Origin of the sequence: Streptomyces sp. NPDC050416 (assembly GCF_044458845.1) — a bacterium.
Taxonomy (GTDB): Bacteria; Actinomycetota; Actinomycetes; order Streptomycetales; family Streptomycetaceae; genus Streptomyces.
Map to the genome: position 1 here is coordinate 54,884 of NZ_JBITII010000011.1, position 81,913 is coordinate 136,796.

The 81,913-nt window shown below is 72.8% G+C and carries 78 protein-coding genes, 1 pseudogene and 1 riboswitch (1 of these 80 only partly in view); of the genes and pseudogenes, 36 read left to right on the plus strand and 43 right to left on the minus strand.

What is annotated here, in order from left to right; all coding sequences use genetic code 11:
- Nucleotides 1-603: the 3' portion of a Gfo/Idh/MocA family protein gene (locus tag ACIBL4_RS29890; protein WP_399414900.1), read on the plus strand. Its footprint begins 303 nt before the window's first position; the window shows 603 of its 906 coding nt (coding positions 304-906); its start codon lies beyond the left edge, outside the window; it ends in the stop codon at nucleotides 601-603.
- Here ACIBL4_RS29890 and lnt read toward each other — a convergent pair.
- From lnt to ACIBL4_RS29915, 5 genes are all read right to left on the minus strand, one after another.
- Entirely contained in the window at nucleotides 527-2,092 is a 1,566-nt protein-coding gene (gene lnt / locus ACIBL4_RS29895; protein WP_399414901.1) for an apolipoprotein N-acyltransferase, read from the minus strand. The two genes, ACIBL4_RS29890 and lnt, sit on opposite strands and share 77 nt — an antisense overlap.
- 68 nt (nucleotides 2,093-2,160) lie before the next feature.
- A complete protein-coding gene (locus tag ACIBL4_RS29900) occupies nucleotides 2,161-2,631 on the minus strand; it encodes a nuclear transport factor 2 family protein (protein ID WP_399414902.1) in 471 nt (156 codons plus the stop codon).
- Between the two features lie 52 nt (nucleotides 2,632-2,683).
- Nucleotides 2,684-2,863: a hypothetical protein gene (locus ACIBL4_RS29905; RefSeq protein ID WP_082319952.1), complete on the minus strand. Its 180-nt coding sequence runs from the start codon at nucleotides 2,861-2,863 to the stop codon at nucleotides 2,684-2,686.
- A 97-nt stretch (nucleotides 2,864-2,960) separates the two neighbouring features.
- Nucleotides 2,961-3,836, minus strand: a complete 876-nt coding sequence (locus ACIBL4_RS29910; RefSeq protein WP_399414903.1) for an undecaprenyl-diphosphate phosphatase — start codon at nucleotides 3,834-3,836, stop codon at nucleotides 2,961-2,963.
- Between the two features lie 162 nt (nucleotides 3,837-3,998).
- Nucleotides 3,999-4,469, minus strand: coding sequence for a winged helix-turn-helix transcriptional regulator (locus ACIBL4_RS29915; RefSeq protein ID WP_399414904.1), 471 nt, complete (start codon nucleotides 4,467-4,469; stop codon nucleotides 3,999-4,001).
- A 93-nt stretch (nucleotides 4,470-4,562) separates the two neighbouring features.
- Between ACIBL4_RS29915 and ACIBL4_RS29920 the strand changes: the two genes are divergently transcribed.
- Nucleotides 4,563-5,732 carry a thiolase family protein gene (locus ACIBL4_RS29920; protein WP_399414905.1) on the plus strand — a complete coding sequence of 390 codons (1,170 nt, stop codon included), beginning with the start codon at nucleotides 4,563-4,565 and terminating at the stop codon, nucleotides 5,730-5,732.
- Between the two features lie 66 nt (nucleotides 5,733-5,798).
- On the opposite strand, the gene ACIBL4_RS29925 is transcribed toward ACIBL4_RS29920, so the two are convergent.
- Nucleotides 5,799-6,590, minus strand: a complete 792-nt coding sequence (locus tag ACIBL4_RS29925) for a TVP38/TMEM64 family protein (protein ID WP_399414906.1) — start codon at nucleotides 6,588-6,590, stop codon at nucleotides 5,799-5,801.
- A 353-nt stretch (nucleotides 6,591-6,943) separates the two neighbouring features.
- Between ACIBL4_RS29925 and tuf the strand changes: the two genes are divergently transcribed.
- Both tuf and ACIBL4_RS29935 read left to right on the plus strand, forming a co-directional pair.
- Nucleotides 6,944-8,113 carry an elongation factor Tu gene (tuf, locus tag ACIBL4_RS29930; protein ID WP_399414907.1) on the plus strand — a complete coding sequence of 390 codons (1,170 nt, stop codon included), beginning with the start codon at nucleotides 6,944-6,946 and terminating at the stop codon, nucleotides 8,111-8,113.
- Between the two features lie 88 nt (nucleotides 8,114-8,201).
- Entirely contained in the window at nucleotides 8,202-9,047 is an 846-nt protein-coding gene (locus ACIBL4_RS29935; protein ID WP_399414908.1) for a spermidine synthase, read from the plus strand.
- Here ACIBL4_RS29935 and ACIBL4_RS29940 read toward each other — a convergent pair.
- On the minus strand, nucleotides 9,009-10,322 hold the full coding sequence (locus ACIBL4_RS29940; RefSeq protein ID WP_399414909.1) for an MFS transporter: 1,314 nt from the start codon (nucleotides 10,320-10,322) through the stop codon (nucleotides 9,009-9,011). The two genes, ACIBL4_RS29935 and ACIBL4_RS29940, sit on opposite strands and share 39 nt — an antisense overlap.
- 125 nt (nucleotides 10,323-10,447) lie before the next feature.
- Nucleotides 10,448-11,458 carry a hypothetical protein gene (locus tag ACIBL4_RS29945; RefSeq protein WP_399414910.1) on the minus strand — a complete coding sequence of 337 codons (1,011 nt, stop codon included), beginning with the start codon at nucleotides 11,456-11,458 and terminating at the stop codon, nucleotides 10,448-10,450.
- 154 nt (nucleotides 11,459-11,612) lie between these two features.
- On the opposite strand from ACIBL4_RS29945, the gene ACIBL4_RS29950 reads away from it, so the two are divergent.
- The 5 genes and pseudogenes from ACIBL4_RS29950 (at nucleotide 11,613) to ACIBL4_RS29970 (ending at nucleotide 18,042) form a co-directional block, all read left to right on the plus strand.
- Complete coding sequence (locus ACIBL4_RS29950) at nucleotides 11,613-12,065, plus strand: DUF4442 domain-containing protein (protein WP_391082926.1); 453 nt, start codon at nucleotides 11,613-11,615, stop codon at nucleotides 12,063-12,065.
- A gap of 307 nt (nucleotides 12,066-12,372) precedes the next feature.
- On the plus strand, nucleotides 12,373-14,199 hold the full coding sequence (locus tag ACIBL4_RS29955; RefSeq protein ID WP_399414911.1) for a ricin-type beta-trefoil lectin domain protein: 1,827 nt from the start codon (nucleotides 12,373-12,375) through the stop codon (nucleotides 14,197-14,199).
- 384 nt (nucleotides 14,200-14,583) lie between these two features.
- A pseudogene (locus tag ACIBL4_RS29960) lies at nucleotides 14,584-14,709 on the plus strand (fibronectin type III-like domain-contianing protein); the annotation flags it as partial.
- Between the two features lie 244 nt (nucleotides 14,710-14,953).
- Nucleotides 14,954-17,341: a phosphoketolase gene (locus ACIBL4_RS29965; RefSeq protein WP_399414912.1), complete on the plus strand. Its 2,388-nt coding sequence runs from the start codon at nucleotides 14,954-14,956 to the stop codon at nucleotides 17,339-17,341.
- Between the two features lie 71 nt (nucleotides 17,342-17,412).
- A complete protein-coding gene (locus ACIBL4_RS29970; RefSeq protein ID WP_399414913.1) occupies nucleotides 17,413-18,042 on the plus strand; it encodes a DedA family protein in 630 nt (209 codons plus the stop codon).
- A gap of 62 nt (nucleotides 18,043-18,104) precedes the next feature.
- On the opposite strand, the gene ACIBL4_RS29975 is transcribed toward ACIBL4_RS29970, so the two are convergent.
- Nucleotides 18,105-18,632 (minus strand): gamma carbonic anhydrase family protein, encoded by a 528-nt coding sequence (locus ACIBL4_RS29975; protein ID WP_399415147.1) that lies wholly within the window; start codon nucleotides 18,630-18,632, stop codon nucleotides 18,105-18,107.
- A gap of 113 nt (nucleotides 18,633-18,745) precedes the next feature.
- Between ACIBL4_RS29975 and ACIBL4_RS29980 the strand changes: the two genes are divergently transcribed.
- Nucleotides 18,746-19,543: an acyltransferase gene (locus ACIBL4_RS29980; protein WP_399414914.1), complete on the plus strand. Its 798-nt coding sequence runs from the start codon at nucleotides 18,746-18,748 to the stop codon at nucleotides 19,541-19,543.
- A 15-nt stretch (nucleotides 19,544-19,558) separates the two neighbouring features.
- Here the strand turns inward: ACIBL4_RS29980 and ACIBL4_RS29985 are convergent, their stop codons facing one another.
- Nucleotides 19,559-20,416, minus strand: a complete 858-nt coding sequence (locus tag ACIBL4_RS29985; RefSeq protein ID WP_399414915.1) for an EamA family transporter — start codon at nucleotides 20,414-20,416, stop codon at nucleotides 19,559-19,561.
- A 97-nt stretch (nucleotides 20,417-20,513) separates the two neighbouring features.
- Between ACIBL4_RS29985 and ACIBL4_RS29990 the strand changes: the two genes are divergently transcribed.
- Together ACIBL4_RS29990 and ACIBL4_RS29995 are read left to right on the plus strand one after the other, a co-directional pair.
- Nucleotides 20,514-21,086 carry an XRE family transcriptional regulator gene (locus tag ACIBL4_RS29990; RefSeq protein WP_279539669.1) on the plus strand — a complete coding sequence of 191 codons (573 nt, stop codon included), beginning with the start codon at nucleotides 20,514-20,516 and terminating at the stop codon, nucleotides 21,084-21,086.
- A 43-nt stretch (nucleotides 21,087-21,129) separates the two neighbouring features.
- Nucleotides 21,130-21,687 carry a YbaK/EbsC family protein gene (locus ACIBL4_RS29995; RefSeq protein ID WP_399414916.1) on the plus strand — a complete coding sequence of 186 codons (558 nt, stop codon included), beginning with the start codon at nucleotides 21,130-21,132 and terminating at the stop codon, nucleotides 21,685-21,687.
- A gap of 8 nt (nucleotides 21,688-21,695) precedes the next feature.
- Here ACIBL4_RS29995 and ACIBL4_RS30000 read toward each other — a convergent pair whose 3' ends face one another.
- Nucleotides 21,696-22,748, minus strand: coding sequence for a cation diffusion facilitator family transporter (locus ACIBL4_RS30000; protein WP_399414917.1), 1,053 nt, complete (start codon nucleotides 22,746-22,748; stop codon nucleotides 21,696-21,698).
- A 62-nt stretch (nucleotides 22,749-22,810) separates the two neighbouring features.
- On the opposite strand from ACIBL4_RS30000, the gene ACIBL4_RS30005 reads away from it, so the two are divergent.
- Nucleotides 22,811-23,170, plus strand: a complete 360-nt coding sequence (locus ACIBL4_RS30005) for an ArsR/SmtB family transcription factor (protein WP_399414918.1) — start codon at nucleotides 22,811-22,813, stop codon at nucleotides 23,168-23,170.
- A gap of 1 nt (nucleotide 23,171) precedes the next feature.
- Here the strand turns inward: ACIBL4_RS30005 and ACIBL4_RS30010 are convergent, their stop codons facing one another.
- Nucleotides 23,172-24,395, minus strand: a complete 1,224-nt coding sequence (locus ACIBL4_RS30010; RefSeq protein WP_399414919.1) for a 4-hydroxybenzoate 3-monooxygenase — start codon at nucleotides 24,393-24,395, stop codon at nucleotides 23,172-23,174.
- A 91-nt stretch (nucleotides 24,396-24,486) separates the two neighbouring features.
- Between ACIBL4_RS30010 and ACIBL4_RS30015 the strand changes: the two genes are divergently transcribed.
- Nucleotides 24,487-25,017: a hypothetical protein gene (locus ACIBL4_RS30015; RefSeq protein WP_399414920.1), complete on the plus strand. Its 531-nt coding sequence runs from the start codon at nucleotides 24,487-24,489 to the stop codon at nucleotides 25,015-25,017.
- Complete coding sequence (locus ACIBL4_RS30020; protein WP_399414921.1) at nucleotides 25,014-29,354, plus strand: hypothetical protein; 4,341 nt, start codon at nucleotides 25,014-25,016, stop codon at nucleotides 29,352-29,354. The genes ACIBL4_RS30015 and ACIBL4_RS30020 overlap by 4 nt, the downstream gene beginning before the upstream one ends.
- Before the next feature lie 13 nt (nucleotides 29,355-29,367).
- On the opposite strand, the gene ACIBL4_RS30025 is transcribed toward ACIBL4_RS30020, so the two are convergent.
- Together ACIBL4_RS30025 and ACIBL4_RS30030 are read right to left on the minus strand one after the other, a co-directional pair.
- Nucleotides 29,368-31,008: an APC family permease gene (locus ACIBL4_RS30025; protein ID WP_399414922.1), complete on the minus strand. Its 1,641-nt coding sequence runs from the start codon at nucleotides 31,006-31,008 to the stop codon at nucleotides 29,368-29,370.
- 134 nt (nucleotides 31,009-31,142) lie between these two features.
- Entirely contained in the window at nucleotides 31,143-31,571 is a 429-nt protein-coding gene (locus ACIBL4_RS30030; protein WP_399414923.1) for a CoA-binding protein, read from the minus strand.
- Between the two features lie 81 nt (nucleotides 31,572-31,652).
- Nucleotides 31,653-31,843, plus strand: a riboswitch (cobalamin riboswitch).
- Between the two features lie 68 nt (nucleotides 31,844-31,911).
- Here ACIBL4_RS30030 and ACIBL4_RS30035 point away from each other — a divergent pair.
- The 6 genes from ACIBL4_RS30035 to ACIBL4_RS30060 all read left to right on the plus strand — a co-directional run bounded on the left by ACIBL4_RS30035 (nucleotide 31,912) and on the right by ACIBL4_RS30060 (nucleotide 37,389).
- Complete coding sequence (locus ACIBL4_RS30035) at nucleotides 31,912-32,928, plus strand: ABC transporter substrate-binding protein (protein ID WP_399414924.1); 1,017 nt, start codon at nucleotides 31,912-31,914, stop codon at nucleotides 32,926-32,928.
- Nucleotides 32,925-33,938 (plus strand): FecCD family ABC transporter permease, encoded by a 1,014-nt coding sequence (locus ACIBL4_RS30040; RefSeq protein WP_399414925.1) that lies wholly within the window; start codon nucleotides 32,925-32,927, stop codon nucleotides 33,936-33,938. Before ACIBL4_RS30035 ends, ACIBL4_RS30040 begins: the two co-directional genes overlap by 4 nt.
- Nucleotides 33,935-34,735 (plus strand): ABC transporter ATP-binding protein, encoded by an 801-nt coding sequence (locus ACIBL4_RS30045; protein ID WP_399414926.1) that lies wholly within the window; start codon nucleotides 33,935-33,937, stop codon nucleotides 34,733-34,735. The genes ACIBL4_RS30040 and ACIBL4_RS30045 overlap by 4 nt, the downstream gene beginning before the upstream one ends.
- A gap of 570 nt (nucleotides 34,736-35,305) precedes the next feature.
- Entirely contained in the window at nucleotides 35,306-36,175 is an 870-nt protein-coding gene (locus tag ACIBL4_RS30050; protein WP_399414927.1) for a hypothetical protein, read from the plus strand.
- The gene (locus ACIBL4_RS30055) at nucleotides 36,172-36,714 is read left to right on the plus strand and encodes a SixA phosphatase family protein (RefSeq protein ID WP_399414928.1); all 543 of its coding nucleotides are present in this window, start codon (nucleotides 36,172-36,174) and stop codon (nucleotides 36,712-36,714) included. Before ACIBL4_RS30050 ends, ACIBL4_RS30055 begins: the two co-directional genes overlap by 4 nt.
- Before the next feature lie 48 nt (nucleotides 36,715-36,762).
- Nucleotides 36,763-37,389 (plus strand): YigZ family protein, encoded by a 627-nt coding sequence (locus tag ACIBL4_RS30060; RefSeq protein ID WP_399414929.1) that lies wholly within the window; start codon nucleotides 36,763-36,765, stop codon nucleotides 37,387-37,389.
- A gap of 226 nt (nucleotides 37,390-37,615) precedes the next feature.
- Here the strand turns inward: ACIBL4_RS30060 and ACIBL4_RS30065 are convergent, their stop codons facing one another.
- Complete coding sequence (locus tag ACIBL4_RS30065; protein ID WP_399414930.1) at nucleotides 37,616-37,864, minus strand: hypothetical protein; 249 nt, start codon at nucleotides 37,862-37,864, stop codon at nucleotides 37,616-37,618.
- A gap of 306 nt (nucleotides 37,865-38,170) precedes the next feature.
- On the opposite strand from ACIBL4_RS30065, the gene ACIBL4_RS30070 reads away from it, so the two are divergent.
- The 3 genes from ACIBL4_RS30070 to ACIBL4_RS30080 are packed head-to-tail and all read left to right on the plus strand — an operon-like array spanning nucleotide 38,171 to nucleotide 42,905.
- On the plus strand, nucleotides 38,171-39,334 hold the full coding sequence (locus ACIBL4_RS30070; protein WP_399414931.1) for an exonuclease SbcCD subunit D: 1,164 nt from the start codon (nucleotides 38,171-38,173) through the stop codon (nucleotides 39,332-39,334).
- Nucleotides 39,331-42,327 carry an AAA family ATPase gene (locus ACIBL4_RS30075; RefSeq protein ID WP_399414932.1) on the plus strand — a complete coding sequence of 999 codons (2,997 nt, stop codon included), beginning with the start codon at nucleotides 39,331-39,333 and terminating at the stop codon, nucleotides 42,325-42,327. Before ACIBL4_RS30070 ends, ACIBL4_RS30075 begins: the two co-directional genes overlap by 4 nt.
- A 59-nt stretch (nucleotides 42,328-42,386) precedes the next feature.
- Nucleotides 42,387-42,905 (plus strand): immunity 21 family protein, encoded by a 519-nt coding sequence (locus tag ACIBL4_RS30080; RefSeq protein WP_399414933.1) that lies wholly within the window; start codon nucleotides 42,387-42,389, stop codon nucleotides 42,903-42,905.
- A 181-nt stretch (nucleotides 42,906-43,086) separates the two neighbouring features.
- Here the strand turns inward: ACIBL4_RS30080 and ACIBL4_RS30085 are convergent, their stop codons facing one another.
- Entirely contained in the window at nucleotides 43,087-43,614 is a 528-nt protein-coding gene (locus tag ACIBL4_RS30085; protein ID WP_399414934.1) for a hypothetical protein, read from the minus strand.
- A gap of 138 nt (nucleotides 43,615-43,752) precedes the next feature.
- On the opposite strand from ACIBL4_RS30085, the gene ACIBL4_RS30090 reads away from it, so the two are divergent.
- Complete coding sequence (locus tag ACIBL4_RS30090) at nucleotides 43,753-44,598, plus strand: SDR family oxidoreductase (protein WP_399414935.1); 846 nt, start codon at nucleotides 43,753-43,755, stop codon at nucleotides 44,596-44,598.
- 41 nt (nucleotides 44,599-44,639) lie between these two features.
- Here ACIBL4_RS30090 and ACIBL4_RS30095 read toward each other — a convergent pair whose 3' ends face one another.
- Entirely contained in the window at nucleotides 44,640-46,331 is a 1,692-nt protein-coding gene (locus tag ACIBL4_RS30095; protein WP_399414936.1) for a DUF885 domain-containing protein, read from the minus strand.
- A 32-nt stretch (nucleotides 46,332-46,363) separates the two neighbouring features.
- Nucleotides 46,364-46,855, minus strand: coding sequence for an Lrp/AsnC family transcriptional regulator (locus tag ACIBL4_RS30100; RefSeq protein WP_356923810.1), 492 nt, complete (start codon nucleotides 46,853-46,855; stop codon nucleotides 46,364-46,366).
- A gap of 59 nt (nucleotides 46,856-46,914) precedes the next feature.
- Between ACIBL4_RS30100 and ACIBL4_RS30105 the strand changes: the two genes are divergently transcribed.
- Nucleotides 46,915-48,147, plus strand: a complete 1,233-nt coding sequence (locus ACIBL4_RS30105) for a trans-sulfuration enzyme family protein (protein WP_399414937.1) — start codon at nucleotides 46,915-46,917, stop codon at nucleotides 48,145-48,147.
- Here the strand turns inward: ACIBL4_RS30105 and ACIBL4_RS30110 are convergent.
- The 4 genes from ACIBL4_RS30110 to ACIBL4_RS30125 all read right to left on the minus strand — a co-directional run bounded on the left by ACIBL4_RS30110 (nucleotide 48,136) and on the right by ACIBL4_RS30125 (nucleotide 53,561).
- On the minus strand, nucleotides 48,136-49,392 hold the full coding sequence (locus ACIBL4_RS30110) for a GNAT family N-acetyltransferase (RefSeq protein ID WP_399414938.1): 1,257 nt from the start codon (nucleotides 49,390-49,392) through the stop codon (nucleotides 48,136-48,138). The genes ACIBL4_RS30105 and ACIBL4_RS30110 overlap by 12 nt on opposite strands.
- Nucleotides 49,393-49,500: 108 nt before the next feature.
- Nucleotides 49,501-51,075 (minus strand): alkaline phosphatase D family protein, encoded by a 1,575-nt coding sequence (locus ACIBL4_RS30115; protein WP_399414939.1) that lies wholly within the window; start codon nucleotides 51,073-51,075, stop codon nucleotides 49,501-49,503.
- 140 nt (nucleotides 51,076-51,215) lie between these two features.
- The gene (locus tag ACIBL4_RS30120) at nucleotides 51,216-52,673 is read right to left on the minus strand and encodes a PLP-dependent aminotransferase family protein (RefSeq protein ID WP_399414940.1); all 1,458 of its coding nucleotides are present in this window, start codon (nucleotides 52,671-52,673) and stop codon (nucleotides 51,216-51,218) included.
- A 57-nt stretch (nucleotides 52,674-52,730) separates the two neighbouring features.
- Nucleotides 52,731-53,561, minus strand: a complete 831-nt coding sequence (locus tag ACIBL4_RS30125) for an alpha/beta fold hydrolase (RefSeq protein ID WP_399414941.1) — start codon at nucleotides 53,559-53,561, stop codon at nucleotides 52,731-52,733.
- Between the two features lie 163 nt (nucleotides 53,562-53,724).
- On the opposite strand from ACIBL4_RS30125, the gene ACIBL4_RS30130 reads away from it, so the two are divergent.
- Complete coding sequence (locus tag ACIBL4_RS30130) at nucleotides 53,725-54,645, plus strand: RNA polymerase sigma-70 factor (protein WP_399414942.1); 921 nt, start codon at nucleotides 53,725-53,727, stop codon at nucleotides 54,643-54,645.
- Between the two features lie 134 nt (nucleotides 54,646-54,779).
- Nucleotides 54,780-55,541: a GntR family transcriptional regulator gene (locus ACIBL4_RS30135; RefSeq protein WP_399414943.1), complete on the plus strand. Its 762-nt coding sequence runs from the start codon at nucleotides 54,780-54,782 to the stop codon at nucleotides 55,539-55,541.
- Between the two features lie 118 nt (nucleotides 55,542-55,659).
- On the opposite strand, the gene ACIBL4_RS30140 is transcribed toward ACIBL4_RS30135, so the two are convergent.
- From ACIBL4_RS30140 to ACIBL4_RS30150, 3 genes are all read right to left on the minus strand, one after another.
- Nucleotides 55,660-56,802: an ROK family transcriptional regulator gene (locus tag ACIBL4_RS30140; protein ID WP_399414944.1), complete on the minus strand. Its 1,143-nt coding sequence runs from the start codon at nucleotides 56,800-56,802 to the stop codon at nucleotides 55,660-55,662.
- Between the two features lie 87 nt (nucleotides 56,803-56,889).
- Nucleotides 56,890-57,552, minus strand: a complete 663-nt coding sequence (locus ACIBL4_RS30145; protein ID WP_399414945.1) for a response regulator — start codon at nucleotides 57,550-57,552, stop codon at nucleotides 56,890-56,892.
- A 14-nt stretch (nucleotides 57,553-57,566) separates the two neighbouring features.
- A complete protein-coding gene (locus tag ACIBL4_RS30150) occupies nucleotides 57,567-58,736 on the minus strand; it encodes a sensor histidine kinase (RefSeq protein ID WP_399414946.1) in 1,170 nt (389 codons plus the stop codon).
- Nucleotides 58,737-58,844: 108 nt separating this feature from the next.
- Between ACIBL4_RS30150 and ACIBL4_RS30155 the strand changes: the two genes are divergently transcribed.
- The 3 genes from ACIBL4_RS30155 (at nucleotide 58,845) to ACIBL4_RS30165 (ending at nucleotide 60,990) form a co-directional block, all read left to right on the plus strand.
- Nucleotides 58,845-59,765, plus strand: a complete 921-nt coding sequence (locus ACIBL4_RS30155) for an ABC transporter ATP-binding protein (RefSeq protein ID WP_399414947.1) — start codon at nucleotides 58,845-58,847, stop codon at nucleotides 59,763-59,765.
- 2 nt (nucleotides 59,766-59,767) lie between these two features.
- Nucleotides 59,768-60,493 (plus strand): ABC transporter permease, encoded by a 726-nt coding sequence (locus ACIBL4_RS30160; protein ID WP_399414948.1) that lies wholly within the window; start codon nucleotides 59,768-59,770, stop codon nucleotides 60,491-60,493.
- A 65-nt stretch (nucleotides 60,494-60,558) separates the two neighbouring features.
- Nucleotides 60,559-60,990, plus strand: a complete 432-nt coding sequence (locus ACIBL4_RS30165; protein WP_307173901.1) for a hypothetical protein — start codon at nucleotides 60,559-60,561, stop codon at nucleotides 60,988-60,990.
- A gap of 81 nt (nucleotides 60,991-61,071) precedes the next feature.
- On the opposite strand, the gene mug is transcribed toward ACIBL4_RS30165, so the two are convergent.
- The 5 genes from mug to ACIBL4_RS30190 all read right to left on the minus strand — a co-directional run bounded on the left by mug (nucleotide 61,072) and on the right by ACIBL4_RS30190 (nucleotide 66,416).
- Nucleotides 61,072-61,617 carry a G/U mismatch-specific DNA glycosylase gene (mug, locus tag ACIBL4_RS30170; RefSeq protein ID WP_399414949.1) on the minus strand — a complete coding sequence of 182 codons (546 nt, stop codon included), beginning with the start codon at nucleotides 61,615-61,617 and terminating at the stop codon, nucleotides 61,072-61,074.
- 13 nt (nucleotides 61,618-61,630) lie between these two features.
- Nucleotides 61,631-63,073: an adenylosuccinate lyase gene (gene purB / locus ACIBL4_RS30175; protein WP_399414950.1), complete on the minus strand. Its 1,443-nt coding sequence runs from the start codon at nucleotides 63,071-63,073 to the stop codon at nucleotides 61,631-61,633.
- A gap of 124 nt (nucleotides 63,074-63,197) precedes the next feature.
- A complete protein-coding gene (locus tag ACIBL4_RS30180; RefSeq protein ID WP_399414951.1) occupies nucleotides 63,198-63,977 on the minus strand; it encodes an SGNH/GDSL hydrolase family protein in 780 nt (259 codons plus the stop codon).
- An 88-nt stretch (nucleotides 63,978-64,065) separates the two neighbouring features.
- Entirely contained in the window at nucleotides 64,066-65,079 is a 1,014-nt protein-coding gene (locus ACIBL4_RS30185) for a hemolysin family protein (protein WP_399414952.1), read from the minus strand.
- Nucleotides 65,076-66,416 (minus strand): hemolysin family protein, encoded by a 1,341-nt coding sequence (locus tag ACIBL4_RS30190; protein WP_399414953.1) that lies wholly within the window; start codon nucleotides 66,414-66,416, stop codon nucleotides 65,076-65,078. The genes ACIBL4_RS30185 and ACIBL4_RS30190 overlap by 4 nt, the downstream gene beginning before the upstream one ends.
- 224 nt (nucleotides 66,417-66,640) lie before the next feature.
- Between ACIBL4_RS30190 and ACIBL4_RS30195 the strand changes: the two genes are divergently transcribed.
- A complete protein-coding gene (locus tag ACIBL4_RS30195; RefSeq protein ID WP_399415148.1) occupies nucleotides 66,641-67,183 on the plus strand; it encodes a TetR/AcrR family transcriptional regulator in 543 nt (180 codons plus the stop codon).
- On the opposite strand, the gene ACIBL4_RS30200 is transcribed toward ACIBL4_RS30195, so the two are convergent.
- The 3 genes from ACIBL4_RS30200 to ACIBL4_RS30210 form a co-directional block, all read right to left on the minus strand.
- Nucleotides 67,173-67,598, minus strand: a complete 426-nt coding sequence (locus tag ACIBL4_RS30200; protein WP_399414954.1) for a GNAT family N-acetyltransferase — start codon at nucleotides 67,596-67,598, stop codon at nucleotides 67,173-67,175. The genes ACIBL4_RS30195 and ACIBL4_RS30200 overlap by 11 nt on opposite strands.
- 85 nt (nucleotides 67,599-67,683) lie before the next feature.
- Entirely contained in the window at nucleotides 67,684-70,251 is a 2,568-nt protein-coding gene (locus ACIBL4_RS30205; protein ID WP_399414955.1) for an ABC transporter permease, read from the minus strand.
- A gap of 3 nt (nucleotides 70,252-70,254) precedes the next feature.
- Nucleotides 70,255-71,070, minus strand: a complete 816-nt coding sequence (locus ACIBL4_RS30210) for an ABC transporter ATP-binding protein (RefSeq protein ID WP_399415149.1) — start codon at nucleotides 71,068-71,070, stop codon at nucleotides 70,255-70,257.
- A gap of 134 nt (nucleotides 71,071-71,204) precedes the next feature.
- On the opposite strand from ACIBL4_RS30210, the gene ACIBL4_RS30215 reads away from it, so the two are divergent.
- On the plus strand, nucleotides 71,205-71,444 hold the full coding sequence (locus ACIBL4_RS30215) for a toxin-antitoxin system HicB family antitoxin (RefSeq protein ID WP_086853303.1): 240 nt from the start codon (nucleotides 71,205-71,207) through the stop codon (nucleotides 71,442-71,444).
- 4 nt (nucleotides 71,445-71,448) lie between these two features.
- The gene (locus ACIBL4_RS30220; protein WP_010041116.1) at nucleotides 71,449-71,823 is read left to right on the plus strand and encodes a hypothetical protein; all 375 of its coding nucleotides are present in this window, start codon (nucleotides 71,449-71,451) and stop codon (nucleotides 71,821-71,823) included.
- A gap of 9 nt (nucleotides 71,824-71,832) precedes the next feature.
- Here the strand turns inward: ACIBL4_RS30220 and ACIBL4_RS30225 are convergent, their stop codons facing one another.
- The 6 genes from ACIBL4_RS30225 to bioB form a co-directional block, all read right to left on the minus strand.
- Nucleotides 71,833-72,516: a class I SAM-dependent methyltransferase gene (locus ACIBL4_RS30225; protein WP_399414956.1), complete on the minus strand. Its 684-nt coding sequence runs from the start codon at nucleotides 72,514-72,516 to the stop codon at nucleotides 71,833-71,835.
- A gap of 69 nt (nucleotides 72,517-72,585) precedes the next feature.
- Nucleotides 72,586-73,470: an endonuclease/exonuclease/phosphatase family protein gene (locus tag ACIBL4_RS30230; protein ID WP_399415150.1), complete on the minus strand. Its 885-nt coding sequence runs from the start codon at nucleotides 73,468-73,470 to the stop codon at nucleotides 72,586-72,588.
- A 52-nt stretch (nucleotides 73,471-73,522) separates the two neighbouring features.
- Complete coding sequence (gene bla / locus ACIBL4_RS30235) at nucleotides 73,523-74,422, minus strand: class A beta-lactamase (RefSeq protein WP_399414957.1); 900 nt, start codon at nucleotides 74,420-74,422, stop codon at nucleotides 73,523-73,525.
- Nucleotides 74,423-74,507: 85 nt separating this feature from the next.
- Nucleotides 74,508-75,233, minus strand: coding sequence for a dethiobiotin synthase (gene bioD / locus ACIBL4_RS30240; RefSeq protein WP_399414958.1), 726 nt, complete (start codon nucleotides 75,231-75,233; stop codon nucleotides 74,508-74,510).
- Nucleotide 75,234: 1 nt separating this feature from the next.
- The gene (locus tag ACIBL4_RS30245) at nucleotides 75,235-76,530 is read right to left on the minus strand and encodes an adenosylmethionine--8-amino-7-oxononanoate transaminase (RefSeq protein ID WP_399414959.1); all 1,296 of its coding nucleotides are present in this window, start codon (nucleotides 76,528-76,530) and stop codon (nucleotides 75,235-75,237) included.
- Nucleotides 76,523-77,701: a biotin synthase BioB gene (gene bioB / locus ACIBL4_RS30250; RefSeq protein ID WP_399414960.1), complete on the minus strand. Its 1,179-nt coding sequence runs from the start codon at nucleotides 77,699-77,701 to the stop codon at nucleotides 76,523-76,525. The genes ACIBL4_RS30245 and bioB overlap by 8 nt, the downstream gene beginning before the upstream one ends.
- Nucleotides 77,702-77,851: 150 nt before the next feature.
- Here bioB and ACIBL4_RS30255 point away from each other — a divergent pair, with 150 nt between their 5' ends.
- Complete coding sequence (locus tag ACIBL4_RS30255; RefSeq protein WP_399414961.1) at nucleotides 77,852-78,979, plus strand: 8-amino-7-oxononanoate synthase; 1,128 nt, start codon at nucleotides 77,852-77,854, stop codon at nucleotides 78,977-78,979.
- 74 nt (nucleotides 78,980-79,053) lie between these two features.
- Here the strand turns inward: ACIBL4_RS30255 and ACIBL4_RS30260 are convergent, their stop codons facing one another.
- Together ACIBL4_RS30260 and ACIBL4_RS30265 are read right to left on the minus strand one after the other, a co-directional pair.
- Nucleotides 79,054-79,284, minus strand: a complete 231-nt coding sequence (locus tag ACIBL4_RS30260; protein WP_356923780.1) for a DUF397 domain-containing protein — start codon at nucleotides 79,282-79,284, stop codon at nucleotides 79,054-79,056.
- Nucleotides 79,285-79,293: 9 nt separating this feature from the next.
- Nucleotides 79,294-80,154 (minus strand): helix-turn-helix transcriptional regulator, encoded by an 861-nt coding sequence (locus tag ACIBL4_RS30265; protein ID WP_356923779.1) that lies wholly within the window; start codon nucleotides 80,152-80,154, stop codon nucleotides 79,294-79,296.
- Between the two features lie 213 nt (nucleotides 80,155-80,367).
- On the opposite strand from ACIBL4_RS30265, the gene ACIBL4_RS30270 reads away from it, so the two are divergent.
- A complete protein-coding gene (locus ACIBL4_RS30270; protein WP_399414962.1) occupies nucleotides 80,368-80,826 on the plus strand; it encodes an ATP-binding protein in 459 nt (152 codons plus the stop codon).
- Nucleotides 80,827-80,828: 2 nt separating this feature from the next.
- On the opposite strand, the gene ACIBL4_RS30275 is transcribed toward ACIBL4_RS30270, so the two are convergent.
- Nucleotides 80,829-81,122, minus strand: a complete 294-nt coding sequence (locus ACIBL4_RS30275; protein WP_399414963.1) for a LysR substrate-binding domain-containing protein — start codon at nucleotides 81,120-81,122, stop codon at nucleotides 80,829-80,831.
- Nucleotides 81,119-81,760 carry a DUF6328 family protein gene (locus tag ACIBL4_RS30280; RefSeq protein ID WP_399414964.1) on the minus strand — a complete coding sequence of 214 codons (642 nt, stop codon included), beginning with the start codon at nucleotides 81,758-81,760 and terminating at the stop codon, nucleotides 81,119-81,121. The genes ACIBL4_RS30275 and ACIBL4_RS30280 overlap by 4 nt, the downstream gene beginning before the upstream one ends.
- Nucleotides 81,761-81,913: the final 153 nt, after the last annotated feature.

An 81,913-nucleotide genomic window follows, 5' to 3' on the forward strand; every position in this document is an offset into this window, starting at 1 on the left:
GCGTCCGCGCGGCTGGTGGTGCTCGCCGAGGAGCGGGACACGAGCCTCGCGGTGGGCTTCAACCGGCGTCATGCTCCCGGCTACACGCAGTGCGCCGACCATCCGCGCGAGCTGATCCTGATGCAGAAGAACCGCATCGGGCTCCCGGAGGAGCCGCGCGCGATGATCCTCGACGACTTCATCCACGTCGTCGACACCCTGCGGTTCCTGGTGCCCGGCGAGGTCGACGACGTCACCGTGCGCGCCCGCGTTCAGGACGGCCTGCTGCACCACGTCGTGCTCCAACTCGCCGGGGACGGCTTCACCGCGCTCGGCGTGATGAACCGGCTCAGCGGTTCGGCCGAGGAGATCCTCGAGGTGTCCGGGCAGGACACCAAGCGGCAGGTGATCAACCTCGCCGAGGTCGTCGACCACAAGGGGCAGCCGACCGTGCGGCGGCGCGGCGACTGGGTGCCGGTGGCCCGGCAGCGCGGCATCGAGCAGGCGGTGCTGGCGTTCCTGGACGCCGTGCGGGTGGGCAGAGTGCTCAGCGCCCGGGACGCGCTGGAGACTCATGAACTGTGCGAGCGGGTGGTACGGGCGGTTCAGGAGCGGACCGCCTGAGCCGCAGCGTCCGCACGCCCTCGCCGGCGGCCCACGCGGCGAGGATCAGCATGGCCGCGTGCACGGTCCAGTCACCGAGGCGCACATAGGGCGTGGTGCCGTGGGCGAGGGGCACGTCGTAGACCTGCGTGGCGGACGCGTCCGTCCCGAGCCACGGGCCCACGCGCTGCCCGCTCGGGCCGTACACGGCGGAGACACCCGTCAGCGTCGCGTGCACCATCGGGCGGCCGGTCTCGGCGGCACGCAGCGCGGCGAGCGAGGCGTGCTGCTCGGGCGCCCAGCTGTTCTGGAACGTGGATGTCGACGACTGGCCGATCAGCACGTCGACGCCCTCCCGGGTGAGGTGGCGGGTCATGTCGGGGAAGGCCGTCTCGAAGCACACCATCGGGCCGACGCGCAGGCCGTCCCCCACGTTCATCACGACCGGCTGGGAGCCGCGCATGCGGTCCTCGCCCGCCGCCTTGCCGACGGAGGTGGCCCAGCCGAGCAGGGAGCGGGCCGGTACGTACTCGCCGAAGGGGACGAGCCGCATCTTGTCGTAGCGCTCGCCGGTGAGGCCGTCGGGCCCGACCAGGACGGAGCTCTTGTAGATGCCGGGCTTGTCGGAGCGCCGGGCGTCCACGTTGACCAGGATGCCGGCGTCGGTCGCGCGGGACAGGTCCGCGAGCCGCCGGGCGAGGTCGGGCCGGTCCCCGAGGTCGAAGCCGACGCTGCTCTCGCCCCACACGATCAGGTCGACGTCCTGTCCGGCGAGCCGGCGGGTGAGCTGTTCCTCGCGGGCGAGCCGGTGGCTCGGGCCGTCGATGACGCCGGGCTGGACGACGGCGATCCTGACGTGGCCGTCGATGCCGGGGCGGGGCGAGAGGGACCAGGCGGCGGAGGTGGCGGCGGCCGTGGCGACGAGCCCGGCCACGGCGGGCACACGGGCCTGACGGACCGCGACGAGGACGGCGACCGCGACGTTGACGGCCACGAGCAGGAAGCTGAGCAGCCACACCCCGCCGACCGAGGCCAGCCGCAGCGCCGGCTCGACCTGCCACTGACTGGAGCCGAGCATGCCCCAGGGGCCGCCGAGGCCCTGCCAGGAGCGGACCAGCTCGACGGCCAGCCAGCCGGACGGCAGGACGACGAGAGCGGCCGCGATCCGCCGCCGCGAGGGCAGGCCGGCCAGCAGCCGGTGCACGAGCCACCCCCACAGGGCCCACAGGGCGCCGAGCAGCGCGGCGAGGACGAACGTGAACACGTGCAGGAAGGGCAGCAGCCAGTGGTGCATGGCCAGCATGAAGCCGAACCCGCCGCACCAGCCGTCGTACGCCGCGCGTTTGCCGGTCGGCGCGGTGCGCATCAGCAGGATCCAGGGGACAAGGGCGACGTAGGCGCACCACCACAAGGAGGGGGCGGGATAGGCGAGTACGGGAAGGGCGCCCGCGATCACGGCGGCGGCCGAGCGCCGCCACGGGGAGGCGAGCCAGTGGCCGAGCGTCTTCATAGGCGCCTCCTACCCGCGGGTGCCTCCAGTGTGCGCCCTGCGGACGATCTAGGACAGAGGACGCCGGGTCAGTGGACCACAGGTGCCGTCCGCCGCTCGGGAAGGCGCCGCCACTTCTCCCGGACGACCACCTCGGTCAGCCGCCAGCCGTCGACCGTGCGCCGCAGCGCGAAGGCGTACCGGCCGCCGCACACGAAGTCGGGCGCGGGGCCTTCGGTGGCCATGGGGTTGATGTAGTCGGCCTGGACCTGGGCCGTATCGCCGGTGTCCTGCTCCCAGACGCCGAAGCGCACCCGCCGGTTGACGATCAGGTGCTGTCGCATCGGGAAGAGCCGCATGCTCTCGGCGAGCCACGCGGCGACCGCCGTGGCTTCGCCTTCGATGCCGCCGGCCGAGCGGTAGTCCGCCCGTCCCTGGGGGACGAACAGCCCCCGGTACCCCTCCCAGTCGCCGTCGTCGACCGCCACCGCGTAGTCGGTGATCAGTCCGTCGACGGCCAGCCGGTCCCTCACGGTGGCGAGCTCCACGCGCTGCGTCATCGCCTCAGTGTTGGGCATGGGAGGGGCGGAGCCAAGGGGTGTGCGGTGAGCGTCAGGCCGCCTTGACGACGGCGCCGCGGATCGCGGCCGCCCACTCGACGACCAGCAGCTCGTACTCCGCGCGCTCCTCGGGCGACAGGGTGCCGCCCGTGCGCCGCCACAGCGCACGGATCTCCTCGTTGACCTCGGCGGCGGACCGCACGGAACCAGGGGTCACGAAATCGGGGGACATGCCGACAAGCGTAGGGGCAGGCACTGACAGCCCGCTACCGGACGGCTACCCCCGCGCTATGCGGTGGGTCACGAGATGCGGGTCACAGACCGCCGGGTCAGCCCGCCGACTCGGCCGCGTGCGGGCTCAGCGCGCCCATCGACACCAGGACGATGATGAGGACGCCGAGCGCGATCCGGTACCAGACGAACGGCATGAAGCTCTTGGTCGAGATGAACTTCATGAACCACGCGATCACCGCGTAGCCGACCCCGAAGGCGATGACCGTCGCGAAGATCGTCGGGCCCCACGAGACATGGCCGCCCTCCGTCGCGTCCTTGAGCTCGAACAGGCCGGAGGCGAGCACCGCGGGGATCGCGAGCAGGAAGGAGTAGCGGGCCGCGGCCTCGCGCTTGTCCCCCATGAACAGGCCGCCGCTGATGGTGGCGCCGGAGCGGGAGACGCCCGGGATGAGCGCCATGGCCTGGCAGACACCGTAGATCAGGCCGTCTCGCACGCCCAGGTCCTCCAGGGCCTTGCGCTGCTTGGGCGCGCGGTGCTTGCCGCCGCTCTCGTCCCGTGCCGCGAGCCGGTCGGCGACGCCCAGGACGATGCCCATGCCGATCAGCATCGTCGCGGTGATCCGCAGGTCCCGGAACGGCCCCTCGATCTGGTCCTTCAGCGTCACGCCGAGCACACCGATCGGGATCGAGCCGACGATGACCAGCCAGCCCATCCGCGCGTCGGGGTCGCTGCGCAGCTCCTTGTTCGTGAGCGAGCGCGTCCACGCCGAGATGATCCGCCCGATGTCCTTGCGGAAGTAGATCAGCACGGCGGCCTCGGTGCCGATCTGGGTGATCGCCGTGAAGGCCGCGCCCGGGTCCTCCCAGCCCGAGAAGGCCGCCGTCAGCCGCAGGTGCGCGCTGGAGGAGACGGGGAGGAACTCGGTCAGCCCCTGGACGAGTCCGAGGATGAGTGATTCGAACCAAGACATGAGGTAGCGGAGTCCAAGTGCCGATCGTGGAACGGACGACGGGCACACCGGGCCGCCGGGTGTGATGACCGGGGGATCAGATGTGCCGAGGGGGAAGCGTAGCGCCCCCGGATGTCCGCTCCGACACAGGGGTTTGACCGGTGCTCCGCGGCAGGGGCCGGATCAGGCCACCGTCGGTCCGGTCACCGTCCAGCCGGGCGCCTGGGGGTGGGCCCTGAGGTCCTCGTGACGCACCTCGTCGCCGCAGGCCCGGCACGTGACCACCGGGGTGAGCGCCCGGCCGCAGGAGTGCTCCACGACCATCGGACGGTCGCCGTCCGTCCGCAGGTGGCGGTCGCCCCAGGCCATGAGGGTCATCAGCACGGGCTCCAGTTCCAGCCCGGCCCGGGTGGGCCGGTACTCGAAGCGCTGCGGGCGCTCGCTGTAGAGCTGCTTGACCAGGATCCCGGCGTCGACGAGCCGGCGCAGCCGCGTGGCGAGGATGTCGCGCGGTGCGCCGATGTTGCGCACCAGCTGGTCGAAACGGCCGTTGCCGAGGCACACCTCACGCAGCACGAGCAGCGAGTACTTCTCGCCGACCAGGGCCAGGGTGTCGGCGATGGAGCAGGGGCGCGGGTCTTTGCTGGCGGCCATGAGGCTCAGTGTAGGAGAGGGTTGGAATTTCCAACCTGCGGGGCTACGGTGAGTTTGGATTTCCTACTCACTGGTAGCCGTGGAGGCCCGCACATGCGTGACGCAGTGATCGTCGAAGCCGTACGCACCCCGACCGGCAAGGGCAAGCCGAACGGGGCCCTGGCGCACGTCCACCCGGTGGAGCTCCTCGCCCACACCCTGCGCACCCTCGTCGAACGCTCCGGCGTCGACCCGGCGCTGATCGACGACGTCATCGGCGGCACCGTCGACCAGGTCGGCGAGCAGGCCATGAACACCACCCGCTACGCCGCCCTGTCCGCCGGCTTCCCGGAGTCGGTGCCCGCGACCACCGTGGACCGCCAGTGCGGCTCCTCCCAGCAGGCCGTGCACTTCGCGGCCCAGGGCGTCCTCGCGGGCGCGTACGACCTCGTCGTGGCCTGCGGGGTCGAGTCGATGAGCCGGGTGCCGATGTGGTCGAACGTGCCGGCGGGAAAGGACCCCTTCGGCCCCGGGATCGCCGAGCGCTACCCCGAGGGACTCGTCCCGCAGGGCATCAGCGCCGAACTCATCGCCGCCAAGTGGTCGATCGGCCGCGAGCGGATGGACGAGTTCGCCGTCTCGTCGCACCACAAGGCCGCGGCGGCCTGGGACGGCGGGCTCTTCGACGCCGAGGTCGCGCCCCTGGAGGGTGTCACGCGCGACGAGTGCGTACGGCCAGGCAGCACCACCGAGATCCTCGCCGGCCTCAAGCCCGCCTACTACGACCCCGGTTTCGCCGAGCGCTTCCCGCAGATCGAGTGGAATGTCACGGCGGGCAACGCGAGCCCGGTCAACGACGGCGCCTCCGCGGTACTCATCACCTCCAGCGAGACCGCGGCCCGGCTCGGCCTGCGCCCGCTCGCCCGGCTGCACAGCTTCGCCGTCACCGGATCCGACCCGCTGCTGATGCTCACCGGTGTCGTCCCGGCGACCGAGAAGGTACTGCGCAGGGCGTCGCTGAGCCTCGACGACATCGACCTGTTCGAAGTCAACGAGGCGTTCGCGGCCGTCGTCCTGGCCTGGCAGCAGGAGACCGGCGCCGACCTCGCCCGGGTCAACGTGCACGGCGGCGCCATCGCGCTCGGCCATCCGCTCGGCGCGAGCGGCACCCGCCTGACGACGACGCTGGTCCACGCGATGCGGGAACGGGGCGCCCGGTACGCGCTCCAGACCATGTGCGAGGCGGGCGGGCTGGCCAACGCCATGGTGCTGGAACGGGTGTGAGCCCGGCGGGTGTAACAGCGGGTGCAACAGGTGTGAGCCCTGCCGGTGTACCGGTGTAACGGTTCGTCAGAGCTGGCGCAGGCGGTGCCGCTTGCGCCAGGCCACCACCACGCCCGCCAGCGCGGGCAGGGCGATGCAGGCCAGGGCGATCAGGAAGGCGGGGGACGTCGGGGTGGAGGCGCGGGCGCCGGCGACGACGTAGGCGGCGGTGTTCGGGATCGAGCCGAGGCCCGTCGCCAGCAGGAAAGGCAGCAGGCCCATGCGGGAGAAGGAGGCGCAGTAGTTCGCGGCCCAGAACGGCACACCGGGGAACAGCCGCACCACGAGCATCGAGCGGAAGCCGTGCCGGCTGAGCTGGCCGTCCGCGGCCTTCAGCCAGCGCCCCCGCAGCAGCGGCCGCAGGGCGTCCTGGCCCAGGGCGCGCCCCAGGCAGAAGGCGATCCCGGCACCGAGCACCGTGCCCGCCAGCGCCACGCCGGTGCCCAGCTGCGAACCGAACAGCGCCCCCGCCGCGAGGTTCAGCAGCGGCCTCGGTACGAACGCCACCGTGCACACGCCGTACGCCACCGCGAACACCAGCGCCGCCATAGCGCCGCCGAGCTGCGGCGGCCAGCCCTGCGTCAGCAGCCGCTGCGGCTCGAACAGCAGCACCCCGCACGCGCCCGCGGCGAGCAGCGCGACGAGCAGGGACAGCCTCGACCACGGGGAGAGCAGAACTCTGGTGCAGCGAGCGGTGAAACCGGTGGACGGAACGGGCGAGGCGGTCGTTGCCGAGGGGACGGCGACGGCGAGCTCCGCGGTGCTGGCCCGGGGAGAGGCCGTGGCGGTGCCCCCAGAGCGGGTGGTGGCATCGAGCATCCGGTGACACTAACCGACAAATGTGTGTGATCGCCGTATGGTTCGTCTCACCAGCGTCACAGGCGGCGTCGCGCATCGCCGCCCGGGGACCGGCGGAGCGGGGGCCGAAAACCATTCGACGTGCGGTAAAGCGTCGGCAATGATCTGACACATGTTCCGGCACGCCTTCACCCTCGCAGCATCCGTGGTCACGGATGCCCCGAAGGCTGCCGTCGTGGTTCTCACGGCCGTCGTGGACGGCGCCCGAAGCTGACCCTCTCCGGCTCGTCCGGCGGACCCCGCAAGGGGAGGGTCGGTCAGGTCCTCGGGGTCCCGCTTTCTTCTTCGCTGATCAGACGCTTCGAGGTACAGCCATGTCCAAGACGGCCTACATCCGTACGAAACCGCATCTCAACATCGGCACCATGGGTCATGTCGACCACGGCAAGACCACGCTCACGGCCGCCATCACCAAGGTCCTCGCCGAGCGCGGCACGGGCACGTTCGTGCCGTTCGACCGGATCGACCGGGCGCCCGAGGAGGCGGCGCGCGGCATCACCATCAACATCGCGCACGTCGAGTACGAGACCGACACCCGGCACTACGCGCACGTCGACATGCCGGGCCATGCCGATTACGTCAAGAACATGGTCACCGGAGCCGCGCAGCTCGACGGGGCGATCCTCGTCGTCTCCGCGCTCGACGGGATCATGCCGCAGACCGCCGAACACGTGCTGCTCGCCCGGCAGGTGGGCGTCGACCACATCGTGGTCGCCCTCAACAAGGCCGACGCGGGGGACGAGGAGCTGACCGACCTGGTCGAGCTCGAGGTACGCGACCTGCTCACGGCGCACGGCTACGGCGGTGACTCCGTACCGGTGGTGCGCGTCTCGGGGCTGAAGGCGCTGGAGGGGGACCCGCGCTGGACCGCCTCGATCGAGGCGCTGCTCGACGCGGTGGACACGTATGTGCCGATGCCGGAGCGGTATCTGGACGCGCCGTTCCTGCTGTCCGTGGAGAACGTGCTGACCATCACCGGGCGGGGCACCGTGGTGACCGGCGCGGTGGAGCGGGGCACGGTGCGGGTCGGGGACAAGGTCGAGGTGCTCGGGGCTGCCGTCGAGACGGTGGTCACGGGGCTGGAGACCTTCGGCAAGCCGATGGAGGAGGCACAGGCCGGGGACAACGTGGCGCTGCTGCTGCGGGGGGTTCCCCGGGACGCTGTCCGGCGGGGGCATGTGGTGGCTGCGCCGGGGAGTGTGAAGCCGCGGCGGCGTTTCTCGGCGCAGGTGTATGTCCTGTCGGCCCGGGAGGGTGGGCGGACGACGCCCGTCTCCTCCGGGTACCGGCCGCAGTTCTACATCCGGACCGCGGATGTGGTCGGGGTGGTCGACCTCGGTGAGGTGGTGGTGGCCCGACCCGGTGACACGGTTGCCATGACCGTGGAGCTGGGGCGGGAGGTGCCGTTGGAGCCGGGGCTCGGGTTCGCCATTCGTGAGGGTGGCAGGACGGTTGGGGCGGGGACCGTGACCGTGGTGGGTTGAGGTGGTGGGGGACCGCGGGGCCGTTGTGGCTGGTCGCGCAGTTCCCCGCGCCCCTGATGGGGCGCCGCACCACAGGCACAATGAGATGGTGAACGAGCCCATCCCCGTGACCCGCGATGTTGATTACGGAACCGCCAAGCTGATGCCCGACATCGACCGGGAACGGGCCTGGTTGCTCACCGTCGACGGGGCGCCGCAGTCGTACGTCGATCTGGACGATCCCACGCACTTGGAGTTCGAGTACGCGCGGCGGCTCGGGCACGTGCTGGACGTCGTGGGTGAGCCGGGGCGTGCGCTGGATGTCGTGCATCTCGGGGGCGGCGCGCTCACCCTGCCCCGGTACGTGGCCGCCACCCGGCCCGGGTCCCGGCAGGACGTCGTCGAGGTCGACCGGGGGCTGCTGGAGCTGGTGGCCGAGCATCTGCCGCTGCCGGAGGGGGTCCGGGTCGAGCTGCACGCGGCGGACGCGAGGAAGTGGCTGGAGAACGCCGCCACGGACTCGGCCGATGTGATCGTCGCCGATGTGTTCGGCGGCTCGCGGGTTCCGGCGCATCTCACGTCCGTCGCCTATGTGCGGGAGGCCGCGCGGGTCCTGCGGGGGAGTGGGCTCTACCTCGCCAATCTCCCCGATGCGGCGCCGTTCGGCTTCCTGCGGTCGCAACTCGCCACCCTGGCCACCGTCTTCGAAGAACTCGTGCTGATCGCCGAGCCGGGGGTGCTGCGGGGGCGGCGGTTCGGGAACGCGGTGCTCGTGGCCGGGCGTGAGCCGGTCGACATCGCCGCCCTGGTCCGGCTCACGGCCGCCGACGCCTTCCCGGCCCGGGTCGAACACGGCGCCGCCCTGCGGGACTTCATCGGGGATGCGAGGCCGGTGCGGGACGAGGACGCCGTGCCGTCACCCGAGCCCCCCGACGGGGCGTTCGGCATCGGCTGACATGTGCCCGGTGCCGCCCTGGGCCACCGGTGTGGTCCTGCGCCGCAGGTTGCGTACGTCCGGTACGCACAGCGCGGCCGCCGTGACCAGGACGACCAGCCCGGCGCAGCCCCACAGCGCGGCCGCACGCCCGAACGCCTCCTCGGCTGGGCCCGCCGCGGCCGTGGCGAGCGGCACCAGCGCGACCGAGCCGAACCAGTCGTAGGCCGAGACGCGGGAGAGCTTGTCCTCGGGGATCTCCTGGTGCAGGGCCGTCATCCAGGACACGCCGAACACCTCGATCGTGGCGCCGGCGACGAACATCACCACATAGAGGACGCCGATGGGTACGGGGACGGCGAGCGCGGCCGAGGGCAGGGCCAGGGGGAAGACGCAGAGGGTGCCGGCGAGGAGCAGGCGGCGGGGTTTCCAGCGGGTCATCAGCACGGCGCCGGCGACGGTGCCCGCCCCGAACGCGCCCAGGGCGAGGCCCCAGGGGCCCGCGCCGCCGAGGTGGTCGCGGGCGACGAGCGGGCCGTACACCGCGTCGGCGGCGGAGACGACCGCGTTGGCGATCGAGAACTGGACGACGACGGCCCACAGCCACGCCCGGCCGGAGAACTCCCGCCAGCCCTCCCGTAGATCGGCGAGCAGACCGCCGCCCGGTGCGCGCGGCGGGATGTGGCCGACGTCGAGGAAGGCCCGCAGTGCCCCGGCGACGGCGAAGGCCGCGGCGTCGGCCGCCAGCACCCAGCCCGGCCCGATCGCGGCGACCATGGCACCGCCGACCGCGGCACCGCCCAGGGCCGCGCCCTGCATCGCCATGCGGAACACGGCGAACGCGCGGCCGGCCTGCTCCCCGGAGACCGAGGACATCAGCATGCCCTCTGCGGCCGGGCCGAAGAAGGCCTGGCCGGTGCCGCCGAGGGCGGCGAGCAGCATCATCTGCCACAGCCGGGGGTCCCCGGTCAGCACGAGGGCGGCGAAGGCGGCCTGGGAGAGGCAGTTCAGGGCGTTGGCCGCCACCATGACGCGGTGCCGGGGCAGCCGGTCCGCGACTGCGCCGCCGATCAGCAGGAACAGCACCAGGGGGAGCGTCCGGGCCGCCGCGACCAGGCCGACGTCACCGCCGTCGCCGCCCGTTTCGAGGACGGCGAACGCCGCGGCGACCAGGGCGCCCTGGCTGCCCAGGTTGGTGACGACCGCGGCGGCGGTGAGCAGGGAGTAGTTGCGTCCCGCCCAGTCGGGCCGGCGGGGGCTCCGGGCGGGGGCGGTCGGGGTGGCGGGGGATGTCACCGGGCGACTATCGCTGCCCGGAGCCCGTCCTGCCAAACCGTTTTGCACGGGGTCCGGAGACCTTTGTCCGGGGTCGCGGCGGTCCGGGCCCGCTCCTGTCGGGGCGGGCCCGTTCGGCGTCCGCGTCAGCCTCCGGTCGGCTCGCCGTGCAGCCGGACCGTGCTGAGGATCTTCAGGATGGTCTCCTTGGGCACCTCGCCCTTGACGCCCTTGGCCCCGTAGAAGCTCCACGCGACGAAGTCGCCCGCCGAGTTCTTGAAGCCGAACGTGACCGCCTTGCCGTCGCTCGCGCACTTGCCCTTGTCGGGCGTGTTCTCCGACCACGCCCAGGCGACGCTGCCCTTCACACCGGCGGCGGTGGTGTAGGGCTTGGCCTTCTTCTCGGTCTTGACGCTCTTCTTGTCCGGCTGCGTGTAGCCGCCGTACACCCACCAGGCCACCTGGTTGAGCGCGACCTCATCGGTGTTCTTGGCGCCGTCCGCGCCCTTGGTGCCGGCCCCGGCCAGGGACTCGCTCTCGGTCCTGCCGTCCTTGTTGTCGTCGCTCGTGCACCACTCGGACTTGTAGAAGGCCGGTGCGGACATGACGATGAGCGGCTTGGCGTCGTCGGACTTCTCGTCCTCGAAGCCGACGGACGACGTCGGGGAGGCGATCTCCCAGTCCGCCGGGACGTCGAAGGCCGTGCCCCACTTGGGGTTGATGACGACCTTCCAGCCCTTGACCGTGGCCTTCTCCTCCTCGCCGCCGCGGGGGTTGTCGCCCGTGGCGGGTGCGCTCGGCTCCGCGGACGGGCTCGCCGGGGCCGTGTTCTTGCCTGCGCCCTTGCCGCCGTCCGCGGTGTCGTCCTTGTCACCGCCCAGCACCAGGAAGCCGGTGACACCGGCCGCCACGACGACCGCCGCGGCCGCGATGATCGCGACCAGCTTCGTCCGGTTCCCGCCGCCACCGCCCTGCGGGGGCTGCGGCGCGCCGGCCGGGCCGGGGGCACCCCACTGCGGCTGCTGTCCGTAGGGGTTGGGCTGCTGTTGATAGCCCGGCTGCTGGTACGGATTCGGCTGCTGGTAACCCGGCTGCTGGTACGGGTTGTTCGCTTGCGGGTTCTGCTCGCCCCCGGGCGGCTGCTGTCCTGGCCACATGGGCAGCCACCCTAGCCGCGCTCCGGACACGATTCGGTCACTGCCCGTGGACGGAGACGCAGCAACCCGTGGGAACGAGGGTTCCGGCCGGACCGATGGGGCGGTCGTCACACGGGCCTGGTCACCCGTCTCTACTCGTGAGTAACATGCGGCCATGAGCGCAGACCAGATGTCCATCGGCGAGATGCTCGCCGCCACGGTGCCCATGGCCCGGACCCTGAACCTCGAGTTCCTCGAGACGACGCCGGAGCGGGCGGTGGTGTCCCTGCCCGACCAGGGCGAGTACCACAACCACGTGGGCGGGCCGCACGCCGGGGCGATGTTCACGCTCGGCGAGTCCGCGAGCGGGGCCATCGTGCTGGCCGCGTTCGGGGACCAGCTCTCGCGCGCCGTGCCGCTCGCCGTCAGCGCCGAGATCTCCTACAAGAAGCTGGCCATGGGCGCGGTCACCGCTACCGCGACCCTGGGCCGTCCGGCCGCCGAGGTCGTCGCGGAACTGGACGCCGGTGAGCGCCCCGAGTTCCCGGTCGCCATCGCCATTCAGCGGGCCGATGGCGCGGTGACCGGTGAGATGACGGTGATCTGGACGCTGCGTCCCAACGGCTGATCCGGCTGTCGTACGAGCGGGGCCCCGGCCGAGTGCCGGGGCTCTCGCATGTCGCGCCGCGAACTCCGGCGTGCGTCAGGGTTTTTCGAAAGCCGGTACGGGTACCGCCGGTAACATATCTGAATTTCCTTCGTTTTGAACTTGCGTCATCCGCACTCCTTGTTACCTGTCAGTCGCATGTGCGAAAGTGAGCCGCCTCACAGCCAAGGCCGCAGCTGACGCGGCATAGGTATGCACCAATCACGCACCTGCTTTCCGACGGACGCGCAATTCGCATGCCGTCCTGCGGCTGGAAGGAAATGGTTCAGTGCAATCCCCCTACCCCCCACGCCCGCCGTACCCGCCGCGCCCCGGAGCGGGTCCCGCGGATTCCGATCGCAATCTCCTCGCCCGGGTCGGTGATCCCGCCGAAGGCCCGCGCGTCACCGCGCTGTTGCTCGCCCGGCACTGGCGGGCGGTGTACGAGTACGCCGTGATCTGCCTGGCCTCGTCCGAGGATTCGGCGTCGATGGCCGCCGCCGCCGCGTTCCGCCGGGAACTCGCCCGGCCGGGCGGCGGTGCCCTCCGGCCGCGACTGCTCGCGGCCGTGCGGGACACGGTCCGGGATTGGGCCGCCGACGACGGCATTTCCGCCGTACTGCCGGAACTCCGCAAACCCGTCGGTGCCCGGGGCTTGCGTGCCGCGCGGTCCGAGACGGCTGAAAGGCGGCGGCTCGCCGAGCGCGCATTCCGGGCCCTTCCGGGAGCTTCCCAATGCCTGCTCTGGCATACGGAGGTCGAGTCGGAGCCCATATCCGTACCGGCCGGTCTGCTGGGAGTGGACGTCCGAACGGCGTCGGCCGCGCTGGAACAGGCGCGTGAGCAATTCCGGGCCGGGTGCGTCCGGGCCCACCGGGAACTCGCGCCGACGCAGGAATGCCGTTTTTACAACCGTTTGCTGGACGTTCCGATGCGCCGCGGCGGGTCCCTGCTGCCGGATGTGCAACGGCATCTGATGACCTGCCGCCACTGCCGGCACGCCGCCGAACAACTCAGCCATTTCGAGGGCGGGTTGGAGGATCTGCTCGTCGAGACCGTGCTCGGCTGGGGCGCCCGCCGCTACCTCGCGACACGGCCGGGCCGGGACGGGGGCCGGGGCGCCCTGCCCGCGGGCCCGGCCGGTGGCCGTCACCGGCTACGGGCGCACGCCCTGCCGGCGGGCGGTCGGCCCGGGCCGTCGCGGAGACACACCAAGGCGCTGGCCGCCGCGGTCGGGGTGACGTCACTGGTGCTGCTCGCGACGCTGCTCGCCGCCAGGGGCTGGACGGAGGAGGGCGGCACCGTCGCTCCCCAGGCCACCTGGGGAGCGGTCAGCGGCCACTCCGTCGACCCGGGATCCTCGGGGACCTCCTCGGCCGGCGTCCCGTCGGCCGCGTCCGCCGGCCGCCCCGTCGAAGTGGGCCGCGGGCGGCTGCGCAACCTCGACGCCGGCCTGTGCCTCGGCGTCCCGGGCGGCCGGGCCCGGGCGGACGCCCGCGCCGTGCTGACCTCCTGCTCCGCCGCCGGGCCCCTGACGTGGTCGTACCGGGACGACGGCCTGCTGCGCAGCGCCGCCCACCCCACGCTCTGCCTCGGTTCCGACACCGCGCAGGGCTCGGTCGTCCTGGCCGGCTGCCTCGTGCATGCAGGAGTCGTGCGCTACGACCTGACCGTGCGCGGCGAACTCCTGCCGCGCGGCGGCAAGGCACTGGCCCTCGCCCACGGCACCGGCCGGAACGTCGTCGTCACCGGGCGCGACGGATCCGAGGCGCAACGCTGGGCGCTGGAACCTCCCGGGGGTGACGCGGCGAAGAAGTCGGAGGAGCCGGGGGAGTCGCGGGAGCGGCAAGGCCGGCAAGAGAGCCGCCGGGAGAAGGAACCGTACGACCACGCCCCGCCCGGGCATCGGCCCGACCCCCCAGGGAGCAAGCAGGAACGGTACGGGACACGGTTCGCCCAGGCGGGCTGCTGCGACGCGGCCGAACCGGAACGGCCCTCCGGCCCGCCCGGTACCGGCGTACTGGGCCCGGCGCCCCGCACCGACACCCTCGGTTCCGCGACAGCCCCCGTGGCGACGGCCGTGAGGAAGGCCCTCCACTCCACCGCGCTCCCGTAGAGCCGCCCTCCGGGCGGGGCTCCGGCGTCGCCCACCGGGACGCCCGTCGTGTCACCCGGTCGGGTGGGCCGGACCCGGCCCCCGGGGAGTGGTCCGGGCGGTCCGTCGGTGGTGTCCGGTGTAGTGGCCGTCCGTGCTGCCGCGTAGTGCGTTGCATGAACGACACCGTCCCCAGCCCCCGATACCCCCGGCGGTCCGCCCTGCGTCTGCTCGGTGGAGCGATCGTCGTCGCCGCGGCGGCCACCGGTGGTCTCGCCGTGCCGTCCCGGGCCCAGGCGCGGGACGGACACGGCCCGGACGCCGGGACACGACAGGGCGCCCGCGCCCGTGTCGAAGGGCTGCTCGCGCGACTGACCCTCGACGAGAAGGTCTCCCTGCTGCACGGTGCCACCGACCCAAGCCCGCCCGGCTACGTCCCCGGGGTGGCTCGACCAGCCGGTCCGCGTCCTGGCCGGTTACCGGCGGCTCACCCTGCGGGCGGGGGAGCAACGGCGGGTCACCGTGCGCGTCGAGCCGCGGACCCTGTCCTCCTGGGACCCGAAGGCCCACGACTGGGTCCTCGGCACCGGCCCGCGCGCGACCTGTGGATCGGGGCGTTGTCACGGGACCTGCGGCTGCGGACGAGCGCACACGTGGGCGGCTGACGCGGCGCGCACCGCACAGCCGGCGGCACATGGCCGGGAGGCGCCCTGCATCGAACCGGAACAGACTGGTACTCCTCCTGAGGCCGTCGCAGAACCCAGGGAGTTCACTCATGCCCGAGGCCCCGCGCCAGGACAGCAGCACGCAACCCACCGACCAGGAACTGCGCACGCTGGACGCCCACTGGCGGGCCGCCAACTACCTGGCAGCCGGTCAGATCTATCTGCTGGCGAACCCCCTGCTGACCGAGCCGCTGCGGCCCGAGCACATCAAGCCGCGGCTGCTGGGTCACTGGGGCACCTCGCCCGGGCTCAACCTCGTCCACACGCACCTCAACCGGGTGATCACGAACCGCGCGCTGGACGCGCTGTGCATCTGGGGCCCGGGCCACGGCGGTCCGTCGGTGCTCGCCAACTCCTGGCTGGAGGGCAGCTACAGCGAGACGTACCCGGACGTGACGCGGGACGCGCAGGGCATGGAGCTGCTGATGCGGCAGTTCTCGTTCCCCGGCGGCGTGCCCAGCCACGTCGCCCCGGAGGTGCCCGGCTCGATCCACGAGGGCGGCGAACTCGGCTACTCCCTCGCCCACGCCTACGGCGCCGCCCTGGACCACCCCGGCCTGCTGGTCGCCTGCGTGATCGGCGACGGCGAGGCGGAGACCGGCCCGCTGGCCGGATCCTGGCACGCCAACAAGTTCCTCGACCCCGTCCACGACGGTGCCGTCCTGCCGATCCTGCACCTCAACGGCTACAAGATCGCCAATCCGACCGTGCTGTCCCGCCTGCCCCAGGACGAGCTCGACGCGCTCCTGCGCGGCTACGGCCACGAGCCGATCCATGTCACCGGCGACGACCCGATGGCCGTCCACCGCGCGATGGCCCGGGCGATGGACACCGCGCTCGACACCATCGCCGAGGCACAGCGCGCCGCCCGCGAGGAGGGTGTGACCGAGCGCCCGCGCTGGCCCGTGCTCGTGCTGCGCACCCCGAAGGGCTGGACCGGCCCGGCCGAGGTCGACGGCGAGCCGGTCGAAGGGACCTGGCGCTCCCACCAGGTGCCGCTGGCCGGTGTCCGTGACAACCCGGACCACCTGCGGCAACTGGAGGCATGGCTGCGCTCCTACCGGCCCGAGGAGCTGTTCGACGCCGAGGGCCGGCCGGTCGCGGACGTCCTGGCCTGCGTCCCCGAGGGCGGCAGGCGGCTCGGCGCCACCCCGTACGCCAACGGCGGGCTGCTCGTCCGCGACCTGCCGGTCCCGGCCCTGGACGACTTCGCCGTCCCCGTCGACAAGCCGGGCACCACCCTGCACGAGCCCACGCGCGTCCTCGGCGACCTCCTGGCCCAGGTCATGCGGGACACCGCCGACCGCCGTGACTTCCGCCTGGTCGGCCCGGACGAGACCGCCTCCAACCGGCTCCAGGCGGTCTATACCGCCAGCGGCAAGGCCTGGCAGGCCGGGACCCTCGACGTCGACGAGGACCTCGACCGGCACGGCCGGGTGATGGAGGTCCTCTCCGAACACCTCTGCCAGGGCTGGCTGGAGGGCTATCTGCTCACCGGCCGGCACGGGCTGTTCTCTTGCTACGAGGCGTTCGTGCACATCGTCGACTCGATGGTCAACCAGCACATCAAATGGCTGCGCACCTCTCGGCGACTGCCCTGGCGCGCCCCCATCGCCTCCCTCAACTACCTGCTGACCTCGCACGTGTGGCGGCAGGACCACAACGGCTTCTCCCACCAGGACCCCGGCTTCGTCGACCACGTCCTCAACAAGAGCCCCGAGGTCGTGCGGGTCTACCTCCCGCCGGACGCCAACACCCTGCTGTCCGTCGCCGACCACGTCCTGCGCAGCCGCGACTACGTCAACGTCGTCGTGGCCGGCAAGCAGCCCTGCTTCGACTGGCTGTCGATGGACGAGGCCCGGGTCCACTGCGCCCGCGGTGCCGGCATCTGGGAGTGGGCCGGCACCGAGGACGGCTCCCGCGAACCCGACGTGGTGCTGGCCTGCGCCGGAGACGTCCCCACCCAGGAGACCCTGGCCGCCGCGCACCTGCTGCGCCGGCACCTGCCCGAGCTGTCGGTCCGCGTGGTGAACGTCGTCGACCTCGCCCGGCTGCTGCCCCGGGAGGAACACCCGCACGGCATGAACGACTTCGAGTACGACGGCCTCTTCACCGCCGACAAGCCGGTGATCTTCGCCTACCACGGCTACCCGTGGCTGATCCACCGCCTGGCCTACCGCCGCGCCGGCCACCAGCACCTGCACGTGCGCGGCTATAAGGAGGCCGGCACCACGACCACGCCCTTCGACATGGTCGTCCGCAACGACCTGGACCGCTACCGCCTCGTCATGGACGTCATCGACCGCGTCCCGGGCCTCGCCGTGCGCGCCACGGCCGTACGTCAGCGCATGGCCGACGCCCGCACCCGCCACCACGCCTGGATCCGTGAGCACGGCACCGACCTGCCCGAGGTCGCCGAGTGGAACTGGAACGCCTGAGCCGCGGGGGACGTCTTGTCACCCGGTAGGCTTCCCGTGCTCGCAGGGAAGCACAGGGAAAGGATCCGGCGTTGCACGTCCAGGAGTGGCTCGAAACCGTACCCGCGGTGGCCGTCTACGCACTGGTGGGGCTGGTCATCGGCCTGGAGAGCCTGGGCATCCCGCTGCCGGGCGAGATCATCCTGGTCTCCTCCGCGCTGCTGGCCTCCCAGCAGGGCCACATCGACCCCGTCGTCCTCGGCGCGAGTGCCACGGCAGGCGCGATCATCGGCGACTCGATCGGCTACGCCATCGGCCGCAAGGGCGGCCGCCCCCTGCTGGCCTGGCTGGGCAAGAAGTTCCCCAAGCACTTCAGCGAGGGCCATATCGCCACGGCCGAGCGGTCCTTCGAGAAGTGGGGCATGTGGGCCGTCTTCTTCGGCCGCTTCGTCGCCCTCCTCCGCATCTTCGCGGGCCCCCTCGCCGGTGTGCTGCGCATGCCGTACTGGAAGTTCGCCATCGCCAACGTCCTCGGCGGCATCGTCTGGGCCGGCGGCACGACCGCGGTCATCTACTACGTCGGCATCGTCGCCGAGTCCTGGCTGAAGCGCTTCTCCTGGCTGGGCCTGGTGGCGGCGGTCCTGGTCGGCCTCACGTCGATGCTGGTGCTGAAGCGCAGGGCGAAGAAGGCGGGCCAGACGTTGGAAGCGACGGAGGCGTAAGGCCCCCAGGGGCGCGGGGAACGGTGCGACCAGCCACAACGCACCCGCACTCGCAACACCACCTACACATGCACCTCACGATGCGCCTTCGCCAACTCGGCGTACATCGTGCCGTTGAGGGTGACCCCCTGCCGCTCCTCCTCCGACAGCTCCCGCCGGACTTTCGCAGGCACTCCCGCCACGAGCGACCCGGGCGGCACGACCATGCCCTGCGGCACCAGCGCCTGCGCGGCGACGAGCGACCCGGCCCCGATCACCGCCCCGTTCAGCACCGTCGCCCCCATCCCGATCAGGCAGTCGTCCTCGACGGTCGCCCCGTGCACCACGGCGTTGTGACCGATGCTGACACGCTCACCCACCGTCACAGGAAACCCCGGGTCGGCATGGAGGGTGCAGTTGTCCTGGACGTTGCTGCTCGCGCCGACGGAGATCGTCTCGACGTCACCGCGCAGGACGGCCCCGTACCAGACACTCGCGCCCACCCCCAGCGTCACACTCCCTATCACCGACGCCGTCGGCGCCACGAACGCCGTCTCGTCGATCTCCGGCTCCCTGCCCCCGATTCCCGTGATCATCGCCCGCTGACCCATGCCCGCCTCCAGAAACGTCGTAGACAACGCGCAAACCGTACGACACCCCGGTGGGGCGAAGATCACAGGCCTCCAGCGCCGCGGGGTGAGCTACCGCTGAGTACCGTGACTTCGTGCCGAAGCGCAAGAACACGTTCTCATCCTGGCGGCGGGGCCTCGCGCAGCGCGCCGTCCACGCGGGCTGGGCCTGGGTGCAGCGCACGGGTTCCGTGACCGCCGAACATCCCGGGCGCTACCGGTTCGGCGCGATGGGAACAGGTACCAGACTCGCCTTCCCGCTCGGCACGGTCTTCGGCGAACCCTGGATCCACATGGGCGCCCACTGCATCATCGGCGAGCAGGTCACCCTCACCGCGGGCCTGATGCCCGACCTCGACCTCGGCCCGGACCCGATCCTGCGCATCGGCGACGGCGTCGTCCTCGGCCGTGGCAGCCACGTCATCGCGGACACGACGGTCACCATCGGCAGCGACTGCTACTTCGGCCCGTACGTCTACGTCACGTCCACGAACCACTCCTACGACGATCCGCACGAGCCCATCGGCAAGCAGTGGCCGCGGATGGAGCCGGTGGAGATCGGGCCCGGCTGCTGGATCGGCACGGGCGCGGTGATCCTGCCGGGTGCCCGGATCGGGCGGAACGTGGTGGTGGCCGCGGGCGCGGTCGTGCGGGGCGCGGTGCCCGACCACGCCGTGGTGGCGGGCGCGCCGGCACGTGTCGTACGGCGCTGGACACCGGCTGACGGCTGGCAGCCGCCCCTGCGCACCCCGCCGCCGGTGCCGATACCGGAGGGCGTCACCCCGGAGCAGTTGTGCGCCCTGTCGGGTCTCGACGAGGAGACGGCCGCCCGGCTCGCCGACCTGGACGAGGAGGCGACGGCCGGACTGGCCGAGCCGAAGCCGGGTTCCTGATCCGGCCCGGCCGGCTCAGCCCGACGCCAGCAGAACCGTCCCCACCAGGGACAGCCCGGCACCCGCGGCCTGCACCGCCCGCAGCCGTTCGCGGAGCACACCGCGCGCGGCCACGGCGGTCACCACCGGGTAGAGCGAGGCGAGCACGGCGGCGACGGTGACCGGGCCGTGCTGCGCGGCGATCGAGTACGTGCCGTTCGCGGCGACGTCGGCGAGGCCGACGAAGGCCAGCGCCGGCAGGGAGCGCCACGGGAAGCCGTCCGCCGGAAGGGCGGGCGTCCCGCGCCGCACCGACACGTACAGCGCCAGTCCGCCGGCGGCGACATTCGTCACCCGCTGCACGAACAGCGCCAGGAGCAGTCCGGTCAGCGTGGTCGACGCCTCGGCGATCAGGGCCATCACCGCGCCGAAGCCGAAGGCCGCGAGGAGGGTCAGGGCGATGGCCTGCCGCTGGACGGGCGCGCCGCGGAACTGGGGGCCGCCGGCCAGGCAGACACCGGCGACGGCGACCAGGACGCCGACGAACTGGAGCACGCCGGGACGCTCGCCCAGGACCAGGCCCACGCCGACCGGCACGGCCACGCCGAGTGAGCCCAGCGGCGAGACCACACCCATCGGGCCCAGCGCGAGCGCCTTGTAGAAGGCGAGCATCGCCACCGGGCCGACCAGACCGGCGGCCACGGCGAACCACAGCTGGGGCCCCGCCTCGCTCCACCCGCCCGTCGCCACCACGACCGCGCCCAGCACGACCACCGCGATCGACTGCGAGACCACGACCACCGTCAGCGCGGGCGTGCGCCGGGTCAGCAGTCCGCCGCCGAAGTCGGCCAGTCCCCACAGCAGGCTGGTGGCCAAGGCGAAGAGCGCTGTCATGGGACGGATGCCTCGCAGTACAGTTCGGTGAACGATCAGGTCAATCACACCGTAGTGCAATAGGCTGCACTATCTCATACAGAATATTGGACGGAACGTGTCGGACCTCGACCTGCTGACCCAGTCCCTGGCACGCAGCGTCAAGCACTGGCGCGCGGTGCGCGGCTTCACGCTGGACGTGCTCGCCGCCCGGGCGGGCGTCAGCCGCGGCATGCTCATCCAGATCGAGCAGGCCCGCACCAACCCCAGCCTCGGCACCGTCGTCAAGATCGGCGACGCGCTCGGCGTCAGCATCACCACCCTCCTCGACTACGAGCAGGGCCCCAAGGTCCGCATCGTCCCCGCCGAACAGGCGGTACGGCTGTGGCACACCGAGGCCGGCAGCTACAACCGGCTGCTCGCGGGCACCGAGGCGCCCGGCCCGTTGGAGATGTGGGACTGGCGGCTCATGCCCGGCGAGAGCAGCGCGTCCGACCCGCACCCCGCCGGCACGATGGAACTGCTCCACGTCACGGCCGGGGAGCTGACGCTCACCGTCGACGGCGTGGAGCACCGCGTCCCCGCCGGGGCGAGCGTGTCCTTCGAGGCCAACCTGCCGCACACGTACGGCAACACCGGCGACGTGCCGATGGAGATGATGATGGCCGTCTCGGTTCCGCCCGTGACCTGAGAGACCGGTCCCGGGGGCGGTTCGGTGTTGTTAGCGTGCCGATATGCACGCACCCATCGGACACTTCGACGACGCCCGTCCGGCCCCCGCCTGCCTCGACGAGCTCACCGGCCCGGTCGCCGACGCCCTACGCCACTGGCACGGCAGCGTCCCCGCCGACCAGATCCTCTATGTCGACACCGAGCCGAAGTGGGCCGACACGGCCACCTTCGTGGAGCACTACGGCCGCGACCTGCTGGAGCGGTCCGCGAACTGCGTGGTGGTCGCGGGCAAGCGCGGTGGCGAGTCCACGCTCGCCGCCTGCGTGGTGCCGTCCACCACCCGGGTCGACGTCAACGGCGTCGTACGCCGCCGACTCGGCGCCCGCAAGGCCTCGTTCGCCGCGATGGACACGGCGACCGGGGAGACCGGCATGGAGTACGGCGGCATCACCCCCCTCGGACTGCCGGACGGCTGGCCCGTGCTGGTGGACGCGGCCGTCGTCGACCTGCCGTACGTGCTGGTCGGCAGCGGCCGGCGGCGCGGCAAGCTGCTGGTGCCGGGCAAGGCGTTCGCGGAACTGCCGGGCGCGGTGGTGCTGGAGGGGCTGGGGATCACCTGAGGGCAATCCTACGCCGCCCCGTGGTGGGCCAGCGGCAGATGCGGGTCGGCCTCGCCCGGGGCCGGTTCCGGGTCGGCGTGGACCAGGGCCGCGGTGAGCCGGGGCACGGCGTGCAGCAGGGCGTGCTCGGCGTCGACGGCGATGCGGTGGGCCTGGCGTACGGTCACGTCGCCGTCCACCACGACGGCGACCTCGGCGCGCAGCCGGTGACCGATCCAGCGCAGCCGCAGCTCACCGACCCGGCGCACCCCGGCGACCTCGGCCAGCGCCCGCTCGGCCCGGTCCACCAGGGCCGGGTCGACCGCGTCCATCACCCGGCGGAACACCTCCCGCGCGGCGTCCCGCAGCACCAGCGCGATCGCCGCCGTGATCGCCAGCCCGACGATCGGGTCGGCCAGTTGCCAGCCCAGGGCCGAGCCGCCGGCGCCCAGCAGCACGGCCAGTGAGGTGAAGCCGTCGGTTCGGGCGTGCAGTCCGTCGGCGACCAGCGCGGCCGAGCCGATGGCACGGCCGACGCGGATGCGGTACCGGGCCACCCACTCGTTTCCCGCGAAACCGACGAGGGCGGCCACGGCGACCGCCGGGACGTGCTGGACCGGGCGCGGGTCGAGCAGGCGGTCGAACGCCGTCCAGCCCGCGAAGGCCGCGGACGCGGCGATCGTCAGCACGATCACCAGGCCCGCCAGGTCCTCGGCCCGCCCGTAGCCGTAGGTGAAGCGCCGGGTGGCCGCGCGCCGGCCGAGCACGAAGGCGATCCCGAGCGGTACGGCGGTCAGCGCGTCCGCCGTGTTGTGGACCGTGTCCCCGAGGAGCGCCACCGAACCGGAGACGGCCACCACCACCGCCTGGGCCAGGGCCGTCACGCCGAGTACCGCGAGCGAGACCCAGAGCGCCCGCATCCCGCGGGCCGACGACTCCAGGGCGGAGTCGACCTTGTCGGCCGTCTCGTGGGAGTGCGGGGTGAGGAGGTGGGTCATCCGGTGGAGCAGGCCGTGCCGGTGTCCGTGCCCGTGCGGGCGGGCGTGCTCGTGCGGGTGGGGGTGCTCGTGCCGGTCGCTCACGTGGGGCTCCTTCCGGTGCGCGCGAGTGGACGTCCACACGCCTATGGAGTCATTATGTGCGTATGAGCGCACGCATGCACCTGTCATCTGCGCACGATGCGCATCCGCGCAGCCCCGGCGAGGAACAGTTCGCGCTCGCCGCCGAACTCCTCGCCCTGCTCGGCGACCGCACCCGGCTCACCCTGCTGCACGCGCTGGCCGAGGGAGAGGCAGACGTCACGACCCTCACCGAGAGGTGCGGGGCGGCCCGGCCCGCCGTCAGCCAGCACCTGGCGCGACTGCGTCTCGCGGGGCTGGTGAACACGCGGAAGGAGGGCCGCCGGGTGATTTACGCGCTCCGCGACGGCCATCTGCGCCGGCTCGTGGACGAGGCGCTTAACGTGGCCGACCACCGGCTCACCGACCGGCCCCTCCACGACTGAGTCAGTACCGTGCGGCCGTCCCCAGGTACTGCTCGGCGAAGGCCGCGGCGGCCGCCGGCGAGGTGAACAGGCGGCGCAGCCGGGCCAGCGTGGTGCCCGCGCGGAACGGGTCGCCCGCCGCCGTGCCGTGGTACACATCGGACAGCCACTGCGAGAACTCCTGGTAGTCCCACACCCGCCGCAGGCAAGCCTGCGCGTAGCCGCCGAGGCCGCTGTCGTCCCCGCCGGTCAGGTGCGCCACCAGGGCGTCGCCGAGCAGGAAGGCGTCGTGCAGGGCGAGGTTCATGCCCTTGGCGGCGATGGGGGCGACCAGGTGCGCCGCGTCACCGGCGAGGAAGAGCCGGCCGGACACCATCGGCTCGACCACGTAGTCGTGCATGTCCAGCACGCGCTTCTCGATCAGCCGCCCCTCGGTCAGCGGCGGCGTACCGGACGCCCCGAGCCGCTCATGGAGCTCCGCCCAGACGCGCTCGTGCGGCCAGTTCTCCGGGTCGTCGCCCGGCGGGCACTGGAGGTAGTAGCGGGTCACCTCCGGGCTGCGGGGCATCTGCCCGGCGAATCCCCTGGCGTGACAGCCGAACAGCACGCAGTCGGCGGACGGCGGCGCCTCGGCGAGCAGGGCCAGCCAGCCGATGCCGTAGTCGTGCCGCGCGACACGGACCCGCTCCTGCGGCAGGGCGGCCCGGGTCACCCCGCGCGCCCCGTCGCAGCCGGCCACGAAGTCGCAGTGCACGACGCGGTGTTCACCCGTCTCCGGGCAGGTGTACGACACCGACGGCAGGTCGGAGTCGATGTCGTGCACCCGCACGTCCCGGACCCCGAAGCGGATCTGCCCGCCGCGGACGTCGGCGTACTCGCGCACGAGGTCGGTCACCAGCAACGGCTGCGGGTAGACAAAATGGTGACTGCCGGTCAGTTCGGCGTAGGGGAACCGGTACCGCTCACCGTCGAAGCGGAACTCGCACGCGGTGTGCAGCTCCGCGCGGTCCAGCAGGTTCCGGGCCAGGCCCCGCTTCTCCAGGCCCCGTACGGCCCATTCCTCGATGACTCCGGCCCGGGGCCGCTGTTCGATGAACTCCCGGGTCTCGGACTCCAGTACCAGGCAGTCCACGGCCGCGGCCCGCAGGATGTTGCCGACGGTCAGCCCCGCGGGACCGGCGCCCACGACGACGACCGGAACGCGGTGCGGGGGCGGCGAGTCGGTGCGGGGGGCTGTCGAAGTCACCCGCACATTATGGCGACCCGAGCGCCCGGCGAGGAGGATGCCGCAGCGGTAGTGTGGTGGGCCCTGACGACAGCGAGGATCGGTTGCCGCCATGACGGACCTGCTCCCCCTGGCGGCACTGTCCGCCGCGGCCCTCACCGAGGGCGTCAGATTCCTCTACGACCAGGCGGGCGAGCTGCTCAGAGCCCGCCGTGAACGCCGCGCGGAGCAGTCCGCCGCGGACACTCCCGCCGTCGTCGCCGAGCCGGCCGTCCTGCCCGCGGCCGACCCCGCCGCCGTGGAGCGGTTCTCCGGGGAACTGCGCGCGCTGCGCGCCGATCTGCACGAAGTCGCCTCCGGAGTCGACGAGATCGACCCGGCGGACGAGGCGCTGGTCCGGCGCGTCGACGCCCTGCGCCGCGTCCTGGAGGCCGTGTACGGCATCGCCGTGACGTTCGACGGGGAGACGGGACCGCAGGACGTGCCGCGCACCCACGGACGGATCGACGTCGACGCCGTCGCCGGCTACGTCGCGGCCGTCCGGGCCGACCGGCCCTCCGGGTGGATCAAGGGTGACGTCCGGGCCGGGCGGGTCGAGGCGGGCGGCGAGGCGATCGGCGTCGACCTCCGCGACCAGCGATGACGGCCCCGGCCACGGGCGTCGGCGGCAGCGGTCCCGGGCTGCACTTCCAGGACCTGATCACGGACCGGGCCACGGCGTTCGTACCGCGCCCCTGGCTGGCCGGCGACATCGAGCGGTGCCTGTCGGACGCCACCACACGCGTCGTCCTCGTCACGGGCGAACCGGGGGCGGGCAAGACCAGCCTGCTCGCCGGCCTGGCCCGCGCTCACCCCGAGTGGCAGCACTACTTCATCCGCAAGGACAGCCGGACCGCGCTCGCCGGCAGCGACCTCCAATCGTTCCTGCTCACCATCGGTCACCAACTGGCGGGCTCCCGGCCAGAGTTGTTCGAGCCGCAGCGTCTGGAGGTCACCGTCGACCAGCGCATCGGGACGGTGGAGGCGGGAGCCAGGGCGGTCGGCATCCGCATCGACGACCTGCGTGCCTCCCCGTTCCACCGGACCGCGTCCCTGCGCGTCCAGCAGGACGTCCTGCGGGTGTCGGGCAGCGCCCTCGGCGTCGAGATCGGGACCGCGACCGTGGAGCCGCGCCTGCTCGAACCGGCGGTCCTCGCCCACCTCGCGCTGATCGGTCCCGCGCAGGTGCTGCTGTCCGACGCGCCGGACGAGCGGATCGTGCTCCTCGTCGACGCCCTCGACGAGGGCGCCCACGAACCCGGTGCGACCCTGCTGGACTTTCTTGCCACGGGCCCGCAACTCCCGGCGAACGTACGGGTCGTCGTCACCTCACGCCCGCACGCCGCGCTCGACCGGCTCCGCTCCGCCCGCGGCGCGAGTCTCGCCGAGATCACCATCGACCCGTCGTCGCCGCAGGTACGGGACGACCTGCTCACCTACGCCGACCAGGAACTGACTCCGGAGACGGTCGCCAAGGCGCTGCGCGCGAACGGACGCGACCCGGTGGAGTTCGCCCGCGCACTCGTCCGGCGGGCTAGCGGCAACTTCCTTTATGTGGCGATGTACCTGCGGGCCCTGCACCAGGCGATCGACGAGGACGACGCACCGCTCACCACCCGCCTGACCAGCGCCGACGCCGTTCCGGACGGCCTCCGCGGCCTCTACGCGTTCTTCGTCGAGACCGCGCGCACGGACCTCGAACGCCTCGGCATGCTCGACATCAGCGACCCCCTGAGCCCCACCGACCTGGTCACCCCTGCCTGGGAGGGAGCCGCCCAGCCCCTCCTCGGCGTCCTGACCGTCGCGCGCGAGCCACTGACTCCCGAACAACTGCGCACGCTGGCCGGGATCCGGGTCTGGCCGCGGGCCGTTCTCTCGGTGCTGGGCCGGATCCGATGGCTGCTGTCCGTCCGGAAGGGCCGGTACGCCTTCTACCACCCGTCCGTCGCCCAGTTCCTGACGGACCCCCAGGTCGCCCGTGAGCACCCCGGCTGGGGCGTCGCCGAGCAGGAGTGGCACGAGCGCATCGTGCGCCACTACCGTGCCGGGGCCCCGTCCTGGACGGATGTCGACTGGCCGGCCGTGGACCGGTACGGCCTGGCCCACCTCGCCCACCACCTCGTACAGTGCCGGCCCGCGATCGCCGCCGAGGCGCCGGACCTGGTGTGCCCGGGGCTGCGCCTGGCCGGCCGGGCCGCGTTCGGCTCCGACCGGTACTTCGCCAGGGTCGTCGAGACAGCCGCCGACCACCTGCTCGACGCCGCTCCCACACCGTCCGACACCCCGACGGTGCTCTTCCTGGCCACCGTACGACGCCAGTTGCGGCGGGCTTCATCCATGGCGGCGCCCGCCGTGTACGGCCTGCTGGCCCGGCTCGGCCGGGTCGACGAGGCCCTGACGCGGCTCAGCGCGCTGGCACCGTCAGGGCAGCAGGTGGCCGCCCTGCTCGAGGTGCACCGCCACACCGCGCATCCGGTGCGCCGGGCGGCCGTGCGCGAACGGCTGGGCGAGGCCGCGTCCGTGGCGCCGCTCGACCGCCACGGCCTGGCGCGGCCTTTCGTGGAGGAGGCGGCACGCAGGCTCGCTCCCCACGACCTGCGGCTGGCCCTTCACCTCTGGGAGCGGGCCCAGCACGAGGCCTGGAAACCGTCTCCGCCCGACGACGTGCTGCGGGCCGCGGCCGACGAGGCCGACCACGGCGACGCCATCGAACTCGTGGCGCAGATGAGCTCCGGGCGTTGTGGCGCCTACCTCGACCTCGCGGACCGGGCCCACGGCGGTGACCGGGACGAGCTGCTGGCGTGGACCGGGCGCGCCCTGCGCCACGCCGCCCCAGCGGAACGGCTGACGTCCCTCGTACGCCTCGCCGGCACCCTGCGGGCCGCGCGACCCGAGCACGCGGACCACCTCGCCGAGCAGGCGCGGCGCGAACTGGCCGAATCCTGGCCCGGGGAGGACGGCGCGCTCGCCCAGGCGGTGGCCGAGGCGGCCGAACACGCCGCGGGACCGTACCCGGCGCTGTCGCGAGAGCTGCTGCGCCGTCTGGACACCGTGGAGGTGACGGGCCTCGTCGACGACGCCTTCTTGCACGGCGCACGCGTCTGGGCGGCCCTCGGCGACATCCCCGCCGCGCACCGGCTGATCGACCGCGTCCTGCGCTTCGGCAACGGCGTCTGGTACGCCAAGAAGGCCGCGAAGGTACTCGCCGCCTTCGACGGCGAGGCGGCGACGGCAGTGATCGACGCCGCCTGCGCCCGGTTTCCCCCCGAGCCGTCGTCGCGGGACATGATCACCCGGCTGCACCACGACGGGAACCTGGAGACGCTCGCCGAGGCACTGGCCGACCGCGCCCCGGAGCGGGCCGTTGCCTACGCCCGCGCGATCGCCACCACCGCATGGCAGCCGCTCTCCAAGGACCGCTACTCGGCCCTCGCCCTCGTCGCCCACCGACGCGCCGACACAGGCGACCTCGCCATGGCCCGCTCGATCCTGGACGAAGCCCTGCACGCCGCCGAAGAGGTACCGCCCGTGGCCGACCCGCCGCTGTGGGGCTTCTACCACCTGGCGGGGGAAGGGGGCGCCGCTGCCCGGGGGAACGCCGTCAGTGACCCCGTGGCCGAGATCCCCATGGTGATGAACCACACCAACGACTGGCAGCGGCTGGTCGAACAGCGTTTCCACAGCGATCCGTCGGACGTCCTGCGCGCCATGACGCCCAGCACCTGGTCCGTCGGCCACCCGTACTCCTGGGCCCGCACGATCCGCTGCTTCGCCGAGGCCGTCGCCGTACGGGACCTGGACCGCGCCCGCACGCTCGTGCACGCCCTGACCGATCCCGGCGAGCGGGTCGTCGGACTCGCCGGGCTCTTCGGGATCGCCGCCGCCGGAGCGGACCGGGCGGCGGCCGACCGGCTGTGGGCCGAATTCGGACAGGCGTACGCCGCGATACCCCGGTACGAGTGGAACCTGCCGCAGCAGCAGGACGGGCCACTGGCCTATGTGCGCCCCGACCACCGCAGCAGATTCGAGGCCGCGGTGCGGCTTCTGCCGTGGGAGGCCGACCCGGCCATGGCCTTCCTCGGCGCCGACGGCACTCCGTACCTGCTGTCCATGTTCCACTTCGCCTTCGGCGCCGACGCCTCCCGCCGCTACGCGTTCGACGTGCTCAACGGCCGGCAGCCCTACCCGCCGTTCGCCCACACGCACCGCTCCCTGCTCCGGATGCCCCTGGACGTCCACGGGCCGCTGCTCACCGGTGTGCTGCTCGCCCCGGCCCTCGTCAACGAGCGCCTCGCGACCGCGTCCGGCGCGCCCCCGGCCGTCGAGTCCCCGCCGGTCCTGGAGGACGAGCTCTACGCGGCCTACGTGGACATGGCTCTCCTCGGCCCGGAGGCCGGCGCCGCACGGGTGCGGCCGCTGCTGGACTCGCCGAGGCTTCCGGCCGCGGCGGCACTGGTGGCCCGCTCGGCCGAGATCCACGGTGCGGCCCATCCGGCCGTGGCCGCGCTGTGTGCCGACGTCATGGCCGCGGCGGAGCGGGCCGAACCCGCCCAGCACGTGGTGACGTTGCTGCAACTGGCCCGGTCCCCGGCCACGGCCGGCCTGGTCGACGCGGAGGACCTGCTGGAGCGGACGCTCGCCCTCTCCGCCGATCCCTGGGAACGCGTGGAGCGCGACGAAGCGCTGCGCGAGCTGTTCGCCATCCTCCTCGGCAGGTCTCCCGGGACCGCGCTGCGGCTGCTGTACGACCGGACCGCGGAGGCCTGGGCCATGGTGACGGCGATGCTGGAGAACGCCGTCGTCCCGCTCCTCGACGCCCTGGGACCGGACGCTCCGCTGCTGCTCCACCGGGCCCTGCGGCGTGCCGTGGCCTGCGTGTCGGCGCGGGGCCGCACGGACGTGCCGTCGATCGACGGTGTCCGTACGGCCCTCGGCGACTGACCGGGTCGGGCGGTCAGTGTGCGGGTGCCTCGGTGACGGCCACCTCCCCGATGCTCCGCTCGATCTCCTCCGGCCGGGACGCCGACGCCCGGGCCCAGTAGTAGATCGCCAGGGAGAACACCGTGATGACCGCGATGTCCCACCACAGTCCGATGTGTCCCTGGCCGCCGAAGCCGCCCTGCCAGGAGATGACGCCCATGCCCAGCAGGTAGACCGGCAGCCACTGCGCGGGCCGCCAGTCGAGCCGGGGCGCGTCGGGCAGGCCCTTGCGGGTGGCGTACCAGGCGTATCCGCCGAGCAGGACGTAGCCGAGGACGATGGCCACACCGAGCCGCCACAGGGTGTCCCAGGTCGACCAGTAGATGATGAGGTTGGCCACGACGAACGACAGCGGGGAGACGACGTTCCCGCCGGGCAGCCGGTAGGGCCGCTCGCGGTGCGGCAGCCGGTCGGCGAAGACGCCGTACGCCAGCGGGGCGCCCGCGTACATCAGCACGCTCGCCGAGGTGATGAAGCCGACCAGCTGCTGCCAGCTCGGGAACGGCAGGAAGCAGACCACGCCGGTCACGAAGGAGATGATCAGCCCGAACCACGGCACGCCCCGCGCGTCGGTGCGCGTGAAGATCTTCGGCGCGTAGCCGTTGCGGGCCAGACCGTAGGAGACGCGGGAGGTGGCGGTGGTGTAGATCAGGCCGGTGCCGCCCGGGGAGACGACCGCGTCCAGGTAGAGCACCACGCTCAGCCAGCCCAGCCCCAGCAGGGTGGCCAGTCCCGCCCAAGGGCCGCTGATACCGGGGTAGTCGAGCTTGGTCCAGCCGTGCGCGAAGGAGGCCAGTGGCAGGGCGGCGATGAAGACGATCTGGAGCAGGACGTAGATCCCGGCTCCGATGGCGACCGAGCCGAGCGTCGCGCGGGGCAGGTCACGGGCCGGGTCGCGGCTCTCGCCCGCCAGCTGGATCGCCTGCTCGAAGCCCAGCAGGGCGAAGATGATGCCGCTGGAGCTGACGGCGCTCAGCACGCCGTGGGCGCCGAACGGGGCGAAGCCGTGCTCGGTGAAGTTGCCCGGGTGGAAGTTGCCCGCCGCGATGATGAAGATCGCGGCCAGCGGCACGGCCACCTTCCACCAGGTGGCGGCGCTGTTGGTGTGCGCCAGGAGCCGCACACCGAGGAAGTTGATCACGACGAACACGGCCATGAGGACCACGGCGACGACGAACCCGCTCGTCGTCAGCGTCCCGTCCTTGGCGTGCTGGAAGCCCTGCGCCCAGTGCCAGTGCCCGGCGTAGCCGATCATGGCCTCGACCTCGATCGGTGCCACGGTCGCCGCCTGGAGCCAGGAGAACCAGCCGAAGGACATGCCGGCCAGTCCGCCGAACGCGTAGTGCGGATACCGCGCCGTGCCGCCCGCGACCGGGAACATGCCGCCGAGTTCCGCGTGCACCAGGGCCAGCAGCACGATCCCTACCGCGCCGATCAGCCACGACAGGATCGCCGCGGGGCCGGCCGCCACGACCGCCTTCTCGGCTCCGTACAGCCACCCGGAGCCGATGATGGAACCGACCGACGCCCACATGAGCCCGATCAGTCCGACGTCCCGGCGCAGTCCGCCCGGACCCCCTTTTACCCCCGCTGCTGCCTGGTCGACGCTCACCATGAATCAAGGGGCCTCTCATAAAAGAACTCGGTGAGTTCTGCGAGCAAGAGGCCTCAGATTAGGAATCGGTCAACCGGCGGCAGAAGGCGCGTTGTGCAGCCTTGACCGGGCGCGGGCATTTCCTGGAAAGCGCTTCAGGAATTCTGTACGCGGTGATGAGGAAGTCGTGGGATCTCGATCGCCGGGCAGCGGTCCATCACCATCTCCAGGCCCGCGGCACGGGTCCGGTCGTACGCCGCCTCGTCGATGACGCCGAGCTGGAACCACACCGCCTTCGCGCCCTTCGCGACCGCCTCGTCCGCCACCGCTCCGGCGAGGTCGCTGTTCACGAACACGTCCACGACGTCCACGTCGAAGGGGATGTCCGTGAGACTGGCGTACCCCTGCTCGCCGTGCACCGTCTCCGCCTTCGGATGCACGGGCACGACGCGCTTGCCGTAGCGCTGGAGCACCTCGGCCACGCCGTAGGCCGCGCGCCGCTGGTTCGACGACAGGCCCACCACGGCCCAGGTGTCGCCGAGCTCGGTGAGGATCCTGCGGACCGTTGCCTCGTCGCCGTACACCGGTGGCCTCCTGGAGAGTCGCGGAAGAACTGTTGTCCCTACAACGGCGTACGGTGCCCGGTGATTCCCCCGCGCCCTGCGTGATAGCTTGCCGAGGCCAGTCGAACCCATGTACGTGGGTCAGGGAATCCGGTGCGAATCCGGAACTGACGCGCAGCGGTGAGGGGGACGGGCGGGGCCTCGGCCACTGGACGGCGCGTGTGACGTCCGGGAAGGCGCTCCGCACCGGACGAACCCGAGTCCGAAGACCTGCTGGCGGCCCCCGCGGCCGTACGCGGCGGGGGAGCACCGTACGACCGGGCTCCGCGATCGAGCCCTCGACGACTGAGGACTGGTTTCCGTGCCCCTCGCCCCACCCGCCCGTGCCGCCGTCCTGCTCGCGGCCGGCTCCCTGCTCCTGGCCGGCTGCGGCGACCCGCCGGCCACCACGACGAAAGCCGCGGTCACGCTCGACAACTGCGGCCACGAGGTGCGCGTCGAGGCCCCGCCGAAGCACGCCGTCTCCCTCAACCAGGGCACCACCGAGATCCTGCTCTCGCTCGGCCTCGCCGACCGTCTCGCGGGTACCGCCACCTGGACCGACCCCGTGATGAAGGGGCTGGCGAAGGCCAACGCGAAGGTGCCGCGCATCGCCGACGACAACCCGTCCTTCGAACGGGTCCTGGACACCGGCCCCGACTTCGTCGCGGCGTCCTTCGTCTCCACCCTCGGCCGGGGCGGCGTCGCCACCCGCGAGCAGTTCGAGAAGCTCGGCGTACCCACGTACGTCTCCCCGTCGGACTGCGCCGGCAAGGACAACTCCGGCGACGGGGACGGCGCGCGCGACAAGGCGCTGGGCATCGACACCGTCTACGGCGAAGTGCGCGACCTGGCCACCGTGTTCGGGGTGCCGGAACGGGGCGACAAGCTCGTGGCCTCCCTCCAGCGGCGCATGGCGAAGGCCACGCGGGACGTCCACGCCTCCGACGTCACGCTCCTGTACTGGTTCGCCAACTCCGAGTCGCCCTACATGGCGGGCTGTTGCGGAGCGCCCGGCATCATCACCCGGGCCCTCGGCGTGAAGAACGTCTTCGACGACACGCACGAGGAGTGGCCCCAGATCAACTGGGAGACGGTCGCCGAACGCGACCCCGACGTCCTCGTCATCGGCGACCTCACCCGCACGTCGCAGACCGCCGAGTCGGCCGCGAAGAAGATCGCCTTCCTGGAGTCCAACCCGGTCACCAGGAACATGGACGCGGTCAGGCACAAGCGGTACGTGCTGCTCAGCGGGCAGGCCATGAACCCGACCATCCGCACGGTCGAGGGCGTGGAACAGGTCGCCGCCAAACTGCGCGACTTCGGGCTCGTGAAGTGACCGTCCGCGGGCTCGGGTTCGGTGCCGCGGGGGTCCTGCTGCTGGCCGCCTCCCTTGCCCTGGCCATCACCGTCGGCCCGGCCGACATCCGGATCGCGGACGTCTGGTCCGCCGTCGCGGCCCACCTCGGGCTCGGCAGCTCGGACCTGACGCCGATCCGCGACGGCATCGTCTGGCAGCTGCGGCTGCCGCGCACCCTGCTCGCGGCCGTGTGCGGGGCCGGACTGGCCGTCTGCGGGGCGGTGATGCAGTCGCTGCTGCGCAACCCGCTCGCCGACCCGTTCGTGCTCGGGGTGTCCTCCGGCGCCTCCACCGGCGCGGTCGTGGTCGTCGTCCTGGGCGTGGGCGGCGGCGCCGTCTCGGTGCCCGCGGGAGCTTTCCTCGGCGCCCTGGTGTCCTTCGCGCTGGTGCTGCTGCTCAGCCACACCCTCGGCGGCACCACCGACCGGGTCGTCCTCGCGGGCGTCGCCGCCATGCAGCTCTTCTCCGCGCTCACCTCGTTCGTCGTGATGACGGCCGCCGACGCCGAGACGACCCGGGGCGTGCTGTTCTGGCTCCTCGGCTCGCTCGGCGGGGCGGGCTGGACCGACGTGTGGCTGTGCCTGGCCGTCCTGGCCGTGGCGTTGGTGGTGTGCCTGTCGTACGCCCGTACCCTCGACGCCTTCGCCTTCGGGCAGGACGCGGCGGCAGCGCTCGGGGTGTCCGTGGCCCGCACCCGCCTGGTGCTGCTGTGCGTCACGGCCCTGCTCACGGCCGCGCTGGTCAGCTCGGCCGGGGCGATCGGCTTCGTCGGACTGGTCCTGCCGCACGCCGCGCGGGCCCTGGCCGGTCCCGGGCACGCCCGGCTGCTTCCGGTCACGGCCCTCGCCGGAGCGGTGTTCCTGGTGTGGGTGGACACGCTCGCCCGTACGGTGCTGGATCCTCAGGAGGTGCCGGTGGGAGTCGTGACGTCGCTGATCGGGGTGCCGGCGTTCGTGGTGGTGCTGTACCGGACGCGGAGGGTGCGGTGAGCGGGGCGGGCGCGGCGAAGAGCGGTGCCGGGCTGCGGGCCGACCGGGTCGGTCGCCGTGCCGACGGGCGTCTCCTCCTCGACGGTGTCGTCCTCGCGCCCGAGACCGGCTCCACCGTCGGAGTCCTCGGCCCGAACGGCTCCGGCAAGTCCACGCTGCTGCGGCTGCTGGCGGGGCTGCTCACGCCGACCGCCGGAGTCGTCACCCTCGACGGCACGCCGCTGGGCGACCTGCCCCGCCGCACCGTCGCCCGCCGCATCGCCGTGGTCGAGCAGCAGGCCGACACACAGGTCGAGTTGACGGTGGTGGACGTCGTACGGCTGGGCCGCGTGCCGCACCGCCGTGCCTGGACGCCCGGCTCGGTGGACGACGAACGGGCCGTGCGCGAGGCCCTGGAGCACGCCGGCCTCGCCGACCGCGCCGACCAGCCCTGGCACACCCTCTCGGGCGGCGAACGCCAGCGGGTGCAGATCGCCCGCGCGCTCGCCCAGGAACCCCGCGAACTCCTCCTGGACGAGCCGACGAACCACCTCGACATCCACCACCAGCTCGACCTGCTCGCCCTGGTCACCGGCCTCCCGGTCACCACCGTCGTCGCCCTGCACGACCTCAACCTCGCGGCGATGTACTGCGACGAGGTCGTCGTCCTGAGCGCCGGGCGGGTCGTGGCGGGTGGCCCTCCCGGCGATGTCCTGACCGAGGAACTCATCGCCGAGGTGTACGGCGTAAAGGCCGCCGTCACCCGTGACGGCCCCGAGCAGCGGCCGCATGTGCGGTTCCTGGGAACGGTGGGCTGAGGGGCCGGTCGGGCTGGGCGGTAGGCGGACTGAGTGGACGAATCACGCCACGGTGGTTCGAGCGGTCCGGGTGACGGGCGGTTGGGCGGCGGACGGCTGGGCGGCGGACGGTTCGAGCGGTTCGGGTGACGGACGGCCGGGCGGCGGACGGCTGGGCGGTGCGCGGCCGGTGCGTTGTGGGCGGGGCGTTCGCGTCACGGTGGCCCGACCGGCCGGGGTGTCATCGGCCGGGCGCTTCTGGGCGTGGTGGTCGGGTTCGGTGGGTGGGTCGTCGGTGGGGGTGGCTTGCGCCGTGGTGGCCTGGCCTGGCGGGTGGGTTGTGGGTGGGCGGCTTCCGGTGTGGTGGTCGGGTTCGGTGGGTGCCTCGCCGGTGGCCTGGTCCGGCGGGCCTTTCGTTGGTGGGCGGTTTCGGGCAGCGTGTCCGACGGACCGGCGCGCCGGTCGTGGGGCGATTCCCGCCTCGGTGACCTGGTCCGTCCGGCGCGCCATTGGTGGGGTGTTCCCGCCACGGTGGCCGGAAAAAGCCGCACATGCCTGCGTGGGCCCGCCCACCCGGCCTACGCTCGCCTCGTGCTGCGCATCATCGACGCCCGGACCGGCGAGCCGGTCGAAGCCGCCCCGGCCCGCCGGGGCCTGACCCGTGTCGAAGTGCACGCGCCCGGCTCCGATCTGACCGATCTGCGGGTGCTGCTCGTGGCGGACCTGCTCGTGCGGGCGCTGGAGCTCGGCGGCACACCGGTGTGGGCCCTGCTGACCGGTGGGCGCCGCCGGGCCGAGCTGCGCGCGGACGCCACGGCCCTCGGCATCCGCCCCTTCGAGGACAGCCCCGACGTCAGCGCCGGACTCGGCGAGGCCCAGGTCGTCCATGTCGCCGCCGACGGCGGGGCGGCCCCTGACGGGGTGCGGATCGCTGTCGCGCCTGTCGAGACGACCGGACCGGCCACGTCGGTCGGCGCGTCGGTGGGATCGGACCTGCCGCTGAGCGAGTCGGCGATGCGCGAGTCGGTGACGTCGGGCCCGCCGGCCGGTGAGCCGGCGGAGTCGGCGGACTCGGACCCGTCGAGCGGCCGGTCGGTGGGACCAGGACCACTGGGCGGTGTCGAACCCACCGTCCTGCGCCTCGCCCTGTTCACCCGGCACCACAACGCCCCCGTCCGGCTGGGGGCCGACGTCCTCCGCGAGGCCGAGGCCACCCTCGTCCGGTGGCGCGGTGCGGTCGCCCGTTGGGCCCGGCGGCCCTCCCGGCCCGTGCCCGACGACGTGCGCGGGCGGTTGCGCGACGCCTGGGACGACGATCTGGACGTGCCCCGGGTGCTGGACGTGCTGCGGGACGTGGAGAACGAGCCGGACCTGCCGGACGGCGCCCGGTTCGAGACGTACGCCTACGCCGACCGGCTCCTCGGCCTCGAACTCACCCGCGACCTGGGAGCCCCGTCGTGATGGAGCGTGCCGGAGCCGGCCCGCTGCGCCGCCTGGTCGTGTTGCGGCACGCCAAGTCCGCCTGGCCTCTTGACGTCGCCGACCACGAGCGCCCGCTGGCCCCGCGCGGCCGCCGCGACGCCCCGGCGGCCGGGCGGGCCCTGGCCGAGGCCGACTGCCTGCCCGACCTCGCGCTGTGCTCCACCGCCGTACGCGCCCGCCGGACCTGGGAACTGGCCGCCGCCGAGTGGGGCACGCCCCCGCCGGTCCGGTTCGACCGGCGCCTGTACGCCGCGAGTCCCGCCGGTCTGCTGGCCGTCGTGCACGAGGTGTCCGCCGAGGTGGAGACACTGCTGCTGATCGGGCACAACCCGGGCCTGGAGGAACTCGTCCTGGCGCTCGCCGGTGACGGCCTCGACGACACGCTGGAGCGGGTCCGCACCAAGTTCCCGACGTCGGCCGTCGCCGTCCTGTCCTGGTACGGCACGTGCTGGCGGACCCTCACCCCGGGCACCGCGCTGCTCACCTCCATGACCGTGCCGCGGGGCGAGAAGAAGTAGCCACGGGCCGGTCCGGCCCGTCCCCGGGACCGCGCATAGGGTGGCCGGATGCAGGACGAATACCGCACGGTCGCCCGCGCCGGCGTGCACGAGACCGAGGTCAACCGCTCCCGCTTCCTGTGCGCCCTCGCCCCGGCGGCCACCGAACAGGAGGCGCAGGACTTCATCGCCACGGTCCGCAAGGAGCACGCCGACGCGTCCCACAACTGCTGGGCCTACGTCATCGGCGCCGACGCCTCCGTCCAGAAGGCGAGCGACGACGGCGAACCCGGCGGCACCGCCGGCGTCCCCATGCTCCAGATGCTGCTGCGCCGCGACATGCGGTACGTCGTCGCCGTCGTCACGCGCTACTTCGGCGGGGTCAAGCTCGGCGCGGGCGGACTCATCCGGGCGTATGGCGGGGCGGTCGGCGCGGCCCTGGACACCCTCGGCACGCGCACACGCCGCCGGTTCCGGCTGGCCACGGTCACCGTCGACCACCAGCGGGCCGGCAAGCTGGAGAACGACCTGCGGACCATGGGGCGCGAGGTGCGGGACGTCCGCTACGGGGAGGCGGTCACGATCGAGATCGCCCTCCCGGACGCCGATGTGGAGGCCTTCCGGGCGTGGCTCGCCGACGCGACCGCCGGAACGGCCGGCTTCGAACCGGGCGGGGAGGCGTACGGCGACGCCTGACGCACGGTCGGCCTCGCGCACGCCACTCGGCAGCCGGCCCGGCGGGTGCCGGACCGGCTGCCGCGGACGGTGGCTAGCGGCCGGTGTCGGTGACTGCGGGTTCCTCTACGCTGGCGGGCTTCTCCGCACCGGTGGGTTCCTCCGGGCTGGCGGGCTTCCCCACGCCTGCGGGTTCCTCCGAGCTGGGGGGCCTTTCCGCGTCGGCGGGCTTCTCCACGCCGGCGGGTTACTCCGCGCCGGTGGGTTCCTCCGGGCTGGCGGGCTTCCCCACGCCTGCGGGCTTCTCCCCGCCGGTGAGGCCTCGGCCGCCCTCGGCGCCCGCGCCCGCCGTTTCTGCGCTCGCGGGGACGCGGCCCAGCCGGATGGCGAGCAGTGCCGTGCCGACGGCGAGTGCCGCGAGGACGTAGGCGGTGAGGTCGAAGGCGTCCGCGAAGTCCGCCAGTGGAACGCCTCGGCCCGGAGCGGCGCGAGGCACTCGCCGAGTTGCTGCGCGAACTGCTCGACGACGTGCAGGAGGAGCTGAACGTGCGGGGTGTTTCCCATGTGGGGCACGAGGGTCTCGGTCACACGGGGCAGGACTGAGCCTGCCCGCTCGACTTCCCGCAGGACGTAAGTACGGATATTTCCTCTGAATCGACGCCCGATGCGTGGTCCATCCCGAGGTTCGTGAGGGACCAGGGGCCCGCACGGGTTAGCGTGGTGGGTGCTGACAGCGAGCCGGGCCGGCTCGTGCGGGTCGTGGAGCGGTAGCAGGGGGAGTCATGCAGGTCGGAGCGGCGTCGTGAGACTGCTGCACACGTCCGACTGGCACCTCGGCCGGTCGTTCCACCGGGTGAACATGCTCGCCGCCCAGGCCGAGTTCATCGGCCACCTCGTCACGACCGTGCGCGAGCGGGCCGTGGACGCGGTGGTCGTGTCGGGGGACGTGTACGACCGGGCCGTGCCGCCGCTCGCCGCGGTCGAGCTGTTCGACGACGCCCTGCACCGCCTCGCCGACCTCGGCGTGCCGACGGTGATGATCTCCGGCAACCACGACTCGGCCCGCCGGCTGGGCGTCGGCGCGGGCCTCATCGGGCGGGCCGGCATCCATCTGCGGACCGATCCGGCGGCGGCCGGCACCCCCGTGGTGCTGGCCGACGCCCACGGGGACGTCGCCTTCTACGGCCTGCCCTACCTCGAACCGGCCCTGGTGAAGGACGAGTTCGGCGTGGAGAAGGCCGGGCACGAGGCCGTGCTCGCCGCCGCCATGAACCGGGTCCGCGCCGACCTCGCCGCGCGGGCGCCCGGCACGCGGTCCGTCGTCCTCGCGCACGCCTTCGTCACCGGCGGCGAACCCAGCGACAGCGAACGGGACATCACCGTCGGCGGCGTGGCCGCGGTGCCCGCCGGTGTCTTCCACGGCGTCGACTACGTCGCGCTCGGGCATCTGCACGGCTGCCAGACCCTCACCGACCGCATCCGCTACTCCGGCTCCCCGCTGCCCTACTCCTTCTCGGAGGCCGCCCACCGCAAGAGCATGTGGCTCGTCGACCTGGCCGCCGACGGAACCGTTGACGCCGAGCGCCTCGACTGCCCGGTGCCGCGCGCCCTGGCCCGGATCCGGGGCACGCTGGAGGACCTGCTCGCCGACCCGGAGCTGGCACGGCACGAGGAGGCCTGGGTCGAGGCGACGCTCACCGACCCGGTCCGCCCGGCCGACCCCATGGCCCGGCTCACCGAGCGCTTCCCGCACACCCTCAGCCTCGTCTTCGACCCCGACCGGGCCGAGGACGACCACGAGGTGTCGTACGCCCGGCGCCTGGCCGGCCGCAGCGACCAGCAGATCGCGGAGGACTTCGTCGCCCACGTGCGCGGCGCCGGACCCGACGCCCACGAACAGGACGTACTGCGGGACGCGTTCGACGCGGTGCGGGCCGACGAGACCGTACGGGAGGTCGCCCGGTGAGGCTCCACCGGCTGACGATCACCGCCTTCGGACCCTTCGGAGGCACCCAGACCGTCGACTTCGACGAGCTGTCGGCGGCCGGGCTGTTCCTGCTGCACGGCCCCACCGGCGCGGGCAAGACCTCTGTCCTGGACGCCGTGTGCTACGCCCTGTACGGCTCGGTGCCCGGCGCCCGGCAGGGCGGCGCACAGGGCACGGCCCTGCGCAGCGACCACGCCGCGCCGGCGACCCGCACGGAGGTCACCCTCGACCTCACCGTGGCCGGACGCCGCCTGGAGATCACCCGGCAGCCGCCCTGGGAACGCCCCAAGAAACGCGGCACCGGCACCACCCTGGACAAGGCCCAGACCTGGCTCCGCGAGTACGACACCACGGCCGGGACCTGGAAGGACCTCAGCCGCTCCCACCAGGAGATCGGCGAGGAGATCACCCAGCTGCTCGGCATGAGCCGGGAGCAGTTCTGCCAGGTCGTGCTGTTGCCGCAGGGCGACTTCGCGCGGTTCCTGCGCGCCGACGCCGAGGCCCGCGGCAAACTGCTGGGCCGCCTGTTCGACACCCGCCGCTTCGCCGACGTCGAAAAACGCCTCGCCGAGCGCCGCCGCGCCACCGAGGCCCAGGTCCGGGACGGGGACGCCGCGCTGCTGGCCGACGCCCACCGCATGCAGCAGGCCGCGGGCGACGCCATGCGCCTGCCGGACCTGGCCCCCGGCGAACCGGGACTCGCCGAGGCCGTGCTGGGCGCCGCCGCCGTCGCCCGCAGCACCGCCCGCGAACAGCTCACCGTCGCCGAGGGCACGCTCGCCGCCGCCGAGTCCGCGCAGGCGGCCGCCGGCCGCGCCCTCGACGACGTACGCGAACTGGCCCGGCTCCAGCGGCGGTTCACGGAGGCGCGGGAGCGGGCGGCGCGCCTGGAGGAGGGAGCCGGGGCGTACCGGGAAGCGCAGGCGCTCATGGAGCGCGCCCGCAAGGCCGAGGCGGTCGCGCCCGCACTCGACCTGCGGGAGACCGCCGAGGCCGAACACCGGCGGGCGGCCGACGCCGAGGCACGCGCGCGTGCCCTGCTGCCCGAGAGCTACGCCGACGCGGGCGCGGCCGGACTCGCGGCCGCCGCCCGCCGGGCCGCCGAGGAACTGGGCGGCCTGGACTCGGCCCGCCGCGCCGAACGGCGGCTGGCCGAACTCCTCGACGAACGCACCGGCCTGGACCGCCAGGAACGCGCCGACGCCGACGTCCTTCAGGAAGCGGACGCCTGGCTCGACGGCTGGGAGGAGACCCGCACCGCCCTCCAGGCCCGTGTCGACTCCGCACAGCAGGCCGCCTCCCTCGCCGAACAGCTCGCCGTGCGCCGGGAGCCCGCGCGGCAGCGACTGAAGGCGGCCCGCCTGCGCGACCAGCTCGCCGCGGACACCAACCAGGCCGTCGAGCAGGTCCGCACCGCGCAGGAGGAGGCGCAGGGCGCCCGGCAGCACTGGCTCGACCTCAAGGAACAGCGCCTCAACGGCATCGCCGCCGAACTGGCCGCGCACCTCACCGACGGCGAGCCATGCGCCGTCTGCGGCGCCACCGAACACCCCGCCCCCGCCCGCAAGGTCGCCGGGCACGTCGACCGCGAGGCCGAGGAGCAGGCCCTCGCCGCCTACCAGCGCGCCGACGAACAGCGCGCCGAGGCCGAGCGGAACCTCGGCGTCGTACGAGAGGCCCTGGCCGCCGCCACCGCCGAAGCCGGTGGTACCCCCACCGAACAACTCGCCCGTGAAGCCGAGGAGTTGGAAGAGCAGTACGCGCAGGCCCGCCGGGGCGCCGCCGAGCTGCACGCCGCGCAGGAGCGGCTGCGGCAGGCCGGGCACGAACACGAGCGGCGCGTCGCCGCCCGGCAGGAGGCCGCCGTGCGCAGCGCCGCCCGGGTCGGCCACCGGGAGCGCCTGGAGAGCGAACGAGCCGCCCTGGAGGAGGAACTGGACCGGGCGAAGGGCGCCCTGGACAGCGTCGCCGCCCGGGCCGCGCAACTGGAGCGCCGGACCGCGCTGCTCACGGACGCCGCCGACGCCGCCCGCGCCGCCGAGGACACCGCCCAGCGGCTCAAGGACGCCGACGCCCGGCTCGCCGACGCCGCCTTCCGCGCCGGCTTCGACACCCCCCGGGAGGCTGCCGCCGCCCTCCTCGACGCCACCGCCCACCGCGAACTGCAGCGCCGCCTGGACGCCTGGCAGAACGAGGAAGCCGCCGTACGGGCCGTCCTCGCCGAGGCCGACACCGCGGCCGCAGCCCGGCAGCAGCCCGCCGACCTCGCGTCGGCGCAGCTCGCCGCCGACACCGCGGCCCGCCGGCTGCGCGAGGCCGCCTCCGCGCACGACGCCGCCGCCCGGCGCTGCGCCGAACTCGACCGGCTCTCCGCCCGGGCGACCGCCTCCGTCCGCCGGCTGGCGCCGCTGCGCGAGGAGTACGACCGGGTCGCCCGCATGGCCGGCCTCACCGCAGGCACCTCGGCCGACAACGAACGCCGGATGCGTCTGGAGTCGTACGTGCTCGCGGCCCGCCTGGAACAGGTCGCCGCCGCGGCGACCGTACGGCTGCGGCGCATGTCGTCCGGCCGCTACACCTTGGTCCACTCCGACGACCGCACCGGACGCGGCCGCAGCGGGCTCGGACTGCACGTCGTCGACGCATGGACCGGCCGCGAACGGGACACGGCGACACTGTCGGGCGGCGAGACCTTCTTCGCCTCGCTCGCCCTCGCCCTCGGCCTCGCGGACGTCGTCACGGACGAGGCGGGCGGGGTGCGGCTCGACACCCTCTTCATCGACGAGGGCTTCGGCAGCCTCGACGACCAGACCCTCGACGAGGTCCTCGACGTCCTCGACTCCCTGCGCGAACGCGACCGCAGCGTCGGCATCGTCAGCCACGTGCCCGACCTGCGGCGGCGGATCCACGCGCAACTGGAGGTCGTCAAGGGCAGGTCGGGCTCGGTGCTGCGGCAGCGCGGCGTGGGCTGAGGCCGGGCCCGCCGACCCCCGAAACCTTGGCGGGAGTTGACCCTGTAGGTTCTTGCGCCATGGTGCGATACGCGGAGCCGGGCGTCGTGGAATGGGTGGAATCGGGCGGCGGGCCGCTGATAGCGGTGCCGGAGACGGTTCTGCCGTTCTGGGCGGGTGCCGACGGCGAGGAGACGGCGTCGGACTACGACCGGGCCTGTGAGGTGGACGGGCACGTCGGGCTCCTGCCGGTCGGCGACTGCACGGCGCTGGTTCTGGGTGACGAGCCCGCCTCGACGGCGTATCTGCCCGACCAGGGGATGTTCGTCCGGTGGTGCGCGGGGAATTCCGAGGACGAGTTGCTGGCGAGTGTGCCGGTGGCGGTCGACGCGGCGGAGTGGGAGCCGGAGGTTCTCTGGGAGGTGCCCGGGGCTGTGGTTCTTTTCGACGCGGCGTGGCCCGGCGCGGTGTCTTCGGGGAGTGAGCGGGTTCGGGTGGGCCTGCAGGCGGGGCGCTACTCAGTTCGGGCGGCTCGGGTGCAGCCGGGGGCTGAAACGTGGTTGGGCTTGGTTCAGTTGCGGTTGCTTGCGCCTAGGTGACCGTGGGGGTGTTGGCGGTTCAGGCGGCTGCCGTGGCCGCCGTCAAGACCGCGTCCTCACCTGCGCGCACATGGTGCGCGACCACTGGGAGCGCGGCGGCGCCCTGTGGGGGGAACTTCCCAAGACCGAACGACGTACGGCCCCGCGTATGCCACCGCCGGCTCACCAACTGAATGACGGCTTACAGCTGGTCCCCCCTGCCGGCCGGCTCCGGAGGATGCGGCCCGCCACCGTCCTTCATGTCCTGCTCGCAGTTTCGTCCGTTGTAGGACTGGTCATCGGGAATCAACAGCACTCCGGCAACCTGCTCAGGGCGCTCGACGGCGAGCCAGTCGTCGCCCGTGAAGTCGCCGTCCGGCCCGAACGCCTCGGACGAATGGACGGTCCGACACCCCAACGCCACGCGCTCCTTGTCGACCGCGCAGACGTCCACTGCAGGGCCGGATGTCTCTTCGGCGCCGTCGAAGCGGTAGTGGAAGTGGACCCGGTCACCGTCGGAGGGCACCTGCGGGTGGGGCTCAAGGCGCCAGTCAATGACCTCGGCGCTGACGCCGAGAGGCCGCCCAGACGTGTCCTCGACCTGCACCCTGACACCGGCCTCACCGCGCTCCGCAGTCGTGTCGGTACAGCCCCAGTGGGAAGAGCAGCCGGACAGGGCGAGAATCACCAGGGCCAGCGGAGCACCGGCAAGTACCCGTGCGGTGAACACCAGGATGACCTCCAGTCAGGGTGGAGGGGAGCAGCGTATCCCGGGGCTGCGGCGTGAATCCTCGCCCTCATCGCCATCGCCCGTCCAAAGGGGCGATATTCGCGTGCGTCCTTCATCAGGCCCGGCCACGATGATCGTATGCCTCGACTTCCTCAGCCCAGTCCCGAAGAACTGCGCCGTGATCCCCTGCCCCTGCGGGGGCGTACTGCCCTGGTGACCGGGGCCAGCCGGCGTGGGGGGATCGGGCATGCCGTGGCCCGGCGGCTTGCCGCCTATGGCGCCAGTGTCTATCTGCATCACCATGTGCCGCACGATGCCGGCCAGCCCTGGGGTGCCGATCGTCCCGAGGATGTTGTCGCGTCCGTGCGTGGGGCGCTCGGGGATCCCGAGGGCGTGGTCGTCGCCGGGCCCGGGGATCTGGGCGATCCCGCTGTGGCCGGTGAACTCGTCGGCAGGGCCGCCGAGGCGCTCGGCGGGCGGCTCGACATCCTCGTCGCCAACCACGCGCAGAGCGGGTTCGACGGCTCCCTGGACGAGATCGACACGGCGATGCTCGACCGGCACTGGGCGGTCGACACCCGCTCCGTCATCCTGCTGATCCAGGCCTATGCGCGGCTGCGGTCCGCACTGCCGCCGCGCAGCCCGGGCGGACGCGTGATGATGATGACCTCCGGCCAGGACATTGCGGGCGGCATGCCCTGGGAGCTCGCCTACGCCCTCCAGAAGGGTGCCCTCGCCTCCGTCACCCGCTCCCTGGCGACGGCGCTCGCCGACCACGCCGTCACCGTGAACACCGTCAACCCGGGACCCGTCGACACGGACTACATGACCGGCGAGGACTACGAGGCCGTCGCGGAGCGCTTCCCGGCCGGGCGGTGGGGCATGCCCGACGACCCCGCCCGCCTCATCGCATGGCTCGCCACGGACGAGGCGGAGTGGGTCACCGGGCAGGTCATCGACTCCGAGGGCGGCTTCCGCCGCTGATTTCCCCCTGGAGACTGACTTTCCTTGGAGACCGACTTCCTCTAGAGCTGGGACAGTTCGTCGACCAGGTCGTCCAGGCCCAGCGAGCCCTGCGACAGCGCCGCCATGTGCCAGGCCTTCGGGTCGAAGGCGTCACCGCGCCGGGCGCGGGCCTTCTCGCGGCCCAGGAGCCAGGCCCGCTCGCCGAGCTTGTAGCCGATGGCCTGGCCCGGCATGGACAGGTAGCGGGTCAGCTCGCTCTCCACGAAGTCCGCGGGGCGGCTGCTGTGCGAGCCGAAGAACTCCTGCGCCAGCCCGGGCGTCCAGCGCTCGCCCGGGTGGAAGGGCGAGTCGTCCGGGATCGTCAGCTCCAGGTGCATGCCGATGTCGATGATGACGCGCACGGCACGCATCATCTGCGCGTCCAGGTAACCGAGCCGGCGCTCCGGGTCCGTCAGGAAGCCCAGTTCGTCCATCAAGCGCTCGGCGTACAGGGCCCAGCCCTCGGCGTTGGCGCTCACCATGCCGACACTCGCCTGGTAGCGGGAGAGGTTCTCCGCCACGTGCTTCCACTGGGCCAGCTGGAGGTGGTGGCCGGGCACGCCCTCGTGGTACCAGGTCGACACCAGGTCGTAGACGGGGAAGCTCGTCTCGCCCATCGTCGGCAGCCAGGTGCAGCCCGGGCGCGTGAAGTCGTCCGACGGCGGCGTGTAGTAGGGGGCCGCGGCGCTGCCCGGAGGGGCGATGCGCGACTCCACCCGGCGCACCCGCTCGGCCAGGTCGAAGTGGGTGCCGTCGAGCGCGTCGATCGCCTCGTCCATCAGGGACTGCAACCAGTCGCGCACCTCGTCGACGCCCTCGATGTGCGTGCCGTGCTCGTCCAGGTGCGCCAGCGCCACCCACGGCGTGGCGGCACCCGGCAGGATCTTCTCGGCCTCCGCCTTCATCTCACCGAGGAGGCGGTGGTACTCGGACCAGCCGTACGCGTACGCCTCGTCCAGATCGAGGTCCGTGCCGTTGTAGTAGCGCACCCAGCGCGCGTACCGCTCCCGGCCCACCACGTCCGGGGCGCCCTCGACCGCCGGTGCGTACACGTCCCGCATCCAGTCGCGCAGCCGCAGAACCGCCTCGGTGGCCGAGCGGGCCGCCGTGTCCAGCTCGGACCGCAGCGCCTCGGGGCCGGCGGCCGCGAAGGTCTCGAACCAGCCGCGGCCCTCGCCGCCGGCGTCCGCCCACTCGCCGAGCTGCTCCACGAACGTGGCCGTGGCACGCGGCCCGCCGTACAGCTTCCGCTCCAGGCCGAGCGCCAGGGACTGCCGGTAACCCTCCAGCGCGGCCGGGACCGCGCGCAGCCGCTCGGCGATCGCCGCCCAGTCCTCCTCCGACTGCGCCGGCGTCACGGTGAACACCTGCCGCACCGCATGGGCGATGGAGCTCAGGTTGCTGACGGACCGCAGGCTCTCCTCGGCCTCGTGCACGCCGAGTTCGGCGTTGAGCCGCTCACGCAGCAGCCGCCCGCAGCGGCGCTCGATGTCACTGTCCGCGCCGGGCCGCCGCTCCGCCTCGTCCAGCCGGGCCAGCGTCCGGCGCGCCAGCTCGGCGAACGCCTCCTGGCCCGCGGGAGAGGTGTCGGGCAGCCTGCTCGAACTCTCCTTGACGCCGAGGAACGTACCGGTGATCGGGTCGAGGGCGACGAGCTCGTCGACATAGGCGTCGGCGACCTCACGGGGCAGCGGGCTCTTGATCTCAGACATGCCGCCCATCCTCGTACGCGCGGCAGCGCACGTCATCCGGATTGAGCCGAGGGCGAAGGCGGCAGCAGCGGCCCGCACTCCCACTGCTGGAAGATCAGCCGGGTCTCCACCCGCGCCACCTCCCGACGCGAGGTGAACTCGTCCAGCACGAGCCGCTGAAGGTCGGTCATGTCGGCGACCGCGACATGGACGAGGTAGTCGTCCGGTCCGGTCAGGTGGAAGACCGTCCGCGACTCCGGCAGGGCGCGGATCCGCTCCACGAACGGCCCCACCAGTTCCCGCCGGTGCGGCCTGACCTGCACCGACAGCAGCGCCTCCAGCCCACGCCCCAGCTTCGCCGGGTCCAGCTCCAGCCGGTGCCCGAGGATGACGCCCGAGCGGCGCAGCCGGGTCACCCGGTCCAGACAGGTCGACGGCGCCACCCCGACCTGCGCGGCGAGGTCCCGGTACGTTGCCCGGGCGTCGTTCTGCAGCAGCCGCAGCAGGTGGAGATCCACCGGGTCCAGTACGACAGATTCGGCCATCGGCCGAACATAACACGGGGTTCCCGCCCATGAGCCCGGCCGCTGTTCACCCTTCCGTCATGGACACAGCGAGCATGGGCGCCCACGACGACGTACGCACCGCACCGAGAGCACTCGCCACCGAGGCCGTCCACGCCGGGCGGGACGACCTCGCCCGGCAGGGTCTGCACGCCCCGCCGATCGACCTGTCCACCACCTACCCGTCGTACGACAGCCGGGGCGAGGCGGCCCGGATCGACGCGTTCGCCGCCACCGGCGTGGACCCGGACGGCCCGCCCGTCTACGGGCGGCTGGGCAACCCGACCGTCGCCCGTTTCGAGACCGCGCTGGCCCGCCTGGAGGGCACCGAGGCGGCGGTCGCGTTCGCCAGCGGCATGGCCGCCCTGAGCGCCGTCCTGCTGGTCCGTGCCTCCATGGGGCTGCGGCACGTGGTTGCCGTACGCCCTCTCTACGGCTGCAGCGACCATCTGCTGACCGCCGGGCTGCTGGGCTCGGAGGTGACGTGGACCGACCCCGCCGGAATCGCCGACGCACTGCGTCCGGACACCGGCCTGGTCATCGTGGAGTCCCCGGCCAACCCCACCCTCGCCGAGGTCGACCTCCGCGCCGTCGCACACGCCTGTGGCTCGGTGCCGCTGCTCGTGGACAACACCTTCGCCACGCCGGTGCTCCAGCGCCCTGCCGAACAGGGCGCACGGCTGGTGCTGCACAGCGCCACCAAGTACCTCGGCGGCCACGGGGACGTCCTGGCGGGCGTGGTCGCCTGCGACGAGGAGTTCGCGGGCCGGCTGCGACAGGTCCGCTTCGCCACGGGCGGCGTCCTGCACCCCCTGGCCGGCTATCTGCTGCTGCGCGGCCTGTCCACCCTCCCCGTCCGGGTACGGGCCGCTTCGGCCAACGCCGCCGAACTCGCCCACCGCCTCGCCGCCGACCCGCGGGTAACCCGCGTGCACTACCCGCGCATCGGCGGCGCGATGGTCTCCTTCGAGATACACGGCGACCCCCACGAGGTCATCGCCGGCGTCCGCCTCATCACCCCGGCGGTGAGCCTCGGCAGCGTGGACACCCTCATCCAGCACCCGGCCTCCATCAGCCACCGCATCGTGGACGCGGACGACCGCAGGGGTGCCGGAGTGAGCGACCGCCTGCTGCGCATGTCGGTGGGCTTGGAGGACGTAGACGACCTGTGGTCAGATCTCGACCAGGCGCTGAGCTTCAGGGGCGCGGGGAACTGCGCGAACAACCACAACGCTCCCGCGCCCGCCGACGCACAACTGCCCCTACGGCGCTGAGGCGCTCCCCAACTCACCGGCACCCGTCGAAACAGACTCACCCAGCCGCGCGGTGATGACCAGGGTCCCCTCCTCGACCTGATAGTCGAGGGGGAGGCCCAGCCCCCGCATCGCCGCAACCATCCCCGTGTTGGACGCCTGCGTCACGGCATACACACTCCTGCAACCGCCTTCCGCGGCCATCGCGACGAGCCGCCCCAGCAACTCCCCGCCGACACCCCGCCGCTGCCACGCGTCCTCGACGATCACCGCGACCTCCGTCTCGTCCCCGTCCCACAGCAGATGCCCGAGCCCGACGAGCCGCCCGGAGGCCGTCTGCACGGCGAGGGTCCGGCCGAAGCGCGGACTGAGCAGGTGGTTGAGATAGCGGTCGGCGTCATCGACCGGCCCGTGGTAGCGCAGCCGCAGCGTGCGGTCCGAGCACCGCTCGTGCATCGCTTTGGCCGCCTCCAGATCACGCGTGTCGGCGCGGCGCACGGTGATGTCGCTGCCCTCGGCCAGCGTGAGCACGTCCCGGCCGTGCGGGACGCGCGGCCCGAGCCGGGCGTCCAGTTCGACCAGGGCCCTGGCCCGGGCGAACTCGGTCGGTGTGAAGGGCAGATACGGCCGCTCCACGGTGATCACGCCACCCTCCGGGACGCGCAGGCGCATCACCGTGTCGTCGAAGGCTCCCTCCACCGGGACACCGTCGGAGGCCCGGCCGCCGCCGGCCGGTGCGGGCTGGGAACGGATCGTGCACCGGCCCAGCAACTGGCGCAGCGCCAGGGGCAGTTCCGCGGCGTCCAGGGCGGTCCGGGCGGCGAGTCCGAGGATCCGGGTCGGCGCGTCCACCAGGTCGTGGGCGTCGGCCCGCTCGATCCAGGTGTCGGTGCCGCCGGCCGTCCGGACCGCCGTGGCGATCCCGGAGGCCGGCAACTCGCCCGGGGCGCGCAGCAGGAACTCGTCCACCGTGCCCTCGGCCAGCGGATGCGTCTGGAGGCTGAGGATGTCCACCCGCTGCCCGGCGAGGGCCGTGCACAGGGCCGCCAGCGATCCCGGCTCGTCCTTCACCGTGGTCCGCATCCGCCACAGCGTGTTTGTCCCCGGCGCCGGCTCCGGTGCCGGGGACCCGGTATCGCCCGACGGCGGCGCGTGTTCGTGGCGTCGTGTTCGCCAGGTGTGGAAGGCCGCCGTGACCCGCTGCCAGGAGGTGGCGGAGCGGCAGTCGTTCTTCAGGTCGGTCACTTCAGTCACTTTTCGTGTCATGCACCCACTGTGACGGAATGGTGTTGCGTGATCGCGAACGCTTTGTGACCGGCGGGTAAAGGAGGCAGTGTGCCCCCTTTATCGACGCTTCAAACGTTGCGCTGCGGACTACTGGCCGACCAGTCCCGGCTGGAGCGTCTTCGTGAACAGCACGGTGCCGTCCTGCTCGCGCAGACGTACCGTCAGCTCGCCGCTGCCGCCGTCGATGTCGACCTCGCCGAAGAACTGGTAGCCGTCGGCGGGGGAGACGTTGGCGGTCGTCGGCGCCTTCAGGAACACACGGTCGGGACCGAAGGTGCCGTCGAGCGTGTTCGCGGGAAACGCACCGGCGTTGAGCGGGCCCGACACGAACTCCAAGAACGGCTCGAAGTCGGTGAACGCGGCCCGCGACGGCTGGTAGTGCTGTGCCGAGGTGTAGTGGACGTCGGCCGTGAGCCACACCGTTCCGGTGATCCGGCGGTGCTTCACGAAACGCAGCAGCTCGGCGATCTGGAGCTCACGGCCCAGCGGCGCACCCGGGTCGCCCTGGGCGACGGCCTCGATGTTGGGCTTGCCGTCGCCGGTGTCCGGGACGACCAGGCCGATCGGCATGTCGGAGGCGATGACCTTCCACACCGCGCGGGAGCGGGACAGCTCGCGCTTGAGCCACTCCAGTTGCTCGCGGCCGAGGATGCCCTGCGGGTCGATGGGCTGGTCGTCCGGCGAGTTGGCGTTGCGGTAGGTGCGCATGTCGAGCACGAAGACGTCCAGCAGCGGGCCGTGGTGCTGCACGCGGTAGACGCGGCCGTCGGGGCGGCGCAGCGTGGAGATCGGGAAGTACTCCGAGAAGGCGCGGCGGGCGCGGGCGGCGAGCACGTCGACGTTCTTCTCGGTGTACCGGGTGTCGCCGAGGATCTCGCCCGGGTGCCAGTTGTTGGTCACCTCGTGGTCGTCCCACTGGATGATGGAGGGGACCTGGGCGTTGAAGGCCCGCAGGTTCTCGTCCAGCAGGTTGTAGCGGAAGTTGCCGCGGAACTCCGTCAGGGTCTCGGCGACCTTCGCCTTCTCCTCGGTGGTGATGTTCCGCCAGGTGCGCCCGCCGGGCAGGGCCACGGTCTCGGTGAGGGGGCCGTCGGCGTAGATGTTGTCACCGCTGCAGAGGAAGAAGTCCGGGTCCAGGGCGGCCATCGCGTCGTAGATCCGGTAGCCGCCGAGCTCCGGGTTGATGCCCCAGCCCTGGCCGGCCAGGTCGCCTGACCAGACGAACCGCACGCCGTCACGCCGCTTGTCGGACGCCGTGCGGAAGGTGCCGGTGACCGGTTCGCCGGTGCGGCGCGGGTCGTCCGGGTCGGCGAGCCGCACCCGGTAGTGGATCTGCTCGCCGGACGGCAGGCCGTGCAGCCGGGTCGTGCCGGTGAAGTCGGTGCCCGGGCCCAGCAGCGGGCCGTGCCATCTGCGCGGGTTGCGGAACGACTCGGTCGCCGACGTCTCGACGATCATCCGGGCGGGCCGGTCGGACCGCACCCACACCAGCCCGGAGTCGCGGGTCACGTCTCCCGCCTGCACACCCCACCCCGCCTGGGGACGCCCCGACCGTGCGAAGGCGGGGGCCGCGCCGAGAGCGGTGGGCAGGGTGAGGGCCGCCGACGCGGCGAGGGAGCCCCGCAGGACGCTGCGGCGCGCGGGGAACGGACGGTGTGACATGGATGCGCCTCCAGGGACGGGATCCGGCCAGTGTGCACGGCCACACCTACTGGCACGCCGCGGCGCACACACGAACCCCAAGTGAACAACTGACCCCGGGAGGAGGGGAACCGGCGGGAACCCGTGAGCCGCGCCGGGGATCACCTCGTGGCCGCCTCCGCCATCAGGCGTATGCCCTCGTGGATCCGGGCCGGCGGGACGTGGGCGTAGCCCAGCACGAGCCGCACCCGCTTCGGCCCGTCGGGCTCCTCCCGCGCCGGACTCGGGTGCGCGTAGGCCGACAGGGGATGCAAGGCCACCCCGGCCGCTGCCACGCGGGCGAGGAAGCGGTCCTCGGGGCCGTAGCGCTCCGGCAGCGTGGCGATCACGTGCAGGCCCGCGGCGATGCCCGAGACCCGGGAGCCGGGGAAGTGCTCGTCGAGGGCGGCGGTCAGGGCGTCACGGCGCTCGCGGTAGGCGCGCTGGCAGCGTCGCAACTGGCGGTCGTAGTCGCCGCGTTCCAGGAACCGGGCGAAGAGCGCCTGGTCCAGGGTCGGGTGGCCGAGGTCCAGGGTGCGCTTGCGTTCGACGATCTCCTCCGCCCAGGACTCGGGCACCAGCAGCCAGCCCAGCCGCAGTCCCGGCGCGAGGGACTTGCTGACCGAGCCCGTGTAGGCGACGTGGTCCGGGTCGAGGCCCTGGAGCGCACCGACGGGAGCGCGGTCGTAGCGGAAGTCGCCGTCGTAGTCGTCCTCCAGGACGATGCCGTCCACGGACCGCGCCCAGTCCAGCAGTTCGGCACGACGGCGGGCCGAGTAGGCGATGCCGGTGGGGAACTGGTGGGCCGGCGTCGTCACCACGGCCCGTACGCCCGACGCCCGCAGCGGCTCCAGGGCGATTCCCCCGCCGTCCACGGGCAGCGGCACGGCGGTGACCCCGGCCGAGGCGTACAGCACGTCGTGCTGGGGGCTGCCCGGGTCCTCCACACCCACCGAGCGCACCCCGCGCGCGTGCAACGCGAAACCCAGCAGCGTCACCGCCTGGGTCACCCCCGAGACCACCACGATCCGCTCCGGGTCGGCCACCACACCCCGTCGCCGGGCGAGCAGTCCCGCCAGCGCGGTACGCAGCCGGGGCAGCCCGCGCGGATCGGGGTACCCCAGCTCCTGGTGCGGCAGTTCCGCCAGCACACCGCGCTGCGCGGCGGCCCACGCCGAGCGCGGGAACAGCGACAGGTCCGGCGTCCCGGGCACGAAGTCCGCCCGGGCACCGCGGGAGCGGGGAGCGAGGTCGCGCGCCCGCGCCCGGGCGGCCCGTACGGCTGAGCCCACCCACGTCCCGGCGCCCCGGCCGCTGCGCAGATAGCCCTCGGCCGTCAGCTGCTCGTACGCCTCTGTGATGAGCCCGCGCGACACCCCCAGGTCCGCCGCGAGATCCCGGCTCGACGGCAGCCGCGTGCCCGGCGCGAGGCGGCCGGAGCGGACCGCCTCGCGCAGCGCCGCCTGGAGGGAACGGCCACGGGTGCGGGCCGGCGCGGAGGCGGCCGGGAGCAGCAGCTCCCAGGCGGGCGACACGGGCTCGTCGCGGTCCACGTGGTCCATGCGCTCCATCCGCTCCATGCGGTCAGTCTGCCGGATCCGCGGCCGGGTTTTCCGCCGGTCCGGGTGCCCCGCTGGTCAGCGGCTGCCGTCGAGGACGACCCGGGCGACCAGCGCCGGGTCGTCGTTCATCGGGACATGGCCGCAGCCGGGCAGCCGTACCAGCCGGGCGCGGGGGATGATGCTCTTGGCCCGCACGCCCTGACGGGGGATCAGCAACCGGTCCCGGCTGCCCCACGCCACGGTGACCGGCGTGCCGACGATGTCGTCGGTGAACTGCACGGTCCTGCCGGAGCGGAGGGTCTCGGAGAACCCCTGTGCCCGGGCCAGCGCGAGCGTCTCGGCGACCACGGCCTCGGGCGAACGACGGCCCGGGCGGGCGTAGATGGTGCTCGTCAGCAGGGTGCGGCCGATCGCCGGACGGGCCAGCCGTTCGACGAGGGGGAGCGGCATCCGCTGGGCTATCTGCCGCATCGTCATCAGCACCGTGAAGGCGTAACGGCGCTCGACATCGTTCCAGAACCCCGCGGGGGACAGGGCGGTGACGGAGCGGACGAGCTGCGCCCGGGCCAGGTCCAGGGCCAGCAGGCCGCCCAGCGAGTTGCCCGCCACGTGCGGCCGTTCGATCCGGAGCGCCCCGAACAGCGCCGCGAGGACGGTGTTCATGGTCGGCAGGTCGTGCGCCATGCCGTCCGGGAGCGCCGGTGACTCGCCGCACCCCGGCAGGTCCACGGCGATCACGTCCCGTTCGGCGGCCAGCGCGGGTATCACCGGGTCCCAAACCTGCCGGTGGTGGCCGATACCGTGCAGCAGGAGCAGCGGTTCACCGCTGCCCTGACGCGTGTAGGACAGGGTCACGCTCTGCTCGCCGTGTGCGGAGGCGACGTTGAAGGAGACGGTGGCGGACATGCGGTGCTCCTAGCTGTACTCGCTGACGGACGCGATAGACAGCTTGTCAGCAATTGCTACCGGCGGGTAGCCCCGAGTTGTCGCCGCTTTCCCGGCCGCGGCCGGCCCGGGGACGGGCGATTTCGCCTGGACAGGGCCGGACCGGTGGGCTGGGATGGAACCCGTGACCGCCGAGACCGCGACCGACGTCTTCGAAGCGCACCGCCCCGTCCTGCTGGGCGTCGCCTACCGCATGCTGGGCCGCGTCGCCGACGCCGAGGACGTGGTCCAGGAGGCCTGGCTGCGCTGGTCGGGCGGTGACCGCGGCGACGTGCGCGAGCCGCGCGGCTACCTCGTACGGATCACCACCCGTCTCGCCATCGACCGGCTGCGCCAGATCAAGGCCCGCGGGGAGACCTACGTCGGCCCGTGGCTGCCCGAGCCGTACGTCACCGACTTCGGCGACACCGTGCCGGACACCGCCGAGCGGGCCGTGCTCGCGGACTCCGTCTCGCTCGCCCTCCTCGTCGTGCTGGAGTCGCTGTCACCGCTGGAGCGGGCGGTGTTCGTGCTGCGCGAGGCCTTCGGCTTCCCCTACGCCGACATCGCCGCGATGCTCGACCGCGGCGAACCGGCCGTGCGCCAGCTGGCCGGGCGGGCGCGCAAGCACGTCGAGGAGCGGCGGCCGCGCTACGAGGTCGACCCGGTCCAGCGGCGCGACCTCACCGAGCGGTTCCTAGCCGCCGCCGCTGACGGCGACCTCGAAGGGCTGATGGAGCTGCTCGCCCCGGACGTCCGGCTCGTCGGCGACAGCGGCGGCAAGGCGCGGGCACCGCTGCGGGTCCTGCAGACCGCGGACAAGGTGGGCCGCTTCCTCGTCGGCGCCGCGCGGAAGAGCGCCCCCGGTCTCTCCCCGCGTTTCCTGGAGCTCAACGGCGGCCCGGCTCTGCTGTTCCTGTCCGGCGGCAAGCCCGACTCCGTCTTCCAGCTGGACGTCGCCGACGGCCGCGTCCACGCGGTCTACATCGTCCGCAACCCCGACAAGCTGCGCTCGCTGGCCGCCCTCCAGACGGCGCCGCAGGAGCCCAGCCGCGGCCTCGCATGAGGGTCCCGTGAACGTTCCCGGCCATTGGTCTTGACCAAGGATCAGGGCCGCCCTATGGTCGCAGGGAAGTGAAACAACCTTTAAAAAATAAGGGCGCTAAAACGCTGCCGACCACGGCGATTGCGGAGGACAGGGTGGGGACCACGCAGCTGGAATCGGTGCCGGAACCGAAGTACTGGCATCTCAAGACCGTGCTCAGTGAAGCGCTCGACTCGGAGTTCTCCGTGGGGGAGATCCTGCCCAACGAGCGCGACCTCGCGGCCCGCTTCGGCGTCGCCCGGGCCACGCTCCGCCAGGCCCTGGAGCAGCTCGAACTGGAGGGCAGGCTGCAGCGCCGCCGCGGTGTCGGCACGACCGTCGCGCCGCCCCGCATGGGCGTCTCCCTCGGCACCGGCCCGCACACCTGGCCGGGCGGCCCCGAGGACGCCTGGCAGCCCGTCGACTGCACGGCGGCGGTGCCGCCCGCGGCGGTCGCCGAGGCGCTCGAGACCGGCCCTGGGGAGTCCGTGCACATCGTGCGGCGCTCCCGGGTCTCGCAGGGCCGGCCCGTCGCCGCCGAGCTGCTCTACATCCCGCAGTCCTCGGTGCACGAGCTCTCCGGCATCGACGCGCCGTCCGGGTCGGCACGCGCGCGTGCGGTGCTGCGCGAGCTGCAGAGGCTGGAGCTGGACCGGCAGGAGAACGCGGTGGAGCTCGGCTCCGCCGGGGCCGACGACGCGAAGGAACTGGACCGCTTGCCGGGGGCGCCTGTGCTGGTGGTGACGACGCGGTTCGTGGCCGCGGGGCGTGTCGCTGCGCTGTCCGTCGCGACGTATCGCGCTGACACGTGTCGGTTGACCTTCGGGGATGCGGGGGGTGTGGAGATCCACGCCGGGCCGGAGCGGCGGGCGTCTTGAGCCTGGCGCCGTAGGGGTGTGGTGCGTGGGGGACTGCCGGTTCGTCGTGGCTGGTCGCGCCCACGCGGCGGAGCCCGCCTATGAACACAGCCCCGCGCCCCTTGAGGGGCGTTGACGTTCAGCGGCGTTCCACCGTGAACAGTTCGTCTTCCACATGATCCAGGGCCAGGCGCAGGGCACCCGTGGCCACTGCCGCGTCCCCCAGGCGGGACAGGGTCACCTGCGGCGTGCGCAGGCAGTAGCGGGCGAGTTCCTGGCGGAGGGGGTCCAGTACGCCGTCCAGGCCCGCTGCCCAGCCGCCGATGACGACCAGTTCCGGGTCGAGGGCGAGGACCAGGGCCGCCACGTCGTGGACCAGGCGCTGGAGGAAGCGGTCGACGGCCGCGCGGGCCCGCTGGTCGCCTTCGCGGGCCCGCGCGAAGACCTCGGCGACGGCCTGTTCGTCAAGGGGGTGGAGGGGTTCGTCCGTGGTGGACAGCAGTGTCTCCGGCGTCACCTCCCGGCCGAGGAGATGCAGTGCCCCGATCTCGCCGGCCGCCCCGCCGTAGCCCCGGTGCAGCCGGCCCCCGATCAGTGAACCGGCGCCCGGGCTGAGCCCCGCCAGTACGAACACCACGTCGTCCGACTCGGTGGCCGCGCCCTTCCAGTGCTCGGCGACGGCCGCCGCGTTGGCGTCGTTCTCGACCAGGACCGGGCACTTGAACGACCGGCTGAGCCGCTCGCCCAGCCGCAGCCCCGTCCACCCGGGCAGCGCCGTGCCCAGCCGTACCGTGCCGTCGGCCTCGACGATCCCGGGCGTCGCCACGCCCACCGCCCGCAACGAGCCGCGTGCCACACCGGCCCGGCGCAGCAGCTCGGCGACGGTTCCCCGCAGCCGCTCCAGCCGCTCGTCGGCCTCCGCCGTCTCGGGCACGTCCTTGGCCTGGGAGCCGATCACCCGGCCGTCCAGGTCGGCCAGCAGCGCGGCCACCCGATGTGCGCCGATCTCCAGCCCCAGCAGGTGCCCGGCCTCCGCCCGGAACCGGAACCTCCGCGCCGGCCGCCCCTGTTTGCGGGCGGCACCCTCCTCGGCCGCCTTCTCGACGACGAGACCGGCCTCGATGAGCCCTTCGACGACGCCCTCGACGGTCGGCCGGGACAGCCCCGTCACCCGGGTGATCTCGGTCAGCGTCGCGCCGTCCGTGGCACGCAGCGCGTGCAGCACCACCGCGGAGTTGATCCTGCGCAGCAGCGAGGGATCCCCGCCGGTCAGCCGCCCCACCGTCCGTCCTCCCAGCTCGTGCGCGTGTCTGGCCGGATCGTACTCGGCGCGGCGGACCCCGGCGAGGGCCGGACACCGGCCCGCCGATCAGCCCGGCGCCACGAACCCCGACTCGTACGCCGCGATCACCGCCTGCGTGCGGTCCCTGGCTCCCAGCTTCGCCAGTACGGCGCTCACATGCGACTTCACGGTCTCGGTGCCCACGACCAGCCGGGTGGCGATCTCCGCGTTCGACAGGCCCCGCGCCATCAGCCGCAGGACCTCGCCCTCCCGCTCGGTCAGCTGGGCCCGCTCCATCGCCGCCCGCGCGGCCCGGTTCCCGCCGTCGTCGCCGTACTCGGCGGCCAGCTGCCGTACCGAGGCCGGGAACAGCAGCGACTCGCCCTCGGCGATCAGCCGCACCGCGTGCACGATCTCGGCCGGCCGGGCCCGCTTCAGCAGGAACCCGTCGGCGCCCGCCCGCAGCGCTTCGTAGACGTACTCGTCGTTCTCGAACGTCGTCACCACGAGGATCCGCGGCGGGTCGTCGACCGTCCGCAGCAGCGACCGGGTGGCCTCGATACCGTCCAGCAGCGGCATCCGTACGTCCATGGCGACCACGTCGGGCCGCAGTTGCCGCACGAGCGGGATCACCGCCGCCCCGTCCGCGGCCTCCCCGACGACCTCGATGTCGGGCTGGGCCTCCAGCACGGCCCGCAGACCCGCGCGCACCAGGGGTTCGTCGTCGACGAGGAGGACGGTGATCGGCATCCGACCAGCGTAGATCAACTCAGCGGCAGCTCGACATGAACCTGCCAGTCACCTTCGTCGGGGCCGGTCCGGGCCAGCCCGCCGAGCAGGGCGGCGCGCTCGCGTATGCCGCGCAGGCCGCTGCCCCGCCCGGCGCCGGGAACCGGCTCCGCCAGCGGGTTGCGTATCGCGAGGACGAGCAGGGGGCCGGAGGCGTCCACGCGGACCCGGACGGGTACGGCTCCGGCGTGCCGCAGCACATTGGTCAGCGCCTCCTGGAGGATCCGGTAGCCCTCCCGGGACACCGGCCCGGGCAGGGTGTCCACGGGGCCGGTCACCTCGGCGTCGACCTTCGCCCCGGAGGCACGCGCGGACTCCAGCAGCCGGTCGGCGTCCACCAGGGTCGGTCTGCTGCTCACGGGTTTCCGTGACTCACGCAGGACGCCCAGCACCCGCTCCAGGTCCTCCAGGGCGGCCCGGCCGGTCTCCTCGATGGCGACCAGCGCCCGGTCCGTGAACTCCGGGTCACCGGCCGCCCGCGCGGCCCCCGCCTGCACGACGGCGACCGTGAGCGCGTGGCCGATGGAGTCGTGCAACTCGCGGGCGATGCGCGTGCGTTCCAGGAGCTGTTCGGTGCGCTCCTCCAGCACGGCGAGACGCTCCGCGGGTGACGGGCCGAGCAGGCGCAGGGCGATGCGGGTGATGAGGCGCCCCGAACCGACGACGACCGCGGCCCCCAGGATCAGGGGCAGGGGCGCGAACAGGGCGTGCCACGCGTGCCGGCCTTCGACGGGAAGCCAGGCGCCGCCGGCACGCTCGTCACTGACCGCCGTCGACACCAGATCCACCGCGAGGAGGAGGAGCTGGACGCAGAGGTGCGACACCAGGACGCCGAGGAACAGCCGCGCCCCCAGCCACACCACCACCCGGCCGCGGTCGCTCCAGGTGGCCGAGGGGGTGACCATGATCTCCGGGGTCTCGCCGCCGTCTCTGTGGCCGGTCAGCAGCAGCCGGGCCTGGAACCCCTCCACGACCCGCGTGGCGGGGACGAGGCCCGCCAGCCCGAGCAGCACGGTCGCTGTGCCCACGGTCCACCACGCCTCGTCGATGAACAGCCACAGGGACGGCCACACGATGGCCATGGACAGATGCAGCCACCGCGTGTACGTCACCGCCCGCGTCAACGGGCGCAGCATGCGGACCATGGCGTCATCGTGCCAGCCGCCACTGACAACGGGCCTCCCCCGCACGGGGGAGACGATCTCCACCGCCGGGGGAGGCCCGCACCCCGGCCGACCGGCCACGCTGCCGCCATGACCAGCATCGAAGTCCAGGACCTCACCAAGGAGTACGGCGGCAAACGGGCCGTGGACGGCCTCACCTTCCGCGTCCTGCCCGGCCGCGTCACCGGCTTCCTCGGCCCCAACGGCGCCGGGAAGTCCACCACGATGCGGCTGGTGCTCGGCCTCGACCGGCCTGCCGCCGGCTCCGCCACCCTCGGCGGCCGTGCCTACGCGACACTGCGCGAACCCCTGCGCCACGTGGGCGCCCTGCTCGACGCGCAGGCCGCGCACGGTTCCCGCACCGCCCGCGACCACCTCCGCGTCCTGGCGAGCAGCAACCGCATCCCGGACCGGCGGGTCGACGAGGTACTGGAGGAAACCGGCCTGGCGTCGGTGTCCCGGAGCCGGGTGCGGACGTACTCCCTGGGCATGCGCCAGCGCCTCGGCATCGCCGCCGCCCTGCTGGGCGACCCCGATGTGGTCATGCTGGACGAGCCGTCCAACGGACTCGACCCCGAAGGCATCGTGTGGATCCGGCAGTTGCTGCGCCGGCTCGCGAGAGAGGGCCGCACCGTCCTGGTCTCCAGCCATCTGATGAACGAGACCGCGTCCTTCGCGGACCACCTCGTCGTCCTCGGCCGGGGCCGGCTGCTGGCCGACACCCCGATGCGGGACTTCATCCACGCGCGCGTGCAGCCCAGCGTCCGCATCCGCACCTCCGACCCCGCCACCCTCCGCAGCGCCCTCGCCCGGCACGGCCATGACGCCGTGGAACACGTGGACGGGCACTGGACCGTGCACCACGCACGCGTGGACGACGTCGGCCGCATCGCCTCCGAAGCGGGTGTGCCGGTCCTCGAACTCGCCGCCGAGGAGGGCACGTTGGAGCAGGCCTATTTCGACCTCACGTCGGCCGAGGCCGAATTCACCACGCAGCCCCAGGAGGCCTGACCATGGAACTCACCCCCGTCCTCCGCTCCGAGTGGCTGAAGATCCGTACGCTCCGCTCGCTGCCGGGCGCGCTCCTGGCCCTGTTCGCCGCGACCACGGCGTTCTCCGCGATCGCCGGTGTCTCCGAGCCGTCGGACCCCGGCTTCGACCCCCTGTTCACGGCCCTGTCCGGTGTGGTGCCGGGGCAGATCGCGGCCGTCTCCTTCGGGGCCATGGCCGTGTCGTCGGAGTTCCAGTCGGGCGCCCTGCGGCTCTCGCTGGCCGCGGTTCCGCGGCGCGGCCGGTGGTTCGCGGCCAAGGCGGCCGTCATCGCCGTACCGGCCCTGCTGGTAGGACTGGTGACCGCCCTGGCGGCCCTCCTCGTGGCCCGGGCGGGGCTCGGCCCGGCGGCCGACGGACTCGGCACCGGCGAGCAGGTGCGCGGCGTCGTGGGCTGCGGTGTCTACCTCATGCTGATGGCCCTGTTCGCCGCCGGACTCGCCGCCCTGCTGCGCAGCGGCGTGGCCACGCTGTCCCTGCTGATCCCGTTCATCCTCGTCGTGTCGTTCGTGATCGGCGACGCGACGGGCACCGTCGCCGACTTCCTGCCCGACAAGGCGGGACAGCTGGTCCTGAGGGAGACGTACGACGGCACCCTCGGCCCGTGGTCGGGGCTCGCGGTGACCGCGCTCTGGGCCGCGGCCGCGCTGCTGGCCGGAGGGTGGAACCTGCGCCGCCGCGATGCCTGACCGCGAGGCGGCGGGAACAGGTTGACGCCCCGCCAAGTGTCAGTGGCGCCGGGTTTACTGGACGAATGAACATCGCACAGCACATCGCCCTCATCGACGAGCTGTGCTACCGCCCCTTTCCGGCGGAGCACGGCCCGTCGGACGTCGGCGTCTCCGGACCCGGCCGGCACACCGCGGTGTTAGAGGCCGCGCCCGACGACGACCCGGCGCTCCGCGCGGTGACGATCGACCAGTACGAGAAGGACCGGGACGCCGTCTACGAGCTTCTCGCCTCACGCTGGGGCGACACGCCCCCCTACAACCTGCAGACCGTCCTGCTGCGCACCGAGCGCGAGGAGATACCCCGGCCGTGGGCCGAGTTGAGCGCGTGCGCGAGCGTCGCGTACGTGTGGGAAGTGGAGGGCACCGGCCGCTGGGTCGCCGTGGCGGTCACCGACCGCGACACCTCGCGCGGGGTCCGGCTGCTGGCCCTGGTCACGGAGACGGACCCGCCGTAACGGAGACGCCCCGCCGTAACGGAGACGCCCCGCCGTAACGGAGACGGGCCCGCCGGAACGGAGACGCCCCGCCGTGAGGGATCAGCTCTCGGCGGCTTCCCGCAGTCGCGCGAACTCCTCGGCCATCGTCTCGGCCGTCCAGTGCGCGTTCAGCCCGCTCGGATTGGGCAGCACCCACACCCGCGTGTCCCCGATCAACCGCGACTGCGGCCCGACCCGGGCCTTCCGGTCGTCGAACGCGGCGCGGTACGCGGTCACTCCGACCACGGCCAGCCAGCGCGGCCGAAGCCGCCCCACCTTCAGCGCGAGCAGCCGTCCGCCCTCCCGGTACTCCTCGGCGCTCAGCTCGTCGGCCCGAGCGGTCGGCCTGGCCACGACGTTGGTGATGCCTAGCCCGTACGACAGCAGCTCCTGCTGCTCGGACGGCTTCAGCAGCCGCGGCGTGAAGCCGGAGCGGTGCAGTACCGGCCAGAAGCGGTTGCCCGGGCGGGCGAAGTGATGGCCCGTCGCGGCCGTCATCAGCCCGGGGTTGATGCCGCAGAACAGCACCCGCAGACCGTCCGCGACCACGTCCGGTACGACGCGGTCGCGGGCGGCCTCCAACTCCTCGGGCGTGAAGCGAGGCATCGGGTGCGGCGCGTCAGAGGATCGCGCCGGGCGTGTAGCCCGCGGCCTGGGGGTGCTGCTTCACGATCTCCTCGACCCGGGCGACGACGGCGGCGACCTGGTCGCCCGCGGCACCGGTGAAGGACAGCTTGTCGGCCATCAGCGCGTCCAGCTCGGCGCGGCCGAGCGGAATGCGCGTATCGGCGGCCAGCTTGTCGAGCAGCTCGTTGCGCTCGGCGCCCTGCTCGCGCATCGCGAGCGCGGAGGCGACGGCGTTCTCCTTGATCGCCTCGTGGGCGAGCTCCCGGCCCACGCCCGCGCGCACGGCGCCCATCAGCACCTTGGTGGTCGCGAGGAACGGCAGGTAGCGGTCCAGCTCCCGCGCCACGACCGCGGGGAACGCGCCGAACTCGTCGAGCACCGTCAGGAACGTCTCCAGCAGACCGTCCAGCGCGAAGAACGCGTCCGGCAGCGCGACCCGGCGCACCACCGAGCAGGACACGTCGCCCTCGTTCCACTGGTCGCCCGCCAGCTCGCCGGTCATCGAGGCATAGCCGCGCAGGATCACCATCAGGCCGTTGACGCGCTCGCACGAGCGGGTGTTCATCTTGTGCGGCATCGCCGAGGAGCCGACCTGGCCCGGCTTGAAGCCCTCGGTGACCAGCTCGTGCCCGGCCATCAGCCGGATCGTCTTCGCCAGCGACGACGGCGCCGCCGCCACCTGCACCAGCGCCGTCACGACCTCGTAGTCCAGCGAGCGCGGGTAGACCTGGCCGACCGAGGTGAACGCCTGCGAGAAGCCCAGGTGCGTGGCGATCCGCTGCTCCAGTTCCGCGAGCTTCGCGGCGTCCCCGCCCAGCAGGTCCAGCATGTCCTGCGCGGTGCCGACCGGGCCCTTGATGCCGCGCAGCGGGTAGCGGCCCAGCAGCTCCTCGATCCGGCCGTAGGCGACGAGCAGCTCGTCGGTGGCGGTCGCGAAGCGCTTGCCGAGAGTGGTGGCCTGCGCGGCCACGTTGTGCGAACGGCCGGCCATGACCAGCTCGCCGTACTCACCGGCCAGCTTGCCCAGCCGCGCCAGGACCGCCACCGTACGGTCGCGCATCAGTTCCAGCGAGAGGCGGATCTGAAGCTGCTCGACGTTCTCGGTGAGGTCGCGCGAGGTCATGCCCTTGTGCACGTGCTCGTGCCCGGCGAGGGCGTTGAACTCCTCGATCCGCGCCTTCACGTCGTGCCGCGTGACCTTCTCGCGCTCGGCGATGGAGGCCAGGTCGACGGTGTCGAGCACACGCTCGTAGTCGGCGAGCGCCGCGTCCGGCACCTCGATCCCGAGGTCCTTCTGCGCCCGCAGCACGGCGAGCCAGAGCTGCCGCTCCAGCCTCACCTTCTGCTCGGGCGACCAGAGCGTGGCGAGCTCGGCGGAGGCGTAGCGTCCGGCGAGGACGTTCGGGATGCGGGGCTTGGCGGGAGCGGAAGTCACGTGGACGGATTCTACTGGCGTTCCTGCAGGCCGGCGCGACGGGTGCGTTCGTGGGAACCTACAAGAGCGTGTCGGCGCCCCCGCCCGCGAGCCCGCCGGTCATGCGCGCCGTCGCGGGAACCGCCTACGCCCGGTCCTCGTACGGCAGCAGCTCCGGCCGCTTCGGCGGCAGGCCGTCGCCCGAGGAGCGGCCCGTCAGGCGGCGGCCTATCCAGGGCAGCAGGTGCTGCCGGGCGAACCGCAGGTCCGCCGCGCGCCGCATGACCCAGCCGGGCGGCAGCGTCGTCGGCATCGGGGTGCGCCACTCGGTGTCCTCGGGCTCGTAGCCGAGCGCCTGCCACACCGCTTCCGCGACCCGGCGGTGCCCTTCGCCCGTCAAGTGCAGCCGGTCCACGTCCCACATGCGCGGGTCGGAGAGCGAGGGGGCGCCGTACAGGTCGACGACGATCGCGTCGTGCCGGGCGGCGAGTTCGTCGACGCAGACGAACAGCTCCTCCATGCGCGGCCGGAACCGCTCCAGGACGGGACCCCGGCGGCCCGGACTGCGCATCAGCACGAGCTGCTTGCAGGCCGGGGCCAGCCGCTCCACGGCCTCCTCCAGGAGTCCGCGCACCCGGCCCATGTCGCACTTCGGCCGCAGCGTGTCGTTGAGCCCGCCGACCAGGGTGACGACGTCGGCCTCCATGGCCGCCGCCACGTCCACCTGCTCGTCGACGATCTGCCGGATCAGTTTGCCGCGCACGGCGAGGTTGGCGTAGCGGAAACCGGGCGTGCGGGCCGCCATCCTCGCAGCGAGGAGATCGGCCCAGCCCCGGTAGGTGCCGTCGGGCAACAGGTCCGACATGCCCTCGGTGAAGGAGTCGCCGACCGCGACGAGGCTGCTGTAGGTGGGGTTCGTGTCCATGGCGGCGGAAATAGTATCCCGTGCACATACCCAGCAGTCGGTCACCCGTCCGGAAGCATCGACGACCCTCGATTTCCTGCCCGCTGCCTCACGCCCGCTGGCCGAACAGCTCCCGCAGGACGTCCTCCATGGTCACGAGGCCGGCCATCCGGCCGTCCGCCCCGAGGACGGCCGCGAGGTGCGTACGGCTGCCCCGCATCGCCGTGAGGACGTCGTCCAGCGGCGTGTGCTCCCGCACGCGCGCGATGGGCCGCATGTCCCGCAGCCGGAACGGCACCTCGCGCCCGGTGGCGTCCAGCGCGTCCTTCACATGCAGGTAACCGACGATCCGCCGCCCTTCGTCCACCACCGGGAAGCGTGAGAACCCGGTCTCCGCCGACAGCCGCTCCAACTCGTCCGGAGTGACGCCCACCCGCGCGTACACCACGCGTTCCAGCGGCAGCACCACGTCGCGCACCGGACGGCGGCCCAGTTCCAGCGCGTCGTGCAGCCGCTCCTGGGCGCGGTCGTCGATGAGGCCGGCCTCGCTGGAGTCCTTCACGATCTGCGCGATCTCGGCGTCCGAGTAGGACGCGGCGACCTCTTCGCGCGCCTCCACGCGCAGCAGCTTCAGCAGGGCGTTGGCGAAGGCGTTCACCGTGAAGATCACCGGGCGCAGCGCCCGGGACAGCGCCACCAGGGGCGGGCCGAGCGTCAGCGCGCTGCGCACCGGCTCGGCGAGCGCGATGTTCTTCGGCACCATCTCGCCGAGCAGCATGTGCAGATACGTGGCCAGGGCCAGCGCGATCACGAAGGACACCGCGTGTCCCGCGCTCTCGGGCACGCCCATCGCGTGGAACACCGGCTCCAGCAGGTGCGCGATCGCCGGCTCGGCCACCACACCCAGCACCAGCGTGCACAGCGTGATGCCGAGCTGCGCGGCCGCCATCAGCGCGGACACGTGCTCCAGGCCCCACAGCACGCTCTTGGCGCGCCGGTCGCCGCGGTCGGCGTAGGGCTCGATCTGGCTGCGGCGCACCGAGATCAGCGCGAACTCGGCGCCGACGAAGAAGGCGTTGACGACGAGCGTCGCCAGACCGATCAGCAGCTGGACGGCGGTCACAGCTCCACTCCCTTCTCGTCGGGCTTCTCGTCGTCGAGGGGTGCTTGCAGCCGGACGCGCGCGGCCCGGCGGCCCGTGGCGTCCAGGACCTCCATCCGCCAGCCGGCGACCTCGAGGATGTCACCGGCGGCCGGTATCCGGCCGAGCACCGTCGCCACCAGCCCGGCGAGCGTCTCGTACGGCCCCTCCGGGGCACGCAGCCCGACGCGTTCGAGGTGGTCCACGCGCGCGGAGCCGTCGGCCGAGTACAGGGCGTGCCCGGCCTCGTCCGTGCCGGCCGGCGCGAGGTCGGGCAGCTCGTGCGGGTCGTGCTCGTCGCGCACCTCGCCGACGACCTCCTCGACGATGTCCTCCAGGGTGGCCACGCCCGCCGTGCCGCCGTACTCGTCGATCACCACGGCCATCGTGCGCTTGCCGGAGAGCCGGTCCAGGAGCCGGTCGACGGTGAGGGTCTCCGGGACGAGCAGCGGCTCGCGCATCAGCTCGGAGACGAAGATCCGGGTCCGGCGCTCCGCCGGGACCGTCAGCACGTCCTTGACGTGTGCCGTCCCGACGACCGAGTCGAGGGTGCCGCGGTAGACGGGGAACCGGGACAGGCCGGTCGCGCGGGTCGCGTTCGCCACGTCCTCCAGGGTCGCCTGCACCTCCAGGGCGACGACCTGCACGCGGGGCGTCATCACGTTCTCCGCGGTCAGGTCGGCGAGGTTCAGCGTCCGTACGAACAGCTCGGCGGTGTCGGCCTCCAGGACGCCTTCCTTGGCGGAGTGCCGGGCGAGCGCCGCCAGCTCCTGCGGCCCGCGCGCCGACGCCAGCTCCTCGGCGGGCTCCACACCGATCCGGCGCACGACCCGGTTCGCCGTGTTGTTGAGGTGCGTGATGAACGGCCGGAACGCGGCGCTGAACCAGCGCTGGGCGTTGCCCACGGTTTTGGCGACCGCCAGCGGCGACGAGATCGCCCAGTTCTTGGGCACCAGCTCGCCGACGACCATCAGGAACACCGTCGACAGCGCCGTGCCCAGCACCAAGGCCAGGCTGTGCGACGCCGACCGTGACACGCCGATGTACTCCAGCGGCCCGGCGATCAGGGCGGCGATCGACGGCTCGGCGAGCATGCCGACGACGAGGTTCGTGACCGTGATGCCGAGCTGCGCGCCGGAGAGCTGGAACGTCAGATTCCGTACGGCCTTCAGGGCGCCCTGCGCGCCCCGCTCGCCGCGCGCCACCGCCTGCTCCAGCTCGGCGCGCTCGACCGTGGTGAGGGAGAACTCGGCCGCCACGAAGGCGCCACAGGCGAGCGAGAGCAGGATCGCCGCCAGGAGGAGGAGCACTTCGGTCATCGGTTCACCCCCGTTCCATGGTTCTCCAGGACGGGGCGGAACGCGCGGTGTCGCGTACTGGGAGGCTCGCCCATGGGCGGACGCTCACAACCTTTCATGCAGAACCGAGTGGCCATCCAAGGGTAAAGGATGGGCAAAGTCCTGTAGCCGGGGTGCTCAGCGCGGCTCGGCGGGCACGCTAGAAGCAACGGGTTCGCTTTAAGGTGGGTTCCGTGAGCAGGCAGATGGTGCGCCCCGGTGGGCGCAGTGCGCGGGTCCAGGCGGCGGTGCACACCGCCGTGCGCGAACTCGCCTCGGAGGTCGGCCGGGACGCCCTGACCGTGCCGATGGTCGCCCAGCGCGCGGGCGTGACGCCGTCCACGATCTACCGCCGCTGGGGAGACCTGCAGGCGCTGCTGTCGGACGTGGCGGTGGAGCGGCTGCGGCCCGAAACCGAGCCCGCCGATCACGGCACCCTGGTGTCCGACCTGACGGCCTGGGCCGAGGAGTTCCTCGATGAGATGGCCTCACCGCCCGGCCGCGCCTACATCCGCGACGCCCTGCTCGGCGACCCGGACGGCGGCAACGCGGGCCAGTGCTCCGCCTACGCCGCCGAGCAGATCGACGTCATCGTCCGTCGCGCGTCCGAGCGGGGGGAACCGGCACCCGATGTCGAGACGGTCGTCGACCAGGTCGTCGCGCCCTTGATGTACCGCATCCTGTTCCGCCCGGACGGACTCGACACCGCCTACGCCCGTCGGCTGGTGGCGGGAGCCCTCAGTCGGTGAGGGGCTTCACCCAGCGTCGCCACCGCTCCTCGGGCGCGTACCCGGCGGCTCCCCACGCGTGGTGCGCGGTCTCGTTGCGCGTGAGCACCATCGCGTCCGCGCGCCGCCCGCCGAGCGTGACGAACCGCTCCTCGGCCGCGGCGAGCAGCGCGGAGGCGATGCCCTGGCGGCGCTGGTCCGGATGCACGGCCAGCCGGTAGAGATGGCAGCGCCAGCCGTCGAACCCCGCGATCACCGTGCCCACCAGCTCACCGTCCCGCTCCGCGAGGATCAGCGCCTCGGGGTCGCGTGCGACCAGCCGCTCCACGCCACCGCGGTCGTCGCTGATGCTCGTGCCCTCGGCGGCCACCTTCCAGAAGGCCAGCACGGTGTCCAAGTCCTCGGGCGTCGCGGCCCGGATGCGCAGCTCGGTCATGCGGTGATCACATCACGCACGGTCACACCGGGCGTATGGATTTCAGCATCCGGACGTCAGACCCCGTGCGGTGCCGGTCACACCCTCACTCGTGTGCGATGGCCGCCAGTACGTTCATGCGGGAGGCACGCAACGCCGGGAGCAGCGCCGCGACGACCCCCACCACCGCCGAGCCGATCACCACCGCGACGATCGTGGTCCACGGGATCGCGAGGGCCGTCATGCCCTGGAGGGCCAGCACCTCGTGGGTGCACACGCCCCACACCAGCCCCAGCGCGAGCCCCAGGACGGCCCCGAACACGGCGATCACCACCGACTCCAGCCGGATCATCCGCCGCAGCTGCCGCCGGGCCAGCCCGATCGCCCGCAGCAGCCCGATCTCCCTGGTGCGCTCGACGACCGACAGCGCCAGGGTGTTGACCACGCCGAGCACCGCGATGATGATCGCCAGCCCCAGCAGCGCGTACACGAGGTACAGCAGGACGGCGATCTGGTCGTGCACCAGCTGCTTGTAGTCGGCCAGGTCCCGCACCTGCACCTGGGGGTAGGGGTCCAGGGTCCGCTCCAGGTTCGCGCGCAGGTCGTCGTCGCTGGTGCCGGTGGCGGCGTTGACGTACAGCGCGGAGTCCTGCCCGCCCGGCGCGTACCGCTCCAGCGTGGCGAGGCCGAAGTAGAGCCCGCCCTGCGTGCCGAACCCCTCGGCGGAGTCCTGGTCGGTGAGGGCGCCGACAGTCAGCTCGGCCCTGCGTCCGCCCGGGAACTCCACCGGGACGGTGCTGCCCACCCGCACGCCGTGGTCGCGCGCGAAGTCCCGGTCCATGGCGAGGCGCCCGTCCGCGAGAGCCGCCGCCGAATCCCCTTGCACATACGTGATATTGGCTACCTCGTCGAGCCGTGGATCGTAGCCCGCGGCGGTCGTCTCCACGCGGTCGCCGTCCGGGAGCCGCACCCCGACGGGCGTGAACCGCCCCCGCACGACGAGGCCCGCGCCCTCGGTGCCGCGCACCTTGTCGGTGACCTCCTTCGGGAACGGCAGGAAGTTGGTGTTCTGGATCACGAAGTCGGCACCCAGCGTCTTGTCGATCTGCCGGTCGAACGAGGCGGTCATCGACTCGCTCGCCACCGACATCCCGCCCACCAGGGCGAGGCCCACCATGAGCGCGGCCGCGGTGGCGCCGGTACGGCGGGGATTGCGCAGGGCGTTGCGCTGGCTCATCCGGCCGATCGATCCGAAGAGGGCGGGGAAGGCCCCGCCGAGGACACGGATCACCGGGCGCACCAGCAGCGGCCCCGCGATCACGGTCGCGATCAGGGTGAGCACGATGCCGAGCCCCAGCAGGGACGCCGCCGACGACGTCCGCTCCGCCACCACGCAGCCCACGAGCGCCGCCGCACCGGCCGCCCCGACGACCGCGCCCGCCACCGCGCGGACCCGCAGCGGCCGGCCCACCCCGGCGACCTCGGCGTCCGAGAGCGCGGCCATCGGCGACACCCCGGCGGCCCGCCGCGCCGGCAGATACGCGGCGACGAAGGTGACCCCGAGACCGACGACGTACGCCGTCACAGGCGTCACCCAGCCGATGACCATCTCGCCGGCGTCGATGTTCATGCCGAGCAGCCCCATCAGCTCGATGAGCCCGGCCGCGAGCCCGACGCCGGCGGCGAGTCCCAGCGTGGAGCCGACCAGACCGAGCAGGAGCGCCTCCGTGAGCACCGAACGGCGGACCTGGCGCCGGTCGGCGCCGAGCGCACGCAGCAGCCCCAGCTCGCGGGTGCGCTGGGCGATCAGCATGGAGAAGGTGTTGACGATCAGGAACACGCCGACCAGCACGGCGACCCCGGCGAAGCCGACCATCACGTACTTGATGACGTCGAGGAATCCGCCCAGCTGCTCGACGTCCGACTCGGCCTGCTCGTCGGCGGTCCTGAAGTCGTAGGCGCGGGCGCCGAGCGCGGCGGCCACGTTGTGCTTGAGCTGCTCGTCGCTGACACCGTCGGCGGCGTCGACCGAGATGCTGGTGGCCGCCCGCGGACTGTCCAGCAGCTTCGCCTGCGCGGTGCGGGGGTCGAGGAACACCAGTGCGGCGCCAGGGTTGGTGGTCGTGAACGTGGCGATGCCGACGACCCGGACCTTGAACGACCCGGGCGGTGCGATCACGGTGAGGGTGTCGCCGATCGCCACGTCCTTGCGGTCGGCGGTCTCCGAGTCGAGCAGCGCCTGCCCGTCGCCGCGCGGCGTGTGACCGGAGGTCAGTTCGACGGGGCTGCGCTCGTTGGGGTTCCAGGCCGTGCCGAGCGTGGGAGCGCCGGTGGTGGGGCCGACCGGCTCGTTGTCCTGGTCGACGACCGTGAGGCCGTCCACGTCCACCTCGGCGCGTGCCGCCGCGACTCCGTCGACCCGCCGCACGCGTTCGGCGAGCGCGGCCGGCAGGGTGGCCGTCCGGCCGGAGGGCACGGCCTCGTCGAGGCCCTCCTTCGGGCTGACGGTGACATCGGCCGCGGTGGAGGCGAACAGCCGGTCGAACGTACGGCTGACGGTGTCCGAGAAGATCAGACTGCCCGTGACGAACGCGACGGACAGCAGGACGGCGAGTGCCGAGAGCAGCAGCCGCCCCTTGTGCGCCAGGAAGCTCCTCAGGGTCGCCTTGAGCACGGGTCAGTTCTCCTCGGACGCCGCCGGGGCGTCGTCGAAACGGGTCCGGATCACGTCGAACCGCTTCATGCGTTCCAGCACGGACTCCGCCGTCGGCCGCCGCATCTCGTCGACGATCCGGCCGTCCCCGAGGAAGAGCACCAGGTCGGAGTGGGCGGCGGCGCCCGGGTCGTGGGTGACCATGACGACGGTCTGCCCGAGCTGGTCCACCGCCTCGCGCAGGAAGCCCAGCACCTCCAGGCCGGCGCGCGAGTCGAGGTTGCCGGTCGGCTCGTCCGCGAAGATCAGCTCGGGCCGGGAGGCCAGCGCCCGCGCACAGGCCACCCGCTGCTGCTGGCCGCCGGAGAGCTGCGACGGCCGGTGCCTGAGCCGGTCCCGCAGGCCGAGGGTGTCGATCACCTGGTCCAGCCACTTCTCGTCGGGTTTCTTGCCCGCGATGTCCATGGGCAGGGTGATGTTCTCCAGCGCGTTCAGGGTCGGGATGAGGTTGAACGACTGGAACATGAACCCGATCCGGTCGCGGCGCAGCCGCGTCAGATCGCGCTCCTTCAGACCCGTGATCTCCGTGTCGCCGAGCCACACCTGCCCGGCCGAGACGGTGTCGAGCCCCGCCAGGCAGTGCATCAGCGTGGACTTCCCGGAACCCGACGGCCCCATCACCGCGGTGAACCGGCCGCGGACGATGTCGACGTCCACCGCGTCGAGCGCGAGCACGGTCGTCTCGCCCGAGCCGTACGCCTTGGTCAGACCGCGGGCCCGGGCCGCGATCCCGTCGGCCGACGCGAGGCCGGGGACGTGCTGCGCAGCAGGTGTGGACAAGGCCGCCTCCTCGTGGTGGACGCCGGATTCCGTCACCTTGCCCGAGGGTAATGTGACGCGGCCCACACTCGTATCCTCCTCGGGTCGGAGTTCCGCCCTTGCCGGTGCTAGCACCTCCGCGCTAGCTTCGAGGTATGGCGAAGACCCAGCTGAACGTGCGAGTCGACGAGGGCACCGCCCGGGCCGCCCGCGAGCGCGCCCTGGCCCGCGGCATGAGCGTCAACCGCTACATCGAGGAGCTGGTCAGACAGGACACCGGCGAGGTGGGCCACACGTTCGTGGAGGCCGCCGCCGACTTCATGAAGCAGTACGAGTCCGTCTTCGCCGAGGAGTTCGGCCCGGACCGTGAAGGCACGCGCGAAGGTCGCCGCTGAACCCTTGAACAACCTCGAGATCGACCTCGCCTGGCTGCTGATGCTCGCCGAGCAGAAGACCCCGGGAGACCCCCAGGTCACCGACTGGGGAGCCCTCGTCGCCGCCGTCGCACGCCACCAGGCCGCCATATTCGACGTCCCCGTCTACGACAGCCCGCACGCCCGCGCCGCCGCGCTCCTCCAGCTCCTGATCCACGTCCCCGCGCTGGAACGCTCCAACGCCCTGTTCGCCTCCGCCGTCGCCTACGCGTACCTCGTCGCCAGCGGCGCCAAGGTCGTCACCTCACCCGAGCAGGTCCGCGACCTCGCCCGGCTGGTCAAGAGCGGCGAGGCGTCCGTGCGGGACATCGAGCAGGAACTGCGCCAGTGGAGCCTGTGACCGCGCGGGCTACGAGCTGACCGGGCGCCACGCCGTGCCCAGCACGCAGTACGAGATGGGCAGCGCCGGCCCCTGCTCCGGCAACAGCATCCGCCGGTAGGGGCCGAGCTCGAAACCGGCGTCCCGCAGCGCCCGCACCGGCTCCCGTGCCAGATGGCAGCCCCCGCTCACCAGCGGCCACACCGTCCGGTCCAGGGCGCGCTGGCTGAAGGTCATCACCCGGCCGCCGCCCCGGCCGTGCTCGAAGAACCGCACCTCACCGCCCGGCCGCAGCACACGCCTGAGCTCCCCGAGCGCCCGGGGCACGTCCCGCACACTGCACAGGACCAGGGACACCACGGCCGCGTCGAAGCCCTCGCTCTTGACCGGCAGCGCCTCGGCCGCCCCCGGCACCACGTCGACTGGCACGTCCGCACGCAGGGCGGCCTCCACGGCCAGCTGCCGCAGCCGCCGCTCGGGCTCGATGGCCACGACCTCGGAGACGGTGCCCGGGTAGTGCGCGAAGTTCAGCCCGTTGCCCGCGCCGATCTCGATCACCCGCCCCGACAGCCCGTCGAGCAGCCGCTCGCGGACTTGGCCCACGCCCATCCGGGTCTCGGCGGCGACACTGATCCGCGCGTAGTAACGTGCGAACAGGGGATGGTGCACGGCATCTCGTGACGCCTTGCCGGAACGGGCGGACCGGAGCGGCATGGAGACCTCCCTGACGAGGCGGGCCTTACCGCGATTGTCCCCCGGACGAGCCCGGCGCACCCCTGCCGTCTACCGCAGGAGTACGCGGCTCAGCACCGGCCGATGGTCACTGCCCGTCGCGTCCAGTGCCGACACCTCCGTCACCTCGACGCCCCGGCCCAGCACCTGGTCGATCCGCGCCACCGGCAGAGCGGCCGGCCAGCTGAACGCGAACCCCGACTTCGGGGCGCCCAGCCGGGAGGTGAGCGGGCCGAGCCCTCGGTCCTGCACCGTGCCGTTGAGGTCGCTCACGACCAGGAGCCGGCCGGCCGGGTCGTCCGCGACCCGGGCGCCGAGCAGTGCCGCGCTCTCGTCGCGGGCCGCCGAGGCGAACCCCGTCGGACCCAGCCGGACGGACGGCAGATGGACCACGTACACCGCGAGCTTCCCGCCCGGCGCGGACACCGTGGCTCGCAGCCCGCGCCGCCAGCTCTCCGGGAAACCCTCGGGCCGGATGTCCACCGCCCGCACGTCCGACAGGGGCCAGGCCGACCAGAGCCCGACCGTGCCGTGGACCGCCCGGTGCGGGTGGGAGACGCCCAGCACGTCCTGATAGGCGGGCCGCGCCGCGGGCGTCAGTTCCTCCACGGCCACCAGCCCCGCCCGCGTGGCGAGCAGGGCGCGTGCCGTGCCGGCGGGATCGGCGTTGTCGTCGGCCACGTTGTGCTGGACGACGGTCAGGTCGTACGACGCCGGGGACGAGGCGAACCACATCCCACCGAACATCCAGAGCCAGACGGCCACGGGCGCCAGGCAGGCGAGCAGCCCTGCCCGTGACCGCTTGAGCACGGCGACGCCGCCGAGGAGAGGCACCGCCACGCCCAGCCACGGCAGGAACGTCTCCAGCAGGCTCCCCAGACGCCCGACACCGTTGGGCACGGCGGAGTGCAGGGCCAGCAGGCCGGCGACACCCATGGCGCCGCCGACGAGCCAGGCGTTCCACGACGGCCTGCCGTCGACGACCACGTCAGGCGAGTTCCGCCGCCAGCAGGGCGGCCGTCCTGGCCACCAGCGCGTTGTCGGCCGGGGCGTCCTGTTCGGGCTGGGTCGTCAGGACGGACAGCACGATCGGCGACCCGTCGGGCGGCCAGGTGATGCCCACGTCGTGGGCGCCGCCGTACTCCGGCTGGCCGGTCTTGTCGGCCAGCACCCATTCCGGGGGAAGTCCCTTGCGGAACTTCTCGGTACTGGTGGTGTTCCGCAGCAGCCAGTCCGTGAGCCGTGCCCGGTCCCGGGGCTGCAGCGCGTCGCCGAGCACGAGACGGGCGTAGGTCAGGCCGATCGCGCGGGGGGACGTCGTGTCGGTCACGCGCCAGGGCTCCGCGGAGTTGAGCTCGGGCTCCCACCGGTCGAGCCGGGTGACACCGTCACCGACCGAGCGGGCGAAACGCGTGATGGCGGTCGGACCGCCCAGCTCCTTCAGGAGCAGGTTGCCCGCGGTGTTGTCGCTGAAGCGGATGGTGGCGTCGCACAGTTCGCCGACGGTCATGCCGGTCGCGACGTTGTCCTCGGTGATGGGGGAGTACCCCGACTTCGTGACGTAGTCCTTGGTGTACCGGATGCGCCGGGCCAGGAACTCGCCGTCCCGGTCGAGGTCGCGCAGCACGGCCGCGGCGGCGAGCGTCTTGAACACCGAGGCCATCGGGAAGCGTTCGTCGGCCCGGTAGGCAACCGTCCGGCCCGTACGCATGTTCCGCGCGTACACGCCGAGCCGGGCGGTGTGCTCCCGCTCCAGTTCCCTCAGCCGTGCGGTGACGCCGCCCGTAGCGGGTAAGGCGTGAGCCGTGCCGCCGCCCAGCGAGAGAGCGGCGGCGGCGCCCAGCACGAGGGCCGTGCGGCGGGACGGGCGTGGGTGTGTGCTGTGCACGGTGTTCCTTTCGGAGGTGATCGCGTACGTAGTCCAACACGCGATCACCTCCGCGCCGGTTTCACCGCGCACCCGCCCGGAACTCTCAGAACGCCGGGGGCGCCTGGCGTACGTGGAACGCCTCCGCGTCCCACGTACCGTCCAGGCGCGGCGCCAGCCACTGCGGCGCGGCCGCCCGGAAGGCGGCGGGGGCAAGGGCCCCCGACCCGGCGGGCACGGAGCCCAGCAGCGGTGCCCCGGCCACGTCCGGCAGGTCCGCGAGATTGCAGCGCGAGGCGAGATCCGGCGCGGCGGGCCAGCTCCCGATCACGATCCCCGCCGGGTCCAGCCCCCGGGAGCGGAGCTCACGCGCCGTCAGCTCCGTCGTGTTCAGGGTGCCGAGCCCCGCCGACACCACCACCAGCACCGGCGCGGACAGCAGCCGGGCCGCGTCCGCCAGGGTGCCGCCGGCCGGGTCGAACCGTACGAGCAGCCCGCCCGCGCCCTCGACGAGCACCAGGTCGTGCTCGGTGGCCAGCTTGGCGGCGGCCTCCGCGACCTCCTGCGGATGCACGGGGGCGCGACCGGCCCGGCGGGCGGCCGTGGCGGGCGCCAACGGCTCGGGATAGCGGGCGAGTTCCGCCGTCGTCACGGCACCCGCGAGCCGCGCGACCTCGGCGGCGTCCCCCGGCTCGTCCGGCCGGACGCCCGTCTGCGCGGGCTTCAGCACAGCCACCGAACGGCCGGACGCCAGCGCCGTCGCGGCCACCGCGGCGGTCACGACCGTCTTGCCGACCTCCGTGCCCGTGCCCGTGATCACCAGTACCGACATGTCATCCCTCCCGCGCCGCCGCGCACACCGCCCGCGCGATGCGCGCCACGTCCGCGTCGCCCGTCACGTACGGCGGCATGGTGTAGATCAGATCGCGGAACGGCCGCAGCCACACGCCCTCGCGTACGGCCGCCTCCGTGGCCGCCTTCATGTCGACCTCGTGGCCGAGCTGGACGACCCCGATGGCGCCGAGGACCCGCACGTCCTTCACACCCGGCAGATCCGAGGCCGCCGCGAGCCCGTCCCGCAGCCCCGTCTCGATCCGCTTGACCTCCGTGCGCCAGTCCTGGCCGAGCAGCAGCTCGATCGAGGCGCAGGCCACCGCCGCCGCCAGCGGATTGCCCATGAAGGTCGGGCCGTGCGCGAGCACCGGCACCCCGCCGCGCGAGATGCCGTCGGCGACCCGTGGGGTACACAGCGTCGCCGCCATGGTCAGGTAACCGCCGGTCAGCGCCTTGCCCACGCACATCACGTCCGGTGTCACGGCCGCGTGCTCCGCAGCGAACAGCGCGCCCGTGCGGCCGAAGCCGGTCGCGATCTCGTCGAACACCAGCAGCACGCCGTGTGCGTCGCACGCCTCGCGCAGGACCCGCAGATAAGCGGGGGAGTGGAACCGCATCCCGCCCGCGCCCTGCACCACCGGTTCCACGATGACCGCGGCCAGCTCGTCGGCATGCCGCTCGACCGCCGCGCGCAGCTGCTCGGCGTACGACTCCTCGTACCCGGCCGGAGGCGGACCGACGAACACCTGACGCGGCAGCACCCCGCTCCACAGCTCGTGCATCCCGCCCTCGGGATCGCACACCGACATCGGCTGCCAGGTGTCGCCGTGGTAGCCGCCGCGCCAGGTCAGCAGCCGCTGCTTGCGGGGGCGGCCCAGCGAGCGCCAGTACTGGAGGCACATCTTGACCGCGACCTCGACCGACACGGACCCGGAGTCGGCGAGGAACACATGCTCCAGACCCTCGGGCGACATGTCGACAAGCAGCTTCGCCAGCCGCACGGCGGGCTCGTGGGTGAGCCCGCCGAACATCACATGGCTCATCCGCTCCAGCTGCCCGCGCGCCGCCTCGTTGAGCACCGGGTGGTTGTAGCCGTGGATCGCCGACCACCAGGACGACATGCCGTCGACCAGTTCTCCCGAGCCGTCGGCGAGCCGCAGCCGCACCCCGCTCGCCGACTCCACGACGAGCGGCTCCCGCCGGCCGGGCATCGGGCCGTAGGGATGCCACACATGCCGCCGGTCGAGCTCCAGCAGCTCGGGCACCGTGAGCTCGGGCACCGTCAGCTCAGGCATTGGGCGCGAGGTCCGTTCCGGCGCCCCGGCGGCGGACGGCGACCAGGTCGGTACGGGGCTCCGCGGCCGTGCGGGGCTCGGCGGCTTCCGGAGCGGCGGTGGAGCCGCAGACTCCGCCACCCCCCTCGGAACCGCACACTCCGCCGCCGTCGTGGCAGCCCCCGGCCGCCCGGTGTTCCGGCAGCGTCACCTGGTCGGTGCCCTCCACCTCGAACCCGGCGTCCGCGATCATCTCCAGGTCGGCCTTGCCCGCCTGGCCCTCGGTCGTGAGGTAGTCGCCGAGGAAGATCGAGTTGGCCAGGTGCAGCGCGAGCGGCTGCATCGTGCGCAGATGGACCTCCCGGCCGCCCGCGATGCGCACCTCGACGTCCGGGCACACGAAGCGCACCATGGCCAGGATCCTCAGGCAGCGCTGCGGGGTGAGGTTCCACTCCTTGGCGAGCGGGGTGCCCTCGACCGGGATCAGGAAGTTGACCGGAACCGAGTCCGGGTCCAGTTCGCGCAGCGAGTAGACGACGTCGACCAGGTCCTCGTCCGTCTCGCCCATGCCGGCGATCAGCCCGGAGCAGGCGGACAGCCCCGCCGCGTGGGCCTTCTCCACGGTGTCCACGCGGTCGGCGTAGGTGTGCGTGGTGGTGATCTCCCCGTACGTCGCCTCGGACGTGTTGAGGTTGTGGTTGTAGGCGTCGGCGCCGGCCTCGCGCAGCCGCTCGGCCTGTCCGTCGGAGAGCAGCCCGAGACAGGCGCACACCTCGACGCCCTCGTTGTTCTCCTTGATCGCCCTGATGGTCTCGGAGACCCGGTCCACGTCCCGGTCCGTCGGACCGCGCCCGCTGGCCACCAGGCACACCCGCTTGGCGCCCCCGGCCACCCCGGCCGCCGCCGCGTCGGAGGCCTGGTCCGGTTTGAGCCACGTGTACTTCAGGATCCCGGCCTGGGAGCCGAGCCGCTGCGAACAGTAGGAGCAGTCCTCGGGACACAGGCCGGACTTGAGGTTGACGAGATAGTTGAGTTTCACCCGCCGGCCGAACCAGTGCCGGCGCACCTTCCCGGCCGCGGCCACCACATCGAGCAGGTCGTCGTCGGACGTCGCGAGGACGGCCAGTGCCTCTTCTCGGCTCGGCAGCTCGCGCCGAAGCCCCTTGTCCACCAGCGTGTTCAGCAGGTCCATGGGAGCCGATCCTGTCCTACGGAGGCGCCCCGGGCCAAGGAGACTTCGGACAACAGAGTCGCTTCGAGGTGTGGGTATTGCCACATACTGACCTGCTGGAGCTCCCGCTAGTGTCTGTGCACTGCCTACAAATTCCCCGGAGGACCACCCATGGCGTTCGGCTGGATCGACGAGCAGGACCGGCTGCGCCGCCGTGCCGGACTCGTCCGGACTCTGCGCCCCCGTCCGGCCGTTTCGCCGCTCCTCGACCTGGCGAGCAACGACTATCTGGGCCTGGCCCACCATCCCGAGGTCACCGAGGGCGCGGCCCGGGCCGCGCGGCTCTGGGGCGGCGGCTCGACCGGCTCCCGGCTGGTGACCGGCAGCACCGAACTGCACGCCGAACTGGAACAGGAACTGGCCGATTTCTGCGGCTTCGAGGCGGCCCTGGTCTTCTCCTCCGGCTACGCGGCCAACCTCGCGGCGGTCACCGCGCTGGCCCCGCACGGCTCCCTCATCGTCTCCGACGCGGGCAACCACGCCTCGCTCATCGACGGCTGCCGGCTGGCCCGCGGCACGACCCAGGTGGTGGCGCACGCCGAGCCGGACGCCGTGCGCAAGGCGCTGCACACGCACGAGGGCCCGGCGATCACCGTGTCCGACACGGTCTTCTCGGTCGACGGCGACGCGGCCCCGCTGTCCGCGCTCGCGAAGGCGTGCCGGGAGCACGGCGCCGGACTGGTGGTCGACGACGCCCACGGCCTGGGCGTCCTCGGCGACGGCGGCCGCGGCGCCCCACACGCGGCGGGGCTCGCGGGCGCCGACGACGTCGTCGTGACGGTCACGCTGTCCAAGTCGCTCGGCAGCCAGGGCGGAGCCGTCCTCGGCCCCGCCCGGGTGATCGACCACCTGGTCAACGCGGCACGGACGTTCATCTTCGACACGGGTCTCGCCCCCGCGGCGGCGGGGGCGGCCCTGTCGGCCCTGCGGCTGCTGCGCCGCGAGCCGGAGCGCGCGGCACGGGCCCGCGCGGTGGCGGGCGAGCTGTACGCACGCCTGACCGCCGCGGGTCTGGAAGCGGTACGTCCCGACGCCGCGGTGGTCTCCGTGCGGGCGCCCTCTCCCGAGGACGCCGTGCGCTGGGCGGCCGAGTGCCGCGCGGCGGGCCTGGCCGTGGGCTGCTTCCGTCCTCCTTCCGTACCGGACGGCATCTCACGGCTCAGGCTGACCGCCCGCGCGGACCTGACCGGTGAACAGATCGAACGCGCTGTACGACTGATCGGCGAGACGCGGCCATGAGTCGGCGTGACACGGCCGTGCGTCGCTCGACAAGGGACTGATCAGAAGTGGTGCGGACGTAGCTCGGATGCGGCTCAGATGCGGTCGACCGCGGCCGTGAACTCCGCCCAGCTCCTCGCGGAGAAGAGCAGCGCGGGCCCGGCCGGGTCCTTGGAGTCCCGCACGGCGAGCAGTCCGGCCCAGGGCGGGACGTCCGGACGCGCGGTCTCGACGCAGTTGTTCGCGCCGGTGCTGTAGCTGCTGCGCAACCACCGCACACCGTGCAGTTCGATGCTTGAGGGGACGTGACGAGGCAGTGCACGCATGGTGCCTCCTTACGCGCCGGCGGCTGTCCCGGCGATGAAATCCAACGAGTCCTCGGGCGAAAGGGCGTGGATCTGAAGGGCGTTGAAGGCCTCCGTGTAGGCCTGGAGGTCTTCTTTCCGTTCGAGGTAGAGGCTACTCGTCAAGTGGTCGAGAACAACCACATCCAGATCAGATGTGCTCGAAAATGAGAAGATAACGAAAGGGCCGGTAACGCCGATGTGCGCCCCGGCGGCGAACGGCAGCACCTGGAGCCGCACCTGGGGCAGCCGCGCCGCCTCGACCAGCCTCTCCAGCTGCCGGGCCATGACCCCCGGCCCGCCCACCTCCCGCCGCAGCACCGCCTCGTCCAGGACGGCGCTCAGTTCCAGCGGCGGATCCGCGCGCAGCACGTCCTGCCGGGCCAGCCGCACCTCGACCAGCGTGTCGAGCCGGTCCTCCGGCAGGCCCTCCACCGCGGCCTTCGTCACCGCACGCGCGTACTCGGGTGTCTGGAGCAGCCCCGGGACGACGGTGGTCTCCAGCGTGCGCATCGCCCCGGCCTGCGACTCCAGGCTGATGAAGTCCCGGTAGGTGGGCGGCAGCACCCCGCGGTAGGCGTGCCACCAGTGGGTCCGGCCGTCGCTGTCCTCGGACCCCGCCAACACCATGAGCAACTCGCGCAGCTGCCTGTCCGCCACGGCGTACGCATCGAGAAGTAACCGCACATCGGCCGGTTTCACCCCGCTCGTGCCCGTCTCGATACGGCTGACCTTCGACTGGTGCCAGCCCACCAGCCGGGCCGCCTCACCACTGGTGAGCCCCGCCGAGGTGCGCAGCGCGCGAAGTTCGGCGCCCAGTTTCCGGCGGCGCACCGCGGGACCGTGCTGCATGGGCTACTCCTTACTCCCTCCGAGCCACCCAAATACGGTCTCGCGTCGTAGAGTTCACCGCTTTGAGCGACAGATATATGCATATCTTGGTGGATCGCCGCCCTTGAGGGGTGTTCTGGTGGCACTCTGGCGACGAAGCACCAGTCCGGGACCGTACTCGAACCTTCCGCTCCGTGTCGGACTGCGGTCCCGCGGGAAAGGGACGACGTCGCCATGGCAGACCATCTGGAAGCATCCGTCACTCTGCCGAGCGATCCCGCCTCGGTCTCCGCGGCGCGCGCCTACGTCGTGGGCACGCTGGCGGAGTGGGGCCTGCCGGCGGACACGGAAGTGTCCGACTCCATCCGGCTCATCATCTCCGAACTCGCCACCAACGCCGTCCAGCACACCTTCGGACAGTCCCCCACCTTCACGGTGGACGTCGCACTCGACCGCGACGAACACCTGCGCATCGGCGTCACGGACAGCCACCCGCGCTTCCCCAGACGCCTGCCCGCCGCCGTCCAGCAGGACAATGGCCGCGGCCTCGTCATCATCCGCTGGCTGACCGCGGAATGCGGCGGCAGGCTCAGGATCCGCCCCACCCGCGAGGGCGGCAAGACCATCTCGATCGAACTCCCCTGGACCGTCCCGGCCCAGCCCGTGCCGACGGCGAGGAAGCAGGAGCCGTGACCTCACCGCGTCCGTGACGTGTGCCGCGCGCGGCCGAACGCCGAGCGCAACAAGGCCCGAAAAGCCTCCACGGCAGGCGCCGCCTCCTCGCCCCGATAGGCGACGGAGATCGTACGGCGCAGCTCGCCCGCCCCGAGCGGGCGCACCCCGACCGGCGTGACCGACGTCCGCGCCACCATCTCCGGTACGACGCCCACCCCGTGCCCCGCACTGACCAGCGCGTACCCGGGTGTCGAGACCAGCACCGACGGGCTGGCCCCGGCCCTGGCCACCGCGCGGGCCGCCGAGGAGGTCACCGGTGCCGCGCTGACGCTTCCCGGCGTGCTGTTCCTTCTCGAACCCCTGAGGGCTGCCTGATGGTGCCGCGCAGCGGCGCGGGGATCCGGACGGCGCCCCGGGGCGCGGGCTCCTCGACGGTGGCTTCAGGTCGCTCGGGGCGGGCGTCCGTCTCCTCGCGCAGCCCCGCCCGCCGCACCAGCCGGGGGAGCAGCCCCCACAGGCCGACGCAGACCAGGAACGTCGCCGCGCCCGCGGCGATGCCACCGGCCCGACTCGTCGTCACGTCCACCACCAGGAGCACGGAACCGCTGAAGGCGAACACCAGCACGACCAGGCCGGTGGTGGCCAGTCGTGAGGAGACCTGCACGATGCGCGGCTTGGCGCCCTGCTGGAAAAGCGAGCGGTGCAACGCGGCCGGCGCGGTGAACAGCGCCGCGGCCAGGACCGCCAGCAGCAGCGTGATGACGTAGGTGACGCGCTGGACCGTGTCGAGGGACGTGAAGCGCGAGGTGAACGCGAGCGACAACAGGAACGCGAACAGGATCTGTACGCCCGTCTGGGTGACCCGGAGCTCCTGGAGCAGCTCGACGAAGTTCCGGTCGGCGCGTTGCAGCGGGGTCTCGCCGCGTGCGGTGCAGGGACGGTGCTCGGCCATGGGGGACGGGTAACCACTTGAGGCCGTGTCACGCTCCGGCGTGGGGGGGGGGGGGCGGGGGGGCCCCCCCCCCCCCGCCGCCCCGCCCACCCCCCCGCCCCCCCACCAGCCGGTGAGCCGGAAGTGGAAAACACACCCAACCCCCCCCACAAG

Bases quoted from the DNA above. Each gene is read 5' to 3' on its own strand.
- lnt (WP_399414901.1), bottom strand. From the start codon at position 2,092: ATGAAGACGCTCGGCCACTGGCTCGCCTCCCCGTGGCGGCGCTCGGCC.
- ACIBL4_RS29900 (WP_399414902.1), bottom strand. From the start codon at position 2,631: ATGACGCAGCGCGTGGAGCTCGCCACCGTGAGGGACCGGCTGGCCGTC.
- ACIBL4_RS29905 (WP_082319952.1), bottom strand. From the start codon at position 2,863: ATGTCCCCCGATTTCGTGACCCCTGGTTCCGTGCGGTCCGCCGCCGAG.
- ACIBL4_RS29910 (WP_399414903.1), bottom strand. From the start codon at position 3,836: ATGTCTTGGTTCGAATCACTCATCCTCGGACTCGTCCAGGGGCTGACC.
- ACIBL4_RS29915 (WP_399414904.1), bottom strand. From the start codon at position 4,469: ATGGCCGCCAGCAAAGACCCGCGCCCCTGCTCCATCGCCGACACCCTG.
- ACIBL4_RS29920 (WP_399414905.1), top strand. From the start codon at position 4,563: ATGCGTGACGCAGTGATCGTCGAAGCCGTACGCACCCCGACCGGCAAG.
- ACIBL4_RS29925 (WP_399414906.1), bottom strand. From the start codon at position 6,590: ATGCTCGATGCCACCACCCGCTCTGGGGGCACCGCCACGGCCTCTCCC.
- tuf (WP_399414907.1), top strand. From the start codon at position 6,944: ATGTCCAAGACGGCCTACATCCGTACGAAACCGCATCTCAACATCGGC.
- ACIBL4_RS29945 (WP_399414910.1), bottom strand. From the start codon at position 11,458: ATGTGGCCAGGACAGCAGCCGCCCGGGGGCGAGCAGAACCCGCAAGCG.
- ACIBL4_RS29950 (WP_391082926.1), top strand. From the start codon at position 11,613: ATGAGCGCAGACCAGATGTCCATCGGCGAGATGCTCGCCGCCACGGTG.
- ACIBL4_RS29965 (WP_399414912.1), top strand. From the start codon at position 14,954: ATGCCCGAGGCCCCGCGCCAGGACAGCAGCACGCAACCCACCGACCAG.
- ACIBL4_RS29975 (WP_399415147.1), bottom strand. From the start codon at position 18,632: ATGGGTCAGCGGGCGATGATCACGGGAATCGGGGGCAGGGAGCCGGAG.
- ACIBL4_RS29985 (WP_399414915.1), bottom strand. From the start codon at position 20,416: ATGACAGCGCTCTTCGCCTTGGCCACCAGCCTGCTGTGGGGACTGGCC.
- ACIBL4_RS29995 (WP_399414916.1), top strand. From the start codon at position 21,130: ATGCACGCACCCATCGGACACTTCGACGACGCCCGTCCGGCCCCCGCC.
- ACIBL4_RS30005 (WP_399414918.1), top strand. From the start codon at position 22,811: ATGAGCGCACGCATGCACCTGTCATCTGCGCACGATGCGCATCCGCGC.
- ACIBL4_RS30015 (WP_399414920.1), top strand. From the start codon at position 24,487: ATGACGGACCTGCTCCCCCTGGCGGCACTGTCCGCCGCGGCCCTCACC.
- ACIBL4_RS30020 (WP_399414921.1), top strand. From the start codon at position 25,014: ATGACGGCCCCGGCCACGGGCGTCGGCGGCAGCGGTCCCGGGCTGCAC.
- ACIBL4_RS30025 (WP_399414922.1), bottom strand. From the start codon at position 31,008: ATGGTGAGCGTCGACCAGGCAGCAGCGGGGGTAAAAGGGGGTCCGGGC.
- ACIBL4_RS30060 (WP_399414929.1), top strand. From the start codon at position 36,763: ATGCAGGACGAATACCGCACGGTCGCCCGCGCCGGCGTGCACGAGACC.
- ACIBL4_RS30080 (WP_399414933.1), top strand. From the start codon at position 42,387: ATGGTGCGATACGCGGAGCCGGGCGTCGTGGAATGGGTGGAATCGGGC.
- ACIBL4_RS30090 (WP_399414935.1), top strand. From the start codon at position 43,753: ATGCCTCGACTTCCTCAGCCCAGTCCCGAAGAACTGCGCCGTGATCCC.
- ACIBL4_RS30095 (WP_399414936.1), bottom strand. From the start codon at position 46,331: ATGTCTGAGATCAAGAGCCCGCTGCCCCGTGAGGTCGCCGACGCCTAT.
- ACIBL4_RS30100 (WP_356923810.1), bottom strand. From the start codon at position 46,855: ATGGCCGAATCTGTCGTACTGGACCCGGTGGATCTCCACCTGCTGCGG.
- ACIBL4_RS30105 (WP_399414937.1), top strand. From the start codon at position 46,915: ATGGACACAGCGAGCATGGGCGCCCACGACGACGTACGCACCGCACCG.
- ACIBL4_RS30110 (WP_399414938.1), bottom strand. From the start codon at position 49,392: ATGACACGAAAAGTGACTGAAGTGACCGACCTGAAGAACGACTGCCGC.
- ACIBL4_RS30115 (WP_399414939.1), bottom strand. From the start codon at position 51,075: ATGTCACACCGTCCGTTCCCCGCGCGCCGCAGCGTCCTGCGGGGCTCC.
- ACIBL4_RS30120 (WP_399414940.1), bottom strand. From the start codon at position 52,673: ATGGAGCGGATGGAGCGCATGGACCACGTGGACCGCGACGAGCCCGTG.
- ACIBL4_RS30125 (WP_399414941.1), bottom strand. From the start codon at position 53,561: ATGTCCGCCACCGTCTCCTTCAACGTCGCCTCCGCACACGGCGAGCAG.
- ACIBL4_RS30145 (WP_399414945.1), bottom strand. From the start codon at position 57,552: ATGCCGATCACCGTCCTCCTCGTCGACGACGAACCCCTGGTGCGCGCG.
- ACIBL4_RS30150 (WP_399414946.1), bottom strand. From the start codon at position 58,736: ATGGTCCGCATGCTGCGCCCGTTGACGCGGGCGGTGACGTACACGCGG.
- ACIBL4_RS30155 (WP_399414947.1), top strand. From the start codon at position 58,845: ATGACCAGCATCGAAGTCCAGGACCTCACCAAGGAGTACGGCGGCAAA.
- ACIBL4_RS30160 (WP_399414948.1), top strand. From the start codon at position 59,768: ATGGAACTCACCCCCGTCCTCCGCTCCGAGTGGCTGAAGATCCGTACG.
- ACIBL4_RS30165 (WP_307173901.1), top strand. From the start codon at position 60,559: ATGAACATCGCACAGCACATCGCCCTCATCGACGAGCTGTGCTACCGC.
- mug (WP_399414949.1), bottom strand. From the start codon at position 61,617: ATGCCTCGCTTCACGCCCGAGGAGTTGGAGGCCGCCCGCGACCGCGTC.
- ACIBL4_RS30180 (WP_399414951.1), bottom strand. From the start codon at position 63,977: ATGGACACGAACCCCACCTACAGCAGCCTCGTCGCGGTCGGCGACTCC.
- ACIBL4_RS30190 (WP_399414953.1), bottom strand. From the start codon at position 66,416: ATGACCGAAGTGCTCCTCCTCCTGGCGGCGATCCTGCTCTCGCTCGCC.
- ACIBL4_RS30195 (WP_399415148.1), top strand. From the start codon at position 66,641: ATGGTGCGCCCCGGTGGGCGCAGTGCGCGGGTCCAGGCGGCGGTGCAC.
- ACIBL4_RS30200 (WP_399414954.1), bottom strand. From the start codon at position 67,598: ATGACCGAGCTGCGCATCCGGGCCGCGACGCCCGAGGACTTGGACACC.
- ACIBL4_RS30215 (WP_086853303.1), top strand. From the start codon at position 71,205: ATGGCGAAGACCCAGCTGAACGTGCGAGTCGACGAGGGCACCGCCCGG.
- ACIBL4_RS30225 (WP_399414956.1), bottom strand. From the start codon at position 72,516: ATGCCGCTCCGGTCCGCCCGTTCCGGCAAGGCGTCACGAGATGCCGTG.
- ACIBL4_RS30230 (WP_399415150.1), bottom strand. From the start codon at position 73,470: ATGGGTGTCGCCGGCCTGCTGGCCCTGCACTCCGCCGTGCCCAACGGT.
- bioD (WP_399414958.1), bottom strand. From the start codon at position 75,233: ATGTCGGTACTGGTGATCACGGGCACGGGCACGGAGGTCGGCAAGACG.
- ACIBL4_RS30245 (WP_399414959.1), bottom strand. From the start codon at position 76,530: ATGCCTGAGCTGACGGTGCCCGAGCTCACGGTGCCCGAGCTGCTGGAG.
- bioB (WP_399414960.1), bottom strand. From the start codon at position 77,701: ATGGACCTGCTGAACACGCTGGTGGACAAGGGGCTTCGGCGCGAGCTG.
- ACIBL4_RS30255 (WP_399414961.1), top strand. From the start codon at position 77,852: ATGGCGTTCGGCTGGATCGACGAGCAGGACCGGCTGCGCCGCCGTGCC.
- ACIBL4_RS30260 (WP_356923780.1), bottom strand. From the start codon at position 79,284: ATGCGTGCACTGCCTCGTCACGTCCCCTCAAGCATCGAACTGCACGGT.
- ACIBL4_RS30265 (WP_356923779.1), bottom strand. From the start codon at position 80,154: ATGCAGCACGGTCCCGCGGTGCGCCGCCGGAAACTGGGCGCCGAACTT.
- ACIBL4_RS30270 (WP_399414962.1), top strand. From the start codon at position 80,368: ATGGCAGACCATCTGGAAGCATCCGTCACTCTGCCGAGCGATCCCGCC.
- ACIBL4_RS30280 (WP_399414964.1), bottom strand. From the start codon at position 81,760: ATGGCCGAGCACCGTCCCTGCACCGCACGCGGCGAGACCCCGCTGCAA.